Origin of the sequence: Nostoc paludosum FACHB-159, assembly GCF_014698835.1 — a bacterium.
GTDB classification, from domain to species: domain Bacteria; phylum Cyanobacteriota; class Cyanobacteriia; order Cyanobacteriales; family Nostocaceae; genus Nostoc; species Nostoc paludosum.
Genome location: NZ_JACJTU010000031.1, coordinates 1 through 90,093, shown reverse-complemented (window position 1 = coordinate 90,093; position 90,093 = coordinate 1). Strand labels below are relative to the sequence as shown.

Annotated in this window: 71 protein-coding genes, 2 pseudogenes and 2 CRISPR repeat arrays; of the genes and pseudogenes, 34 read left to right on the top strand and 39 right to left on the bottom strand. The window is 39.8% G+C overall.

The window, feature by feature from the left end:
• On the bottom strand, positions 1 to 3,360 hold a 3,360-nt coding region (locus H6H03_RS26390; protein WP_190958016.1), incomplete at its 3' end, for an nSTAND1 domain-containing NTPase.
• 210 nt (positions 3,361 to 3,570) lie between these two features.
• On the opposite strand from H6H03_RS26390, the gene H6H03_RS26385 reads away from it, so the two are divergent.
• The 4 genes from H6H03_RS26385 to H6H03_RS26370 all read left to right on the top strand — a co-directional run bounded on the left by H6H03_RS26385 (position 3,571) and on the right by H6H03_RS26370 (position 6,147).
• Positions 3,571 to 4,041, top strand: a complete 471-nt coding sequence (locus H6H03_RS26385) for a hypothetical protein (protein ID WP_190958015.1) — start codon at positions 3,571 to 3,573, stop codon at positions 4,039 to 4,041.
• Positions 4,042 to 4,057: 16 nt separating this feature from the next.
• On the top strand, positions 4,058 to 5,374 hold the full coding sequence (locus H6H03_RS26380; protein WP_190958014.1) for a hypothetical protein: 1,317 nt from the start codon (positions 4,058 to 4,060) through the stop codon (positions 5,372 to 5,374).
• A gap of 204 nt (positions 5,375 to 5,578) precedes the next feature.
• Positions 5,579 to 5,734: a hypothetical protein gene (locus H6H03_RS26375; RefSeq protein ID WP_313931921.1), complete on the top strand. Its 156-nt coding sequence runs from the start codon at positions 5,579 to 5,581 to the stop codon at positions 5,732 to 5,734.
• Between the two features lie 68 nt (positions 5,735 to 5,802).
• Positions 5,803 to 6,147: a hypothetical protein gene (locus tag H6H03_RS26370; RefSeq protein ID WP_242057997.1), complete on the top strand. Its 345-nt coding sequence runs from the start codon at positions 5,803 to 5,805 to the stop codon at positions 6,145 to 6,147.
• Between the two features lie 109 nt (positions 6,148 to 6,256).
• Here H6H03_RS26370 and H6H03_RS26365 read toward each other — a convergent pair whose 3' ends face one another.
• Positions 6,257 to 7,009 carry an antirestriction protein ArdA gene (locus H6H03_RS26365; protein ID WP_190958013.1) on the bottom strand — a complete coding sequence of 251 codons (753 nt, stop codon included), beginning with the start codon at positions 7,007 to 7,009 and terminating at the stop codon, positions 6,257 to 6,259.
• Positions 7,010 to 7,316: 307 nt separating this feature from the next.
• Here H6H03_RS26365 and H6H03_RS26360 point away from each other — a divergent pair, with 307 nt between their 5' ends.
• On the top strand, positions 7,317 to 7,514 hold the full coding sequence (locus H6H03_RS26360; RefSeq protein WP_190958012.1) for a hypothetical protein: 198 nt from the start codon (positions 7,317 to 7,319) through the stop codon (positions 7,512 to 7,514).
• Positions 7,515 to 7,623: 109 nt separating this feature from the next.
• A CRISPR array of direct repeats spans positions 7,624 to 10,491; the repeat unit is 37 nt; unit sequence GTTTCAATCCCGCGAACGGGTTTCATTTATTTGAAAG.
• Between the two features lie 213 nt (positions 10,492 to 10,704).
• Here the strand turns inward: H6H03_RS26360 and cas2 are convergent.
• The 9 genes from cas2 to H6H03_RS26315 form a co-directional block, all read right to left on the bottom strand.
• Entirely contained in the window at positions 10,705 to 10,998 is a 294-nt protein-coding gene (gene cas2 / locus H6H03_RS26355) for a CRISPR-associated endonuclease Cas2 (RefSeq protein ID WP_190958011.1), read from the bottom strand.
• On the bottom strand, positions 10,995 to 11,972 hold the full coding sequence (gene cas1d, locus H6H03_RS26350; RefSeq protein ID WP_190958010.1) for a type I-D CRISPR-associated endonuclease Cas1d: 978 nt from the start codon (positions 11,970 to 11,972) through the stop codon (positions 10,995 to 10,997). The genes cas2 and cas1d overlap by 4 nt, the downstream gene beginning before the upstream one ends.
• Before the next feature lie 3 nt (positions 11,973 to 11,975).
• Complete coding sequence (gene cas4 / locus H6H03_RS26345) at positions 11,976 to 12,560, bottom strand: CRISPR-associated protein Cas4 (protein ID WP_190958009.1); 585 nt, start codon at positions 12,558 to 12,560, stop codon at positions 11,976 to 11,978.
• Between the two features lie 23 nt (positions 12,561 to 12,583).
• Positions 12,584 to 13,462, bottom strand: a complete 879-nt coding sequence (gene cas6, locus H6H03_RS26340) for a CRISPR system precrRNA processing endoribonuclease RAMP protein Cas6 (protein WP_242057996.1) — start codon at positions 13,460 to 13,462, stop codon at positions 12,584 to 12,586.
• Positions 13,431 to 14,240, bottom strand: a complete 810-nt coding sequence (gene cas5d, locus H6H03_RS26335; protein ID WP_190958008.1) for a type I-D CRISPR-associated protein Cas5/Csc1 — start codon at positions 14,238 to 14,240, stop codon at positions 13,431 to 13,433. The genes cas6 and cas5d overlap by 32 nt, the downstream gene beginning before the upstream one ends.
• A gap of 78 nt (positions 14,241 to 14,318) precedes the next feature.
• Entirely contained in the window at positions 14,319 to 15,308 is a 990-nt protein-coding gene (cas7d, locus tag H6H03_RS26330; protein WP_190958007.1) for a type I-D CRISPR-associated protein Cas7/Csc2, read from the bottom strand.
• A 61-nt stretch (positions 15,309 to 15,369) separates the two neighbouring features.
• Complete coding sequence (gene cas10d / locus H6H03_RS26325) at positions 15,370 to 18,291, bottom strand: type I-D CRISPR-associated protein Cas10d/Csc3 (protein WP_190958006.1); 2,922 nt, start codon at positions 18,289 to 18,291, stop codon at positions 15,370 to 15,372.
• Positions 18,292 to 18,432: 141 nt separating this feature from the next.
• Positions 18,433 to 20,568 (bottom strand): type I-D CRISPR-associated helicase Cas3', encoded by a 2,136-nt coding sequence (gene cas3 / locus H6H03_RS26320; RefSeq protein ID WP_190958005.1) that lies wholly within the window; start codon positions 20,566 to 20,568, stop codon positions 18,433 to 18,435.
• Positions 20,569 to 20,876: 308 nt separating this feature from the next.
• A complete protein-coding gene (locus H6H03_RS26315; RefSeq protein ID WP_190958004.1) occupies positions 20,877 to 21,077 on the bottom strand; it encodes a hypothetical protein in 201 nt (66 codons plus the stop codon).
• 635 nt (positions 21,078 to 21,712) lie between these two features.
• On the opposite strand from H6H03_RS26315, the gene H6H03_RS26310 reads away from it, so the two are divergent.
• On the top strand, positions 21,713 to 22,735 hold the full coding sequence (locus H6H03_RS26310) for a helix-turn-helix transcriptional regulator (protein ID WP_190958003.1): 1,023 nt from the start codon (positions 21,713 to 21,715) through the stop codon (positions 22,733 to 22,735).
• Positions 22,632 to 24,566 carry an RNA-guided endonuclease TnpB family protein gene (locus H6H03_RS26305; RefSeq protein ID WP_190958002.1) on the top strand — a complete coding sequence of 645 codons (1,935 nt, stop codon included), beginning with the start codon at positions 22,632 to 22,634 and terminating at the stop codon, positions 24,564 to 24,566. Before H6H03_RS26310 ends, H6H03_RS26305 begins: the two co-directional genes overlap by 104 nt.
• 414 nt (positions 24,567 to 24,980) lie before the next feature.
• Positions 24,981 to 26,770: a CRISPR direct-repeat array (repeat unit 37 nt; unit sequence GTTTCACATTAATGATTTCTGCTTGCGGGATTGAAAC).
• 213 nt (positions 26,771 to 26,983) lie between these two features.
• Here the strand turns inward: H6H03_RS26305 and H6H03_RS26300 are convergent.
• Positions 26,984 to 27,325 carry a hypothetical protein gene (locus H6H03_RS26300; RefSeq protein WP_190958001.1) on the bottom strand — a complete coding sequence of 114 codons (342 nt, stop codon included), beginning with the start codon at positions 27,323 to 27,325 and terminating at the stop codon, positions 26,984 to 26,986.
• A 189-nt stretch (positions 27,326 to 27,514) separates the two neighbouring features.
• Here H6H03_RS26300 and H6H03_RS26295 point away from each other — a divergent pair, with 189 nt between their 5' ends.
• The gene (locus H6H03_RS26295; RefSeq protein WP_190958000.1) at positions 27,515 to 28,177 is read left to right on the top strand and encodes a hypothetical protein; all 663 of its coding nucleotides are present in this window, start codon (positions 27,515 to 27,517) and stop codon (positions 28,175 to 28,177) included.
• Positions 28,178 to 28,385: 208 nt separating this feature from the next.
• Here the strand turns inward: H6H03_RS26295 and H6H03_RS26290 are convergent, their stop codons facing one another.
• On the bottom strand, positions 28,386 to 29,321 hold the full coding sequence (locus H6H03_RS26290) for a hypothetical protein (protein WP_190957999.1): 936 nt from the start codon (positions 29,319 to 29,321) through the stop codon (positions 28,386 to 28,388).
• Entirely contained in the window at positions 29,314 to 29,943 is a 630-nt protein-coding gene (locus tag H6H03_RS26285; protein WP_067777454.1) for a ParA family protein, read from the bottom strand. Before H6H03_RS26285 ends, H6H03_RS26290 begins: the two co-directional genes overlap by 8 nt.
• A gap of 187 nt (positions 29,944 to 30,130) precedes the next feature.
• Between H6H03_RS26285 and H6H03_RS41470 the strand changes: the two genes are divergently transcribed.
• The 3 genes from H6H03_RS41470 (at position 30,131) to H6H03_RS26270 (ending at position 31,694) form a co-directional block, all read left to right on the top strand.
• Positions 30,131 to 30,253 carry a hypothetical protein gene (locus H6H03_RS41470; RefSeq protein WP_277926184.1) on the top strand — a complete coding sequence of 41 codons (123 nt, stop codon included), beginning with the start codon at positions 30,131 to 30,133 and terminating at the stop codon, positions 30,251 to 30,253.
• 169 nt (positions 30,254 to 30,422) lie between these two features.
• Complete coding sequence (locus tag H6H03_RS26275) at positions 30,423 to 30,833, top strand: hypothetical protein (RefSeq protein ID WP_190957998.1); 411 nt, start codon at positions 30,423 to 30,425, stop codon at positions 30,831 to 30,833.
• 6 nt (positions 30,834 to 30,839) lie between these two features.
• Positions 30,840 to 31,694 (top strand): hypothetical protein, encoded by an 855-nt coding sequence (locus H6H03_RS26270; protein ID WP_190957997.1) that lies wholly within the window; start codon positions 30,840 to 30,842, stop codon positions 31,692 to 31,694.
• An 80-nt stretch (positions 31,695 to 31,774) separates the two neighbouring features.
• Here the strand turns inward: H6H03_RS26270 and H6H03_RS26265 are convergent, their stop codons facing one another.
• Positions 31,775 to 32,743, bottom strand: a complete 969-nt coding sequence (locus tag H6H03_RS26265; protein ID WP_190957996.1) for a tyrosine-type recombinase/integrase — start codon at positions 32,741 to 32,743, stop codon at positions 31,775 to 31,777.
• A 310-nt stretch (positions 32,744 to 33,053) separates the two neighbouring features.
• Positions 33,054 to 33,212: a hypothetical protein gene (locus tag H6H03_RS26260; protein ID WP_190957995.1), complete on the bottom strand. Its 159-nt coding sequence runs from the start codon at positions 33,210 to 33,212 to the stop codon at positions 33,054 to 33,056.
• 680 nt (positions 33,213 to 33,892) lie between these two features.
• Between H6H03_RS26260 and H6H03_RS26255 the strand changes: the two genes are divergently transcribed.
• The 5 genes and pseudogenes from H6H03_RS26255 to H6H03_RS26235 form a co-directional block, all read left to right on the top strand.
• Positions 33,893 to 35,044 (top strand): serine protease, encoded by a 1,152-nt coding sequence (locus tag H6H03_RS26255; protein WP_190957994.1) that lies wholly within the window; start codon positions 33,893 to 33,895, stop codon positions 35,042 to 35,044.
• A gap of 58 nt (positions 35,045 to 35,102) precedes the next feature.
• Complete coding sequence (locus H6H03_RS26250; protein WP_190957993.1) at positions 35,103 to 35,681, top strand: COP23 domain-containing protein; 579 nt, start codon at positions 35,103 to 35,105, stop codon at positions 35,679 to 35,681.
• 160 nt (positions 35,682 to 35,841) lie between these two features.
• Positions 35,842 to 36,411 (top strand): COP23 domain-containing protein, encoded by a 570-nt coding sequence (locus tag H6H03_RS26245; RefSeq protein WP_190957992.1) that lies wholly within the window; start codon positions 35,842 to 35,844, stop codon positions 36,409 to 36,411.
• A gap of 151 nt (positions 36,412 to 36,562) precedes the next feature.
• A complete protein-coding gene (locus H6H03_RS26240) occupies positions 36,563 to 40,711 on the top strand; it encodes a serine protease (protein WP_190957991.1) in 4,149 nt (1,382 codons plus the stop codon).
• A 222-nt stretch (positions 40,712 to 40,933) separates the two neighbouring features.
• Positions 40,934 to 41,200: pseudogene (locus H6H03_RS26235) on the top strand (DUF4351 domain-containing protein); the annotation flags it as partial.
• Between the two features lie 62 nt (positions 41,201 to 41,262).
• On the opposite strand, the gene H6H03_RS26230 reads toward H6H03_RS26235, so the two are convergent.
• From H6H03_RS26230 to H6H03_RS26145, 19 genes and pseudogenes are all read right to left on the bottom strand, one after another.
• Complete coding sequence (locus H6H03_RS26230) at positions 41,263 to 42,126, bottom strand: tetratricopeptide repeat protein (RefSeq protein WP_190957989.1); 864 nt, start codon at positions 42,124 to 42,126, stop codon at positions 41,263 to 41,265.
• A gap of 384 nt (positions 42,127 to 42,510) precedes the next feature.
• A complete protein-coding gene (locus H6H03_RS26225; RefSeq protein ID WP_190957988.1) occupies positions 42,511 to 47,127 on the bottom strand; it encodes an nSTAND1 domain-containing NTPase in 4,617 nt (1,538 codons plus the stop codon).
• Positions 47,128 to 47,439: 312 nt separating this feature from the next.
• A pseudogene (locus H6H03_RS26220) lies at positions 47,440 to 47,643 on the bottom strand (hypothetical protein); the annotation flags it as partial.
• 41 nt (positions 47,644 to 47,684) lie between these two features.
• On the bottom strand, positions 47,685 to 47,867 hold the full coding sequence (locus H6H03_RS26215) for a hypothetical protein (protein WP_190957987.1): 183 nt from the start codon (positions 47,865 to 47,867) through the stop codon (positions 47,685 to 47,687).
• A 94-nt stretch (positions 47,868 to 47,961) separates the two neighbouring features.
• Positions 47,962 to 48,048 carry a DUF4351 domain-containing protein gene (locus H6H03_RS40570; RefSeq protein WP_242058000.1) on the bottom strand — a complete coding sequence of 29 codons (87 nt, stop codon included), beginning with the start codon at positions 48,046 to 48,048 and terminating at the stop codon, positions 47,962 to 47,964.
• Between the two features lie 96 nt (positions 48,049 to 48,144).
• On the bottom strand, positions 48,145 to 51,315 hold the full coding sequence (locus H6H03_RS26205) for a tetratricopeptide repeat protein (protein ID WP_190957986.1): 3,171 nt from the start codon (positions 51,313 to 51,315) through the stop codon (positions 48,145 to 48,147).
• A gap of 77 nt (positions 51,316 to 51,392) precedes the next feature.
• Complete coding sequence (locus H6H03_RS26200) at positions 51,393 to 52,322, bottom strand: DUF1822 family protein (RefSeq protein WP_190957985.1); 930 nt, start codon at positions 52,320 to 52,322, stop codon at positions 51,393 to 51,395.
• A 41-nt stretch (positions 52,323 to 52,363) separates the two neighbouring features.
• Positions 52,364 to 53,041 (bottom strand): sigma-70 family RNA polymerase sigma factor, encoded by a 678-nt coding sequence (locus H6H03_RS26195; RefSeq protein WP_190957984.1) that lies wholly within the window; start codon positions 53,039 to 53,041, stop codon positions 52,364 to 52,366.
• Between the two features lie 295 nt (positions 53,042 to 53,336).
• Positions 53,337 to 53,636 (bottom strand): HNH endonuclease signature motif containing protein, encoded by a 300-nt coding sequence (locus tag H6H03_RS26190; RefSeq protein WP_190957983.1) that lies wholly within the window; start codon positions 53,634 to 53,636, stop codon positions 53,337 to 53,339.
• An 86-nt stretch (positions 53,637 to 53,722) separates the two neighbouring features.
• Positions 53,723 to 54,592, bottom strand: a complete 870-nt coding sequence (locus H6H03_RS26185) for a hypothetical protein (protein ID WP_242057995.1) — start codon at positions 54,590 to 54,592, stop codon at positions 53,723 to 53,725.
• 266 nt (positions 54,593 to 54,858) lie between these two features.
• On the bottom strand, positions 54,859 to 56,760 hold the full coding sequence (locus tag H6H03_RS26180) for an ATP-binding protein (RefSeq protein WP_242057994.1): 1,902 nt from the start codon (positions 56,758 to 56,760) through the stop codon (positions 54,859 to 54,861).
• Entirely contained in the window at positions 56,760 to 57,326 is a 567-nt protein-coding gene (locus tag H6H03_RS26175; RefSeq protein WP_190957982.1) for a hypothetical protein, read from the bottom strand. The genes H6H03_RS26180 and H6H03_RS26175 overlap by 1 nt, the downstream gene beginning before the upstream one ends.
• A 54-nt stretch (positions 57,327 to 57,380) precedes the next feature.
• Entirely contained in the window at positions 57,381 to 57,986 is a 606-nt protein-coding gene (locus H6H03_RS26170) for a hypothetical protein (protein ID WP_190957981.1), read from the bottom strand.
• Entirely contained in the window at positions 57,983 to 58,108 is a 126-nt protein-coding gene (locus H6H03_RS41465) for a hypothetical protein (RefSeq protein WP_262984711.1), read from the bottom strand. Before H6H03_RS41465 ends, H6H03_RS26170 begins: the two co-directional genes overlap by 4 nt.
• Positions 58,105 to 58,536: a hypothetical protein gene (locus H6H03_RS26165; protein ID WP_190957980.1), complete on the bottom strand. Its 432-nt coding sequence runs from the start codon at positions 58,534 to 58,536 to the stop codon at positions 58,105 to 58,107. Before H6H03_RS26165 ends, H6H03_RS41465 begins: the two co-directional genes overlap by 4 nt.
• Positions 58,537 to 58,816: 280 nt before the next feature.
• A complete protein-coding gene (locus H6H03_RS26160) occupies positions 58,817 to 59,083 on the bottom strand; it encodes a hypothetical protein (protein ID WP_190957979.1) in 267 nt (88 codons plus the stop codon).
• Entirely contained in the window at positions 59,083 to 59,244 is a 162-nt protein-coding gene (locus tag H6H03_RS26155; protein WP_190957978.1) for a hypothetical protein, read from the bottom strand. Before H6H03_RS26155 ends, H6H03_RS26160 begins: the two co-directional genes overlap by 1 nt.
• Positions 59,241 to 59,651, bottom strand: a complete 411-nt coding sequence (locus H6H03_RS26150; RefSeq protein ID WP_190957977.1) for a hypothetical protein — start codon at positions 59,649 to 59,651, stop codon at positions 59,241 to 59,243. Before H6H03_RS26150 ends, H6H03_RS26155 begins: the two co-directional genes overlap by 4 nt.
• Position 59,652: 1 nt before the next feature.
• Positions 59,653 to 60,585 (bottom strand): ParM/StbA family protein, encoded by a 933-nt coding sequence (locus H6H03_RS26145; protein ID WP_190957976.1) that lies wholly within the window; start codon positions 60,583 to 60,585, stop codon positions 59,653 to 59,655.
• A gap of 366 nt (positions 60,586 to 60,951) precedes the next feature.
• On the opposite strand from H6H03_RS26145, the gene H6H03_RS26140 reads away from it, so the two are divergent.
• The 14 genes from H6H03_RS26140 (at position 60,952) to H6H03_RS26075 (ending at position 79,686) form a co-directional block, all read left to right on the top strand.
• Entirely contained in the window at positions 60,952 to 61,281 is a 330-nt protein-coding gene (locus H6H03_RS26140; protein WP_190957975.1) for a helix-turn-helix domain-containing protein, read from the top strand.
• 1,158 nt (positions 61,282 to 62,439) lie between these two features.
• A complete protein-coding gene (locus H6H03_RS26135) occupies positions 62,440 to 64,644 on the top strand; it encodes a hypothetical protein (protein ID WP_190957974.1) in 2,205 nt (734 codons plus the stop codon).
• 662 nt (positions 64,645 to 65,306) lie between these two features.
• The gene (locus H6H03_RS26130; protein ID WP_190957973.1) at positions 65,307 to 65,795 is read left to right on the top strand and encodes a hypothetical protein; all 489 of its coding nucleotides are present in this window, start codon (positions 65,307 to 65,309) and stop codon (positions 65,793 to 65,795) included.
• A gap of 438 nt (positions 65,796 to 66,233) precedes the next feature.
• On the top strand, positions 66,234 to 69,290 hold the full coding sequence (locus tag H6H03_RS26125; RefSeq protein WP_190957972.1) for a helicase HerA domain-containing protein: 3,057 nt from the start codon (positions 66,234 to 66,236) through the stop codon (positions 69,288 to 69,290).
• Positions 69,287 to 69,844: a hypothetical protein gene (locus H6H03_RS26120; protein ID WP_190957971.1), complete on the top strand. Its 558-nt coding sequence runs from the start codon at positions 69,287 to 69,289 to the stop codon at positions 69,842 to 69,844. The genes H6H03_RS26125 and H6H03_RS26120 overlap by 4 nt, the downstream gene beginning before the upstream one ends.
• Positions 69,786 to 70,568: a hypothetical protein gene (locus tag H6H03_RS40565; protein WP_242057993.1), complete on the top strand. Its 783-nt coding sequence runs from the start codon at positions 69,786 to 69,788 to the stop codon at positions 70,566 to 70,568. The genes H6H03_RS26120 and H6H03_RS40565 overlap by 59 nt, the downstream gene beginning before the upstream one ends.
• On the top strand, positions 70,558 to 71,610 hold the full coding sequence (locus tag H6H03_RS26110) for a type IV secretion system protein (protein ID WP_190957970.1): 1,053 nt from the start codon (positions 70,558 to 70,560) through the stop codon (positions 71,608 to 71,610). Before H6H03_RS40565 ends, H6H03_RS26110 begins: the two co-directional genes overlap by 11 nt.
• Positions 71,607 to 72,323 (top strand): hypothetical protein, encoded by a 717-nt coding sequence (locus tag H6H03_RS26105; RefSeq protein WP_190957969.1) that lies wholly within the window; start codon positions 71,607 to 71,609, stop codon positions 72,321 to 72,323. The genes H6H03_RS26110 and H6H03_RS26105 overlap by 4 nt, the downstream gene beginning before the upstream one ends.
• 4 nt (positions 72,324 to 72,327) lie before the next feature.
• Positions 72,328 to 73,854, top strand: coding sequence for a TrbI/VirB10 family protein (locus H6H03_RS26100; protein WP_190957968.1), 1,527 nt, complete (start codon positions 72,328 to 72,330; stop codon positions 73,852 to 73,854).
• On the top strand, positions 73,851 to 74,720 hold the full coding sequence (locus H6H03_RS26095; RefSeq protein ID WP_190957967.1) for a hypothetical protein: 870 nt from the start codon (positions 73,851 to 73,853) through the stop codon (positions 74,718 to 74,720). The genes H6H03_RS26100 and H6H03_RS26095 overlap by 4 nt, the downstream gene beginning before the upstream one ends.
• The gene (locus H6H03_RS26090) at positions 74,721 to 76,007 is read left to right on the top strand and encodes a hypothetical protein (protein WP_190957966.1); all 1,287 of its coding nucleotides are present in this window, start codon (positions 74,721 to 74,723) and stop codon (positions 76,005 to 76,007) included.
• Positions 76,007 to 77,776: a type IV secretory system conjugative DNA transfer family protein gene (locus tag H6H03_RS26085; RefSeq protein ID WP_190957965.1), complete on the top strand. Its 1,770-nt coding sequence runs from the start codon at positions 76,007 to 76,009 to the stop codon at positions 77,774 to 77,776. Before H6H03_RS26090 ends, H6H03_RS26085 begins: the two co-directional genes overlap by 1 nt.
• Positions 77,777 to 77,786: 10 nt before the next feature.
• A complete protein-coding gene (locus H6H03_RS26080) occupies positions 77,787 to 78,191 on the top strand; it encodes a hypothetical protein (protein WP_190957964.1) in 405 nt (134 codons plus the stop codon).
• Between the two features lie 103 nt (positions 78,192 to 78,294).
• Positions 78,295 to 79,686, top strand: coding sequence for a hypothetical protein (locus H6H03_RS26075; RefSeq protein ID WP_190957963.1), 1,392 nt, complete (start codon positions 78,295 to 78,297; stop codon positions 79,684 to 79,686).
• 237 nt (positions 79,687 to 79,923) lie between these two features.
• On the opposite strand, the gene mobF is transcribed toward H6H03_RS26075, so the two are convergent.
• Both mobF and H6H03_RS26065 read right to left on the bottom strand, forming a co-directional pair.
• Complete coding sequence (gene mobF / locus H6H03_RS26070; RefSeq protein ID WP_190957962.1) at positions 79,924 to 84,336, bottom strand: MobF family relaxase; 4,413 nt, start codon at positions 84,334 to 84,336, stop codon at positions 79,924 to 79,926.
• Complete coding sequence (locus H6H03_RS26065) at positions 84,330 to 84,782, bottom strand: hypothetical protein (protein WP_242057992.1); 453 nt, start codon at positions 84,780 to 84,782, stop codon at positions 84,330 to 84,332. The genes mobF and H6H03_RS26065 overlap by 7 nt, the downstream gene beginning before the upstream one ends.
• A 479-nt stretch (positions 84,783 to 85,261) precedes the next feature.
• Here H6H03_RS26065 and H6H03_RS26060 point away from each other — a divergent pair, with 479 nt between their 5' ends.
• The 4 genes from H6H03_RS26060 (at position 85,262) to H6H03_RS26045 (ending at position 88,159) form a co-directional block, all read left to right on the top strand.
• Positions 85,262 to 86,389: a ParM/StbA family protein gene (locus tag H6H03_RS26060; RefSeq protein ID WP_313931918.1), complete on the top strand. Its 1,128-nt coding sequence runs from the start codon at positions 85,262 to 85,264 to the stop codon at positions 86,387 to 86,389.
• A 2-nt stretch (positions 86,390 to 86,391) separates the two neighbouring features.
• The gene (locus H6H03_RS26055; protein ID WP_190957961.1) at positions 86,392 to 86,877 is read left to right on the top strand and encodes a hypothetical protein; all 486 of its coding nucleotides are present in this window, start codon (positions 86,392 to 86,394) and stop codon (positions 86,875 to 86,877) included.
• A gap of 41 nt (positions 86,878 to 86,918) precedes the next feature.
• A complete protein-coding gene (locus H6H03_RS26050) occupies positions 86,919 to 87,752 on the top strand; it encodes a hypothetical protein (protein WP_190957960.1) in 834 nt (277 codons plus the stop codon).
• A gap of 80 nt (positions 87,753 to 87,832) precedes the next feature.
• Positions 87,833 to 88,159, top strand: a complete 327-nt coding sequence (locus tag H6H03_RS26045; protein ID WP_190957959.1) for a hypothetical protein — start codon at positions 87,833 to 87,835, stop codon at positions 88,157 to 88,159.
• 617 nt (positions 88,160 to 88,776) lie between these two features.
• Here the strand turns inward: H6H03_RS26045 and H6H03_RS42095 are convergent.
• Together H6H03_RS42095 and H6H03_RS26035 are read right to left on the bottom strand one after the other, a co-directional pair.
• Positions 88,777 to 89,055, bottom strand: coding sequence for a hypothetical protein (locus H6H03_RS42095; RefSeq protein WP_190957958.1), 279 nt, complete (start codon positions 89,053 to 89,055; stop codon positions 88,777 to 88,779).
• A partial coding sequence (locus tag H6H03_RS26035) for a WD40 repeat domain-containing protein (protein WP_190957957.1) occupies positions 89,030 to 90,093 on the bottom strand: 1,064 nt, incomplete at its 5' end. The genes H6H03_RS42095 and H6H03_RS26035, both read right to left, overlap by 26 nt.

Below are 90,093 nucleotides of genomic sequence, written 5' to 3'. Positions count from 1 at the left end.
GGGGCTAAATGCTACGCTAATGACCGCAGAGCTATGTCCGTTGAGGGTAGAGATGAGTTTACCTGTAGCCGCATCCCAGAGTTTGACGCTATTGTCATCACTAGCAGAAGCAATGGTCTTGCCATCAGGGCTAAATGTTACGCCTCTTACCGCAGCGCTATGCCCGTTGAGGGTGGAGATGAGTTTACCTGTAGCCGCATTCCAGAGTTTAACGCTGTTGTCATCACTAGCAGAAGCAATGGTCTTGCTATCGGGGCTAAATGCTAGGCCTCTTACCGCAGAGCTATGCCCGTTGAGGGTGGAGATCAGTTTAGCTGTAGCCGCATCCCAGAGTTTGACGTTTTTGTCATCACTAGCAGAAGCGATGGTCTTGCCATCAGGGCTAAATGTTACGCCTCTTACCGCAAAGCTATGCCCGTTGAGGGTGGAGATCAGTTTAGCTGTAGCCGCATCCCAGAGTTTGACGGTTCTGTCATCACTAGCAGAAGCAATGGTCTTGCCATCGGGACTAAATGCTACGCCTCTTACCCCCTTGCTATGACCTTTGAGGGTGGAGATTTCTTTACCTGTAGCCGCATCCCAGAGTTTGACAGTTTTGTCATCACTAGCAGAAGCAATGGTCTTGCTGTCGGGGCTAAATGCTACATTAATGGCCGCAGAGCTATGCCCGTTGAGGGAGGAGATGAGTTTACCTGTAGCCGCATTCCAGAGTTTGACGCTGTTGTCATCACTAGCAGAAGCGATGGTCTTACCATTGGGGCTAAATGCTACGCTAATGACCGCAGAGCTATGTCCGTTGAGGGTAGAGATGAGTTTACCTGTAGCCGCATCCCAGAGTTTGACGCTATTGTCATCACTAGCAGAAGCAATGGTCTTGCCATTGGGGCTAAATGCTACGCTATTGACCGCAGAGCTATGCTTTTCCAAGCGGTTTCGTTCTAGGATAGTTTTGTAAAAAGCTCGCTTGAGTGCCACTACAGCTAGTTGCTTAGCCGCTTGTTCTAGATTTGACTCCTGAGGTGGTCTACCTAAAAGTTGTCTACCTGATTGTATAGCCGCAACAGTAGCCTCAAGTTGCCTGTTAGACAGTAGGGAAGTTTCAGAGATTTGCGCCAGAGCAATTACACCTTGGTGTTGCGCGACCTTAGCATTTTTGTGCGCGTTAGCCCATTGAGAAACAGCTAATCCAGCTAATCCAAGGGATATAGTAGCAAGTATAACTACAAATTGATTTCGCTGTTTCCTTTGTGCTTCTATTTTTATGCTTTCTTTCTCTTCTCGCTCAAGGCGATTTCGCAATTCTTGACTCTCCCGAATGTACTCCTCGGCTACCCCATTCAGCATTTGCCAATCACAAAATCTAGCTAAATACGCTTCTGCTACTGATAATCTGTCATCTTTTCTGAGGAAACCTGGCTTTTTCTCATTCTTATGCCAGTCTTGGGCTTCCGCTTCAATCTGTCGCTCAATGGCTATACCCAACTTATATTCCTCTTTCCAATCCCGCAACATTTGCCAATGGCGGATTAAGGCTTCGTGGACAACATCTAAAATTACATCCTGGGAATCCGGCTCATCTGTCTTTGTAATTAATCGTGCATCTTTATCGGCTAACTTCTCGCTCACCTGTTGCAAAAGTTCCAAAGAATGATGGGAATTAACCAACTCGCGTAAACGCACGCGCCGCCGTACATCTGTGGTTTCTCCCATTTGCGTCAATTCGAGAAAAATCCGCCGCGCCACAGTTTTTTGTGTAGGTGAAAGACTGTCGAAGACTTCATCGGCGCGTTTTTGTAGCGTTCCTTCAACCCCGCCTAAATCCTCATAAATTTTGAGGCTGAGAACCTCATCGCCTTGATTTCTTGACTCACGCCACAATTCTGTTAAGGTATATTGCAGCAAAGGCAAACTTCCGGGGTAATCTTCAACATCATTAATTAGTTGCTGTTTTAATCTTCCCTCTATGCCTAAACCTACCCAATTAGCCGGTTTAGTAATGGCTTCTTCAATTTCCTTACGGTTGAGGTGTTCAACGTTGATGTAAGGTTTATGGATTCTGCCCGCAAATTTCGGATATTCTCGCCATCTACCCCGAAAATCCGATCGCATCCCAATGAAAATATAAACGTTATCTGTGCAGTCAATTAATTCCCGCAAACAGTCAAAGAATCCCTGGCGCTGAGTGTCATCGCACATAGTAAAGCATTCTTCAAACTGGTCGATAATCAAAATGACTGGTGTCTTTAATGCTTTTAACCTCTCGCCGATGACATGGGCAATATTTTCTGTTGTCTCTGGAAGGGAAAGATTCGGCAAGGAGAGTGCAAAAGCCTCTTGTAAACTTTTAACAGGAGATTCTTTAGGCGTAAAGGGAGTAATATAAGTCCAGGCATCGCTTCCTGGAATCTCTTGTCCTAGCTTCAGTTGGTAGAGTAACCCAGCCCGTAACAAAGATGATTTTCCACTACCAGAACCGCCTAATACAGCAACTAGGCGATGCTGTTCTCTAACCTGTTGAATCAATTGCCCAGTTAGCGCACTGCGCCCATAAAAAACCTCAGCATCTTCCTTAGTCTCGGTAAAATACGACAGAGAACGATAAGGACACTTATCCTGAAAGCTTTTTTGAGAAAACTTAGTTGTCAGCAGAATTGCTCGTGGAGAATTGGCAATTAACGGGCGCTGAACTGTATCAGGCATTCGGCTGATAATGAAATCTGCCAATTTATGGCTATTGATGATCCCATCTGGGTCATTTTCCGGGTTTAATCCTGCAAGTAAAGTCTGCGTCAACAACCCTTGGGTGTGGGGAATTTCTACTCCAGTTTCATAGGAACGGGTTGCAGTAATGAAACAGTAGTCTTTGTCTGTGGGAATATATTTCAGCAATTCACCACTATAGCAGCAATCTAGCCAAACAATGACTCGTTTAGCCTGACTTATTTGCAACTGCTCTCCCAACAAACTTAGAGGTATACCATAAATTTCTGCCTTAGGTAGGGCATCACTTGTAGCTAGAAATACTTCTTCCTTCCCCGCCACAGTTCTGCACCACCCATGTCCTGAAAAGAAGAACAAGGCTGTTTCTGGACTGGGGTTAGGAGGAGGAGGATTGAAAAGATTAGCGATCGCTTCTCGTAATTCTTGTACCTTTACCGCCGCTTGGCGATCGATTTTACTTTCTCCCTTGTGGTTTAAAGTCCCCGGTAAACACTGAACGCGAAAAGGCCTATAACCATATTTTTCTAATTGTCCAGCAACTTTTTCTGCATCTTCAGCTGCTGCTGTTAGCGGCTTTAGGCTGGTGTACTCTGGGTAATAATTAATTCCAATAACTTGAGCCGCCCATTCCGATGCCATTTGTTCTACCTAACTAACCCTGAGAACTTTTTTAATTAACTATAGACAAGATTGATTTTATGCATAAACAAGGTATAATTGGAAGCATTTTACTTAATAAATTATTCTTTCTAGAAATAGAAAGTCAAAATTAAAAATCAAATATCTGCTGTAATCATCTCACTTAAATTATTGTTTATACTAGCCGTAGTGAGTTTGGAATAAAAACCTATGACGACAAAAACAGACAAGACTATCATAGCTTTTCTCCTTGCGTTGCAAGACTTAAACACTTCCCTCAGCGCCCAAGAAAAACAGAATCTACAGGAAGTAGCCAAGCAATTAGATACTCAACCCAGGGCATGGGAATCCCATATTGAAGAAAGTTTGTTAGAGATAATTTTCGCCAATGGTGAATTAAATAAATTTTATAAATATTATCAATCTCAATTAAAAAATGTAGAAAAAATTCCTCATGATTTACTACCTAACGAAGCAGAAATTAGTAGCCTCATTACTCGCGATAAATTAGGTATAGCTAAAGGTTTTAAACCAAATTCTGAAGCTACAGGCTACGAAAGGCAACTCAATAATGTAGTAGTCATTATTGGTAATTCTGAAAAACCAGAAGAAACAGTTAAACAAGCCATATTTTTAGGAAAGTTAAAACAATATTTAACTCAATCCAACCCCTCAAATTAGTTTTTATTATGTTATTATGACCGATTTAATTTATCCTACACTCGATTTATTTTTATATGCTTTAAAAACATCTTTAAACACAACTGATGCAGAAACACAAAAAAGTAAAGCAGCTTTTTTAGCTCAATTATCGCATAATATTCAATTCAACGATCCTGAAATTGAAACTGAGTATTTGGAGCTTACCCATCCCGCCCAAATTAACTTAATTTCTAACAATAAAAGTATAGAAGGATACTATTATCCCGTTAGATTAAATGATACTTATGGCTTACAAATAGATTGTTCTATTAATAATCAAACTGAGACTCAACCAGCTAAGTCTTTTGCAATTTTAAAAACAGAAATCGAACAAAAACTCAATAAAGAACTGGCTACAATTGGAAAAACCTGGTTGCTGTCTGGTTGGCTACCAGAAAATTCCTCTCAGAATTATGAAGATATTGCCAAAGATTGCTATTATGCTTTATTTAAAGATACTTCTTGGCAACCAAAAAAAGGTACTTTTTTAGATGGGAAAGTTTTTGAAATATGGCGTTCAGAAATTAAAAATTGCAACCAAAACAAAGTACCTAATGCTTTAAACAGTCACGAACGTCATGTAATTATTGCTATTTATCCTGATCGGGAAAGTGCACAACAAGCTGCGGAATTTTATAAAGATTGGATGGGCTTATTTTGTTATCGAAGTAAGATTTCATGGGCTTATCAGCAAAGCCGTTTAGTCAAAGAATCTCTGCTCAATCATTATAAAAAAATAGAAGAAAATAGAAGAATTACCAATCAAAATCATTATTGGAAAGAAAAACAGAATATTACCAATTCTCGCCAGATTTTAAGCAATATTGATAATATTCTCCAACAATATACAATCGATTTACTAAACCTATCTTTTCAAAAAGCAATTATTGAAATTAATTTATCTAATTATCAAATACGTTTAGATTTGATTAAAGAAAAAGCAGGCCAGAAGAATCAGTTAGATTTTTTAGAAAAATTTAGCGAAATAGCCAATAAAAAATATCTAGCACAAATTACAAAAGATATCGAAAATATGCAGCTTGGCTTGCAACTTTTAGAAGATACAATTAACGCTACTCGTAGTCGCATAGAAGTTGAGAAAGCAGAACGAGAGCGTAACTTCCAAGAGCTTGTAGCTGTTGCTGGTGCTGGAATAGCAACCATATCTTTAGTAAGAGAAACTGCAAAAGATTGTAAAGATGTTTTTAGTAAAGTTAGCTTCTTTTGCAACTACCCTTTAAGTGCCAGTTTAATAGTTGGAATCATTGTTAGTTTTGTGGTTTGGTGGCTGAGAAAACGATGGCGATACTGAGAATATCTAATCTTATGTAATTGCTTATTGAAATTTATTTTTTAATTCCTTGTTGCAAGGAGTAATCTCTTCTTTCAGGGGATAAGGTATACCAAGGTGGTAAAAATATTACTACCCCTCATAAAAGAAAACAAAAAAAGAATTAACCAGCAACAGAAAGATGAAAATAAGGCTTGATCTAGTAATCGCATATTTATCGAGCATTTGATTCGCTTGCTTAAGATATTTCGCATAGCATCACAAATACTTCGCTTAAAAATTGATACTTACGAGCAGATTATCTTAACAGTTTGTGGGTTAGTTAGGCATAGAAAGAGGCAGTTTAGTTTTACCAAATTAGCTGCCAGCAATAATCACTAACTATCTCAAACCCTTATAACTGCGTTTTCGCAAAAATATCAAAGTTTTGTCTCAAAGCTTTGTACACTTTGGCTTTGGAGTTTTCGGACAAGTCTAATGAATCTCAGCAATGGATTGAGGCTGAACAAAAACGTTCTCAACTGAGGAGTCAGCGATCGCAGCAATTTAAACTCAATTTAATTTACTTTGCACGCTGGATTGGCTCAGGGTGGAGAGGTTGGTTATTTTATCTGGGATCGTTTGGAATTTACATATCTTTGGGTTTTGCTTTGGGTGTTAACTTTCCTTCTGCGATCGCCTGTCCCAATACCAAAAGTTACTGCTACCTTTTGCGGTTAGATAAAGAAACTGTGGTCATCCCTAGTAATTACATCAAACAAACATCTCCAAAAAAATCCAGTCGTCAACGTTAATTAATGAGGCTGTTTTTAAGACTGACAAATAATTTTTCTCAAAATTGATTGGTCAATTGGTCAGTTTTTAAATATAAAGGGGTAGTTAACAACTACCCCATTGATTTTATTAGTGGCGACTAAAAACGTAGACTTTGTTGTAACTTTCCTCTACTGAATAGTAGGAGTCAATAAACCAATCACGGGCTATTGCTTCAAAATTCAGGTAGAAGCTAGGAATACCCATATTTTCTAAGTTTTTAATCAATCCCTGTTCTTCGAGTTGGTCATAAACAAAATCCTCTGCACTTTCGTACTCACCCCAGTAATGTTCTTGAAAATCTTCTACACTAGCATCACTACTGTCATACTCATAATAAGCGGCGTAGGCTGCGCCATGCTCTGATAATATTTGAGCAAGTTCGGCTAGTTTTTCTATGCTTTCGTATTCATCAATGTGAATACCATGCCAGTTTTGAAAATCATGGATTGCCCACTCTTCACAAGCTTCGTAATTACGGCAGGGTGACCAAGATAACATCCATTCAATGTCTTGTTGAATGTTATCTGCTTCTTGTGTACAGTCAATCCACATCCCGTGTAAAAAGCCGTTGTTGTAAGCCGATAAACAAGCTACATAAATCTGTGGTGCATCATCATCAAGACATTCACGCTCATGCTTGGGAAATGGAAGCAAACAGCTTGCACCTTCTTCTATTGGTAAATCAACACCAGCTAAACTAATTGCTAACTCTACTGCCCGTTTTTCTTGGCAAGGAACTATTAAAAGGTTGCCTTCAAGGTGGCAGTTGTCAACTTGTTCGGCTACTAATTGAGCATCTAGTTCTGAGCGAAATATTAGGGTGTTAGAAAACAAATTCATGTGTTAGAATCCTTTTAGCATTGAAACTCAGAAAAAGCACCTTTAGATTGGTCGTCGGGGGTGCTTTTTCTGTTGTGTATGTAAGAGTTTTGGACTTGGCGCTACATCTGAAATTTCACGTTGGGCGTTCCGGTTCCGTTACCGGGAGTTTTTGTGGCGCTCCGTTCCTATTCCTTACTCTTTTATTATCCCATATATATATGGGTTTATTATCAGAATCTGGATATTTTATGATTAAAATAACTAATTTATTGCCATATATATACGGGCTTTGCTAGGATAAGCTTATATAAAAAGGCTCATTGCTATGGAAAGAAATGATATTGCTACTCGCTTTCAGTCAAAAGGAGTAGGAGTAAAATCTGGAGCGAAACCTATATCGGTACTGTTGCCAGACGAGTTAGATACTTATGTGCGTAACAAACCCAACCGTTCTGAATGGCTCCGGCAAGTTATAGCTGAGGCTGTGGCGAAAGAGCAAGCTTTAGCTTCCCAAGAAGATTGATTGTGAATTTTGTCCAGGCGATCGCTGCATTCGTGTATCTGTAATTTTTGATGAACCAGCGCAGTTTAGAAGGCTTGTGAAGAATTTAGGAGCCATTGTTGTCTGTAAAGTTTCAATCCCGCGAACGGGTTTCATTTATTTGAAAGTTGGGAATTCCAATATTGAGTGTCGCCATATTTCCAGGTTTCAATCCCGCGAACGGGTTTCATTTATTTGAAAGCAATATCACGGGGCTTGAGATATTCGTCTGAGATTTGTTTCAATCCCGCGAACGGGTTTCATTTATTTGAAAGTTTTCAGTAGAGTAAATTTGTACTAGCTAGGTTTGTTTCAATCCCGCGAACGGGTTTCATTTATTTGAAAGAATTAATGGGGCAGTCATCCGACATAAAACCAAGTGTTTCAATCCCGCGAACGGGTTTCATTTATTTGAAAGCTGAGATGCCAAAGTGTATTTCTTATTTTGTCGATCCGTTTCAATCCCGCGAACGGGTTTCATTTATTTGAAAGACTAGAAGCGATGAAACTAGAATCTGGAAAACAATAGTTTCAATCCCGCGAACGGGTTTCATTTATTTGAAAGAGTTGGGAGTTGGATGAATACGTATTCATTCTGGATGTTTCAATCCCGCGAACGGGTTTCATTTATTTGAAAGCTGAGTGTGCCTGGCTATATTTCTGGTAGATATTAGTTTCAATCCCGCGAACGGGTTTCATTTATTTGAAAGCGGGCGATCGCCATTCAATATTCAGTACTAAAAGCGATGTTTCAATCCCGCGAACGGGTTTCATTTATTTGAAAGAATCCTTTGTTTGTATTTCAAGACCGAACTTACTAGTTTCAATCCCGCGAACGGGTTTCATTTATTTGAAAGGTGAAGTTCTTTTGCTTTGGTACTCAAATCAACGTTTCAATCCCGCGAACGGGTTTCATTTATTTGAAAGCTTACACGGTTGATTATTTTACTCATGTTCAACCATGTTTCAATCCCGCGAACGGGTTTCATTTATTTGAAAGTCTTTGCGCTCTATAGCGTCAATAGATTTAACTTCTTGTTTCAATCCCGCGAACGGGTTTCATTTATTTGAAAGGTAGTCTGCTACAGACCTACTAAGCCTACTGCTGGTGGTTTCAATCCCGCGAACGGGTTTCATTTATTTGAAAGCAAGTATTGCTTTCCCTTTCATTGACGAACTCCAAAGGTTTCAATCCCGCGAACGGGTTTCATTTATTTGAAAGTAAGAAAACTATTAGGTGATATTAAATTATCTCAAGTTTCAATCCCGCGAACGGGTTTCATTTATTTGAAAGATAAGAGAGTAAGAAAAATAGATATTTTCATTGCATTGTTTCAATCCCGCGAACGGGTTTCATTTATTTGAAAGATTTAGTATTTAATAAATGCTGAAGCTTCTCTTTGTTTGTTTCAATCCCGCGAACGGGTTTCATTTATTTGAAAGCCGACCCCTAAGTAGTTGCACAGATGGATTGGTAGTTTCAATCCCGCGAACGGGTTTCATTTATTTGAAAGTTAAAGCTAGGAACAAGCCAATCAAGCTTCCAGGTTTCAATCCCGCGAACGGGTTTCATTTATTTGAAAGCGAACAGCGTCGTTTAATATGACCCTTTGTTCTTGTTTCAATCCCGCGAACGGGTTTCATTTATTTGAAAGCCAATGCTGCGGCGATCGCACCAGTAGCATTTACCCGTTTCAATCCCGCGAACGGGTTTCATTTATTTGAAAGCAAACACAGTTTCCGCCTAAAGCTAAAATAAAAGGTTTCAATCCCGCGAACGGGTTTCATTTATTTGAAAGCCACGCCACTTGGCTAAGTTCCCCGGCGCGGAAAGTTTCAATCCCGCGAACGGGTTTCATTTATTTGAAAGCTAACAGTAGGAGAAGAAAAGCTAGTCAAAGTAGTTTCAATCCCGCGAACGGGTTTCATTTATTTGAAAGTATTAGAACTTAGTAAAGCTGAGCTTATAAAAAGTTTCAATCCCGCGAACGGGTTTCATTTATTTGAAAGCACAGCCAGATTGGTTTTGATATACTTCCAAAGCGAGTTTCAATCCCGCGAACGGGTTTCATTTATTTGAAAGCTTAAGAAAATGGGGAGTTAAAAACTCCCCATTTACCGTTTCAATCCCGCGAACGGGTTTCATTTATTTGAAAGTCAGGCTTGAAGCCGTTAACATCAAGATAATCTAAGTTTCAATCCCGCGAACGGGTTTCATTTATTTGAAAGCTAACTAGAGTATTAATCAATATCGAAACACAAGTGTTTCAATCCCGCGAACGGGTTTCATTTATTTGAAAGTTAAATTATGGATTCAGTGCGATCGCAAACTGAAGTTTCAATCCCGCGAACGGGTTTCATTTATTTGAAAGCAAGCAAACCGCATCGCCCCAATATTTCCGACTGGTTTCAATCCCGCGAACGGGTTTCATTTATTTGAAAGTTTTGCTGCCTTATATCAGCAGTTCGCCGCAGTATTGGTTTCAATCCCGCGAACGGGTTTCATTTATTTGAAAGGTTATTAGCTAAATACTTGAATAAGTCTACTGTGTGTTTCAATCCCGCGAACGGGTTTCATTTATTTGAAAGTTCTATATAAAGGCACAGATTGAACTAATAAGCTATATGGTTTCAATCCCGCGAACGGGTTTCATTTATTTGAAAGTAGTCTTATTTGGCGGCGATGTTGTCCGCGATGCCAGTTTCAATCCCGCGAACGGGTTTCATTTATTTGAAAGACAAGGAAGCCTTTTCTAAATAGCAAGCATGGAAATGTTTCAATCCCGCGAACGGGTTTCATTTATTTGAAAGTCAACGATCTGACTGAAGAGTTTGGACATAAAGATAGTTTCAATCCCGCGAACGGGTTTCATTTATTTGAAAGCTATAAATCTCTTAGAAAGAGAAAAGAATGCTCGTAATGTTTCAATCCCGCGAACGGGTTTCATTTATTTGAAAGCCAGCCAGCCAGAAGCTAATGACAGAGCCATTCCCGACACCATTTTTGGCAGGTCTACTTTAAAAGTCCATTTCCGGCATTTATAACTAGGCTCTATGTTCGTACTTGAACTGCTGAAACTATTAAATTGTCAAGGTTCTGTCGATTTGGCGGGAGGTGGGGGTTTTTGCCCGTACTTTGCCCTGCCAAAATTTTGCTTGTATCATATTAGCATCATAGTATTATCGTTTCTTGCTGTCGTGGTTGCTCCGAACCATAGGTAATAGTCTTACGTACTGCTCCAGCATCTAAAACATAAATACGTACTGAATCTTCAGATGGCTTGATCAAGCTCTCAACTTGCACCTTCAATTTAGCAAACTGCACAGTATTTAAAAAACATTCAAACACACTGTACTGCGTCCAAGTTCCATAGCCAGAAAGCATTTTATGTAGTTTTGTTCGTCGCTTGTTTGCCTTTTTATTATCAGGCAAATCATAAATTATGAGGTAGAACAAAGTAGTCATCGTAGTGTCAGGGCTTTATAGGGAACTCCTTCCTGTAAATGTCGGCTCAATAAACGTGCTTGCAACTCGATTGCACGACGATAGCTGCAACGATAGCCAAAGGTAGGATGCTTAAATTCATCGTTCATTTTTCGCTCCCATGCCTGTAAAAACTGTTTGCGTCCGCTTTCTGAAAGTCGATACGCACCAAGATGATCTGTAAAATCGTCGGGCTTAATTTCCTTATGACTAATGACCGAAAGTATTAAGTTATCAGCAACGAGAGGACGAAATTCTTCCATCAAATCAAGAACCATTGCAGGCTGTCCTCTAGTAGCTTCGTGCAGATAACCAACATAAGGGTCTAAACCAGCCATGTGTACAGCAGCAGTTACTTGTACTTGCAAAAGACCATAAGCAAATCCCAGTAAAGCATTGATTGCATCTGTTGGAGGACGACGATTTCTGCCGTTAAATGACCATTGTTCCTCAAGCATAGCCGACCAAGCAGCAAAATATTCTCGTGCAGCTAATCCTTCAACACCACGTACTTCGTCAAGAGTTGTCTGTTCTTTAACTAGCTGTTTGCGAGATTTGAGAGGATTATCTTTCTGGTCGTGGCGGTATAAAACACTATGTTGATTTTGAATCTTGCCAATAACAATAGTTTTGACAATCTCCAAACGATGGGCTGTGTCATAATAAGCAGCATACTGCGCCAGCCGTAATTGACCATTACGAGAATACCCTGGAAGAGCCGACCCCAAGTATTTACCAAAGCCAGAAAGATAATGTACAGGCATCCCTAGTTCCAAAGCGTAGACCAAGGCATCACCAGTGATCTGCGGATTTCCCATCAATACAACTTGTTCGACAGTTTGAGCGGGAACTGATTTCTTCTCCCAGCCGCCATCTTCCTGTTTTAAGGCAACTTTAAAAGCTTCGGCAGCTTTACTAAGTACTGCATCAGGTTGAGTTACATAAAGAATAGACATGATTTAGACCTCAAGGCGTAGTTTTTTGATTTCTTTCGGCAAGCAGATTTTCTGTAAGCTGCAATCTTGGCACTTTTTAGGGTGGTCTATTGGTGAAGGCATTATGCCACCTATAGCAGCCCGCGCTGCTGAGATTGCTTGTTCTGTGGCTTGTCGTAATGCAGATGAAAAATCTACACGTTCACGGCGCCGATTGGCATAGTAAAAAATTTCGCCGTAAGGAATAGAGCCTCCTGTACGCTCTTCTAGGCACAAAGCCGCACCGCACAATTGAAAATGATCGCTCTTGTGGTTGGCCATACGTCCCTTTTTAAATTCCAAAGGGATTAATTGGTTATCTTTTTCTTCCACCGCATCGATAATGCCATTAACCAAAAGGCGATCGCTCCATACCCACTGATGTCGGTAAACTACTTTGTCGCCTTCAACATTCTTGCCTTCGTCATCAACATTACGGTGCAGATGACGGCCAATGATAATGTGTTCATTATCTGCATTTTCCCCTAGCTCGTATTCAAGAAAGAAACGACGAGGACAATATTCCCAAGCATTTAGATAAGCTAGGGGAAGATAGTATTGTTCGTTCATAGTCTATTAGAAAATACAAATTGTTAATTACGAACTGGTAAGGGTTTAGAGACTTTAGACTGCTTTGGTTTGGGCGGCTTTTGCAATACACTTGTTCCCAAAGCCAGTTGTGTCTGCCCCATCCCCATTGCAGTTTTACGTCCTACCCCAGCAAAGAAAGCAAAATTTGCCAAAATAGTGGCAATCCGAGCCGTTTCAGGGCTACTAAATCGGTAGCGAACCCAACCCTGCGCCCCAACTTCTGTACCACCTTCCATTTTGAGCGCATAGGTTTTGAGGTCGTAGGCTGAAACCAAAGCATTCCATTCGCAATTTGGGAGATGATATTGTTCTGGTGCAAAAATATTCCACCGTCGATGCAGCGAGTTAAACACTAGTTCTGGTAAGGGAAAAGTTTGTACTCCTTGATTTTGCTTGAAACTAGTAGGAGAAAGAAAATGTATTTCAATATCTGTCAAAACTTGCGTTGGGTGTGACAATAACCCATAATCAGCTGCGCCTGCTAATTGATGCGTCCCTGGCAATGCATATATATTGCGTAATACAAACGGAAAATCACCTAGTACTATAGATTGAGTTTCTGACTGTTCAAACCCGCGCATTAAAGGTTCAACTAAACTACCGTCTAGTAAACCAATCCGAAAATAAAAATAATCTCCTACATGCACACCAGTCGGACGGCGGTTTCCTAATAAACCTGAAATTGTTAATGGTGAATTTTGACTGGCATGGATAGTTTCAGCAACAGATGGGCTTGCTGCTGCAAACCATTTAAGTACTAGTGCGTGCAATGCGCGAGATAAAGTAGGTGGTATATCTCCTACATCCGCAGCTGCCAATTCAACAACTATTGAATGCAATGTAGAAAATTTATGCTGTTGCGGCAACATTTCCTGCTCCATAAAATACTCCTGTAGGTAAATAAATTTCTTCTGGCAGTTGTTGATATTGCTGCTCAGTTAATGTTAATTTAAAAGCTTGCCAATCATCTTTTTTAGATTCTTCACTCTTTTTAGCTACTAAATATGCACCGTTTAACTGTGCCTGACTTACCAAACTTGCAGGAGGCATAACAATCCGGTTATAAAGTAATATTCGAGTATTACTTGGTAAATCCAAAGGGTTTAGAGGATGTAAACAGGTGTAATCACCAGATTTAGTTTGTATAACTTTATCTGGAATTTTTACAGCTTCAACTCTGACTTTTGCAGCCCATTTACCCAAACGTATCCAATGCGGTATTTTGATAGTTTCAGGAGCAATAATATAGGTACGATATATGCTCCCAACAGCTATTTCTTTAGCCCGTCCGTAATTAATTGGATAATTTTTATCTGCACCTTTATCGCCGAACTGTTTGGATTTGCCATAATAGCCAACTTGAGCAGCTTTAAAGGTATTGATTTGATATGACCAATTGATAGGTTGAGCAGGAAATACATAAATTCCCGCTTGGTTTAGATGCAGGAGATTTTGTTCAGCACTGGCATCTAAATATGTTGGTTTTTGAGCCAATTCTCCTTGTAGCCGATATGGTTGGGGAATGTAATTAATTGCAAAAAGTGCAAAGCTTAGTCCCCAATTATGTAAATATTTTTCTGTTTCATAGAGAATGCCCATCTCCCGCGTGGCAAAGAAAACATTATCATGTAGCGTCAAAGTGCAATGATAGAGTGCCATAGCAAAATCCTTTAATTCTCTTGAAATTTGGGTTAAGGTGGAGCGTTCACCTTAACACCAAGAAGTAGTAGTTAATCCTTATTTACCTTTCTTCTTCAATGCTCCAAATGATTCTGCATAGGCTTTGGTTTGTCCGTAGAGTGCATTTATTGTTTCTACTAAACGAGTTTCATCTTGATACAATGCACTGACTTCATCTAACAATTCTTCCAATTGCGAACCAAACAGCCGCTTTGTTGTACGTACAGGTTCATCGTTCAGTAAATTATTTGCCACTTCTTCTACCTTCTGCAAAATATCAGCAATCGGAGCATCACCCTTCAAGGCATCATAAAGTGCTTGAGTGTAATGTAAGTTGCTAAAGATTTCGCCATCGCAAAATACAATTCCTGCAATGTAGTTTTTCATTGTCCCGGTGCGTGATTCCTGTGCGCCATAACGTTTAGTACGCAGCAAGTTACCCAGAACATAGATAAAACCTTCGTAGGTAGGGTCGCGCAGAGTTTCAACTGTAGGGAATGTTACTTCTGGAATAACATGGTCTAATTCATTGATACTGCTACGCATTTCTCCTGCTTCACTCATTGTTCCGCCTTCAAAAGGAGCATTAAAGGTAAAGCTGCGGTGTGATTCCTCGTAAGCACTTAGAGAAAAAGCCGAGTCGGAGTATACTTTAGAACGTTCTGACCCACTATCGCCGATCGCAAATCCATAGATAATACAATCAGGGCATTTTTTACAGGATTTTTCGCCGTTATATTCGCAGTATTTATCTTTGTTGCTTTCGTCGGTGCTAGTAAGATTCAAACTACGAAGTAATTCGCGTCCAGCAAGTCGTTCGGGGGTGGTTTGTTTACGTTTGAACATTACCAAACGGCTGATTTGTTTTTTGCTTTCATCTGTAGTTCCTAAACCGGCTTGCGTGCGTGCAGTGTTGAGAATTCCATCTGTTTGGAATACTGGGAATGATTGGCTATGACGTAGCATGATGAAGTGGATATATTTACCAGAAGCCAAGCGAGGAAATACAGATTGAAATTCGGGTTGTAATTTTTTAAGAATGCCCATGATTTGTTCCTATTCGTTAATGATTTTGAGCGCGTAAAGGTGCAGAGAGAATGACAGAAAATTAGGATGCTTTAGCAGACTTTTCTTGCAAAGCTAACCAACGGTAGGCAAATTCCGCTCCGGATTTAATGCGGTTGCGGTTTTCTTGTAATAAAGCGCGATCGCCTTTATAAAGTTCGAGAAATAATTCCCGGACACAGGTTGTCATAAATGTATGAATCGCTGTTAATTCGCGTTCTAGTCTTGTGGCTTTATCAACTGATTTATCCATCATTAAAGGGCGTTTATAGACTTCTTGACGCTCTAAAGCATCTTGAATTTGTCCAGAAGCTTGTAATATTAAATCATCAACATCAACTTGTTGGGGAACTGATAAAATCATTTCCAATGCTTTGGATAGTGGTAGTAAAATTGTGTGGCTAGATTCACCGAGATTTGCTTGATAAAATACTCGGTATTGTTGCACGATTTTTTCCGTAATTTTCATAATATACGCTCCTTGGTTTGTAGCTGAATTATCTTGTTTTACCCAGGCTTGGGCATATTGCCAATAACGTTTAACTTCTTCTTGGCTGGGTATATCTCGTTTATCACGTCGCAATCCTTCTGTAGCTAAAGCAAAAATATTGAGTACATTTGTTGTCACCTCGCGCACTGTTTTAATCAAATCTCGCCATTTAGCATCGGGGGGAGAACTACGAGTATCTAAATGTAGACTATAGGCAAATAAAAGCCGTTGCATAGCATTTTGAAAATCTTGGATTCGCAGAGAATTAGACAATCCCAGCAAATTCCAAAATGATGCAGGTGCATCGAGAATTACAGATTCTCTAAAATCGCGATCGCTGTTATAAAGGGGAACTGAACTACTAGTAGCTATAACTTTTACTCCGAGTAAAATTGGTAGCGATAAAGCTAGGAAAGCAGGTTGTACCCATGCATCTGTAAGGGTTTTACCCCTGGTAGTTGTGTAATTCATTGCCATAAAAGGCAAGTCTTCTTTATTGTATTTATCGTTGTGAAAGCGTCCAGAGGTAGCTTCTTCTGTTAACCAAGCAACTGATTGCAAAGCATTGATATTCATTTTTTGTTCTAACCATTGCTTGCGAACATCCCAGAGATTAATCTGTTTCATATTGTTCACTAACAATTTGATAGCTGCTGCTGTTTGGGGAGAATAAACATAAGCGGGGAAGATATATAAAAATACTGGTTGTTGTTCTTCTAACTTGCCAGCAGGGACAGCCCAAAAAGCTTGACGCATTAACATTTCTAAGGCATATATTTTGGAAATTCCGCGTTTAATTTGTCTCCCTCCCAAAGCATTTTTATTACTATATTGCTGTGGTTTAAATAACACGACAGAATCCATTTGGTCTTCTGATGCAAATTCACCGGAACTTAAGGAACAAATTGGTTGTTTGGCGGCTTTGGTTTTGGCATCAGCATAAGCTATAAATTCAGCACTGAATGACGGATAATTGCTTGACCAGCCTTTAACTTCTAAATATTGCGTTAAGTATTGAAAGAAAATTTCACGAGTAGGGCTAGAATGTAAGGGAAGTAAGTTGTTCTCACTTGCCCAATTTGCTAAATCTTCTGCCCAAATTTCCATTTGTTCTAAAATTTCTTCTGGTTTTAAAGTTGCATGAGTAGCAACATAATAAGCAGCTGCATGATACCAGCCATATTTTACGCCTCCCGATTGGATTTGGGTTTGTTCGGGTGTGATTTTGTCTTGTACTCCTAATTTATTTAGTATCCAATTCATGTATGCTGGCGAATTTCCAAAAAACTCTTTTTCAGCCAGAAAAATAAATTCAGCGATTCTATCAGCACGAATATCTGCACCTTGATTCAGAAATTCTCGCTCAGTTGCACTTAAATCTAATTTTTCTAAACGTTTGGGTGTAGCAGGGTCTTTAATATTTGCTACTTTGACCTCAATTACCCGTGGTAATTTGGGAATTAATTCTTCTGGCGCAAATAATTCTAAGGTTTGGGGTGCAACTTTTAAGCCTTTACCTTCTCGCTTAAAACCAATATCGCCACCCATCATTTTATCTGCTAAAACTCCACTAATTTGCTGCCAAATAAATTCTTGAAGTTGTTGAATATCTGGAGTTTCGCTATTTGGTGGTGCTAGGTAAATTACACCTTGGGCAAAAAATAAAATTGGTTCCCAATCGAGTTGTTTAGCAAAAAGAATTGTGGCGTTATGAATACCGTTACTGACAATCCCGATGGTATCTCGCAAGCGATGATAAACCAAACTTTTGTTAATATTTAAACGTCGCAATTGTTCCCGCAACCTATCTCCTCTGGTTTGAGTATCGATATCGCCAGGGTCAGTGAAATGGACTGCAATATCACCAAAAGCTAGCAACCGACGCAGGGGATTTTCTAAACGACGACGGTCTTTAATTTTGGGTACAGGCCAGTTAGCAGGGTAAATATTTGTGCTAGCTTTATTTTGGGTATTTTGTGCTAAATAAGCAATTTCTATTAAATATTCTTGCCATTCTGACCAAAATAATTGGAAGTTGAGCTTTTCGCCTAAATCACGACAGAGATTGAGAATTTCTGTAACTTCAGAATTTTTCGGTGTTTCTTCTCCTTGTCCGTTGCGATATTTGTTGTAGTCGTGCAGAGTTAAACCTAAACAAAGGAGATATTTTTCAGTTTCTGATAAAGGTTGGGGTAAATATTTGCTGATGTTCCAAGCTGTAAGTAAACCATTGAGAACATGAACTAGCAAATTTTGGTCGGCACGATTCGACCAATTTTGAGCTTTGTCTTGAGTAAATCTATCTTCTAATTGAGACAATCGTTGATAATGCGCCTCATAAGTTCCACCTAAAGCAGAAATTGTGGCAAATTCTTTTTCGATATATGGTAGTAATTTCTCAATATAGGAATGTAAAATTGGGTCTGTATCTTGTGGAAGGGTTTCGATGAGGAGAGTTTGTAGTAGGGTAGACATAATTAAGTCAAAAGTCAAAAATCAAAATTCTAGATTTAACAGTCAACACTTCTTGAAGCTCTCAGTGCGGCGCAGTCAACAGTTAACACTTCGGCTTCGCTCAGTGACCACAGTCAACAGTCAACAGTAAATAGTCAACAGTTAAAAAATTGAAGATTCAAAGCGGTTGGTGCTGAATTTTTTTAAGCGCCACTTTAAAGCTTCTAGAAGTAATGCATCTTGATTGAATGCACAGGCGTAAGTTTGTTCGCTAGCGTCAACTAAGCGGTATAAGCCAAATAAAGGACTGAGGTTAAGGGTACGGCTGACTTCCCAATGGCTACTTTGTTTGTTTTTGTTGACTGGAACTAAGAAAGTAAGAAGTTTCTTTTGTCGCAAACAGTTAATTACATCAGCTTGTGGATGTCCGATGAGGGTTAATTTATCTAGCAAGTAAAGTTCGCCAATAGGTAATTCGCTGCTGAGATGATTGGTATGTAAACTCAGATGCTCAATTCGCTGTTCAACCCATGATTGAATACGAAGATAAACATTGATAAAATCATCGGGAAATTCTTCTTCACCTCTTCCTGAGTTATTAGCTGCATCTAAAAATGTCTCGCGGTCGATGATTTCTACTCGCGCATGAGGTAAAAGTCGTAGCAAGTCGTAAGTGTAAAAATTATTTTCATCCCAAACCGCAGCTTGGAGGGTGGAACCTCCCCGAAAGCTTAAAAGTTCTTTTTGGGTGGCTTTTTCGACATCAGTTTTCTGCTTTTTATACCAATAAGCCTGTTTTGATTCGATGCTTTGAGAGTATATGCGCTGCAAATCTTCCGTCATCTTTGCGCGTACAATTACACTAACATTTGCATTCTCTTGCGTCATGCGCCAAAACATTCCCTGTGCTTGTAATGCACCCCAACGCTGACGATATTCTTCAAACTCTTTGGGTGGGTTAAAAGCGTAGAGGATAGCATCTGCTAAAATCTCTCTGGTGACTTGCTGATGGGAACTGAGTTTTTCTTGCAGTCTCGCCATCACCCAAGGAGTATGACCAGGAATCAAAATAAATGCGGTGTAAGTATTAAAACCTGAATGTCTCCCTAATCTTCCCAAACGCTGCGTTACTGTTGCAGAGTCGCTACTTTCAAAAATCAACAGGTGAATTTTGAAGTCAACACCAACATCAACCGCAGATGTACCCACCACTAACACTGGCTGTTGTGCATTTTGCAAGTCGCTTTGTACTTGTAATCTTTGTCGTCTGTCGATACGTCCGCTAATTTCACGAACAATTACCCCTGGTAATAAAGCATCTAACAACCGAGTCACTTGACCAGCTTTTGCTACAGAATTAACTATAATTAATCCCCTAGCACAAGACTCTGCATTTAAAATTTGTCCAATGGTGGGAATCATTTCCTTTAACCATGTTTGAGTATCTGCATCCTTGGCTAATTCCACAAACTCTAACTCTACAGCTTGCAGAATTTGGCGAAATCCCGGCTTGGCTTCACTTGCATAAACTCCCTTTACCTCAGCTACCTTAAACCCAGCTGTGCGTAACTGTTGGATAAAATCGGGTTTTGGTGTGGCGGAAGTGAACAAAAACCGCCGGGGACGGAGTTGATTTTCTTGGCTGCGACGAATAAAAGCCAAACTATTTAACGCCGCTGTTTCTTGATGACTCCCAAAAATATGAAATTCATCAAATACCCACAAATCAGGCCATTCTGCCAATACTAATGGTAGTTGATCGCTACCATAAGCCGGATCACGATATTGAAAGTGAGTGATGTAATGGAAGATATCGGGGTTAGTTAGCAAAATTGGCTTTTGTTCAATCGCCAACAGTAACTCTTGAAATTTATTACTTTTAATTGCTTGCTTTACCCTTCTGCTTAATTCCGCACCAAATAAACGGTCTACTCGTTGAGCAGCATCTAACCCAAACAGTGCATGATATTTGTATTGTTGTTGCGCTTGGTCTTCTACAAGTTCAATTGTGGGATATAACCCCATGATGCGAAATTCAGGATTAATTAGGCTGGGTAAATTTGCACCCAGGGTTTTACCATCTCCAGTTGCTGCTTGATTACAGATAATATTTGCATCACCATGTATAATTTCATGATAAGTGTTTGCCTGGTGTGATGAAAGTGGACAGACACATCCTTCAGGTGGTCTAAGGTCGCTAGCTCTTTGTGTGACAAGGCATTGTGACTTACAGCCAAGGGGACAGTTCTCAACTCCTGAGTTGAGTTGAGAGTAAAGAGGTTGTAAAGAAAGCTTCACCTTACTTACCCTGTGTGATTTGCACCCAGTTTAATACTGGTTTCGGAAATGTTGTAGTCAAAATTTGATATCAATCGATATTTTTTTGAAGCTGTTGATATCGAATCGCTTAAATTGTTGAATAGCAGAGTGAGCCAGCAATTAAATTTCAATTGCTGGCGTATGATGGTACTCCTAAAAAGGAAAAATGAGGAAAACGCTACTTTGTGCTAGTTTTTACACTGCTGAAATTGGCTCTCCCCCAGAACTAGCACTTTTATTTAGATTAATGGCATCTTCCGCAAACTTCTTTTTGATGGAGTAAAAATCTAGCTTTCGTGCAACAAAGGAGGAATACAACTCTTTTCCTCTCTATACACTCTGCAAGCAGTTACAGAAACTTTTCTCCAAGCAGATACTTGGATTCGGTTAATGCTTCCTGTTGCTGTTGATTGTTCCAGCAATAAATCGTAACTTTGCTCAATATTGAGATGCAAAGTTGCTGAAACTGTACTATAATCATCTGACATAGGATATTTTCCTTTGTTTAATAGAAAACAAATTTCGAGGCAAACAGTGCTTTTATTGCCTCTAAAAGTAAAAAATTCCAAATGTCCTCCGTAGGAATGCCACTTCCTGCGGGGGGTTTTGCTTAATTTTTTACTCCTGATTAATTATTTAGCACGTAAATCTGTATCTAGTCAATACTTTTTACGAGTTTTTATTTGATTATATGTATTGTCACCAAAATTTTTCTCAAATCATGGTTATGCTTACTGATGTAATGGTATTGTTTTGATAGAAGAGGTAGTTTTGTTTAATATAGTGAGTTACTGCCAGCGGGATTGAAACACTGTCCATTTTATCAACTAACCTTTCAAATTAATGAAACCCGGCAACGGGATTGCAATATGATCGCCATCGGTCGCAAGTGGAAGTGATCGCGCATCATCCCACAGATCAGAACTGCGATCGCACTAAAATAAGTTATTTAGTCAAAACGACGACTTTGTTTAACAAGACGACGACTTTGATGTTCTTGCCGTCAAGAAGTCGTAGAATCGCGCAATTTTTGGCAGAACTAGTGAGTTAGCAAAGCCAAAATTTTCTGCTAAACTCTCAAGTTAATGATTCTTTGCCATCTGTAGGAATATCTTCCTCAAGTATGTCCGCCAAAAATGACGGCAATTACAATCAAATCGCCTTTGCTCTAGAAATCCTGAGACTTCTAGCCGAAAAGCCACGAAGATGCAAAGATTTAGAAGATTTACTTTTAACCTTTTTAGAAGAACATGGTAAATCAGCCGATAGTGCTGATATCAAGCAAAAAATTACACGCACGATTCGCAAACTCAGAGACTGCGGTATTGAAATTAAAAGCGGAACTCACAGCCCCTATGAACTAGTAGAGTCAAATTTTCCGGTTCTTTTATCAACAGAACAACGAGAAGCTCTAGCAGTAGCCGCATATTTCTTAGCTGATATGGGCTTTTCAGCACAAGCAAGCCAAATTCAACGCATTGGCAGCCTTACGGAATCAGACATTCCCTCATTTGTTAAAGTCGATTTTAGTCCTCCGGTTGATTATAGCGATCGCAATTTAGATGCAATCGTTCGCCAACTCCAAGAACGCTTTTTGCAACAATGCCGTTATACTATTCGCTATCAGAGCAAACCAGGAACAGAAGGACGAATCTGGGATATTGACCGTTCCGAACTGCGGCTGCATGATGGTCTTCTCTATCTATTTGCTTTTATACCTGACTGGCGTTCTTGGCGGTTTGACTATTGGCATAACATCGACCAAAACCATATCTTCCGACTCGATAAACTTGTCAGTGTGGGCGCTGCATCTGATACTCGTTGGGTTTCCTGCGACTTTCCTAATATGAAAGTACGCTATCGTACTAGCGGGCAATTGGCTAACTACAAACCTCGACGGAAAGATGAAGTGGTTGTTTACAGTGACCCAGAAGGAAAATTTCGTGAGATCGAAGCGACCATAGATTATTGGTTTTGGTTTCGGCAACGCATTCTAAAATATGGCGAAAATGTTCAGATATTAAGCCCGCAACTGTTGGCTGATGAAATCAAAAAAGAGTATAAAAAGATATGGGAAAACTTATCAGCAGATGAAAACGGTAAAAATCAAAGTTCAATTAACTCCAGAGCAAATTATCCAATATAACCAGTTTTTAGAAGAGTTAACTTGGTTGTGGAATAAGCTGTTAGCAAATCAGCTACATAATCACTGCCTCACTTGGTATAAATGGGCTGATAATAAAAGTAAAGAAATTTCAGAAGCACTAAAAGTTAAAATAGAACAGGAAAAAATAAATAGTTCAACCAAGTCAAGTAAAAACAAACGTAAAAAATCAAAATTGGATACTAGCATTTTAGATGAGTTTTCACCCTTTGATTTAACTGGTATTATTAAATGTCCCTTACAGTTTGGTAATTCTGCATTTTTAGGTGCTGCTTGCAGAATAGCAACTGGTGGTAACTATTGGGAAAAAGACGAATCTATCAAAATTGCTTATAAAAACAGTAAAGGTGAAATTGGCTATAAACATGGTTATAAGTTAGTCAAAGGAGATAAACCCTACACTCCCATTAAACCAGAAGCGCATAGCTATCGTTTAGCAATTACTGATAAAAATGAGCAACGGCAGTTAAAACAATCATCTGTTTTCGATCATCTAGGTTTATTAAATAACATCCGAAAATTTGAAAATTTACCAAATTTATCTATAAAAACTGATTTTGTTAGTGGAATAATTCAAGAACATTTTGATGTTGCTTGGAAGGCATTTCTAGATCCAAAATTAATAAATCGTAAAAAGCTTAGATTTAAAAGTAAGGAAGATTTAGTAAAAACTATCATAAATAACCAAAACCCCCCAAAAATCAATTTTGCTCAAAATACGATTAGTATTCGTGGATTAGGTAAAGTTCAAGTAATTGATAAGAGTTATCAACAAAGGTTAGAAAAGGATGGTTATATCCCGCGTACCTATACATTAACTAAGAAACCTTCAGGTTATTACGTTTGCATTACTATTGCACATCCATTAGTTAAAGAGAAGAAAAAATTAAAAGATAAGTTACCTAATGTTGGTAAGATTCACGGTAAAGATTCACAAGAATATATTGATATACAAAATAGAATCAAAGAAATAGATGAAATTATAGCAAAAGAAGGATATAAATCAAAACATAAATTAGAGCGTGAAATCTCAGCAGGGATTGACCCAGGTGTAAAAGCTGTTATTGCTTCAGATCACGGGGCATTATTTAGACCTAATCTTAAACGCGAGCGTATAGAAGTTCATATTGAAAAAATTCAAAATCAGCTTTCTAAAATCCGATTAATAAATGATACTAAATGGAAAGAAGCTGGTAATGTTGGCAAACGCCCACAAACTAAAAATGAAACCAAATTGCAAGCTAAAATTAGCCGCCTTCATGAAAAAGCAGCTAATTCGACAAATGCTTTTAATCATAAGCTTTCTTCACGTCTAGCACGCACTTATAATGCTATCGCTTGGGAAGATACACAAATACAAAACTTGATGAAACAATGCGATCCAAAACTATCTGGTGAGCATCAAGGTTACGAGCAAAACGGTGCAACAGCAAAAGCTGGACTGAATCGTATCCTAAAAATCCGTTCTTTAGGAGATTTAAAAGCAAAGACTAAGCATAAATTAGAAAAATTAGGCGGTAAATTTGAAGAACCATCAGCTTATAACTCATCAAAGATTTGCTATTTATGTGGGCAAGAAGGAAACAGAAACGAGCAACATATATTTCTTTGTCAAAATTTAGTATGTACTAATTTTAATATCAGTGTACAAGCTGATATTAATGCCGCTATCAACCATAAAAATAACGCTGGATTAGGCGAAGCATCTGAAATTAAATATCAAACTCAAAGGCTCAAATATAAACGTATTAAAAGATTTAAACACAGAGACAAAAGCAAAAAAAATGTTGACAAATTTAATCAAAAGATGTAGAGTGAATTTATACAGTACCGCAGTTTGATGGCGGAAAAATTTCAGTTTTAATACTGATAAAGATGACTCGAAGGGAAACCAAAGAGTAAGGTTAAGAGGCGACTCTTACCATAGACAAGCCGGAATTATGGCTTGCAGTTCTTCAATTTAGAAATCATTAATTCTGTTTTTGCAGTAAGTCTGTACCTTGAAAATTGAAAATTTTTGAGTATCTTCAAAAATTTTGGCAAGAGAAAGCACGGGCAAAAACCCCCTAGTTCCCGCCAAAAATCTATAACCCTTGTGGTTCAAGGAATATAGCTTATAAAGCTCGACTGGTTTATCGATTACTCCGTGGCTGAAATGAACTTTTCTACCTCCCCTGCCAAAAATAGTTATACAAAGCTAGATTGTTAAGGGTTTAAGCTTTTTGGGGTTTCACATTAATGATTTCTGCTTGCGGGATTGAAACACCTTCCCAATATTTAAATTATTCTGTTTATTCACCCAAGTTTCACATTAATGATTTCTGCTTGCGGGATTGAAACTGGCGATGGATCTGGATGGGAGGAATATGGGTGGCAGGTTTCACATTAATGATTTCTGCTTGCGGGATTGAAACACTTAGATAAGTTAACTAAATAATCATATACTTTATGTTTCACATTAATGATTTCTGCTTGCGGGATTGAAACCAATACTGCGGCGAACTGCTGATATAAGGCAGCAAGTTTCACATTAATGATTTCTGCTTGCGGGATTGAAACAAGAATAAAAGTTGTTACCAAGTTTAGAAAGTGCGAGTTTCACATTAATGATTTCTGCTTGCGGGATTGAAACCGATACCTAATGGAGAAAGAAAAACTAACTTGACGTTTCACATTAATGATTTCTGCTTGCGGGATTGAAACATGTTTTCACAAGCTGACTCAATGCCCAATTCGGAGACAAAGGTTTCACATTAATGATTTCTGCTTGCGGGATTGAAACTCCAGTTAGTAATATCTTCACGGGAGATTATGAGTTTCACATTAATGATTTCTGCTTGCGGGATTGAAACTAAAGTCATCACTTACCCCCGCAGCACGGGCACGGTTTCACATTAATGATTTCTGCTTGCGGGATTGAAACATGAAAGATCCACTAGATTTCATAGAGTTGACCCTGAGTTTCACATTAATGATTTCTGCTTGCGGGATTGAAACTTGTTGAAGATGCAGTTACACAAGCAACTATTACAAGTTTCACATTAATGATTTCTGCTTGCGGGATTGAAACTAGAAAGTTCCACATCTCTAAATGTTTTTGTTTGGTTTCACATTAATGATTTCTGCTTGCGGGATTGAAACCTGCGAATCCAAGCGACAAGGCAGAAAGCAATCAGTCGTTTCACATTAATGATTTCTGCTTGCGGGATTGAAACAAGAAAAAATTAACCAATTGGCGGGATTAAAACAAGTTTCACATTAATGATTTCTGCTTGCGGGATTGAAACTACGTAAATTCAACTCTTCCCTCTCCATTAAGTGGTTTCACATTAATGATTTCTGCTTGCGGGATTGAAACCTTTTTCTGCTGGTACAAATTTTATTACTCAGACTACTACATGTTTCACATTAATGATTTCTGCTTGCGGGATTGAAACTTATCGGAAGAGGGGTCTTCCAACCACTTGTATAAGTTTCACATTAATGATTTCTGCTTGCGGGATTGAAACTTTCTTGGTTACTTCGTATTGGCGTTGATTTTGAAGTTTCACATTAATGATTTCTGCTTGCGGGATTGAAACATTGACCCAATCCTGACGAGAGAAATCCAACTTGGGTTTCACATTAATGATTTCTGCTTGCGGGATTGAAACGGTTTAAACATGACTAAAACAGTGGAACTACCGAAGTTTCACATTAATGATTTCTGCTTGCGGGATTGAAACCGCTGCGCTTTGATTTAGCTCGCGTCCCATCTGGGAGTTTCACATTAATGATTTCTGCTTGCGGGATTGAAACATGACACCGCTGTTGTAGTTCCTGCTACTACAACAGTTTCACATTAATGATTTCTGCTTGCGGGATTGAAACCTTACATCAGCTTTTTTTATTCAGATAATAGCAAAGTTTCACATTAATGATTTCTGCTTGCGGGATTGAAACGATTACGGCTTCCTTATTATTGAAACTAACGACCGCAAGTTTCACATTAATGATTTCTGCTTGCGGGATTTCTGTTAATGGTTGTTGTGGTTCTGTAATTTTACTTTCAATAAATTCTAAGTCTAGTATGATTTCTGTTCCATCTGGAATATTATGAAGTTGTTCTAATATTTCAATATTTTGACCACGTTTGATACCTCTAACCTTCATATTTAATTATCTTTTATAATTATTAGTTTACTGATGATTGATAATGGTTGGTAAAAAAAAAGCCACAATGTAGATTTTTTAAGATTCAATAATTAATTCAGAAACTTTATCCAGTAACTTCTGCTGACAAGCATCAAACCATTCTTGAATCAATTTATCTTTACCATTTGGAACTTCATAAAACCTGAAAGACATACCACTACTTCTAGATATTCTGACAACTCCTGACAGGTCTAATGTTTCCTGATTGATTTTAGCGGATATTTCTAATGGTATAGATACAGATTCGAGTTCTTTTTTAGATGGGAGTTCTGATGGAATTCCTCTGCTTTCTGCTGTTTTTTTCGCCAGTTCTAAATCTTTCAACGCTTCAGCTTGTCCTGTAGATCTTAGTTCCACACTAAAATCATATTGATTCATTTGTTATTTCCTCCATTAATTAATCATAACAATTGACAACTAATAACCAACCATCAACCATGATTTGTTTTTAAATATACTAACCGAAATTGCTACTTAAGTGAAAAGGAACAAGCAAATAGTTTGAGTTGTTCTTCAGTACGCAGTAAGCTAGCTAAAGAAGGGTCTTGCTGAAGCGCGGGTGTTTTAATGGCTATAGAACGGGAGTCGGTAAATTTTAAACTGCCCAAATCTTTAGTTGAATTGCTCAGAACCGAAGCAAAAAAACGCAACACCTCAGCAACAGACTTGGTAGCGCAGGGTTTGCATCACATCCTGGGTCAGACAGAAGTTGCTGACCATCGTATAGAAGATGTTCTACACCAGATCATTAACCGACTCTCGGCACTGGAAGCAAATCAGGTAAATAATACTTCGAGTATAGAAAGCAGTATAGAGAACCGCTTACAGCAAATTGAGACTGTTTTGGAGCAGATCAGCCAAAGTATAGAACAAGGTATAGAATCAACAGCCACGCAGCAACAAGCGCAACAATTAAATAAACTGGAAGAAAAGTTAGAAACCGTCGCCAAGAGCCTTGCCCAACTTAACAATGCCCTTGGGCAGCTTCGACAAAATGCTAATACAGCCAAGAGGCGATTTTCATCTTATCAGTTTCATGGTCAATCAGTAGAAATTCAGTCCTTAACAGGGGAAAATCTAGCTCGAAGATTGGGTGTTGATGAATTAAGCCTTTCTACAGAGCGAAAAAACAAGAGTCCATCAGAGTTCGAGTCATGGAGCCGCCATCGAGACCCCGCTTCCCGTGGCTGGCGCTTTGGTGATGATGGATTATATTACCCAGTGAAGTGATGTCAATTGAGGCGATCGCTTGAAGGATTTTGTTTTTCTATTTGTGAAGTTAAAGCTGCAAACCCCTATCCTTAGAGCGTCCTTGCTAGATCGCTTAACCTTTATTTGTCTAAATCTGACTCATCAAAGGAAGTGAGATCGACAGCGATGATTACACATGAGGCAAGATAAATTCATAAAAGACTCTGTAAGTTACAAACTCTGTAAGTTACAAATTTAATGAGCTTCGTAACTCATCTTCTGTAGTACCTTGAAGTTCCGAAGCTTTACTCAGCAGTAAATCCACTGCAACACGAATCAAAGTATTATCTGTAAGTCTCTCGCCACCTTTCACCCGTTTCGTTCTATTTAATTTCCGGGTGAGATCGGTAAGTGCATCAATCTGATCCTGTCTCAATCGTGTTTCCTTACGCTCCAATTTTAAATACTTTGGAAGTTCGGTACTCTGTAAGTCTGTATCTTTCAAACTTTGTAACTCTGTAGTTTTGTTGACTTCTTCACTCTTCTGCTCAATAGCAATTTCCGTAGAAGAAACAGACTCTGAATCTTTATTAGTCTGTAAGTCTGTAAAATTGGGAGTCTGTTGTTCTGTACCTCTTTCTTCTACTTCATTTGGAGTTTTCAGTGAACTTACAGAATTTGGAACTTCCGAAGTCTGTAAGTCTGTAAGAGTGGGAGTCTGCTGTCCTGTAACTTCTTCTGTTGTTGAGTCTGTTCTATTTGAAGATTCTGGCTGACTTACAGGCTTTGTAATTACCGAAGTCTGTAAGTCTGTAAGATTGGGGGTCTGTTGTTCTATACCTCTTTCTTCTACTTCACTTGGAGTTTTCAGTGAACTTACAGAATTTGGAACTTCCGAAGTTTGTAAGTCTGTAAGATTGGGAGTCTGTTGCTCTGTAACTTCTTCTGTTGTTGAGTCTGTTCTATTTGAAGATTCCGGTTGACTTACAGGCTTTGTAATTACCAAAGTCTGTAAGTCTGTAAGATTAGGAGTCTGTTGTTCTGTACCTCTTTCTTCTGCTTCACTTAGATTTTCTAATAAACTTTCCGGCTTTGTAACTTCCGAACTCTGTAAGTTCGGTTCTCTGATTTTCTGCGTTTCTTCATGAACAAGATCGGATAAACGACGACGTGCTTTAGCCATGAGTATTCACCTCTCTTAAAAGCTCATCAGCAATACGCCGATAATCCCCTTCAGCTTCACGAGCTACTTTTCCCCTAACTTGAGTAATTGGTATGCCATCAAGAGCCGCTTGTTCATGAACAGCATAAGCCCTAACAAATCCGTTAAATGCAGGAATACCCCCTTGCATCAATGCTTGTTGAGCATCAAGCGCCTTACCTAAACTACGCGGATCAACACGGGTTAATAAAACTCGAAACTTAACTTTTGCTGGCATTATTGATGCTTGTACTGTTTCAATTAGCGCCTGGAGATCCATTGGGGCTGGCGGAGAAGGCAGCACAACAAAATCAGCCGCATCGATAGTAATTTTCAGTGCATCAAAGTGGAGTGCTGGCGGAGTGTCCACAATAATAAAATCAAAGCCTTTGACCTTTTTAAGTTTTAATAACTCATTCGTATCTGTTTCTTTAGCTAATTCAAAATCTCGCTCATTGCGCTCTGCCCACCAAGTAGCAGAACCTTGAGGATCTGCATCTACCAACAATACTTTTGATTTCTCAGCAAGGATGGCTGCTAAATTGACGCTAGTTGTCGTCTTAGCCGATCCCCCCTTTCCATTCACAATAGCAATAATACGCACATCCTGACTCCGTAACTTTGTTATTCTGTAAGTTCGTAACTCTGTAAGTTTGTAAGTAACGAATATACTAACTTACAGAGTTTGTATGTCAATAGTACGCCATAGGGCGGACAAGACCAACTTGGTTTTTATCTGGCTGACCTCACCAACATAGGATTCGGATCAGCAGGCATACAGGCTGACCATTATGGCTATAGCAGATCATTGTGTAAAGGAAAAACTTGCAACCGTCAACGCTGACCCAGAAGTAACCCAAGCAATGTTAAATCGATTTAACAGTGCTACAGCAGACCTGACGGCAGTGCTATAGTATCTTGAGAAAAAAATTAATGCACTAGAAAATAAAGTAACCTGTAGATTTAAGTATCGCCGTTAGAATTGGTACAGAGCGTATCCCAACTGCGGTTTCATCCCATAAATCTACTCTATAAAATGTGAATTAGCTCCAAATAAACTGAACTTGTTGTCAGATAAAAACAATGAATATTGAACAGACTGTCTTAGAAGTTTCAGGAGTAGAAATTACCAAAACTCTTTTAGTAGATTTACAAAAACTCTCTTCTTACTCTGGAGAACCAATCGCCGCCGTCTATGCAGACAATCTACTGCGTACCATGCGCTCGTTGCGCGATAAATTCCCTTTTGACCCTTATACAGAAGTGGTGATGGCACTGCATGATGCACTCTTCTTTGAAAACAAATGGATTGACTACAATGCCAATCAGTATAAGGGAGTTTGTGAATTACTTTCATCCCTAGTGAATCAAGAAACAATCAACAATTCCTCAGTCGAGTCAGCGATTTTAACTTTAGAAAACTTAGGCTTTGATACCCTACCATTCGGTGTAAAAATTGACAATAACCTAGATACAGATGAAGATGAGGAATAACACAGGATGGATGATAATTCTGTGACTCAACACTTTTTAGATACCTCAGTTCTACGTTCTCTGCTACTAGGTACACAAGTCTATAAGCAGTATTTTGAATCTCAATTTGCTGACCAACAGCTTTATATCTCTAACTATGTTCAAATGGAGATGAAGCGAAGTTATCTGATTAATCTTATTTCCTTTTACTTTGTTCTGCGCCTAGAAACTATCAATAATATTGGAGATGCTATTACTCTGTGGAGTAATAAATTTAAAACTAGCGAACTCAAAGCGATTTTACAACTTATCCCTCAACTTTTTAGCACGCATCAACTTAACTTTAGCAGTCCCCAAGATAAAGAAAAAGCCCTGGCTATTTTAGGAATTTATATCAAACGTTTTGAACTTCTACTCAGAAAAAAGTTTAACAATACAAATGCTGATTCTACCGCCTGCGCCCGTGCCATCGTACCGCTTGAACTTGATTTGCAAAATGCAGCAGCAGGATTAAAGCAGTTTGCTGATGAATTTGGAGATGTAGATACTTGTCGGAGCAAATGTCAAATTGACCAGTTTCTTTTGGTACAATACCGTTCAGAAATTGAGCAATTAGTTCAAATTGCCGACCAACTACCCAAAAATTCAAAAACTAGGGGATTTATCAATATTGCCAGTAACCTAAAAGAGATACTGGCTCAAGGATCAGCAGCCTGTGGCTGCAAGCGTTGTGAAAAGATTGGCGATGCTGTCATTGCTTTAAATGCACCTCGGAATATGCAACTGGAACATACTGATAATTCTTTTGACTATTTATGTCCCTCGATTAATCAACCTCATTACAAACATCCGTCAGAAAATCAGATAGTTACTAATATATGAAGTAATGACAAACAATAATTGTGACTGTTAACATACCCAGAACTAATCAACGAGCGATCGAAGAGAGCAACTAGACACCATCAAACCAAATCTGCCAGCACACTACTCACCTTCAACTGGTGCTGCTGTCGATTATCGTCATAAATCATCAACGTCTCCAACTTGCTGTGCCGACTCAGCTTTTGCACCTCCCGCACACTCTGCCCCGCATCCAACGCCGCCGTAATCGAACTGTGCCGAATGCGGTGCGGTGATAAAGGCTTAGTAATCCCCGCTTTTAATGCCCGCGTTCTCACCATCTTGGCAAGCCCCGTATCTGACAAAGGATGCCCCGGCGTATTTAGATCCAACGCCACAAACAACGCATCTTTTGTTGATGCCAGCCCCCGGAACGGCAACCAATAACAAATCGCATCCCTGGTCTTAGGAGTTAAATCAATTATTTCCTGTTGGCTACCCCTTCCCTTACCCAAAACCAGCAGTTTGCTATTTTTACGGTCAAAATCCCCTATTTTTAACTTGGCAATCTCCCCCCGCCGCAGCGCATTATCCCAAAGCAAGCGCAGCAAAGCATAATCCCTGACCCCCTTCGCCGTCGTCCGATCGCAAGACAGTAATATCTGCTTAAATTCCTGGGGAGTAACACCGCTGGTATCTCGGTATTTAATGACAGTCTCACCCTTAATATCCTCCAAGGTGTAACCACAAACACCCAATACCCTACCTTTATGCACCAACGCCCGCAGTGCCGACAACCGCCGATTAACCGTCGCCTCCGATAAGCCCTGCTCAATCATCTTGGCTTTGTACTTGACCACCCACCCCAAGGCTTGCGCCCCCGGCAGTGCCAAAAATCGCACCACCCATTCCGCCGTCGATTCCACCCCAAACATCTTGGCAAAAAAATCTTGAATGTCCCGGTCATAAGCCCTGCGGGTAGACTGACTGCGTTTCTCCGCCAATAACATCGCCAACACATCAGGTTGAGTCCACCAATCCATCACGGAAGGCAGAGTATTATTGTTGACTTTAACGATGCGACCGGACATAAAAACTAGGTGACGATAATAGGTATTTACGTAACCTTATACCGCAATTTGCGATCCATCGCCTAGCTTTTTATCCTCTTTGCCCCAAAGTCGATCTAAGAGTCCCAAAAAAAGCCCCTAACACCTTCAACTGGGTCATCAGTCCTTACTAGCCATTTCGGATATTTACAAATACTTTAGCCGCTATGTAAAAATCCATAACGTTTAGTAAATAGATTACCTCATCAACTTTTTCTGCCCTGCGCTCAAACACCTTGTTCTAGCTATCTCAATCTATGCAGTAATGTCATGTTCTTGGGTTTTTACAATCTCAACCTTCTGGCTCTGGTGATGGGTTAGGTTCGTTGGTAAAGGGGCGATGGGCTACGCCCCACTGTAGGCGATCGCCTACAGTGGGGCGTAGCCCATCGCCAATGCTATGTCTGCGTAAGCAGACTTGAGTTTTGATCAAAAGGATTGGGAAACTCATGCCCTCTGTGGGTATGGAGTTGGGCTGTTGCGGTAAAAGCTAGACTACCTTTATTTTTGGCGTTCGCGTAGCGTCTCGTTCGCGCAGCGTTTCCGACAGGAGAAGAGAAGGTATCGCCAGCAAAGTTCAGGTAAATATAAAGTTTTATAACAAGCGTAGTCATCTGCGTAAAAACTACAGACTCCTAACGAAACCCAAACAGAAGCAAACAAGTAGTTCACCTGTTGACAACATCAATGTATTGAGGCCAGGAGATGGAACAATGATTAAACACAGTCGATTGACTAAAGCTGTTACTGGATGTGCGTTGGCGCAGCCTGCCGCAGGCATCCCTCTAACTTACAGCATCAGTATGACTTGACCAAGGCTAGCTGAAAGTCATGTCTTCGGCTTTTGTGATTCCTTCTATCTCACTCATGCTTGCAAACCAGGATATTGTCTGTAGATGGATAGAAAATCATACCGTAAATTTCGATGGTTAGCTCAATTTATTGGGAATATTGTTCCAAATTTGAGCAGAATTAATCTAATCTTAGTATTTTTACGGTACTAAAAGCTTTAACTTATTTCTTAAGGCAGATGATTCCAGGCATGACAAATTTTGGAGTAGTTCGCCTGTGGATTCAACATCCACATTGCCCGATTGAGATATTAACTGCATACTAGCTGACTATAAAGTAATGAAGAGAAGATTTTTAGAATATGCAAGTTTAACACTATGTACTATATTTACCTTTATAGGAGCAGCCAGTGTTGAACAGCTACTACCGAGTAACGGACACCAAGCATGGCACTCTCACCGTGTATTAGCACAAACTGCTGAAGAGAAAGAAGCGAACATAGTTTGTGAAAAAGGCAGCAATGCTGTCGTCACTATTAAAGATGGCAATGGACATGGGAGCGGTTTTCTAGTTAGTCAAGACGGATTAATTATTACAAATGCCCATGTTGTTGATGGTAGTCCCAGTGTTGTCACAGTAGTTTTTAAAGATGGTAAACAAGTCCCCGCAGATGTTGTTGGTTTTGCAATGGGAGGTGTAGATTTAGCTGCTGTAAAAATCCAAAACCGCAAAAATTTACCAGCCATTTCCTTAGCGCGTCCAGGTTCAGTGAAAGTTGGTTATCGCGTCTTTGCTATTGGTACTCCTCTAGACCCAGATAATCGTGATACTTGCACCCAAGGCAATGTTAGCCGTATTAGGAAAGATGGAGAAATTCAACATACTGCTAGTACTAATCCAGGAAACTCTGGAGGCCCTTTATTAAATTCTCAAGGAGAAGTAATTGGTGTCAATTCTTTAGTTGCTACAGCTCCAGTATTTGATGGCGCAGGTGATTTAGTTGCTCGCACACCAAGTGGTACTGGCATTAATCTGGCTCTTTCTGTGGAAAAAGTCAAATCTTTCTTAGCAGACGTGCGAAACCAGCGAGTCTCTAATGAATCTACTTTACCGCGAGAAAAAGAACCGACTTTTACAACTATTCTGCTCAATGGTCAAGTAATTAATGGCAGTTTAGCAGAAGGCGATCGCATCCGAAAAAAAGGTGGATTTGTAAATTTATACCAATTTCAGGGTCGAGCCGGTCAAAAAGTAGTAATTGAGATGACCAGTCAGAAGATTAATTCCTTTTTAAGTTTATATCAGGTAAGCGAATCTTCTGAAGGTAAAGAATTTAATGAAATAGCAGAAAACGATGATAGAGGACCTGGTGATTTTAATGCTCAAATAGAGATTAACTTACCAGCAGATGGACTTTATTTCATAGTTGCGAGTTCTCTAGAACCAGGAGAAACCGGAAGTTATAGTTTACGGGCAACAAATCAACCTTAAATAGGTAATAAAGTTTTACCACTCATTTATTCAACTCATGAACTTCAACAATCATCCTATGCAAAAGCAAACATTCTTCATCAGTTTAGGACTAACAGCTTTAACATCTCTAGTAAGCGTGGTTGTTAGTTTATCTCCAAGTTTCAGTCAATCGATTACTGCTGAATCTCAACCAGATAAAGTTACTTTCTTTTGTCGAGAAAGTTTTGATAAAGCAAGTGGTGAAAGAATTCCGGTTACAGTTGCTTGGGTTCCTGAACGTAAAGGTCATGTGTATTTTATTGGCTGGAAATCTGAATACTTTAATCAAGGTGGCTGGACTCCAGCAGAACGCTGCCAGAAAGTCACTCAAAAATTTCAAGAATTTTATGAACAAGGTCGTTTAAATCATCTAACCTCCGGTAAGAGTAACGGCTATCCCATTATCTGTGGTGTTATCAACCAAGGAGAGACTTGTAATGCTAATAATCAACTATTTACGGTGAAATCTGGCAGTAAACCTGAGGAAGTCATACAAAGATTAATGGATATTTCAGAAGGTAAAAGTGCAGAGCCACTTTTGCAAAGTTCAGGTGAGCAATTGTATATTCCTGTGCAAAACTTTTTAAACAAGTCTCCGCTGCTGGATAGTAAATAATAGATGTATTCAGAAATTAATTATGCAGCGAACAATTTAAATCCCTAACTCAGATGCCCGACTTCTTGTAGACACCCGTAGGATGGCTTCCCTGAAGGTAGAAGTCGGCTATCTGGAGAAAAATAATTGCTCAACAATTATCAACAATCCTTAATCAGCAATGAAAACAGGAAAATTACTCTCAATAATATTGTTTTGTTTGGCGTTCGCCATCACACAGACACTTGGTATAACTCCAACTTTTAGTCAAGCTAACTCTCCAGACAGGGTGAGTTTCTTTTGCCAAGATACCTTTGATCGGGCAAGTAATACAAATTTACCTACAACACTTGCTTGGGTACTTGAAAAACGCGGTCATACTTCCATTATTCTATGGAAATCAGAATATTTTCCTGGTTGGAACCCTCGTCAAAGATGTGAAATTGTATCTCCAAAATTTCAAAGTTTTTATAACCAAGGAAGTTTAAAGTATTTGACTAATGGCAAAGTTAAAGGATATCCAGTCATTTGTGCTGTAGCAAACGAGGGAGAAAAATGTGGTAAGGAGAATCAATTATTCCAATTGAAAGATGAACGAAGTAGTGAGCTAGTGATTTATCGGTTAATAAATATTTTAGAAGGAGGGGGTGGAACTGAAGCTTTATATCAAAATTCAGGAAAGCAAATGTATGTACCACTCGATGAGTTTTTGCGTAAAGCTCCTACCCTTGAACAAGAAAAGCGAATCTAATAGACATCAATTAATTACGCGATATCGCCAACTCCCTGTAGGTTGTTCCCCCTTCCTCCAGTCTCGATTTAGAACCCTGATTTCTTAAAGAAGTCGGGGTTCTGGACAGCCAGTTTATCAACTAAAACTCCACATAATTTTGAGAATTAAAATGAATCGAAATCTAGCTCTGATTTTACCCTTATTATTGTTACAATTCCCTAGTTTGGCTTTAGAAAAGCCATCTAGTTATTTATCTCAAGTAGCAGTTGACAATTCCAGTTGCAAAATCAAAGCAGAAAATGGGGATGAGTATTCAGATAAACAACTGCAAACTCTCGCCAAGAGAATTACGCTTAGAGTCATTGGTGATAATAACGGAGGTTCGGGGACATTACTCGCTAAAAAAGGCAATAGCTACCTAGTTGTTACTAACTCCCATGTAGTTAGAGGAGTTAATAGTATCAGCTTACAAACATCAGATGGTAAAACCTATTCTGCACAAATAGTTCCCAAGACTAACTTTGATAAATTTGATTTAGCATTATTACAATTTCAATCTAATCAAAATTATTGTCTACCCAAAGAAATTGCTGCATCAGTTCCCGACAAAGATATGCCAGTTATCGCGGCTGGATATTCCTCTGAAAAAGGAGAGATAGTATTTCGCAAAGGTACTGTGCAACAAATTGCATCTAGACCACTAAAGGAAGGATATCAAATTGGCTATAGCAGCAACATTGAACAAGGAATGAGTGGCGGTGCAATTCTCAACTCTCGCGGAGAACTGGTTGGGATAAATGGTAGAAGTGCTTATCCCATTTTAAATACAGGTTATGTATATCCTGATGGTTCGCGTCTAACCGATGAAGAAATCCAGCGAATGCGAAAACTCAGTTGGGGAATACCTACCTCAACTTTTCTAGCACAGGTCAACTCAGATATTCTCACTGCCTACTATTTACCCTTACCAAACAATTCCCTCAGCATACCAGAAATACAATGGACAGGATGGTTAGGGGAATTAGAACAGAAAGCTAAAGAAATTACTGTGAGAATTGATAGTAGTAGTCATGCCAATGGTTCAGGAATAATTATTGCTAAAGATGGGGACACCTACACAGTCTTAACAGCAGCACACGTTGTCTGTGAGAGACAAGATTATACTCAGCCATGTGGTAACTTTAAATATCAAATATTTGCCCCAGATGGGAAACAATATTCAGTAGAAACAAATCAAATTAAAATAGAAAAGGGAGTTGATTTAGCGGTAGTCAAATTCACGAGTAAAAAAGTTTATAAAATAGCGACATTGGCAGATTATAATTCCACCAATGGAGATTATGCGTTCACTGCGGGTTATCCGAAATTAGGGGAACAGTCACCTTGGCGATTTACTGCTGGGCAAGTTGCTAGTAAAGAACAAGGATTATTTTTTGTTAAAAATACAGACTCCTCAATACCAAGCACTGGCAGTCTTCTCAGTGGTGGGTACGAACTAGTTTATACCAGTATTACATACGGTGGAATGAGTGGTGGGCCTGTTTTAGATTCCAAAGGGCGAGTCATTGGGATTCATGGACGTGCAGATGCAGAACAAGCTTACGATCAAAAAACAGGAGACTGTGGCCTTACCTCTAAAGATACGTGTCAAACTCAGATAGGGGTTAGTTTAGGCATTCCTGTTAGAACATTTTTAGGGCTAGCAACACGACTTGGTGTTCAACCACTTCATGTAGAAAAAACACCAGCACCGCAACTGGATGCACAAAAAGTTCAGTCTATCGAAAAAGCTACATTATCAGCCGATGTCTCAACAGGAAATGCAACAGCTAGTCAATGGCTAGAAAGAGGTAATCAACTATTACGATTAAGTCGTGATGAAGAAGCAATCAAAGCATTTGATGAAGTAATTAAACTCAAACCATCTTTTATTCACTTAGCTTACTTTGGCAAGGGTTGGGCGTTAGCGGATCAGAAAAAATATCAAGAGGCGCAAGCTGCATTTGAGCAAGCAGTTAGTTACAAATCTGACTTTGCTATTGCTTGGCGACTCCAAAGTTTTATGTATTTAGGGTTAGAAAAATGGGAACAGGGATTAGTAGCAATTAACAAAACGATTCAACTTCAACCAAAAAATCAGAGCGGGTATTTGCTGAAGGCATTTATATTAATAAGCTTAAAAAAGTATCAAGAAGCGGAAGCAGTAGCAAAACAAGCAATTATACACGGTGAAAATGCTCTCGCTTACTTTATTAGGGGAGTTCTTTATGAAGACAATAAAAAAAAGGAATTAGCTATTCTTGACTTCAACAAGGCTATTGAAATAAATCCTAGATTTTTTGAGGCTTACTTGGTGCGAGGCGTATATTATTATAGAGATTTAAAATTTGATGCAGCCCTGAATGATTTTAACAAGGTTATTGAAATAAATCCTGAATCTACTGAAGCTTACTTACTGCGAGGAGCTTTATACCAATCCAATAAAAAATGGGATTTAGCTGAAGCTGATTATACCAAAGTTATTGCTCTGAAACCTCAAGATTCAAATGGCTACTACAAGCGAGCCAAATTTTATAAATCACAGCAAAAATGGAATTTAGCCGAAGCTGATTATACTAAAGTGATTGCACTCAAACCTCAAGATTTAGATGGCTATTACAAGCGAGCAGAATTTTATGAAGCACAGCAAAAATGGGATTTAGCTGAAGCTGATTATACCAAAGTTATTGTGCTCAAACCTCAAGATTCAGATAGATATTACAAGCGAGCAGAATTTTATGAAGCACAGCAAAAATGGGATTTAGCTGAAGCTGATTACACCAAAGTTATTGCGCTCAGACCTCAAGATTCAGATAGGTATTACAAACGAGCTAGATTTTATGAAAAACAGCAAAAGTGGGATTTAGCTTTAGCTGATTATAGCAAGATTATTTTACTTGAACTTCAAGAATCATATGGCTATTACAGCAGAGCAAAAATTTATGAAAAACAGCAAAAGTGGGATTTAGCTTTAGCTGATTATAGCAAGATTATTTTACTTAAACCTCAAGAATCATATGGCTATCACAACAGAGCAAAAATTTATGAAAAACAGCAAAAATGGGATTTAGCTTTGGCTGATTATAACAAGGCTATTGAAATCAAACCTCAAGATTCAAATGGCTACTCTTATAGAGCAGAATTTTATGAAGCACAGCAAAAATGGGATTTAGCTTTGGCTGATTATAACAAGGCTATTGAACTCAAACCTCAACTTGTATATGGCTATTATACGCGAGCAGAATTCTATGAAAGACAGCAGAAATGGGATTTAGCTGAAGCTGATTACACCAAATTTATTGCACTCAAGCTTAAAGACCGCATTTATGCCAATGGCTATTACAAGAGAGCAGAATTCTATGAAAGACAGCAGAAATGGGATTTAGCTGAAGCTGATTACACCAAAGTTATTGCACTCAAGCTTGAAGACCGCATTTATGCCAATGGCTATTACAAGAGAGCAGAATTCTATGAAAGACAGCAGAAATGGGATTTAGCTGAAGCTGATTACACCAAAGTTATTGCACTCAAGCTTGAAGACCGTATTTATGATGGCTATGGCTATTACAAGAGAGCAGAATTCTATGAAAGACAGCAGAAATGGGATTTAGCTCTTGCCGATTACAACAAATTTGTTGAACTAAATCCTCAAGATTCAAGAGGATATTACAAGAGAGTAAAAATTTATGAAGAACAACAGAAATGGGATTTAGCTGAAGCTGATTACAACAAATTTATTGAACTTAAACCTCAAAATTTAGATAGCTATTACAAGAGAGCAAAAATTTATGAAGAACAACAGAAATGGGATTTAGCGTTGGCTGATTATAATAAAATTATTGAACTCAAGCCTCAAGATTCCAATAGCTACGCTAATAGAGCGATGTTTTATCAAAGACACAAAAAATGGGATTTAGCTCTAGCTGATTGCAATAAAATAATTGAAATAGATCGTCAGTCACCCACACCTTACTATATTCATGGTTTAACCAAATATGAACAGGGAGCAATAGACGAAGCTATTCAAAAATGGGAAAAGGCTATTCAAATTAGTGGTAAAAGTCCAAAATTCTCTCCTTTTGCGTTAGCTATAGCTATATACAATAAAGGAGAACAAGAAAAAGCTTATCAGTTAGCTGAAACTGCTTTGCGACAGCATAAAGACCTCGCGGATGTCAAAGTCCTAAAAAATAATAGCTGGGGTGAGCGTTTAATTAATGATGCAGAAAAACTACTTTCTAGCCCTCGAATTCAAAGCTTACTTTCGCAGATACGTTAAAAAGATAAATTAAGCAAATTACATTGGGTAGGTTATCAATGCCTGTCCAGTGTTTTAATTGCTAATTATATAGTAGATGTAGGTTGCTTCAAGGAACAAAGCCCAACACCAAGAATCTCTGGTTTTTTTGAGTTTCGCAAAGCCTCAACCCAACCTAAAAATATTTTTGTCAGAGTAATAAAAGAGCGTTAAATACCATAAAAATTTGACTAACAGCAATAACTCAAGTATGACGATCGGGAGTTAATTATGCGACTAGAACCACTGTATCAAATAAACAGAGAACAAGCCAAGCAAGAAGGAAGAGAAGAAGAAGGACAAAACTTAATACTGCGTCTACTCAATCGCCGTTTTGGTGAAATTGATGCTCGATTAATACAGCAAGTTCAAGGATTATCGATTGAACAATTAGAGAATTTAGGAGAAGCGTTACTAGATTTTACTACTGTTGCTGATTTAGAAACTTGGTTCAACCAACAATCAGGATAAATAATCATCAGTAATAAAAATTGGGTACTGGTGTCTGAAAAAATTTCAATTACCGTCCCCAATCATTTATTAGCATTTTGCTCAAGTTCTGCAATAATCTGCTGTAGTTCCTGATATCTGGGATCTTTTCTTTCTTCAAGAATACGTGCAACTTCCCTATATGTCTGAATAGCTTTCTGCTTATCACCCTTTCCCAACGCCAGACGAGCTTCACCCATTAATACTTCTGGCAATTTTTTCTGCTCAGAGGAGACAGTTGACGAATTGATAGGATTTTCGTCTGTTTGCTTCTTCTCCACTACTGATAACTTAGTTAGAGATATTGTTTGTCCGTATATTTTATCAATAATTTCTAACAAATCTGCTGCTTGTTTATAGTCATTTTGTTTTAAATAAACAAAACTTTTTTGTAAATAAAGCTTTTTAGCTTTCTGAAAATCTTCAATTTTTTTTTGCTGTTCATCTTCCACTAATCCCCGTTGATAATAAGCTGCTGCATATTGGGGATTAAGTTGAGTTGCTTGAGTAAAATCATCAATTGCTTTTCGTTTATTTTCTTTAATCCTATCTTTGACTGTAACAGGACAAATAATTCGATAATCATCAATTCTTTTACAACCCGGTACAGTTCCATCGGGATTTAATGGCTTTCCTTGAGCATATTTAACATAAATTAAACCCCGTTGATAATATGCCTCTGCATTTTGGGGATTAATCTCAATAGCTTGGGTAAAATCTGATAATGCTCCTTGATAATCTTCTTGATTAGTCTTTTGTATTCCTTGTATCAACCAGTTGGTTCTCTGTGCTTGTAATTGTAGAGACTGGGAAGCCGATGCTTCAGCCCTGGGAATCATCATCCCAAAAGTTGTGAAGGTAGCAATTGTCAGAGTTAGACAAGCAACAGGTAGATTTAGGTAGTGCATAATATGAATTTAATCTCACGCAAACACGCATTCGCCGGAGGCGTTCCCGCAGGGTAAACGCAAAGGTAAGAAAAGTAGGTTGGATTGTAGCAAGATCCCGCAGGGTACGGAGTGAAACTCAATACTGACGGAGTGTTGGGTTTTGTTCCTCAAACGCCACTTGCTACCCTGCGGGAACGCTAAAAGCGAACAACGGGGGAACCCCCTTTCGGGTACTCTTCGAGAACTCCTTCGGAGAACGGGAGTTCGCAATCGACGGGAAGCGGAGCCACTGCGGTGGAGGGGTTTCCCGGCATAAAGCAAGTGGCATCTAAGACTGCGACTCCCTCACCGCAACGCAGTGGCTCCCCAACCTAAAATTTTTTTCAGAGTTATAAAAATACACTAATCGCTTGACTTATTGCAAAGATTATGATTTGTTTCATCTAAATTTTGATGACTGTTTAAATAATCGCGTAACCAATCACAACTATGCTGTTGTAAATCATTAATATCTAGATTCCATAAAATTACACGATTATTGACATCTACTGAAGTAATAATGTTCCCATCTGAACTAAAATTAACTTCGGAAATATTACCTTGATGTCCTTGCAAGATATTAAGTAGTTTTCCATCCCAATTCCAAAAATTTATTTGAGCTGCACTGGCTGAAACTAGTATTTGGTTATTGGGACTAAAGCCTACACTATAAACGCTTTCATTATGTTGTAAAGTTCGGAATAATTTACCACTGTCGCTATGCCAAAGTTTGACTGTTTTATCAATACCAGCAGTGGCAATTATTTTACCATTTGGACTAAATATTGCATCTGCAATATTATCTTTATGCCCTGATAAGGTTTGTAATAATTTTCCCTCCAGATTCCACAGCTTTACTGTTTTGTCTCCAGCAGTCGCCAAGATTTTACCATCTGGACTAAAGTTAATCTTGGTAAGTAAGTTAGAATTTGTCTGCCAGCTTTTTAATAATGTCCCTTGTAAATTCCAAATTTTCACTTGTTTGTCAATTCTCCCAATAGTTGCGATATTTTTCCCATCTGGGCTGAAACTCGCATCTTGGATTGGGTTATATATTTTGTCAGATATACTGTTATTAGCTTTCTCATGTCCCTGCCAACTATTTAAGAGTTTACCTTCAAGATTCCACAGCTTAATTTGATTATCTACGCCAATTGTGACAAGATTTTTTACAGTTGGATGAAATAGCACTTTGATAATTTCTCCCTCGTGTGCATTAAAGCTTCCTAGCAAATTACCATCACGCTGTCGGAGGGTGACAATACCTTGTTGATTACCAACTGCAACAGTTTTACCATCGGGGCTGATACTAACACTATTACCTGGAAAGCTAGGTAAAATACCCTGCAAATGCCAAAGTTTAATTATTTTGTCAGCACTAGCAGAAGCTATAGTTTTTCCATCTGGGCTAAAACTCACTTCCGATGCTTTATCCCCATGTCCTGAAAATGTGTAGATTAGGGACGGTGAATTAGATTTATCATCTCTGGGAATACTCCAAAGTTTTACTGTATCATCTGCAATTGCAGAGGCTATGAACTTACTATTTAGGCTAAAATTAACATCTAAAATTTCATTATTATGACCATCTAATGTATGCAATAATTGACCTGTAAAATCCCAAATTTTCACAGTTTTATCTTTGCTGGCAGAGGCTATAAACTTACTATCTGGGCTAAAATTCACACTTAAAACTTCATCACTATGACCTTGTAAAGTTTTTAAAGCTTTGCCTTCAAGGTTCCAAAGTTTCACAGTTTTATCAGCACTTGCAGTAGCAAGAGTTTGTCCATCTGGGCTAAAATTTACACTCCAAATTCTTTGGTTGTGGGCAGGAATCATTCTGATTAATTGTCCATCCAATGTCCACAGTTTTATTTGCCCTTTACGGTTGGCAGTTGCTAGAATTTTACTATCTGGGCTGAGAGCGAGCGCCCACAATCTATCCTTCTCTAATAACCTAAAAAATGGTTTATTTTCAAATAAACTTGTGCTAGTATCATACCGCCAAAAACTGATAGTGTTATCGAAGCTGGCAGCAATGAGCAATTGATTATTTGGGCTGAAAATTACACTAAATACCCCATCACGATGATCTGCTAGTGTTTGCAGCAATCGTCCATCTCGTCGCCAAATTTTTATGGTTGTATCTTGACTAGCTGAAGCTAAAAGCTGACCATCTGGACTAAATTTAATGCTGGTAATCTCTCCTTGATGTCCTGTGAAGCGATTGTATTCTCGAATTTGGTTGATATTTTCCAGAATAGATGTGGATAAACCTATCTTAGTTTGGGAATCTAATAATTGTAATCCCTCTAAATTTTTCATAACTTGCAGTATGGGAATAAATGCTTCAACTTCGTTCCCCGACTTTAATAAGACTTTTGCAGACAGATTGAGGGCTTGTAGTTCATTAATTTGTGCTTGTTGTTGTTGAAATAAAGCCATACCAGCTAATAGTAACGCCCCTACTAAGCCAGTAGTTAATAGGATTATAGTTCTTTTTTTAGCCGCATTCTGAGCTTGATGTTCTCTATTGCGTAGTTCTAAACTTAAATTAATAAAACTTTGCTCAGTGGCATTAATTTGAGTGGTGCGTTGTAGCAACCATTCCTCAGCATCAATTAAAGGTTTACCTCGTAACAATGCTCCGGCATCTTGATTACTATGTTCCCATTGTTTGATTAATACTCTTAATTGCTCTTGCCAATGGCGAAATTCTCCATCAATTTGCATCCATTGCTGCAATCTTCGCCAGTTTTTGATTAATGCTTCATGGATAATTTCCACAGTTTCAATGTTGGTAACTTCATGGCGATTTGTCACCAATAACCGCGCATCAGCTAACTGTGTAACTAAATTCCAGTTTTCTTCTCCCACCTCCTCACGATTGGCTAAACGGCGGATATCTGCCTTGTTGTCTGTGGGTTGTACTAACTGAATAAATATTTGTTGTACTCTTTCTTTATCTGCTGAATTCAGTTGAACATAGACTGATTCTGCATGGTTGGCTAAAGCAGTTTCCACACCCCCAATATCTGTGTATGCTTGATGAGTCAGCCATCCTTGCTGTTGTTTTTGCCACAACTGAGTTAAGGTAAATTCAAGTAAGGGTAAGTGACTGGGAGAATCCAATACAACATCAATGAGACGTTGGGTTAATCCCGGTTCTAACTGCACATTGAGGATTTGCGCCGGTTGAGCGATCGCACTCTCTAACTCTACAGCATTCATCGGCCCTAAGTTTACCTGAGCATCCTGCAACGCATTACTCAAAGGACGGTAGGATAAAGCTTCGCCAAAAAAATCCGCCCGCAAAGTTAACACTAAGGTAAAGCCAGGAACACTCTGCACCGCATTCAGGAGATGATCTAAAAAGATTTTGCGTTCTTCGGTATCCTGACAAAGAGTGTAGAGTTCTTCAAATTGATCGGCAATTACAACTATGTGAGACTTGGGTGAGGCTGCAATGATAGATTCTAAGAAGTTTTGTAAAGTGCGATCGTTCTTTGTTAACTCCACTTCCAGTTCTAATTCCTGCAACCGATGATGAGAAAGAAAATCCTTCCCAGTCCCCAGTCCCCAGTCCCCATTCCCCAATCCTTGAGAAAGTGCGATGCCTGCGGCGGGCATAGCCATCGCTAAAGATTCTAACGGATTATTCCCAGGACGAAAAGATACAATCTGCCAATTCTTACTTCTATCTTGCTTTAATTGCGGAATCAACCCCGCAAACACCACTGAAGATTTACCACTTCCAGAAGCACCAACCACTGCTACTAGATGCTTTTTCTTCACCGCAGTAACTAACTGTTGTGTCACCGTTTCTCGCCCATAGAAATAGGGTGCATCTTCTTGTTTGAAAGCAGCTAAACCGCGATAGGGACAGTTAGCAACTGACCCCATACTCTGCCAAGTGGGAGGTGTTGCTAACAAATTTTGCACAATCACAGGCAACCAACTGGCGCAAGGATAATCTGTTTCTAAACCCTGTAATTTTTGCCGAGCAATATTAACAGATTGATAGAAAGATTTCCTCCCTGTAAACTCTTGAATAAAGTCTTTTAAAAACTGATGTGCTACCTTATCTGGTACAGGTTCGCGCATCACAATTACTTGCGGAATATGCAAACTTTCTAACTCCGCTGCAATTCCTAAACCATCACAAGAGTTAAAAAAAGCTAACTGTAACCCTCGCCTGACTGCGGTTTGTAGTCCATACCGCAACTGATCCATTGTTAAACTATCGCTGCGGTTGAGAAAAATTCTGCCCTTTGTTGACTCTGTGCGACTATGCCCAGAAAACAAGAGAATATCCCAACCTTTTTCATTCCAAAGGTGTTTGTTGAGTTCTACAGGTGTTGGTTCAACTAAAACAATTACTTCAGCTGCTTGGCAGTATTTTTTTAAGAGTTTCTCATCTTCAGCAACGTTAATTCCTTCACTATTACCCAGGATAATTAAAATGCGAGTATTCAGGCGATCGCTTTTTTTAAATCGTTGAGATGAAAGCGAACTCAAAGCTACCTCTGCATGAGGATAATACTCAAATAAATCCCATAAATGCCAAGGTAATTTTCGCAGTTGAGTTTCATTGGTGCGAATAATTACTCGCACTTGATCAGCAGCAGTTAATTGTGTTAAACATAGTTCTTTAATCCGCCGAAAGGAATCTGCTTGCAACCAAGTAATAAAATTCTGCTTGATAATGTCTGCTTTAGCGTGACATTCTTTTTTCAAAGATTGAAACCTGACATTAGTAATCTGTTCTTTTTTTGGTTTAATGCGGTATCCATCCAGACTGCGATAACTGTTAGACCAATCTTGATAAATATCAGGTAGGGTGGGAAGCGGAGGTAATTTTAATTCCTTGTCACTTAGCTCAACATCAGGAAGCGAACCATCTTCACCAATTTCTAAACTAACACGGAAGCCCTCATAAAAGTCACCATCCAGCTTGAGGACGACTAACTTGTTCATAGTCTTACCACTCCTACCCCCGCAGAAAACCTCTATTCTGAGTTCGGTTCCTTTGGCAACATTTTACGCGAATAGCTGAGGTTGTCACAAAAGTTTACTCTACGTAAATGGCGATCGCACTACCGTTCTCCAATTCTCCTATAGGTGTTGAGCCGAGATGTTTGTAATTTTCGGCAAGATGGACTGAAAAACCTTATCGTGTTTACCTTTGAAAATTTGCTACATCAAAGTCAAAAAGCCAGGATTTTTAACGTAAAATCAAGCCTTTTCAGGTCATCTTGCAAGTTTTGGGTCACATCTCGGCTCAATACCAATTTCGGCTTTGGGTTCAGTCTGGAATTCAATATGCAGAACAAGTTCATCGGACTGTAACAGAATTAAAGCATCCGCTCGAATCGGTTCGAGGGATAATTCTGATGGGCTGAGTTGGGTGAGTGCAATAGATTCGCCGAGTAGCCAGGTGGCGAAATCGGCTGAAAATGACTCTGCTAAAAAGCGACAGACGTTATCGAACATAGACAGGCATTATATCAGCTATGTTTTACGCCTTTCCATATTTAACGAAGCTGCGATCGCAAAGTTTGAATTTGAGGGCTAGAGAGTAATTTTTGAGCATCAGCAATTAAATTCTCACCCCAGAGATTTTCTTTCAAAAATTTAATATCCGCAAATTTTTTGTCTAACCTTAAAGCGGTTTCAGCTAACTGATAGGCTTTTTCTTTTTCTCCTTTGCCATGCAAAGCTACTGCTTAATACTAAAGATAGATTCTTTGCATCTTTGCGTCTTGGCGTGAGAAAAAATCATCCCATCAATCAGCACAGCCAAAAATAATATTAACCTTGATTTTGCACTAACCAAGCTTCTAAATCGGTTAAATCCGAAAAATCAAGTAAAGCCGCTGCCAAGTCTTCAACCTGCATCAATGATAGAGATTGAATTTTTAATTGTAGTACAGCGGGACAGTTCCAACTTTACGGCGAAGTTGTCGCATAACTAAGTTAAAGAAATGATTATGTTTATCTTTGTAACTGTTTTAAGAGATTAATAACAACTTCATAAGCAGCAGTATTGCCTTGAGCATAGAATAGTTGGGCTGCTTGCTGTAAATCTTTAATTGCTTTTTGTGTATCCCCTTTTTGGAGGTAAACTACTCCTATGCCTGCGTAAGCATTAGCAGACTGAGGATTAATAGCAATGGCTTTGGTGAAATCAGCTAGTGCTAAGTCCAATTTTTGAAGCACCGTGTAAAGATTCCCTCGATTGTTGTAAGCAGGAGCATACTCAGGATTAATGGTAATGGCTTTGTTGAAATTAGCCAGTGCTAAATCCCATTTTTGAAGCTGAGAGTAAAGATTCCCCCGATTGTTGTAAGCATCAGCATACTGAGGATTAATAGCAATGGATTTGTTGTAATCAGTAAGAGCTAAATCCCATTTTTGAAGCTGAGAGTAAAGATTCCCCCGATTGTAGAAAACTTCAGCATCTTGAGGATTAATAACAATGGCTTGGTTATAATCAGTAAGTGCTAAATCCCATTTTTGAAGATCATAGTAAAGATTCCCCCGATTAATGTAAGCATTAGCATCTTGAGTATTAATCGCAATAGCTTTGGTAAAATCAGCTTCAGCTAATTCCCATTTTTGAAGATCATAGTAAAGAATCCCACGATTGTTGTAAGCATTAGCATATTGAGGATTAATCGTAATAGCCTTGGAGAAATCAGCTTCAGCTAATTCCCATTTTTTCTGCTCTCTGTAAAAAAGACCCCGATCGACGTAAGCATTAGCATACTGAGAATTAATAGCAATGGCTTGGGAGAAATCAGCTTCTGCTAATTCCCATTTTTTTAGGTCAGAGAAAAGATTCCCCCGATTGATATAAGCTTCAGCATACTTAGGATTAAACGCAATAGCATTGTTGAAATCAGCTAGTGCTAAATCCCATTTTTTTTGGTCTGCGTGAAGAGTTCCTCGATTATTGTAAGCTTCAGCAGACTGAGGATTAATGGCAAGGGCTTGGTTAAAATTAGCCAGTGCTAAATCCCATTTTTTCCGGTCAGCATAATGATTCCCCCGATTGTCGTAAAATGCAGCGTGGGGATTGAGTTCAATTGCTTTATTTATTGCTGTTTCTGCTTCTGCATATCGTTTTAAATCCTCTAATACTAGATATTTCTGGTTATACAGGTTTGGGTTTTTTGGCTGGAGCGAAATTGCTTTTTGTATTGTTACTAACGCCTTATCTGGCTGCTTGAATAGACGATAAACTTCACTTAGGTATAGCCAAGCAGCCACAAAGTCTGGTTTGAGTTTTGTTGTTAACTCGAATTCAGGTATAGACTCTTGATATTTTCTATTCCAATATAACGCCAAACCCTTGCCATAATAAGCTAAATAAACAAATGATGGGTTCAGCTTTATCGCTTCATCAAATGCTTTAACTGCTTCTTCTACTCGAAGTAATCGCCACAGTTGATTTCCTCTTTCTATCCATTGGCTGGCTGTTGTATTTCCTGTGGATATATCTGTTGATAATATCGCTTCTTCAATCGATTTGATTTGTTGAGTATTTAGTTGCGGTGCAGCAGTAGTTTCTACCTTTTGTGGTTGCACTCCCAATCGTGTTGCTAACCCTAAAAAGGTACTCACAGGAATGCCTAAACTATAGCCTATTTGTACTTGACGATCACTACTACCCATATCTCCTGTTTTCTCATCAAAGGCTTGTTCTCCTTCTGCACGTCCATGAATCCCAATCACTCGTCCTTGGGAATCTAATACAGCCCCGCCACTCATCCCACCATAGGAGATGCTGGTGTAAACTAATTCATATCCTCCAGTTAAAGAACTTGCAGTTTGTGATTTGCTAGAACTGTCAGTTTGCAAATCTGGTTCTTTAGATTGTATTCGCCCCTGTTCTTTATCAAAAATTATCCCCATCGTTAACCGCCAAGGTGAATAATTATCTCCTTGCTTAGGATAGCCAGAAGTAAACATATAATCAAAATTTTTGGGGTTATAGTTCGCTAAGGTCGCTACTTGGTAATTTTGATGAGGGGCGGTAAATTTAACCACGGCTAAATCTACTCCTGATTCTGTTTTAATCGTACTTTTATCTACAAGATATTGTTTGTCATCTGGTGCAAGTATCTGATAGTTATAGTTGTGACATGCCTGGGTTGCATCTCCTCTTTCACAGACAACATGCGCTGCTGTTAATACTGTATAGGTGTCCCCATTTTTAGCAATAATTATTCCTGAACCATTAGCTTTACTACTACTATCAATTCTGACAGTAATTTGTTTGGCTTTCTGTGCTAATTCTCCTAGCCATCCAGTTAATCGCGTTGCTGGCACGGTATACGATTGCTCTGGCTTTAGCTTTGGTAAAGGTAAGGAGTAAGCTGTCAATATCTGGTTGTTCACCTGTGCTAAGAAAGTGGAGATAGGTATTCCCCAACTGAGTTTCCGCATTTGCTGGATTTCTTCATTGGTGAGAGGCGAACCATCAGGATAAACATAACCTGTATTTAAAATAGGGTAAGCACTTCTACCATTTATCCCAATTATTTGTCCTACAGAGTTAACAATTGCACCACCACTCATTCCTTGTTCAATATCGCTGCTATAGCCAATAGAATATCCTTCCTTTAGTGCTAGTTGGAATATTTGTTTGACTATACCTGTACGAAATACTATCTCTCCTTTTTCAGAAGAATATCCAGCAGCCAAAACTTGTGTATCTGTATCAGGAATTGCTTGGAAAGGTTCTAAAAGGCAATAGTTTTGATTAGTTTTAAATTCTAATAAGGCTAAATCAAATTTATCAAAGTTAGTGTTAGGAAGAATTTGTGCAGAATATGTTTTGCCATCAGACATTTGCAAACTGATGCTGTTAACTCCTCGAACTACATGAGAGTTAGTAATAACTAGGTAGGTATTGCCTTTTTTAGCTAGTAGAGTTCCCGATCCCCCGTTATTATCACCAATGACTCTAACTGTGATTCTCTTAGCAAGGGTTTCCAGTTGTTTATCTGAATATTCTCCAGTGTCTCCATTTTCTGCTTTAATTTCGCAATTGGAAGTCTCAACTGCTGCTTGGGAAACAGTATGAGAGGAAGTTTCAACAGCAAAGGTGGGGAAGGGTAGGAAAAGTAAGGAAGTAATCAGGACAATAGTTTTATTCATGTTGCAAGACTTGTGAACAGAGAGTGTATGAATCTCACGCAGAGACGCAGAGGCGCAGAGAGGAGGAGAGGGTAATATTAAACTTCAAATTCTCTTGTTTGCTGCGAGTCGCCATAAGCCACCATAATTTCAAATTTTTCCCCCAACTCAGCGCTAAACTCTAATTGAATCCAGTTATCTTCATCTCTAGATATCACTTCTAAAACACTTTCTCCTGATTCATCATGAATATTTAATTTCACTCCTTGAGGTAAAACATTGTGTCCAATAGGATATACTTGGGTTAATATATCAACTTCACCCTCACTTCCCTCAGCAATTTTCACCACTAACGCTACAGAAAGTTGCTCAAGTTGCATCCCTAAATCAATTTTTTGACCCCGCGTCATGCTCACAGCACTCTTAAAAGCCAATCCTAATTGTTGAGGATTTAAGAGATTTTCAATAGTTTGCCAACCTGCATCGACAAATCCATCCAACCATTGTCCAATTTTCACTAAGCTTGATGAATCCTCTTGTTGTGGAGATTTAGCTATTTCTAGTTCACTCAGATAAAGCAAAAAATCCTCTAAAGATTGCAACTGATTTAGAGGAACTTCAGCCTTAGCTTGAGTTGTAAAACCTAAAATTGTCGCCTCTTTTAGAGAAGAATTAAATTGCACAGCTACATAACCCAATCTATCTTCGCTAACCTCCGGTGGTATCTCACATACTTCTGCTTTTGGTAAAACTGGACGACATTCTAATTTCCCTAAGTTTTTCACTTCTAAATCAGCTACATTCATCAATTGAATTGCTAAACGTTCGCGGCTATCACTAGAGAGCCAATCAGTCTCAAATTCCATACACTGGAGATAATTATCTACAGCATATACAGCCAAAGTATTCAGATAAATCTGTTGACGCTTAACAGTGTTAGAAATCCCTTTGCTATATTCTTGAGCAATGGCATGAGCTTCTATAGATAGAAAAACGCTAAAAGTTAGTTGCTCAGTGATGCTATTCATCAGAAAATCTCCAAAATTTGAATAGTGAGTTAATCCAGTTTCTATATATATTTCTTTAAATAAGTAATGATTTTATGCATCCGACGCTGGTAAAAACTAGAAGCTGTCGAAAGTGGTACACCTAATTCTTCAGAAATTTCCTTCCATTGCTTTCCTTCTAATACCAGCAATAGAATAGCTTTTAAACTAGCTTTGGGATGTTCTTTAATATACTCGTTATTTAAAAAATTCTCTGGGTCATTCTCGATAATTTCCTTTAGCTGCTCTTGCTCAGATATCTCATTGTCTACAGGTAAATCTTTGTTGAGTTCGTCTAAAGACAGCACTTGAGTATTTTCCTGATTTTTGGGAAGCAGAGTTATCCCTCTTTTCCGGTCTTTTTTCACTACATCATAAAATCGTCTACCGAAAATTTGATTTACCCATGCCATCACTGGATATTGTGGATTATATTGTTCAATATGACGGCAAATTTCTATGAAGGTATGTTGCAATGCTTCATGATAATAGTCTTCATAGTTAGGTAATCCTAACCACTGAGTTTGCTGGCTCAATCTCCCAGAACAGCGAATAGCATTAATTAGCTTATTTAAAGCTATCCGTCGTTTGGCTCTGTCAATTGCATTCTCACTCTCAGCCGCATATCGCTTGGCTTCATTAACTAGCTGCTGTAGTTCCAGGTTGAGAGCGTCGTCTCTGTGTTGTTCATCATTTGTCATCTCACGCGATCGCTCCAGTAGGGAATGTCTATTCTGGTATCTTCCCTTGCCAGTGGATTTTACGCAAAAGCAGTTAGTTGTTAGATAAGGTTACAAACCATATTCGGGTATCCAAGATGTGCAACTACCCCACAATCCTGGGTTGCATAACAGTCTTTGCGTTGATTAAGGAATATGAGGAACTAGCGAAAGCATAATCTATGTTGCTATGACTCAATTTAATGCTCTAACGATTCACACGTAGCCCCAATATCTCCAGTTTTTAAACAACTTTACAGACCCCCTTTAGAAATATTCACCATAGTGATAGCTGTCCTGGGGAGACGTTTGAACGTTTAGTTCTAGCGTGCAGCGCCAAGTGGCAGGGAGCGCACAAAGCAATCAAGTTGTCGAAGTTGTTGTTCTCAGGAGCAAAATCTGCGTGATGGACTGTGAGAGTTGCCATCGTCCATTCCGAGCGAGTCAGAGTTTTAGGTTTTTCTCCAGGACGAAAACAAAGGCGATCGCAGTGCTGACATCTCCAGAGAGCAGCTTCTCTGACTGCAAAAGAAATTTCGTTCCAGTTGCTTGGGTATCTTTGTCGGACTATTGGCATTTTCAAAGAACTTTTTAAAGCCCCGATTTTAGCATACCAAAATCAAGCGATTCTCCTACGGAGATGCTACGCGATCGCCCTTAAGTTTAGTCGAATGTAATATTGTCGATGGTTAAAGTACGATTTTTCAGCACTTCTAACTTTTGATAGCCGTAACGGTGTATTTGCTCAAAGGTATAAACGTCTGAATATCCGTTATCCCAATCTATTTTGGCTTTATTACCCTTAACCTCAGCGATCGCCCCAGAACACCCACCGCTTTTTAAGCGATCTCCTCTAGTCCAAGAAGTATCAGGCTTCAGCGTACTCTCCACTTCCAATTCCACATCGCCTAAAACAACAAGTTCTTGAGCAACGACTTGAGATGAATCAACAGGCTGGGGAGTAGTAACACTTTCTAAATCAAGACATAGCTGCACTGCAACTGGGGGCTTTTGTTTACCATTGTTGATGCAATCGAAATACTGTTTATCTAACTTTTGTTGCTGTTGAAAAGCCCAGCGTTGAGCATTATTTTTAAACCAATTGGCAATAACACCAAGAATAGGAGTTTTGTTTTCTTCAAGAGGTTTGATTTCATTGGGTGCAAAAAGTTCAGGCTGTAATGTCATACCTGAAGGTAACAAATTAAATGCTTCATGGAATAGCTGTTCTAGTTTCTGAGCAATATAACCAGTATATTTGTAGACTCGAATATAGGCAGTATGTAAATAATTAACTACAGTTTTTATGACTGCAATAGCTTTTTCATTATCTAAATTTATACGCACTAAATGATTGAGAGAGCTTGCAGCATTTTTTACAATAGTGTGAACCATTGTCGCTTCAGCTTGGAGAAATAAATATTTTTTATCTTTCTCCAGCCTTGCTAGTTCTTGCAGTGTGGATTTTAAATTTTGAGCTAGACTTTCAATCGCAGAAAAGTTATTTTGGCGGAATTTAAGAAAATCTGTCATATTTCATGCCTCACTTAATGGAATTATTTGAGCATTTTTAGCGATAAATATAGCAATAGCCACAGAGGTTAAGGTCTAGGAATATAAATTTTTATCTAAAACTAATTAATGCTGGGTATCTGCCGTAAGTGTCCAATGTGCCGTAACGGGAGCCGTAGGCTAAGATGCTTTCCATATCAGGCTTGCCGTGATTTTAACGTGTGCCGTACAGAGCAATAAACCACTTGAGTGCAGCCTCCAAAATTTACGGCACTACGGCAGATACTTTACCAATCAGGTAAGAAATAAGTATTGTTTTCACCAGTGTTGAGCTTCTCAAATTGAATTAATTCTTTTAAACCAGCAATTAATTCTTGTTCTGAGTAGCTGGTGAGTCTGTCAGCTTTCTTTAAATCACGTAATGTCTTGGGAACTTTATTTTTAACATTTTGGAAGTATTCTAAAACTTTGTTGGCTACTTCACTTAATTGCTGTTGAGATTTTGATTCTCGATCGCTATCGCTCAATTTAAATTCTAAGTCGAAAACTCTATCCAAATAAGTCTTTTCATCAGCAATAGAATTAGACTGTTTTGCTAATTTAGGCATCAGTGCCACAACAAAACCACCCACAGAAGCAATCAAGATGGGACGTAAATTTTTATAAGATATGGGTTTTATTTGAAGGTATCTAGATTTAATATCTTCCCTTTCTTGCTTACCAGGGATAATGTCACCCCTATTTAAAATCAACTCCAGCACCCCATAAGATTCTTGTTCTCTATTATTTTTGATGTACCTGTTACCTAACAACAGTAAATTGAGGCACAGGCGAGTTTGAGAATCCATTTTTTCAATACCCAATGCAGCCAAATTAAAAGACTGGAGGGAGGCAAAAAATTTGGTGTTAAACTCTCTGCCAATCAGTAAAACATCAAGTAATTTACCTCCATAATTCCAATCTGAGTAAGTTTTACTGAGTTGGTCAGCGATAACTAACCAATCGTCCAAAATTAGTATTAGCGGCGGTAATGATTCCCGCTTATGTTCAGGTAACTGCTTACGTTGTTTATACGAGTCGTAAAAGCGATCGATTGTGCGTTTGGCTGATTCTGGTTGTTCCTGATCGAAGACAATTACTCGACCTTTGTCCCGTAAACCGCAAAAGCTATCATTTTTCGCACTGATTACCCAAATATCAGCACTGTTGTTATCATCCAGAATCCTTTGAATCAGGTAATCAAGAGTAACGGATTTTCCTGAGCCTGGGGCAGCAACTAAGGCAGTAGAACCATCAGAACGGGCTATGATTTGCAATGTTGTTAGTGCTTCAGTCTCTGATGGGTGAAGATAATCGCCTGTTGGCACCTCAAGAGGTGCAAATGTTGACTGTTGTACTTGTTCTTGGACAGTTCCGGGTGTGCTGTATGGTAATTGTGCGGCTGGCTGTTGCTGTGGCTCAAATTTCTCAAAGCTCTGCCCCCCATCTAACAAGTGACCAAACTCGTAATAATCATCAGCTGACATTGCCATGAGTAGGGCTGTCTGCTGTTGTGGGGTAATGCTGGCTATAAACTGCTGTCTGGCTTCTGCAATTTTGATGCCACGCAAATATTTAAGCAGTTCGTTACCAGAGAGGTTTAAAAGTTGCTCACCAAGTTTTAGACTATAAGACGCTCTAATACCTTCAAACTGTTTGGTCGCTCGGTAATGAGGTCTGATATCTGCTAAATAATTCTGTGCCTTACTGGTTGCCCACAAGCCTATCCCACCAAACGCGATCGCTGCAATACCCAAATGAATCTTAAACGGGTTATCGGCTGGCAGTGAGCGGAACACATACAAGCCTTCATGCTGGAGGAATGCCCAAGGGTTATAGTTTGGGTTGCTGGTGCGGTACTGGTTAGCCTTCAAATATGGTTCTGGGATTTGCGATCGCTGTTCGTACCTACAATACTTTTTACCCAGCAATAGTTCTTCTGGGTTGCCCTCACCAGCTTGAATGGGCGCATCGTGGATTCTGGCTGACTTTGGGTAGAAACAGATGTCTTTCTTGGCTATGCCATCGCCGATATGGGCAGCTATGCCACAAACTACAGCACCCGCCACAGACAGTTTGACAGCCAAACCTAGACGCGGTGGCAGGCTGTAGGAGTGCTGATTAAGTTCTGCTGGTTTAACATCTTTCATTATCTCTTTTTCCGTAAAAATAAAAACAGTGCCAGGGCTGCACATACGGAAAAGCCCAACAAGAAGCCAAAATGATTTTGACTGGGTTGCTGAATACCTTCAAACTCTCTCACCTGCTGAGTAAATACTTGGAAACTGCCACGGGCTACAAAGTCCATCTGTTGGGCATCCCCGGTTAGCTTACTCGAACTAGCAGCCAGCATCGCGGTGCGAGTCACACCAATAGCCAACTTTTGACGATTGGTAATTTTGGGAATCAAACCATTTTCAAAGCGCAAGTAGCAGAGGGTGGCAGCGAAAGAAGCACCCACTGGTAAGCCAGCAATAACGGCAGGGAACAGCCCCACACTGCCAGCCATATACAGAGATTGCGTTGACGTGAGTTGAAAACCTGCTAAAACTGCACCTTGGGCAATACCACGAAATATAGTGATAGAACTGTCAGTAGAGGCGATCGCCTGTTGTACCTGTTCGCTATCGTATTCATCCCCAGTTACGGAGGTAGGCGAATCGTCAACAATCTCGGCATCAAAATAAATTGGAGTTTTTTGATTTTTGGTTAGCATTGGCCAAACCTTGTAAAGAGTTATCCCCAGGGGCGAACCCTGGGAATTTACTTGTTAGTCAATCAACCGTCTGAAGAAACCTTTCACCCCTCGTATGGCGTTAGAACCGTGTCTGTGGATGTCTTTGAGAGTTTCTTGAGCTTTGTCTGCGGGTGAAAGTCCCTGCTGTTTGTCCTTTACCTGCTGCCAAACCTGAGATTGTGCCTTGGTAGCGTCAATCTCAATGACTCTGAGGGTGGCGCGGTGCGATTCACCAAGCAGATTGAGTGTCCGTCCATGCCGAAACTGTTCTTGGGCTAGCTGGTTGTCAGATGCAATAACTTTTTCCTGTAGGCCATAGCCCAAACGCGCATCGCTGACTCTGACCTTTGACCAACCATCAGCCATTTTGTTAATGCTTGCACCTGCGGCAGTGAGAAACTGGGTTTCTTCTGCCATGACTGTCTCAGTTGCTTGCAACCCTTGGTTTAAGTTACCGAATACCGCCTTGGCATTTTGGGCGCGTTGAGTTTGTTTGATTCGGAAATCTGCCACCTCTGCGGCGGCGGTCTGGTTGCCGTCGAGTGCTTGGAATATAGTTTCTTGGCTGATGTTGGTTAGGGACTGTAAAGCAGCGTATGTGACGGGTGCATCCAGCTTGAGTTTTACTGTTTTGCTCATGTTTGCTCCTCTGCCCAAATAATTAAACCTCGTTTATCCAACTCATCCAGGCTGACAGCATTGATTTCTTCTACCAACTCATCTGGTAAGATTCGCATCAGCAATGTAATCAAAGCTTTCATGCCTCTTCACCCCAATAATTCATCTCACCCAGTCTGGATTGGATGGATTCAGCACGTTCAATCACATCCTCGCTAATCCCCAATTCCTGCATTACCTGAAACGGGTAATCCTCACCTTCTGCCAGTGCAAAAATCAGATTGTCAGGAACTAACCCACCTAAATTAGCTAAAAACTGCCCGTGAGCCAGGGGATGTGGTGTATCATCAATGGTCTGATAGCTGTCATAAGCTCCTGTTGAGTCCCAAGTCTCATTCTGCAAATATGGCAGCGTCTCTTGAATAATTTGCTGATCTTCAGGGGATCTGCCTAAATTTGGTTTTAAGGGATCGTCATTAGCCACAATGGAAGCAGCTGACTGTGCCAGTTCCAGGGGGCATCCATTGTTAGTTAGCGCGTTCAGGGCTGCAAAAAAGATGTTGTGGCTCATCTTGTAAGATCCTTTATATACATGTTGCCTGATGCTATAGAAAAGCGATTCGCATTACTGATTGGCTGTCTTTGGGTGCGATGGGCTACGCCCCGTCGGAGACGATCGCCTTTAATTTGACATTTCGATTGCAAAGTATTGAAAAACTGATTTACATCACCCAAAGTGACATCAGAATCAAATTGCTCCCGCTTTGTATTGTGGATGTTGATGAATTTGTGTGAGCAATTGTTGGGCTTGTACAATTAATTGAGGTAATGATTGCCGACTCATATTTACCTCAAAATAATGACAATTGCTGTGATTGTTGGTTGACTACAGAATTGTTTGTAGATAAGCCTTCTACGACATAACAACGAGTAGTTAAAGCTTTGTGATTCAGCTTGATATCTCCCTTCTTCTTCTCTCCTGAAAGAGGACGGAAGATATACTGTGGTGCTTTGACTGTGCCTGTTTTTTCTAGATATCGGTACAAAGTTCTATCTATTTGATAAACGCCCGATTGAGTCAGTAATGTTGAATCATGGATGCGAGTGAGATTTTGCATTAGCTTTCACTCCCACCTTTTAAAGAACGAACAAGAGTATTTCCGTAGTTAACTAACAGGATGGTAAATAGTTGTGAATATGTATTGATTCCTGTTTGCTCAATGATTTCCTTGGCTAATGGTATGTGCTTTTCGTCTAAGACTACACGGGTCTGATTCATAACTTAAGACTCCTAACTAATAGCTGACCTTTCAGTTTTTCGGTCGTTTGTTCTTGTGGAGATATTTGTGGAGTTAATGCAAGATTTTCTGTCTCAATTTTTTGAGGCTGAGGCAAAACATTCATCGTATTGCCTGCTAGATATTCACTAATCAAGAGATTTGTGGCAGACGTGACGCTAATTCCTCTCTCGATTGCATATTGAGACACCCAGGCTTGATGACGTTCATCTAGTCTGACTTTGGGGTTAATTGTCCCGGTTTGGGGCAAACATGATAGTTTGAGATGCCATTGATGTTTGATTGCATCCAATAGCAGATTTACAGTGTCAGTCAGTTTGGAATAGTTGAGTGAAAGACGGACTCCCTCAACTTTACTGGCGACTTGAGCCGCTAAACGTACTTGCATTTCACATAGCCAACAATGCTTGAATGTTTGACAGTTGTGGATTGACAGGAATGTAAAAGCCTTGCTTAGAACTCAGCTTTTGACGGACTAAATTTGCACATCCACCAATCAACATTACGTTGGTGACATCTGCAAGGTAATCATTAGCAGCTGTAGAGATGCTGTCCATCAGATTGTTAAACCAGTTTTCTAGCAATCCTGGAAAGACGGAGCTAAAGTCATATTTGCGTCCGTAGGTGAGAGAGCCATCAGCAACAGCGTCCATCATCTTCGCCACTTTAAAAGCAACGTTATCGCGCTTGGCGTAACTCTGCATCAAATCACTATTGATGATGTCGTTAGCCAGGGAAACACCACCTACTTTGGGAATTGAACGACGAGTCAGAACTTCCAAGGATGGGGTGATGACGACATAATTTGTTGTGCTACCACCGATATCAATAGCAAGTGTGTCGCCATCCATATCCAGCTTGCCGTTTCTGTAAGCATTAACTACAGCCACATCTGTCTCAAGAAAGAATTCAACGTTTTTGATTCGGTGTCTGTAGTTGGTGCCATTGACGGTAATTTGATGCTCTGCAACTAAAGTTCGTCTGATTGTGTCTTCGTGCCATTGAGAATGTTCTGGGACGAGAAAGCGGACAACACCATCAAAATCCTGCCGCAATCCCGCCAAAGTGAACGGTTTAAAGAATTCTGGCAGGTCTTTACCCCTTTCTGCTGCGGTTTGTGAATTTTTCTGCTTGGTAGCACGGTCTCCGAGGACTAAAACCTTATCATCTAATTTGACAGAGGGTGAATTATCAGTGTCCAAATCTCTGGCACTGGTGTAAGTCACGTCTTGAAAGACTGAGCGCATCACGCGAGGTTTTTCACCTTTTAAGGCAGTGATGCTGCTGTAGTTACCGATATCTGCACAGTAAATATTGATCACTTGCAATCTCCTAATAAAGCTAGTAGCAGCCTTTTTTGGCTGTTGCTAACCTTGGACGGTAGCTATGTCGGTTATACTGTTCTCTTATTAGTAGCCAGCAGTAATAAATACTTTCACTCGCTCCCCAAGCTCACTTCTAGATCGGCAACATCTAGATTTAGTTGATAGCCATGAGTCAAAAGGTAATCGCTAGGGAAAGCAAAATTGGGGTGGTCGTCTTTTGTTATTCTTATTTTTACCTACTGTTGGTTAGTATAGCAATGGTTGTCTATATGATAGTTAGTTATCTATTGAGCTGCTTACAATAAATACTATTAATAGATAGACTACTGAAAGTAGGTTAATGTATCTATATGAATTCAAATTATGGCTGTGGAAATAAAGCTTAAGGAAATTAGAAGTGCAAGAGGGATTTCGCAGAATGAACTAGCAAGGCGACTAGAAATGTCGTTGGCAAATGTTCAAAAAATTGAGTATGGGAAAGCCAAGTCAATACCTTTGGATACGCTAGACAAGCTATGTGGCATTCTGGAATGTGAAGTTGGTGAGCTACTGGTTCGCGTACCCGACAGCGAAGAAGGAAGTTCTGAAAAAGAACAAAGAGGATTTCAAGTAGTTGAACAGGTCAACAAAAACAAAATTAACTCAATGCCTTCAAAAGACGTAGATACAAGAAATGGGTTGATTGCAGCATGAGTAAGACACCCTCAAAATTACTTAACATTTCAGGAGGGCTATTTAAAAAAGCGATCGCCCCAACCAAGGAGCGATCGCCGTTTGTATGTAATTGTTTAAATGTTCGCTTTATGCTTTGTAAGCCTACAAGCCCAGACAGACAAATCTGTTTTTATACGGTCGAGCCGCTTTTCATGCTACTCTAGCGAGAGTAAGTCTGCACGTAAAACTACAGTTAGTCTTTACAAGGGAGGTAGTAACGACCAAAACAGAATATTCAAATAATCAAAATAGATGTGAGTCGTTGTAGAACATTTTTGGCCCTAATAAGACTTGCCGGTCAATTAACCAAATTGTTCCAGACTAACGAGGACTCACCACTCGTAACCTACCTGTTGCCAATATTAGCACACAGGGCGGGACACTTTATGCTTTTTTTTGGACAAATAGTAAAAAAAGCATCTACCGCTACAATTTATCCCCACTCTGAATTAAAGCGGAGTATTGGCAAAAGCTATCGAGCCAAAAATAATTGAGGGATGATTTGACGGCTAGATGCCTCGCAGAAGAGGATAACGTCGTGAATAATGGATTTTTTCAATCAAAAACTATAATTTTCACCCTTAAAAAAATACAAAGGGCTGATTTCTGCTTTGTTTACTATCCACAAGTTAGCGCCAAGGCTTAGACCAGTCGCTAGTCAAGTTGTATCAAGTAGGTAAAAAAAAGAAATCGGCTAGCTGCCCACACGCCAGACATGCGTCTAGCGGTAACAACTAACCGCCAATTAATATTTTTAAAGCAATTTCAATGTAGCAATGTCTGGGTCATAAAGGCAAAATTAGTGCAACTTAAATCAGGTGACATCAACCCTCTAAAACTGACCATGAGAGTATCAGACTAAGAATTTGAGCCTTTTTAACAAAAAATTAATTTTTGAACGATGGGAAATTTCTTGTTTGTAACCGTTGGTGACATTTGAATAAAGCACCGCTAATGAATGCCCCAAATGAGGGGGTAGGGTGTAAGAAGCAAAAAGGACTTAGGGTATTAAGTGTTTAGCGTAGGGAAAGATTCTCCACTACACCCCACACCCAAAACCCAGACCAAGAAAGACACACCCCAAACCCAAAAAGTGTGGGTAGCTCCGATGAACCAATCATCATCGGAGAGAGAAAAATGGCAAAAGCCAAAGTAAACAAAGCATTACAACCTACCCTAGAGCCATTAGACCCGCTAGGACAAAGGTTTTTAGAATACTTCCATCACGGCTGGGGCTTCATCTACGCCCCCACCCCAAAAAGTGGTGAACGCCCACAATGGCAAACAGAAACCCGCTACCCCTTACAGCCGCGTAACCTGTGGCAACAATACTTAAACCCCGGTGTCTTACTAGGGCTGCGGTTTACCAAAGAAACCAACTACCTACTAATAGATTTAGACAGAAAAAGCCCGTTACACCCATCAAACAGCCGACTAAAATACCAGCAACTGCTAGCCAGTCTTGAAGAAATCGGCTTATGCCGACCAATACCCATACAGTCAAGCGATAGTGGCGGGCTGCATATATATTATTTCCTAGAAGAAAAACAACATTCGTACACCCTAGCCTGCGCCATCCAGCAAGCCCTAGAAGCAGCAGGCTTCAAAATCAAAGGAGGAGAACTAGAAATCTTCCCCAACTGCAAAGTCTACAGCAAAGGCAGCCCCAGTAACTTCAACGCCCATCGCTTACCTTTACAGACAGGCTCCTATGTACTCGACGATTGCCTAGAGCCGTGGTCAGACGACATCGAAGACTTTCTCAACGCCGCCGACTGGTCAGCAAAAGGGCAAGACTACGAAGCATTAGCCCAAGCACTAGTCCGAGCCAACAGCAAAAAAATTATAAAATTTCCCTACCGTCAGCGCAATGCAGCCGAGCAATGGCGGCATGACCTAGAAGAACGTATAAGTGAAGGGTGGACTGGGCCAGGGCAGACAAACGAACTGCTCAAAGACATAGCACGTTACGGCCTAGTCTTTCGTCAATTAAGCGGACAGACACTAGTAGATTATATGGTGATTACAGCCTGCCAATCTCCTGGGTACGTCAACTGGTGTCGCCACCAACACGAAATCGAACAACGAGCCAAAGAATGGGCAAAGTGCTGTGAAGGATTTTACACCCCCTACCCAGGCATACCACAAAGGGTAAACAGCTACAAAGAACAATTTGGCAGAGTAGATGAGAACAAAATCATCAACCTGCACCCTAACGAACAACGTCAACAAGAAACAATAGAGCGCATACGCTCGATTGTCGCACAATTACAACAAACTGGGACATTTCCGCTAAAGACAAGCGATCGGGCGCAAGCAATAATAGCCGCATCCAAAGCCCAGTATGGCAAAGGAGTAAGTCAGACAACCCTGCACAAACCAATATACCTACCCCTATGGCATCCCGAACACCAAGAAAATCCCGCATCAAAACAGCCTGTAAATGACCTTCTAGAAAGCAACACAGCGATTTTAGCGCCTGAAAAATACCCCCAAATCCCAGACCCGTGGTTAGAAGAGTTGCACTTTGAAACCCAGACAGAACAAGCAATACAGTCACAAACCCCTAAAATTTACACACCCCCCTCATATATGAAGGTTTTGTACTTAGATTCAGCTAAAGCGTTGCCATCGGCAACGCAAGAAGCTGAATCTAATCAAATTCCTGAATCTTCTCTCAGCTCTAATTTTTTAGAACCCAGCTCTAGTTCTTTAAATTCCAGTTCTAATTCTTTAAATTCCAGCTCTAGTTCTTTAGAAATTTCAAATTTTACCAATCATAAGCAAAACCAATACCAACCTTCCCCAAATGAATTCTTTGATGACAATAAGCAAAATTTATTAAATGAGGAAATAATTCCTGGCTTAAGTATTTCAGATGTAGTGACTACTACTTTTAGTGATGTTGATAGCATCTCTAAGAACACTTTACAGGGTGAATATACCTCAGAAACCGAACCCTCTGTGCCAGTTTCTATACCAACTACTACACACCCGTATGTAGGATGTGTAGATTCACTACCCGTTCCTGTAGAAGCGGACGATCCACCATTACAGCAAACCTTTAGCCCAGATGATTACCGTCAAGCAATCAGACTGAAACTTCAGGCAACGCAAAAAGCACGTCATTGGGTGAAATTATACTGCACTATAGAAAACTTATCCTTCTTGCCCCAGGAACGAATCAAACTAGAACAGCTGGCCATACGCCTGTTAATGCTAGAATCGCCGTCGCTGATTTTACAACAGGAAGCGCAGGAATGGTTGGCAAATAACCCCTCTGTCTGTGCCCTAGAGATGGCAGAGCGTTTTAAACAAAGCAGACATGACTACAAGCTATAGAGCGATCGCAGTCCTGCGTTCTGCTCCCCTTTCGTATCAAGTATGTAGCCTAAAATCCCACATCTTCACATTTTTGAGTCCGTGAATCAAAACTTTAGTAAAAATTAATAAAAGATATTAGCCATTTTTTGAAGAAGCGAGTCTATAAAGTTTTATGGACAGTCACAATAGCTTAAACATTGGTGCGTGATTGTGACTAATTCACACTTTTATCGAATTTTTATCCAAAAAAATATAAATATGCCCCAAAAATGGACATTTTGACATCAAAACCAGTTTTTTGATGCCAATATCAGGTATCAAACGCAAAAAAAAATAATATTTTTCCTCATTTAAGGAGATGTATAAAAGTAGATAAATAAGGTTGTAGTAATATTTATTTATGTACGAATAAAAATAAAATAGCATTTAAAACATAATCATTTTATTTTGTCAACTATTTATAGTAATGAAATCTTTGCTTCAATCGGTTTTAGTAGTAAATAAATATATAGAAAATTAAATTAATTTTGCTAAGTTTCCTAAAATCAAGCTACTTACACTAAAGTTTTTTTTATTGTTCCTTTGCAAAATAATTGAGCTTGTTGGTAAAGAAGCTATATTCCTAGTAATTGAAGTTTTGTGAAGCAAAGGACAATTAAGCAACTTTACTAGTCTTTCGTATGGAAAGAAAAACGTTTCCTTTGACTTTGAATTTGCTCAAAGCATCTACATCAGCGGCGAATCGAGCAGATAGTAGAGTAAGAAAAAATCAAGCTACAAAAAGCTTATTTCAAAGATTTTTTCAGGTTCGTTGGCAGCTTGTTTCAGTCGCAACTACACTTTTAATAGCACTGCAATCCAGAGCGGCTAGGGCAGATTCAATATTTAGTAACGCTCAAAAAGCGATGGATTGTATTATTACTAGTGCCTCGGCTGGTAGCACTATTAATAATGCAGTCCTTACCAATTTACCAATGATTTTGTTTACTGCTCTGACTATCATTCTGTTTGGATATTTCTGCTTCTCCATTTATCAGGGAGTTGCAGCATACGGGCGTGGAGAAGAAGTAAGTAACGTCATTCAACAACCTATCTTCACCTTCATATCAGTGATATTAATTGTGGTATTTCAGTCATTGTTATTTGGTAACAACGGAGCTTGTACTTAATTGTTGAAGGCAGAAAGTAGAAGATAATTACTTCGTAATCATTCAGTACTCAGGAATCAGAATCCAGAATTTCAAAGCAATCTAGAATAATCGATCCTTTGATTTATCAATATTTTCTGATTTTTACAACATTCTGACTGCTGAATTCTGGCTCCTGAATTCTTACATTACTTCTATTCTCTGCTTTACCCAAAGGGTTAATAACTAAGCTATTACGCTTTGAAATTGCACAGTTACTCATGCTTTTGACTGCTGATGGTTAGCTGTCAACAGCCAAGACAAAAAGATGTGCTGTTCAAGAGACGACAGCTTATCTAACATCACTTCTGAAGAAAATTGCACTTAACATAACTCCTCTATATCCTCACTCATGAAGGATAGAGATATTTATGTGCGGTCAAAGTATAGTGCATCTTGCAAAAAACTGCTGAAAGCTCTATGAAAGAAGAGATCAGAAAAGTCAATCAGAGCTTAGGGGAAAGTCCAAAATTTGGGCCATTTACTGGCAGGCAGTTCGTTATTTTCGCTGGGGTATTTTGTGTAGTTTTTGGACTTTTCAGCTTACTTTTGGGGTTGGATATTTTTTGGGGCTTAGGCTTTGCATTTTGGGCTAGTCTATCAATAGCATTATTATCAGGTGATAAGCCTTATCTTTACTGGTCAAAAATTTATCCCATTACCCCACGATGGACACGAGGATATGCTACTTATTCTTCTGCACAACATAAGAAAAAAGTCGGAACAAAACGAGTCAAGTTGACTCGTTCATCTAAACCCAAAACTCTCAATCCCTTTGAAGATTGGTTAGACCTGACTACTATAGTGAGGTTAAAAAAAGATTCTTATCTTATAGGAGCTTATCTACTTAGTAAAAAGCACTTGACTGAAAGTAGTAATACCCTACAGCTAATTTTCGGTTATTCTTGCACTGGCATTCATCCTTTATTCAACTCCGAACTGGAAATAGAAGCTGTTGCTCAAGCCTTTGAAAATAGCTGTAAAGAAATCCCATCAGGCGAAAAAATCACTTTTAGATGGAGTTATTTCTGTGATGATAGCGATAGCGAAGAATATTTAATGCAACGTCTCAACAATCCAGCTTCTCTGGAATGTGAGTTCTTAGATTGGGGAAGACTTGCTCGTACTCAAAAACTAACAAAGGAGAAGGCACGTAAGAATATCAAGCTAAATATCTTTTGGTCATTTACTGTCACTTCAGAAGCTTTAGAAACTGATGACCCAGTAGATAAGCTTTTGCTTAAGCTCACCAACTTCTTACAAAGAAGATTTACAGATTCAGGAGCCAACCAAATTACCAAAAAGCGATTTACCCAAATTTTAACCAAGGGGATTGAAGCCTCGTTAAGATACCAGCAGATTCTATCAGAGATGGGGTTAAATCCTCAGCCCAAAAGTGATAAGGATTTATGGAAAGAGCTTTGTAAAAATATTGGGGCTAAAGAGGTAATTGTTCCTCATACTTTGGTATTTGATGACCAAGGCTTGAGAGAAGAAATTGATGAAAAAGCTTTGTTGGATAAGCCAATCGAGATTATCAATCAGCCTCACCTAAGTTCAATCATCCTCAACAATGGTGTGCCCTTCGCAGATAAGCGATGGATTTGCTTACCAAATGGGGAGAAAAAGAAGTATGTCGGAGTAATGGTACTAACCCGCAAACCGGAAATTTTCGCCTCTACTAGACATCAAATTCGTTTCCTGTGGGATTTATTTTCCCGTAACAATATTTTTGATGTTGAGATCCTCACTGAATTTTCTCCAGCTGACCGAGGAATTACCCGTGCTGCACAACAGATGATTACCAAACGCTCAAGGGCATTGGATTTGAATGTGCAGCAGAAAAAATCAATTGATGTTAGCGCTCAAATCAATGTTGAACGGTCAGTAGAGGCACAAAGGCAACTATATACAGGAGATGCACCGTTAAATTTGAGCTTGGTAGTGTTGGTTTATCGAGATACACCAGAGGAAATTGATGATGCCTGTCGATTAATTTCTGGCTATATTTCACAACCTACAGAGCTGACCCGTGAATATGAATATGCTTGGCTAATTTGGCTGCAAACTTTGTTAATCAGGCTTGAACCTATTTTGATGCGCCCGTACAATCGGCGGCAAACTTTCTTTGCCAGTGAAATTCTGGGACTGACTAACATAGTGCAGAATAGCCCCGCCGATAATCAAGGGTTTGAGTTAATTGCAGATGAAGGAGATTCACCAGTAAAAATTGACTTATCAAAAACCAAAAATATCTTGATTTTAGGTACAACAGGTTCAGGTAAATCAGTCTTAGTTGCTTCTATCATTGCCGAGTGCCAAGCTCAGGATATGAGCGTTTTGATGATTGACCTGCCCAACGATGATGGAACGGGTACATTCGGAGACTATACGCCCTATCACAATGGCTTTTACTTTGATATTTCCAAAGAATCCAATAATTTGGTACAGCTGTTGGACTTATCAAAAATTCCTCAAGAGCAACGCTCAGAACGAGCTAAAGCCCACAGAAATGATGTGAACTTAATTGTTCTTCAGTTAGTTTTGGGGTCGCAGTCTTTTGATGGCTTTCTGTCCCAAACAATCGAGTCTTTAATCCCACTAGGGACAAAAGCTTTTTACGATGACCCTGATATCCAACGGCGCTTTGCTGAAGCTAAGAAAGCGGGGTTGGGTTCTACTGCTTGGGACAATACCCCAACCTTGGCAGATATGGAGTATTTCTTCTCCAAAGAGCATATTAACTTGGGGTATGAAGATGAAAATGTTGACCGAGCGCTGAACTACATCCGCTTACGCTTGCAATATTGGAAAAATAGCAGCATCGGGAATGCAATCTGCCGTCCTTCCACTTTTGATACTGATGCCAAGCTGATTACCTTTGCCCTAACAAACTTGCAATCAAGTAAAGATGCTGAGGTTTTCGGAATGTCTGCGTACATTGCAGCTTCTAGGCAATCGCTATCAGCACCTAATAGCGTTTTCTTCATGGATGAAGCCAGCGTGTTGTTAAGATTTTCTGCTTTATCCCGTTTGGTAGGACGTAAATGTGCGACTGCTCGTAAAGGGGGCTGTCGGGTGATGCTGGCAGGTCAAGACATTCTTTCGATCGCTAACTCAGAAGCCGGCGAACAAATTTTACAGAATATGCCCTGCCGTTTGATTGGACGGATAGTGCCTGGGGCTGCGAAAAGTTTTTCAGAACATTTAGGAATACCCAAGCAAATTATTGATAGAAATGAAAACTTTCGCCCCAATATCAAACAGCTATATACGCTCTGGCTGCTTGACTACAACAACAAATACATTCGCTGCCGTTACTATCCTTCTTACCCAATATTGGCGTTAGTTGCCAATAGTCGAGAGGAGCAAGCAGCCCGCGATCGATTTAAAGCAATGTACCCAGATAAGTTCAAATGGATTTCGGAATTTTCTAAATATTATGTGGATTGCATTAAGCAAGGTAAGCCATTATGAAAAAGCTAGAAATTGCTACTGGATTTGCACAATATAAAGTCTTGTTAGCTATTTTAGGAGTTTTAACTTCATTAGCATCATTTGAAGTTTTTAAATTGAATCAAAAGCAGCATGAAAAATATGTCGCCGAAAAACAAAAGGCTTGTCAACAAGCTTTAGATATCGCTAATCAATATGTAGAAGGTGACCGAACATTAAGAGGAGTTCGTTACGCAGCTATAGCGCAAGAGCAATTTAATAAGAAAATAAATCACCCTGGAATTAGTACAGATTTTCAATCGGGTAAAAATTATATTTTGATGTATTCTCAACCAACATCTTTAATACCAGATAATCCCCGTCATGAAGGAAAGTTATTTGAAAGATTATCTCAGAAAACTGATAAATATCTCCCAGAGCCATTAATGGTAACTGGTCAAAAAATATCAGGCAATAAAGCTCAGGTAACATCTGCTTGCTCTCCTAATCCCTTTACAGTAGCCTTGGACAATTTATATGAAATCGCTCAACCAATTGATATCAACCCCTATCTGCCGCCGTTTAGCAGTTTTTAGCAGTTTAATTATTATCTTCATTTTGTCTTCAGCTTTACCAGCCAAAGCCAAATCATCTTTTCTAGAACAATTTCAGCAAGTTATTACTAGCTTGCAGGGATATATCAAGCTGTACAGCAAAGAGTTTGGCAATAAATCAAAAGACTCGGACAAGGATACAAATGAAAATGAAGGCATAGATATAGAGACAGTTATCGAATCTACAAATGGAGATTTAGGTATACCTGACCCATTACAAGCAGGTAAAAAAATTAAGGATATTATTCAAAAACAAGACACTGATTTAGTCGATACTGATTCTCAGACTCAAGGCGATAATGCTCAGAAGCGATGGCATAGAGCTTACACCTACGGACTTTCAGAATCTGTTTTGGGTAAAGAAGGGCAAAAAACTCAGTTTCAAGAAGGTGAAATGAGCAATGAAGCTCTAGAAAATTCATCGAATAATGCAGATAAAGTACAAACTGATGTCATCACTCAGGACATTTTAAAAAAGATGGCAGTCCAAAATCTGCAAACAACAATTATTACTAAATCAATTCATGGTGAGGCACAAAAACAAACTAGAGCTTTATCAGCTGCGAATATGAATTTGAGTGATATTTCAAATAGTTTGGATGAAGAAGCAAGAAAAGAGCAGGCAAACAATAATTCTAGTGCTAAACAAATTCTAGGTGCAGCTGCATTTGCTGATAGTTTTTGGGAAAAACCAAATGGTAATTAATGCAACTAGTTTTTTATATTTCCTAGCCGCCACTGGAGATACAAATGCTGAGGATATAGTTGAGGGCGCTATTAATGGCTCTCGTATGGTTGTATCTTCATTTAGTCAAGACTGGCAGGATTTAGTTAATGGTCAGAGTGAAATTTATAAAGCAGTAGTAGCCGTTTCTGCTTTATGTGGTGTTCTTTTTGTGTCCTTTTGGTCGATAAGTTGGTATTCGAGACTAACTCAGGAAGGATTTAGTAATGAAGTTTTGAATGAGATGGTATATCCATTATTAGTCTGTCTGATGTTGACAGTAAATAATGGACAATTATTAGCTGTTACTTCTTTAATGTTCCGTAATACAGCAATTAATTTAAACGATAAAGTCTTAAGTATTACGCGAGACGGGATTACTTTGAGAGATGCTATCCGTACCACAAATATGGATCAGGCTTTTGCTCTTTCAGTTCAAGCACAAATGCAAGAATGTCTAAAAAAACCAACATCAGGTCAGGATGAACAGGGGAATTCAATAAATCCACAAGAAATCTGTAAGCAAGAGAAAATCAAACAGGTTAAAGAACAAGCTCAAGAATACAAAGAGAAATACGGTTTATCTTCCTATTCAAATAGCTGGAATCCATTCGATTTAGCTGGTCAGACTATTAACTCAATGGTGCAAGCCCTGTCATGGATTATCTTCAGTGGTTTACAGGCAGCATTTCAATATGTCGTACAAGTTTCATTTTTACTAAATGCCTACGTTGCCCCTATTTTTTTAGTACTTTCACTTTTCCCTTTTGGAGGCAAACCCATCTATGCCTGGGTATCAGGATGGCTGGCGTTAACTTTAGTACTGATGTCACACTCAATCGTTTGTGGGATTGCAGCTAGTTCTATTGTCAATGCAGATAGTAATAATCCCTTGTTTTTACAGCTAGTGGAAGCGATTTTATCTCCGATTTTGGCATTAGCAATGGGTGCTGGCGGTGGGATGGCGGCTTTCTCATGTTTTTCTAGTAGCGCTAGGTTAATCTCTGGGAGGGTATTCAGATGAGATTACTAGATAAGAAAGAGATAAATTTCACGCCTTTAGTATCAATAGGGCAATTTGTAATTTTAATATTTTTATTTTTCATAACTTTAGCTAATTCCAGTAAATTGAGTCAAATTTCTAGCAGCAGACCGACTTTAGTTGAGCTGCAAGATGGTACTTCCATTAGAGCAGTAGCGGTGGGAGAAAAAGGCCGAACTGACCAAGCTATTATGGATTTTGCTGGACGTACAATGATGAATCTAATGAGTTGGAATGCCATTCCTAAATCATCAGATGAAAGTTTAAATCCTAGAGAGCTAAAACTAGATCCAGGAGTACAGATAGCAGACAAAAAGTTAACAACGAATACTTGGACTTCTGGATTTGCATTATCAGAGGATTTTAGAGCATCCTTTTTACGAGAAATAGCAGGATTAACACCATCTGATGTGTTTAGTGGTGATACTCAGTCAGCTTTATTAGTACGCTATCTTTCCAATCCTCAAAAGATAGAATCAGGTAAATGGCAGTTAGATATGGTTGCTAATTTGGTGGTTTTCAAAGGTAAAGACCAATTAGGCAATGCCATTTCTTTTAATAAAACTATCTTTATAAGAGCAATAAATACTCCACCTTTACCTAATAATCCCTCCGTTCAGCAGGTAGCAGCTTACAACGCTCGAAAAGCAGGAATGGAAATTTATCGAATTCAAGATTTAGATTTGGGAAGGTAGTCTTATGTCAAATCAAGTTGCAGAAAATTCTCAAGCTACTACCGAAATTAACCATCTTCGGCAAGAATTTGCTCAGATGAATGGGGCAGAGATAAAAAATGATTCAGCGACATCATCTACAGAGTCAACAGGTGAGGCACAAAAAACCGAGCCAGAAGAAATTGTTACCACTCGGACTGTAGCTGGACACCCATTGTTGAAAGGGCTGACAATCTCTGGTGGAGTTTTGCTATTAGTTCTTACTTTTGGAGCAATGGTTGGCACAATTACAGGAGCTTTAAATTCTTCTGGTGAGAATCAAACCCAAGAAACCACCAAAAACATTCAGTCTGTTGATAGCAAATCAGATAAAGATGAGGATGCAGAGATGAAAACAGTGATGGCTCTGACTAGCCAAAAAGGTGAATTACAAGCCATCAGCAAAAAAAATAGTGAAACTGTATCGGTATCGCCTGCACCAACGCTAAAAGTCACTCCAACAACTATTGCCAGTGTCAAAACTCAGCCAACACCAACACGCTTAACAACTTATCAAGCACCACCGCCGCCTACTCCAATTACTAAGTCTAGTAGAAGTTATCCAGTAGCTTTTAATCCTCCAATTAGGCAGGTTGCACCTGTATCTTTACCTAAACCCATACCTGCAAAAACCAGTATTAGAAACTCAACCCCATTACCTTTAGTTAAAACTACCCCCAAAGATCCGATGCAGGAATGGTTAGCAGTGGCCAATGTAGGGAATTACTCTTCTGGTGATTCTGACAATGGAGAATTAAACAATGAAGAATTGAATTTGGGAAATGCAAAAATAGAGGGAGGTACAGGGATTAGACCAACCAGCCTTTCTAATCGCGATCGAGATTCGCCTCAACTACCACCTACCAATTACGATGGCAAGCAAGTTTTGGTTGGGACTCGTGCAGTCGGTGTGATGGAAACTCCCATTGCTTGGGTAGGTAGTGGTATCAGTAATCAACAGCAAGAGCAAAACTCTTTGATTAGGCTATCGCAACCCCTAAAAGCATTTGATGGTTCTGAAGTTTTACCCAAGGGGTCTTATATTGTTGCTACTCTTAACCCAACTAACTCAGAAATAGCACAGATGACGGCTGTTTCTGCGCTCGTCAATATCGACGGTAAAACTCAAGAAAAACAACTTCCACCAAATTCGATTTTGATATTAGGTAAAAACGGGAATTTGCTAAAAGCTGAATCTCGTAAAGGTGGCAGTAATCTAGGAAATTCGCTTATGTCATCTCTGCTATCTGGCTTATCTAAAGCAGCTGAAATTCAGAATCGGGCTAATAGTGAAATTTCTATTAGCTCAAACGGTGTAACAACTACTAACACCAGCAATGGCGATAAAGATTTAGTAGCTGGTTTTACAGAAGGCAGTATCAACGAAGTTCTAAGTAGGATGAAAACTTCAAATGAACAGCAATTACAAGGTCTACAACAGCAGCAACAAGTCTTTGTAATTGAAGCAGGCAAGCAAGTACAAATTTTCGTAAATCAATCAACTGTTATATGAAAAATTTAGCTTTTTTACTAGCAACAGCCTTAGCGCTCAATGCTGGACAATCACTAGCATTACCAGCAGCAAGAAATGTTTATTCACAGGATGCCCAAGGTAATAAATCTACTGGACTTGACTTAAAAGTTTGGCAGGGCTATGGGCTGACGATAAACTTTATTCCAACTGGTGAAACTATTAAGCAAGTTTGGCTGGGAGATCCGACTCATTTTTCTCTAACTTCCAATGGCAAGTTGTGTCAGCAAGGTACATCAAATGATGAAAACTGTGGTAAGGGAGGGGCTACAGTTCTATTTCTGAGACAAATTCAACCGATTAAATTCCCTCATTTAACTTCTAGCGGTGATGGCAGTACGCAAATTACTGTGATTACAAGTAGCACTGATGGTCAAAAACAATATCAATTCAAATTAATCCCAGCTAAAGGTCAGCCATCTTATACAAGCCTAATTATTAAGCCTGACTCTGAAAGACCTTCGCCTGTTTTGAAACAACCAATATTAACCACAACAATCAAGAAACCGGAATTAACAACAAAGCCAGTTGCTCAAGATTCAACAGTAGCATCAACAAAAAAACCAGCAACATCAACTGTAACCAAACCCCCTGCTCAAGAACCAACAAATATTAATATTAGGGCTGCATCTAGTAGTCGTTCTATTCAAAGAAATGATGCTAATGCTTTGGCTTATGGTTTGGCAATAGCTGTATCTAATAAAGAAATTAAGCCTTATTCAATTAACTGGAGAAAACTTCAAGATGCTATTCGGCTACTACGGCGGGGGAAAAGCCAAAATGAGGCAATTTCTCTATCTGGTGTGCCACCTGCATTATTTGAACAATTAATAAACAGGGGTAAATAGATGCTCAAACTGAAAACATTATTGTTGATAGGCTTTACAGCTTTAACGATCGCTACATCAATCGAAACACAAGCTCAAACGCCAACCGAAACTCACACTTTGGGTCAATACGAGGTAAAAATTCCTGACTGGTCAAAGATAACCTGGGACAATTTACCTCCAGTCCAACAGCCTGGGTATCTCAGTATTCCACCAGAATTGATTGCCAAATTTGGATACGATCCTTCTCGTTCTTGGTCAGCAGGACAGAAAGTAGATTCTGTAGTCATGCTGGGAGATGTGGAAGATGCTTTGAAAATGAGTTCTCTAAGCTTAGAAGATATATCTGCGATAGTAGCACTCGATTCTAAACTGACACTCAAAGATTTGGGACTGATGCAGTGGCAAACCCCCAAGACTTTAGTCAAAGCAATCCCCACATTGGGCAACCTTGATATTAGCCAAGTTCCACCTATTTATGATTTGTTTACTCAAGTTGCTGAGGGAAAAAGAGGGTTGGGGGAGCGGGGGAAGCTGGGGGAGATTGCCCAGGACAATTGGCCTGGCGCAAAGTCAAATAGACCTAATAGAAATTCCACTAAAATCGCCGCAAGTGGTAATATCTCCCAAATTTTAGAGTCCAATCCACGCGCAGCCAATACTCCATTAGGAAAGCTTGACCTCAGTCGATATCCCATCAAATCAGTTCCTTTCCTTACTCAAACACAGTTAGCCCGGTTCTTAGGCTGGCAGCAAAGCTACATTAATCAAGTACCAGGGCTAAATAAAGTGCCTTTTGATAAGATGCCCCAGCCGATTAATACTGGATTTAATGTAATTGGTATTGCATCATTGGTACTGGGAAAGGCAGAAAACGGAGATACAACAGTAGGCTCCAACTACTTTATATCTGGCAGCATTAACCGTAGTAGCGCTACTGTTCCGGTAGCTTGTGAATCTCGAAAAGAATGCTCTTACATGGAGTTAGGGGATTTAGCAGGACAGCAGGGGGAACTTTACGGTAAACGTTGGGCTTCTGGTTCTTCTCAAAAGGTGAAAGGTGGATTTGGACTACTAGGTAAGGTGAATGGAGGCAGAGAACCTACAGGCAGGCTTGTTTACGGTTCTGCTTTCAAGGTGGTGTTAACAGGAGTCAACGAATCAAAGGGTACGGCAGATTTCGGTTTGTTTTTTAGAATTTGCGCGAATATTCCTTTCCAAGGTAAAACCTGCACCCCCTACTTTATAGGGCCAGTACCTTGGATGCCTGTATCAGAAAATGAGTTAGTAATTCTGGGGACACAGTGATGACCGCACAAACCCAGTCCCAACAAGATATTAGTAACCAGATTATTCCCTCCAATCTGAAAATTGCTTTATATTCTCCGATGGGTCTAGCACTGCTTGTATCTATTGGTGCTTTGGTATTAGCTAAATTTCTGGAAGCCAGAGGCGGATCTAACAAACTAGCACGGGCGCGATGGGCTGGAGCTAGAGAGAAAACAGCAGCTCGTAAGTTAGCCCTGAAGCAAATTCAACAACGCAAGCATAACCGAGTAGCCCTTTACATTGGAACTCCTAAAGGAGCTAGTTTTGAGGTTGTGGGTAACAAGCGAATTACTAATCTACCAGAAGATAGCTCAAAATTATATCTGCCCGATGTTCAGCGGGGAATTTTGGTCTGTGGCGGCCCTGGTAGTGGTAAAACTGCCTCAATGATTAATCCGCTGATCTGGTCTGCCATCGACCAAGGGCTACCCTTGATTTTATACGACTTCAAATATGCTCACCAAGAATCGCCTACTGATGCTGCTAAAGGTCAAGCACCCAAACTTGCAGGGTACGCCACAATGCGCGGGTATGAGGTTTCTATCCTCGCCCCTGGCTTTAGAGAGTCCTGCATAGCTAATCCACTTGATTTTCTGCGGAGTGAAACTGATGCAGAGATGGCGCGTCAGTTGGCGATCGTCCTCAATCGGAATTTTAAATTATCTTCTAGTGGTGATGCCTCTGAAAGTGGCTTCTTCGTAAATGCAGGCGATCAGTTGGCACAGGCAATTTTTATGCTGGCACGGGGTACAAACTTCCCCGATATTATGATGTGCCATGCCATTCTCAGTCTGCCGAATTTAATCGATCGCATTCAACAAGCTTCTTTAAATCCTTGGGTAAAAGTTGCCTTTGACCAATTCCTGTCTGTAGCTGGTTCTCCAGAAACAGCAGCTTCAATAGTGGGTACTACAAGCGGGTTGTTTACTCGTTTTATGACTCCATCTACTCTTAGTGCTTTCTGCGGTCAAACCAATATCCCCTTAGATTTGAAGGGGCGGAAGATGGTTATTTTTGGTATGGACAAGGAGAAGCGAGATGTTATTTCTCCTTTATTAGTATCCATATTGCATCTTTTATGTTCTCGAAATTTAGCTGGTAAACGCACAGAACCATTAGTTTTGGCACTGGATGAATTACCTACTTTGTATCTACCAGCTTTAGTTGATTGGCTAAACCAAAACCGCGAAGATGGCTTGATTTGTTTACTAGGACTGCAAAATTTGGCACAGCTTGAAAAAGCTTATTCTAAGGAAACTACTAATGCCATATTCGGTGGTTGTGCCACAAAAGTCTTCTTTAATCCTCAAGATGACATAGCCGCAGAACGTTTTAGTAATTTCTTAGGTGATGAGCAAATTAAGCATAAGGAACGCTCTCGCAGTTCGGGCGGTAAAGGCGGTGCAAGTACCTCAATCTCTGAGCAAAACAGCACTCGTCCATTATTTGAAGTTAATCAATTCAATACTTTATCAGAAGGCAGAGCAGTAATTGTCAGTCCTGGTTTTCGCTCTGGGAAAAATGTCGGTCTGCCTTTATTACAACAAATTCCTGCTGACATTCAATCGGATGCTGCCATAGCAAAAAGTGTGAAGCAATGGTATGAAATCCAACAAAAGTTTATCTCACAATCTACTCTGTGCGAACCATCTGGGGAAGAGTTAGAAAATCGACTTTTAGAGGCAGAAAGATTGTTGCCTTTAATTGATAAACAAGCATCAGCTAATGAAAGATTGAGCAATATTTAGGAGGTAATCGATGACTAATTTATCAGATTATGAAATGCAATTGTTAATCAAACTCCCGTTTGATATTGCGTTGATGGTTAATAACTATCGTACTGACATTATCAATGCCGCAGAGTTTTGGGATGAACCACCTTTGGCTGAAAACTATGTACCAGAATTCATTGAAGTTTACTATGGCGATGCTGAAAGCCCTCATATCTTTATAGTGAATGGGGAACTCAAGGATTACAGTGCAACTAATTTACCTGATAGCACCAAATCGATTTCAGTCTTAATTGATGACCAATGGGCTTATATCGAAATTGAAGGTAAGGTAATCCTTAATCGTTTAGGAGGTGTAGTTTTACCAGATGTGTTGGTAAGTCCATCTACTCTAATTAATTCAGTTTTAGTATCCCCGCTCTCCAGAAATTGAACTTTCCCTTCGATACTCCACGATTAATAGTGTTGCCAAAATAAATACCCAACTCATGAAAAGTTAAATTTATTTTTGCTCAATTCTTTAGGAGTCACAAATCATGGATGAGATAAAATCTGAAGCAAAACAAGTGCAACATGATTACTTAGAAATCCTCAATGATATTCTGCATAAGCTGTTAGAAAAAGGGAAGTTTCAAGATTTAGATACCAGTAAAGACTTATCAATTTATGTTGGCAACCAACCCAAGTATAAAGGTCATCCTGATAGAGAAGTTTCCGTAAATTCCATGACTCCAGAACTGGTGGAGAAAATCAATACGGCTATCAATGACCCCCAAAATTTGAAAGGTTCTGTCCGAATCATGATTGGCAAGGATAAAGTCTATCATGCTAAGGACGGAGAAGTTTTAACTGATAAGCTGGGTTTAAATAGCAAGATTACTCAGAATTCTGACTTAGGTTCTCATCAGTCCCAGTCTCCTCAAACAGCAAAGCCAGTACAACAATCCTCTCCTCTTGAGGATTTACAAAAGCAGGTAGATGCTTTACAACAAAAGGTTCAAGAGCAGCAAAGTTTGATTGATAATTTTGCTTCTCAAAATCAATCAAGTAATCAGGTAGCTGAAAAATTATCTGCTGACATAATTAGTCTTAAACAAGCTTTTGATGCTCAACAAAAAACTATTGAGCAATTGCAGAAGGGACTAGAGGCTATAAATAGTCAAAATAATCCGGCTGTCAAGAATTCAACTTTGCACAATTGGATAAATTCCATTGAAACGAAGGCTAAAACAACTGCAAAAAATCTCTACGAACAGGTAAAAACTGCCTTCACTCCTAAAATCGATAAAGTTAAAGCACAATTAGAGGCTCAAATTTCCACTTTAAAACAGCAGATGAATCAACAAATGGAGTCTCTCAAAGCTGAGATGAAGTCACAAGTTGCAACTGTTAAAGGTGAATTTGAATCTAATGTGGGTGTAGTTAAGGATGGTATTGGTGAAGTTAAGCAGTTAGTCAGCGATGAGATTCAGCATGGCATGGAGCGTCACCAAGCTGCTATGGGCGCTATTCATAATAAAGTTACAGGAGAAGTAAATACAGTTCATAAGCAGCTAACTCAAGCTGTTGGTGATATACACTCAGCAGCCAATCATACTGTCAAGCAGAGTGTTGAAAAAGTTACCAATAGCGTAATGGATATCAAAGGCAAGGCTCTCGCTAAGAGTGTAAATTCTATGCTGCGCCTTTTTGGGAATCAGAATCCTGATGGTACGAGGAGTTATGAAAGTAAAAATTACAACTTTTATCAAAAAGGCGATAGTATTACTGTCACCGCTAAAGATGGTCGGGCTGTGATGGTAAATGGTGATTTGACTACTACTGCTACGGAGAAAGATGTTGAATCTTTAGACGAAGTGGGAGAGGTAGTGTCTGATTATTTAAAGCACAGTAATACTCAATCTCAGTCAAGTAAACTTAGAAGGTAATTTAGCAGATAAAATTAAATAAGTAGTCAGAATACAGAATACAGAACTCAAAATGCAATCTAGGGGGGGATTTAGATCCGGCAGCTAGAAGCACCACAAAATTTTCAATTTTTTCCGGGATTTAAACCCGTTTATTCATTCGCCGCTCGTACAAAATTCATGCGCTCATTCTGATGCCTTAGCGGAGCGTCTTTGCCTTTGTTACTGACTTCTAACTCCTGAATTCTTTTTGTTAAATTACCTTCTAATTCCTCTTATTGGTTTTGGTGAAGGTTCATACTTAGCTAATAGTTGAGCTTGTCTGTGTTGTTCTTTTTGCCATAATTCCTCTTTAACACCAGTTAATCGTTTTTGTATTGATGGTGATTTTATAACTTCAGATATAGCTTTCATTTCAATAGTTTTTTGTTCTCTCTCCCAGGTTTGATAATTTTCTACCTGGGTTGACCATTCCTGAATTTTTGAGGAGAGCTGTTGTTTGTGAGTTACTAATTCTTTGATAGTTCCTATAGTTTGCAATTGCTCATCTAAAGCCAAGTTATACTTATTACTCAATTGATGAAGCGGGTAACGCTCCATCGATTTGATGGCTTTCTCTTGAATAGCGTGTTGGCTCCACAAACTATCAATTTGTGCCTGAAGCTGGCTAATTTGACTTTCAATAGCTTGCCTATCAATTGTCGGTGGTACTTGAGCAACTGGTTCTGAAAAATATTCTTTAACTGCTTGTTCTAAGTACAGTAGCTCTTGGTTAGTCAGTACATCAATGGACTTCTTAAATGCCAATTGATTTTGCTGGCTTAAAAAACGTTGTTGAAGTCGTTGTTTGCGCTCCTCAATGCTTAACTTTTTGGGTGGTGCTGTTAGAGTATGTCGTTGTTTATTGTTGTTATCTCGCCATGCTTTGAGGGTTGATGCTTGATAGAACGCCTTTTCGTATACCAGTGGCCCTTGAGCCACAATTAAATCGTCAACCCCTTTATCCGGCCCAGGTAACTTCACCACATTGACAGACGCTCCCCGTTCCTCTAACAGTCCACCAGTCCGTGAGATAGCAATCTCTATATTTCGCTGAGTCTCAAGTCTTGTCTCATAATCAAAGCAGAATGTTATCTCCCGCCCAGGAGTGGCGAAAACAGCTAACTCATCCATGAGTCTAGCTTTCACCTTTTCGCCAAACTCATCTTTACTGCGATAACCAGCATAAATTCCCGGCAGCCCGATCGCTGCATGACCCTGGCTCAACAAACTGGCTGCTTTCTTTGCTCCTTCAGTAATCGTGACTGGTAAGTTGTGCTTCCAAACGCAATACCAAAATCCACTGGTGCGATCGCTTTCGGTTGGCTGTACCCCAGCTTTCTCATAGATACTAAGAGCAATATCATCCGGCACATCTAACAAGAAAATACTTAATTCCGTTTTGGGTGGATGCTCGTACTTAATAAACTTACCGGGTTTATCCGCTTTTTCTCTCTTGTTATTGGGTTTATAGCATCCCCACAATTTCCGATCGGGTTTATCCCCTGGCTGTAGGTGAGCAAAGGACTTGGGATTAACACCAGCATCACACCACCAGCCACCCGATTCAATATGAGTATACTTACTCATAATTCCTGACGAAAGCTTACCTGTGTTAGTGCGTGGCAGTTTGTCACTGTACATCAGATATTCCCAGGCTTCATGTTCCCAATCAAGAGTCTGATGCAGGCTTTTGAAGTTAAGGGCAGCAATTTCGGGGTGAATAGCACTACCTTCTACTAATTCTTGCCAATGTAGGGAATCTAGCCGTTCGGGAGCTTCACCAAAGTTCTCAGGAATCCAAAATGCTACTGTCCTTTGTGTAGTTTTGGAGACTGGTTTTTTAATAACTGGCTTGGGGTTAGGAGGCTCTTGAGCAGGGGAGCGAAGCAGCAGAGGGGAAGAACTGGGCTTTTGTGCAGGAGGGCAGAGGTGCAGAGGGGAAAGAACTTCTCCCCTGCTCCCTTGCTCAATAGCTCCTCTGCTCAATAGCTCAAGAGCCTCTTCCCTTCCCTCCTCAGTTGTGGTTGTTTTAGCTACAATTCCATTAACTATTTCCTTCTCTTCCTTTAACTGGCGCTGCTTGTTTAATTCATTCTGCCTCAGCAGGAAGAGTGCATTTTCCTTAGCTTTACTGTGTTGCGCCCAATTCAGTAATTTATCTTTATCTTCAGTAAAAAGTTTAAGTGAATACTTAGCACGGCTGACTGCGACATAAAAACTTTCTTGTCCAATGGTATTGTCAGCAGCAATCAGTACAGAGTCAGCAGTCTTACCTTGGCTGCTATATGTAGTGCTGACGATCGCATAATCTAGGTGTTGTGCTTGTTGCAGGTTAAGAAATTCAGTTTGACCGCTATCTAGATACTGGATTTGCGCGTTATAACCTGCAATTGCTTTAACTACAAACTCTTGACCGTTGCGCCGTCCTAATTGACGATCGTTCTTTGTCCAGCGTAGGCGATCGCCCTTGGCAATTTCAATATGCTGATGTTGGTAAACTGCTTTATTAAATCCCGTATCTACCTGAAAATATTGCCCATCCTCAGTTTTGAGGGTTAATCGGTCAGTATCCTTACCCACCACTTCATACAGTTTTCCCTTGGACAACCCCCGGCGTTTGTAACTGCGGGTGGGCATGACCAAATCACCCAGTTCAAAGTTGTGGGTGTAGCGCTTTTGCACTTGGGTTAAGTCCTTGGCTTGCAGTTGGGTGATGTTTGTCGCATTCCCTAAACTACCCTCAACTTTCAGTTGTTGCCGAATCGCTTGGGTGATGGCTAATCGCTCAAAATTTGTGCCTGCTAGTACCAGGGTTCGCGCCCGTTGCTCTCGTGTGGCTGCCATATATTCACGGGCAATGGTATCAATTTTAAGTTCGGCTGCTATGCTCTGAATACAACCGTTTTCATCGAGGCGTTCAAAACCTTCTTCAATTCGACCTTCGGCAATCAGGTCTACTGCCAGCTTCAGTTTTGGCGCACGTTGCCTCAAAGATTCGTTGAGATGACTGGTTTTAATTCCTGCCTGTTGTAGAGACTTGAAGGGATTGCCAGCCTCTACAGCTGACAACTGTTTTGTATCTCCCACTAACAAAACCCTAGCTTGTTCTTGGGTTGCGCGTTCTAAAAGAGCAAGGGCATCTTTAGCGCTCAGTAACCCTGCTTCGTCCACAACCCATATTTGATTTGGTTCTATTTCCGGCGACGGTTCACAGATGAGCAGTCTAGCGACAGTCTCCGCCTGGATATCCAACTCTTGACCCAAAACTTTGGCGGCCATAGAACTGGGAGCAAAACCTTTGATAGTGTAGCCAGAATCGGCGGCTAGAGTTTTTAATTCCTTGAGGGCGAAAGTTTTACCAGCACCAGCTACCCCCTGCCATGCGATAAATTGGTCTGTTGTGGTTGCTGCTGCCAGTACCGCTCGACGCTGGTCTTGGTTTAAAGCCGTTTTCTCCAGGTGGTTTTCAACTATTTCTCTTTGGGCGAGTGGACTAACCTTACCCTGTCCTAACTGCATTAATTTAATAGTTGCCAGTTCCCGATTAACTGCTGTCAGGGTTGTAAATTCGCGTTTTTCTGAAGATAGGCTGAGTAATTCCGAGTTAGCTTGAACTAAAGGCTCTATCTGCCTAACGTCTGTGGCTAAACCTTGGTTTAGGATGAATTTTTCTAAATCTTCCTGGGTGAAAGCAACATTTCTTTCTGAGCAGTGGGCAATAGCATCTTCTAAATTTTCATAGCTGACTAACCTCTGTTGTAGTAGAGGTTGCGGTTCTATTGGCTGTATAAAATCGATCCCCAGTGCCGCAGCTTCTTCCTTCCACTTAGCTTTTAGCTCTTGGGGGTTAATTTTCTGTTTCAAGTTGCGAGTGGCAGTCCAAGCCGCTTCTCGTTCTGCCCAAGTTGAATTAGAGCCTACTGCATCTAATATTTGCTGTCTGCGTTTGGAGAATTCTTGTAAGTCAGTAGGCCGGAAACCTTTAATTTCAAACTGCCCGTGTTTTCTAGCTTCTACTTCGTACCCTAGCTTTTGTACCTCAACAGCTAGGTAATTTTGGTACACCATACCGAGAAATTTCTTATTTTTGAAAATTTCATCATTAAGCAGGCTGTACCAGTTTCCGTTCTCTAACTGTGTCATGTTCATCACCAGAGCATGGGTGTGAAGATGCGGATCTAGTTCTCTGGTTTCAATGTGGTCAAACTCCGCGATGACTAAATTGTTAGTTTTTATCAATTGCTGCCCCTGTTGGGTCGTGGCTCTGGTGTAGCTATAGCGTTCTTCAATCAAAGCCAAAGTTTTCTCTACCGCTAACTGATGGGCAGTAATTAGCCTTTCATCTCCACCTACCAAAGCCTGGAGGCTCACACTTTTCGGTGCAGAGAAAGTAAAGTCAGTTGCTGCGCGACGTTGCGATGATTCCAACTTTCTGGCGCACAGGTGTTGACTTCCATCAGGTGACAGTCCATTGACAATGTTAGAGAAAGTTTCTTTGTTATCAACTGCCCCCTCAAGTCCGAGTTTTTTAGCTCCCTTACCAGACCAGCGTGAAGAACCCTCTTGGTAATATCCTTCCACGAAGTAATGCACTGCTTGCTGAGGTTCTGTGTTCTTCCCTGTCAGCATTTTTGTACATTCCTTTGGAAGAATTGCAGTTTCAACACTTTGAAGATTTCCGGTACTTGATTGGGATCGGCGATCGCAAATTCCAGTTCTATATCAGCATAATTTTTCAGCAGGCTTACTACTAAATCGAAGTGCTGACTATCAATGCACCAAACTTTGAATGAAGCATAACAGTTTGGTTTAATCTCATAAAAAAATCTATCACTCTCCGGCAGATTTCTAAATACTTCCACTGCCTGGGCATGATATTTACAAAAATTAAAACCTACCCAATTGACTTTTTTGAAACAGGCTACCCGAATTACCACACCAAGAGAATTTTTATTTGTGGAAGATAGACAGCTACTCCAGTAATGGCTATGACTCCAGAAACACATCGCCATCATCTGACGTGCTTCTGTCTTCAGAGCCGTGAAACTTACTTTCTGTAGTATTGAGTAATTCAAAAATTAATATTTGTTAATACAGTTTTTGATGCCCTTTCAAATTTTAAATTAAACTCGATTTTTTGAGCAAAACTTTTTTGCGTACTGTGCGAAAATTTTTTCGGGAGTCCAGAGGGGTTTCCCCTTTGGGAGATATTGGGAAATGTTGGTATATATCTAATAATTATTGGTGCTGTTTGGTGAATTTTAAGATTAATGACAATCTTGTCAAGAATGTACAATAATCATTTTAATTCTTGGAATTAATTGGGAAATATCGGGATAAAAATCTTCCTTTTGGTGAATATATTTTTTCTTTGTAGGGTAATATTGGTATTTATTGGAACTCAAATAACTTTTTGAAAGTTCCCATCCATAAATAGAGAGCTTTTCTTTCAAAATAGAGCAGGTATAGCACTCAAACCCTTGAAAAATCGTAGCTGATTTTTTATTAGTAATATTTTGCAATTAATAGTCTGAAAAAAAAGAGGTAGCTGGCAGTGAATTTATTGCTCAGTCTTGACCCTGGTTCTTCGATGACCAAAATGATTTACCGTGTCCTTGATTCCATACCATATAAGCCGCCAGAATTATTTTGTATGGAACCAGAGTTAATCGCCATTGCTAAAGAATCAATCGACCTGTACGAGTCAGGTAGACTCAATAGCCCCAATCCAGAGAATGAGGCTTGGGTAGAGTTTGACTCTGAATATTATGCAGTGGGATTTCTGGCACAAAAGCATTTTGAGGCTCAGGTCAAGTTGTCAGAACTCAAGTATGAAAATGCTATTCCCAAAGTGTTAGCAGCAGTAGGAGCGATCGCCACGAAGCTGGGATTAGGAACAAACTTTACTTTATCCTTGGCACTGTTGTTGCCCTATGGGGAATGGGAAGATAGAGAGCGATTAGAAAGAGGTTTAACCGCGGCGTTGTCTAACTTCTCCTTCCGTGGTCAGCAGTTTTCTATAAACCTGGAATGCTTTGAATGTATGCCTGAAGGTGGCGGGCTGGTGCTGACTCGAAGCAAAAAACTGGGGGCGAATTTCAATCAGTTGAGTATAGCTGTGTTGATGTTCGGCTTTCGGGATATCTCCGCCGTTAGGTTTGAGCGTGGATTATCTTCTGGCTCATCAGCTAACTTGGGTTTGGCTTGGATGTTAGAAAAAATCAAAAATCGCACCTCTGGGCAAAATCTACAAGATTTACTATTGGCGATTCATCAATCAGGAGCTACCCCCAAAGCCAAATACTTTAAATCTTTAGCCAGGAGCAAGAAGGCTGAATTCAGAGCCGAGGAAGTCACACAAATTATTGAAGTGGCGACTATGGCACGAAAGGAATACTGGGCGAAGGTATCAGATTGGCTCAAAAGTCATGTTCCTGCCAACGTCGATCAGGTGATCGTCGGTGGCGGCACATCTGAATATTTAACTAACGAGCTAAAAGCCTTTTTTGCCCATACCAAAATTTCCTGGGCAGCTGAATTAGAAGAGGATGTACGCCTAGCGTTTAACTTACCTCCCCACAAAGATGCGCTCATTCTCCGTGTAACTGATGTTTACGGATTATTTCGATATTTGCAAAACCAGGTGACTTATTCATCTTTTCATGCTCTAGCAGACGCGTAACTATGGAAAATAACACCATACTAGAAGATTTGGAATTTCGTCTACGCACCAGAACCTTCCAAGAAAGTCCAGAAGCCATTCTTATAAACTATCTCAACTCCAAAGCCACTCTTTATCCTTCCAAGGACATGGCGATGATTGCACTGATGAGTTATTGGCTACCGTTAGCCTATCGCACTGCTGGTCAGGGAGCTAGGGAGAACTTAGAGCAAAGCATTAAAGATTGCATATATCGCCTGAAGCTTCACCAGCAGTATCTGCAAGAAATGTTGGCAGGAGTTAATGGGAGTATGGCAGATGATTTAATTGAGTCCCCACCGACAAACAGCCATTTGGGTCAATTGGCAACAACTCAGTCTGAGCAGTCCTTAATGAGTAATAATATACGCGATAACTACGCAGACGTGACTACTCTGCAACAAAACGATCTGCCTGTGGACGCTCCAGGGGAACAACAACAATGGTTTAATCCGTTGAAACCTCGATAGCACAACGCAATTTCACTTCATTTTGATTAAGGAATTCCTTTATGTATCGTCAGTCAGAACTTTCTAATAGCATTACACCAGAAGAAATCGTTAGAACTTTGTCCCTGTGTGGGATACCCCAGAAAGAACAATATACAGAGGATGAAGCTGACCGCTTCCGTGAATGTCGTAAGTTAATTGAACAGGGTAAAACTGACTCTGAGGTGATGGAGTTGTTAAAGCAAAACGATGCTGTTGCAACTAAAGTTATACCAAAACCTAAGAGACCAAAAAATTCTGCTACCTCAGATGAATCCCAGTCAGATGAGCCAGATGCAGACACTGAACCAAAAGATATTTCTCAATTATTGTCATTAGCCAAGGAACGAATAGGTACAAAAATAACACTCTCGGAATCTCTCTCAATTTTGATTTCTTGTGGGCTAAAAGACCAAGATGAATATAACCAAGCTGAGTGCTTACGCTTCCTTGAGGCTTGCGATTTAATTAAGAATCAGGGTAAATCCGTTGAGGATGTGGCCCAACATTTTGGATTAAGTACCAATGACTCTAAACCAGAAGGGGATATAGATACTCTGGAACTTCTGGAACAGCTAGGAGACACTACAGCTTTATTGGGTGTAGAGGAACGAGAGTTAATTAGGGATATGGTGAGGGACAAGGCCAAAGGTGATATCGCCGGGTTGCCCAAATTGTATTTACAGTCCTTAGTTGAGGAAATGAAATCATCTGAATTTCAACAGGAGTGGCAGCAACTACGAGAAGCATTTAAAGCTAGGGTCATGGGAAAAAAGCCGACTTCCCCAGTATTCCAACCGCAGCCGCATTTAATGAGCTTGCCACCGACATCGGAGAATGGGTCAATATCCGAATAGTTGAGGAAAAGCATACTATTGAGGTCAAGGCACACAAGATTATTGAGGAAAAAGCTAAGCTTCGGGCGATACAAATAGCTTTGAATAAACTCAATGAATCTCAGCAATGGATTGAGGCTGAACAAAAACGTTCTCAACTGAGGAGTCAGCGATCGCAGCAATTCAAACTCAATTTAATTTACTTTGCACGCTGGGTTGGCTCAGGGTGGAGAGGTTGGTTATTTTATCTGGGGTCGTTTGGAATTTACATATTTTTGGGTTTTGCTTTGGGTCTTAACTTTCCTTCTGCGATCGCCTGTCCCAATACCAAAAGTTACTGTTACCTTTTGCGATTGGATAAAGAAACTGTGGTCATCCCTAGTGATTACATCAAACAAAAGTCTCCAAAAAAATTCAGTAATGAATAGGGTGTAGCTGTAGAAAGTTTTTAAATGTAAAGGGGGTAGTTATTAACTTCCCCCTTAATTTTGTTAGTGCCGGCTAAAAACGTAGACTTTGTTATAACTTTCTTCTACTGAATAGTAATCGTCAATAAACCAATCACGGGCTATTGCTTCAAAATTCAGGTAGAAGCTAGGAATACCCATATTTTCTAAGTTTTTAATCAATCCCTGTTGTTCGAGTTGGTCATAAACAAAATCCTCTGACTTTCGTACTCATCCCAGTAATGTTCTTGAAAATCTTCTACACTAGCCTCACTACTGTCATATTCATAATAAGCGGCGCAGGCTGCACCATGCTCTGATAATATTTGAGCAAGTTCGGCAGTCGCAAGTAGTGGTAGATCAAGCGAATGATTAAATCATCTGCACCCCCTATGGCAAAGGTAGAGAGCATGATTTTCGTATATTTAAAAACAGTAAAATTAGGTTGAAAAAAGACATAGAATGCTTAGGATATAAAGGTTATCAAGGTATTCAAAAATTACATTGCAATAGTCGCATTCTCAAGAAAAAGCCCAGAGTGAGGTAAGTTAACTTATGAAGATAAAAAGACTAATCAAGAATTAGCCAGAATTAGAGTTTTAGGTGAGCATGTAAATCGGAAATTGAAGGTATTTAAAATTTTGTCTCTTACTTATAGAAATCGTCGAAAAAGATTTAGTTTGAGGTTTATCTAATTGCTGTTCTCTACAATTATGAGCCTCATCTACCCCAAACCGAATCTTCTTGAGCAACTTTTGCAAGAGGTCTATTGTTTGACTTTTGTAAGCGATCGCCCCGGAAGTGCCCCGAAAGTGCGATCGCATTAACAGTAATTGATTTTTTGCTGCAAAGCTAATTGGTTTTGGTAGGAATGTCATCGCAGAGGGTGCGATCGCGATCGCTCACATTGGGATTTGATTGTAAATAAACACGTAGCCTGTTGCAACTGTAGATCATTAAATCGTCTAAGTTATTTAGGTACGCCCAGAGTTTGACGGTTTTGTCATCACTAGCAGAAGCGATGGTCTTACCATCAGGGCTAAATGCTACCGTATTAACCGCATCGCTATGCCCATTGAGGGTGGTAATTTCTTTACCTGTAGCCGCATCCCATAGTTTGACAGTATTGTCAGAACTAGCAGAAGCGATGGTCTTGCCATCGGGGCTAAATGCTACGCCTCTTACCGCAGCGCTATGCCCGTTGAGGGTGGAGATGAGTTTAGCTGTAGCCGCATCCCATAGTTTGACGCTGTTGTCATAACTACCAGAAGCGATGGTCTTGCCATCGGGGCTAAATGCTACGCTAATGACCGCAGAGCTATGCCCGTTGAGGGTGGTGATTGCTTTACCTGTAGCCACATCCCAGAGTTTGACGCTGTTGTCAGAACTAGCAGAAGCGATGGTCTTGCCATCGGGGCTAAATGCTACGCTATAGACATCAGCGCTATGCCCGTTGAGGGTGGTGATTTCTTTACCTGTAGCTGCATCCCAGAGTTTGACGCTGTTGTTATAACTAGCAGAAGCGATGGTTTTACCATCGGGGCTAAATACTACGCTACTGACCACAGAGTTATGCCCTTTGAGGGTGATGATTGCTTTACCTGTAGCCACATCCCAGAGTTTGACGCTGTTGTCATAACTAGCAGAAGCGATGGTCTTGCCATCGGGGCTAAATGCTACGCTAATGACCGCAGAGCTATGCCCGTTGAGGGTGATGATTGCTTTACCTGTAGCCACATCCCAGAGTTTGACACTGTTGTCATAACTAGCAGAAGCGATGGTCTTGCCATCGGGGCTAAATGCTACGCTAATGACCGCAGAGCTATGTCCGTTGAGGGTAGAGATGAGTTTACCTGTAGCCGCATCCCAGAGTTTGACGCTATTGTCATCACTAGCAGAAGCAATGGTCTTGCCAT

Coding starts and splice junctions, on each gene's coding strand:
- H6H03_RS26385 (WP_190958015.1), top strand. CDS start 3,571: ATGACGACAAAAACAGACAAGACTATCATAGCTTTTCTCCTTGCGTTG.
- H6H03_RS26380 (WP_190958014.1), top strand. CDS start 4,058: ATGACCGATTTAATTTATCCTACACTCGATTTATTTTTATATGCTTTA.
- H6H03_RS26365 (WP_190958013.1), bottom strand. CDS start 7,009: ATGAATTTGTTTTCTAACACCCTAATATTTCGCTCAGAACTAGATGCT.
- H6H03_RS26360 (WP_190958012.1), top strand. CDS start 7,317: ATGGAAAGAAATGATATTGCTACTCGCTTTCAGTCAAAAGGAGTAGGA.
- cas2 (WP_190958011.1), bottom strand. CDS start 10,998: ATGACTACTTTGTTCTACCTCATAATTTATGATTTGCCTGATAATAAA.
- cas1d (WP_190958010.1), bottom strand. CDS start 11,972: ATGTCTATTCTTTATGTAACTCAACCTGATGCAGTACTTAGTAAAGCT.
- cas4 (WP_190958009.1), bottom strand. CDS start 12,560: ATGAACGAACAATACTATCTTCCCCTAGCTTATCTAAATGCTTGGGAA.
- cas6 (WP_242057996.1), bottom strand. CDS start 13,462: ATGGAGCAGGAAATGTTGCCGCAACAGCATAAATTTTCTACATTGCAT.
- cas5d (WP_190958008.1), bottom strand. CDS start 14,240: ATGGCACTCTATCATTGCACTTTGACGCTACATGATAATGTTTTCTTT.
- cas7d (WP_190958007.1), bottom strand. CDS start 15,308: ATGGGCATTCTTAAAAAATTACAACCCGAATTTCAATCTGTATTTCCT.
- cas10d (WP_190958006.1), bottom strand. CDS start 18,291: ATGTCTACCCTACTACAAACTCTCCTCATCGAAACCCTTCCACAAGAT.
- H6H03_RS26315 (WP_190958004.1), bottom strand. CDS start 21,077: ATGTCAGATGATTATAGTACAGTTTCAGCAACTTTGCATCTCAATATT.
- H6H03_RS26310 (WP_190958003.1), top strand. CDS start 21,713: ATGTCCGCCAAAAATGACGGCAATTACAATCAAATCGCCTTTGCTCTA.
- H6H03_RS26305 (WP_190958002.1), top strand. CDS start 22,632: ATGAAATCAAAAAAGAGTATAAAAAGATATGGGAAAACTTATCAGCAG.
- H6H03_RS26300 (WP_190958001.1), bottom strand. CDS start 27,325: ATGAATCAATATGATTTTAGTGTGGAACTAAGATCTACAGGACAAGCT.
- H6H03_RS26295 (WP_190958000.1), top strand. CDS start 27,515: ATGGCTATAGAACGGGAGTCGGTAAATTTTAAACTGCCCAAATCTTTA.
- H6H03_RS26290 (WP_190957999.1), bottom strand. CDS start 29,321: ATGGCTAAAGCACGTCGTCGTTTATCCGATCTTGTTCATGAAGAAACG.
- H6H03_RS41470 (WP_277926184.1), top strand. CDS start 30,131: ATGGCTATAGCAGATCATTGTGTAAAGGAAAAACTTGCAACCGTCAAC.
- H6H03_RS26275 (WP_190957998.1), top strand. CDS start 30,423: ATGAATATTGAACAGACTGTCTTAGAAGTTTCAGGAGTAGAAATTACC.
- H6H03_RS26270 (WP_190957997.1), top strand. CDS start 30,840: ATGGATGATAATTCTGTGACTCAACACTTTTTAGATACCTCAGTTCTA.
- H6H03_RS26265 (WP_190957996.1), bottom strand. CDS start 32,743: ATGTCCGGTCGCATCGTTAAAGTCAACAATAATACTCTGCCTTCCGTG.
- H6H03_RS26260 (WP_190957995.1), bottom strand. CDS start 33,212: ATGAGTTTCCCAATCCTTTTGATCAAAACTCAAGTCTGCTTACGCAGA.
- H6H03_RS26255 (WP_190957994.1), top strand. CDS start 33,893: ATGAAGAGAAGATTTTTAGAATATGCAAGTTTAACACTATGTACTATA.
- H6H03_RS26250 (WP_190957993.1), top strand. CDS start 35,103: ATGCAAAAGCAAACATTCTTCATCAGTTTAGGACTAACAGCTTTAACA.
- H6H03_RS26245 (WP_190957992.1), top strand. CDS start 35,842: ATGAAAACAGGAAAATTACTCTCAATAATATTGTTTTGTTTGGCGTTC.
- H6H03_RS26240 (WP_190957991.1), top strand. CDS start 36,563: ATGAATCGAAATCTAGCTCTGATTTTACCCTTATTATTGTTACAATTC.
- H6H03_RS26230 (WP_190957989.1), bottom strand. CDS start 42,126: ATGCACTACCTAAATCTACCTGTTGCTTGTCTAACTCTGACAATTGCT.
- H6H03_RS26225 (WP_190957988.1), bottom strand. CDS start 47,127: ATGAACAAGTTAGTCGTCCTCAAGCTGGATGGTGACTTTTATGAGGGC.
- H6H03_RS40570 (WP_242058000.1), bottom strand. CDS start 48,048: ATGCAGGTTGAAGACTTGGCAGCGGCTTTACTTGATTTTTCGGATTTA.
- H6H03_RS26205 (WP_190957986.1), bottom strand. CDS start 51,315: ATGAATAAAACTATTGTCCTGATTACTTCCTTACTTTTCCTACCCTTC.
- H6H03_RS26200 (WP_190957985.1), bottom strand. CDS start 52,322: ATGAATAGCATCACTGAGCAACTAACTTTTAGCGTTTTTCTATCTATA.
- H6H03_RS26195 (WP_190957984.1), bottom strand. CDS start 53,041: ATGACAAATGATGAACAACACAGAGACGACGCTCTCAACCTGGAACTA.
- H6H03_RS26190 (WP_190957983.1), bottom strand. CDS start 53,636: ATGCCAATAGTCCGACAAAGATACCCAAGCAACTGGAACGAAATTTCT.
- H6H03_RS26185 (WP_242057995.1), bottom strand. CDS start 54,592: ATGACAGATTTTCTTAAATTCCGCCAAAATAACTTTTCTGCGATTGAA.
- H6H03_RS26180 (WP_242057994.1), bottom strand. CDS start 56,760: ATGAAAGATGTTAAACCAGCAGAACTTAATCAGCACTCCTACAGCCTG.
- H6H03_RS26175 (WP_190957982.1), bottom strand. CDS start 57,326: ATGCTAACCAAAAATCAAAAAACTCCAATTTATTTTGATGCCGAGATT.
- H6H03_RS26170 (WP_190957981.1), bottom strand. CDS start 57,986: ATGAGCAAAACAGTAAAACTCAAGCTGGATGCACCCGTCACATACGCT.
- H6H03_RS41465 (WP_262984711.1), bottom strand. CDS start 58,108: ATGAAAGCTTTGATTACATTGCTGATGCGAATCTTACCAGATGAGTTG.
- H6H03_RS26165 (WP_190957980.1), bottom strand. CDS start 58,536: ATGAGCCACAACATCTTTTTTGCAGCCCTGAACGCGCTAACTAACAAT.
- H6H03_RS26160 (WP_190957979.1), bottom strand. CDS start 59,083: ATGCAAAATCTCACTCGCATCCATGATTCAACATTACTGACTCAATCG.
- H6H03_RS26155 (WP_190957978.1), bottom strand. CDS start 59,244: ATGAATCAGACCCGTGTAGTCTTAGACGAAAAGCACATACCATTAGCC.
- H6H03_RS26150 (WP_190957977.1), bottom strand. CDS start 59,651: ATGCAAGTACGTTTAGCGGCTCAAGTCGCCAGTAAAGTTGAGGGAGTC.
- H6H03_RS26140 (WP_190957975.1), top strand. CDS start 60,952: ATGGCTGTGGAAATAAAGCTTAAGGAAATTAGAAGTGCAAGAGGGATT.
- H6H03_RS26135 (WP_190957974.1), top strand. CDS start 62,440: ATGGCAAAAGCCAAAGTAAACAAAGCATTACAACCTACCCTAGAGCCA.
- H6H03_RS26130 (WP_190957973.1), top strand. CDS start 65,307: ATGGAAAGAAAAACGTTTCCTTTGACTTTGAATTTGCTCAAAGCATCT.
- H6H03_RS26125 (WP_190957972.1), top strand. CDS start 66,234: ATGAAAGAAGAGATCAGAAAAGTCAATCAGAGCTTAGGGGAAAGTCCA.
- H6H03_RS26120 (WP_190957971.1), top strand. CDS start 69,287: ATGAAAAAGCTAGAAATTGCTACTGGATTTGCACAATATAAAGTCTTG.
- H6H03_RS40565 (WP_242057993.1), top strand. CDS start 69,786: ATGAAATCGCTCAACCAATTGATATCAACCCCTATCTGCCGCCGTTTA.
- H6H03_RS26110 (WP_190957970.1), top strand. CDS start 70,558: ATGGTAATTAATGCAACTAGTTTTTTATATTTCCTAGCCGCCACTGGA.
- H6H03_RS26105 (WP_190957969.1), top strand. CDS start 71,607: ATGAGATTACTAGATAAGAAAGAGATAAATTTCACGCCTTTAGTATCA.
- H6H03_RS26100 (WP_190957968.1), top strand. CDS start 72,328: ATGTCAAATCAAGTTGCAGAAAATTCTCAAGCTACTACCGAAATTAAC.
- H6H03_RS26095 (WP_190957967.1), top strand. CDS start 73,851: ATGAAAAATTTAGCTTTTTTACTAGCAACAGCCTTAGCGCTCAATGCT.
- H6H03_RS26090 (WP_190957966.1), top strand. CDS start 74,721: ATGCTCAAACTGAAAACATTATTGTTGATAGGCTTTACAGCTTTAACG.
- H6H03_RS26085 (WP_190957965.1), top strand. CDS start 76,007: ATGACCGCACAAACCCAGTCCCAACAAGATATTAGTAACCAGATTATT.
- H6H03_RS26080 (WP_190957964.1), top strand. CDS start 77,787: ATGACTAATTTATCAGATTATGAAATGCAATTGTTAATCAAACTCCCG.
- H6H03_RS26075 (WP_190957963.1), top strand. CDS start 78,295: ATGGATGAGATAAAATCTGAAGCAAAACAAGTGCAACATGATTACTTA.
- mobF (WP_190957962.1), bottom strand. CDS start 84,336: ATGCTGACAGGGAAGAACACAGAACCTCAGCAAGCAGTGCATTACTTC.
- H6H03_RS26055 (WP_190957961.1), top strand. CDS start 86,392: ATGGAAAATAACACCATACTAGAAGATTTGGAATTTCGTCTACGCACC.
- H6H03_RS26050 (WP_190957960.1), top strand. CDS start 86,919: ATGTATCGTCAGTCAGAACTTTCTAATAGCATTACACCAGAAGAAATC.
- H6H03_RS42095 (WP_190957958.1), bottom strand. CDS start 89,055: ATGACATTCCTACCAAAACCAATTAGCTTTGCAGCAAAAAATCAATTA.